Consider the following 115,343-nt stretch of genomic DNA (forward strand, 5'->3'; position numbering starts at 1 on the left):
ACGCCACCGCGTCCGGAGCCCGCCGCACCTGGGTCTCGAAAAGCTCCGCCAGGGTGGCCTGCGGCACCTCGACCGCCGTGTCGTTCCACCCCGACAACAGCTGCCCGCGCTCCGCCTCGCCCAGCAGCTCCACCCGCCCGATCGGCACCGACGGATCCGCCACCACCTGCTCCAACAACCGCACCCACCGCGCCAGCAGACCCTCGACCGTCGCATGATCGAAGAGATCCGTCCGGTACTTGATCGAGCCGACGATCCCCGCCGGCAGCCCGGATTCGTCGTGGCGCTCCATCACGTTCACCGACAGGTCGACCTTGGCGGTCCCGAGGTCCACCGGCTCACCGCTGACCTCGAGGCCAGGAAGCCCGAACTCACCAGTGGGGTTGTCCTGGAGGACCAGCATGACCTGGAAGAGGGGGTGGTGGGCGGCCGAGCGCTGCGGGTTGAGCAGGTCGACCAAGTGGTCGAACGGCACGTCCTGGTGCGCGTACGCGGCCACGCTCGTCTCGCTCACCCGGCGCAGCAGCTCTTCGAAGCTCGGGTCGCCCGAGGTGTCCGTGCGCAGCACCAGCGTGTTCACGAAGAAACCGACCAGGTCGTCGAGCGCGTCGTCCATGCGCCCGGCGATCGGCGAACCCAGCGGAATGTCGGTCCCCGCGCCGAGTCGGGTCAGCAACGCCGCGGTGGCCGCTTGAACCGCCATGAATACCGTGGCGCCCGACGCGCGCGCCAGGTCGGCCAGCGCCCGGTGCAGCCGGGCGTCCAGCTCGAAGCCCACATACGAACCCTCGTACGAAGCCACCGCGGGGTGGGGCCGGTCGGCGGGGAGGCTGATGCGCTCCGGCAGGCCGCGCAGCTGGTCCCGCCAGTAGGACACCTGCTGGGCGTAGAGGCTCTCCGGGTCGTCCTCGCCGCCGAGGAGCTCGCGCTGCCACAGCGCGTAGTCCGCGTAGTGGACCGGCAGCGCGGACCACTGGGGCGCCTCGCCCCGCGCCCGGGCGGTGTAGGCGGAGACCACATCGCGCGCGAGCGGGCCCATCGACCAGCCGTCACCCGCGATGTGGTGCAGCAGGAGCAGCAGGACGCACTCGTCGCCGCTCAGCTCGAAGAGCCGGACCCGGAGCGGCAGTTCGGAGGACAGGTCGAATCCGTGACGCGACGCCTCCTCCAGGGCCGCGGGAAGCTCCGCTTCGGACACCTGCCGGTGCTCGAAGCCGAACTTGGCATCGGCCGTCCCCAGGATCACCTGGTGTGGTTCGCCATCGGTTTCCCGGAAGACGGTGCGCAGCGACTCATGGCGTCCGATCACATCACGCAAGCCGGACCGCAGCGCTTCCTGGTCCACCGAGCCCTTCAGCCGAAGGGGCAGCGGCATGTTGTAGGTCGCCGAAGGACCCTCCAGCTTGTGCAGGAACCACAGGCGGCGCTGCGCGAACGACAACGGCACCACGTCGGGGCGCGGCATCGGCCGCAGGGCGGTACGCGCCCCGCCGCCGAGATCCAGCTGCTCCACCAGGCCGGCCACCGAGGGCGACTCGAAGATGAGGTGGAAGGGGATCTCGATGTCCAGCTCGCTGCGGATGCGGTTGACGAGCCGGGTGGCGAGGAGGGAGTGGCCGCCGAGGTCGAAGAAATCGTCGTCGACACCGACCCGCTCAATGCCCAGGACCTCGGCGAACAGGCCGCACAACACCTCTTCCTCCGGCGTCCGCGGACCACGGCCGCCCGCCGCGACCGCGTAGTCCGGCTCCGGCAGCGCTCTGCGGTCCAGCTTCCCGTTCGGCGTCAACGGCAGCTCGTCCAGCGCCACGATCGCCGAGGGCACCATGTACTCCGGAAGCGCCTTCTCGAGTGTGACGGCGAGCGCCGCGGGGTCGACCGGGGCGGAGCCGTCCGGCACCACATAGGCCACCAGCCGCTTGTCACCGGGGGTGTCCTCGCGCGCCACGACGGCGGCCTGCCGCACACCCTCGGAAAGGGTCAGCAAGGACTCGATCTCACCCGGCTCGATCCGGAAGCCGCGTACCTTGACCTGCTCATCCGCACGGCCCATGTACTCCAACTGACCGTCCACGCGCCACCGCACCAGGTCTCCGGTCCGGTACATCCGCGCACCCGCCTCGAACGGGCAGGCCACAAACCGCTCGGCGGTCAGCCCCGCACGTCCCACATACCCACGCGCCAGCCCCGCACCGGACACATACAGCTCACCCGCGACACCTGGGGGCACCGGCCGCAACGCCTCGTCGAGGACGAAGGCCCTGGTGTTGGCGATCGGCCGACCGATCGGCGCCGTGTCGTCGTGGAGTGGCTCGCTCATGGTCACGCAGACCGTCGCCTCGGTGGGACCGTAGGCGTTGATCACCCGACGGCCCGCGGACCAACGGGCCACCAGCTCCAAAGGCGCCGCCTCACCCGCCAGCACCACCGTCTCCAGCGCGGGCAGCTGCGACTCCACACCCACCGGAACAGCACCCAGCAGCGACGGCGGAAACGTCACATGCGTGATGCACTGCCCCGCCAGGACCTCCTCAAGAGCATCGCCGACCAGACGACCCGCCTCCGGCACCACCAACGCGGCACCCGACGTCAAAGCCATCGCCAACTCCGACACCGCCGCATCAAAACTCAGCGACGCAAACTGCAACACCCGACTCGCAGACGTCACCCCCATCCGCTCCACCTGCGCCCCAGCCAAACTCGCCACACCCGAATGGGACACCACCACACCCTTGGGCGCACCCGTCGAACCGGAGGTGTAGATGACATACGCCGACTGCCCCAGCCGCATCTCAACCCCGGGATCGGCCTCGGAGAAGGACGACAGGTCCCGGCCCAGCACCTCCTCGTCCAGCACCAGGACAGGTCCGGCGTCGGCAAGGATGAACGCACGCCGCTCCGCCGGATACTCCGGATCCACCGGCACGTAGGCGCCCCCCGCCTTCAGCACCGCGAGCAGCGCCACCACCATCTCCACCGACCGCGGCAACACCACCCCCACCAACCGCTCCGGCCCCACACCCTCACCGATCAGCCAATGCGCCAGCCGGTTCGCCCGGGCGTTCAACTCCCCATACGACAGCGACTCGCCATCGGACACCACCGCCACCGCGTCCGGAGCCCGCCGCACCTGGGTCTCGAAAAGCTCCGCCAGGGTGGCCTGCGGCACCTCGACCGCCGTGTCGTTCCACCCCGACAACAACTGCCCGCGCTCCGCCTCGCCCAGCAGCTCCACCCGCCCGATCGGCACCGACGGATCCGCCACCACCTGCTCCAACAACCGCACCCACCGCGCCAACAAACCCTCGACCGTCGCATGATCGAACAGGTCAGTGGAGTACTCGACGACGGTCCCGATGCCTTGGGGCTCGCCGCCGTCGCCCCGGCGCTCGATCACGTTCAGCTCGAGGTCGGCCTTGGACACACCCAGCTCCACGCCCCCGAGCTCAACTTGGAGGCCTGGAAACTCGAAGGACGCTTCCGGCGCGTTCTGCAGGCCGAGGATGATCTGGAAGAGGGGGTGGTGAGAAGTCGAGCGCTGCGGGTTGAGCAGTTCCACCAGGTGCTCGAACGGCACATCCTGGTGCTCGTACGCGGCCAGGCTCGTCTCTCGGACACGGTCGACCAGCTCCGCAAAGCTCGGGTCGCCCGAGGTGTCCGTGCGCAGCACCAGCGTATTCACGAAGAAACCGACGAGATCGTCGAGCGCATCGTCCATACGCCCGGCGATCGGCGAACCCAACGGAATATCCGTCCCCGCACCCAGCCGCGTCAACAGAGCCGCCATACCCGCCTGCAGCACCATGAACACCGTCGCATTCGACCGCTGCGCCAACCCCACCAGCCGCCCATGCAACTCCACGTCCAGCTCAAGCGTCAGATGCGCACCCTCGTACGAAGCCACCGCCGGACGAACCCGATCAGCGGGAAAACTCACCTGCTCCGGCAACCCAGCCAACTGCCCCCGCCAATACGACACCTGCCGCGCGAAAATACTGCCCGCATCCCCCTCGTCCCCCAGCAACTCACGCTGCCACAACGCATAATCCGCGTACTGCACGGGGAGCCCGGACCACCGAGGCTCGGCGCCCCGCATGCGCGCGGTGTACGCCTCGACCACGTCACGCGCGAGCGGGCCCATGGACCAGCCGTCACTCGCGATGTGATGCAGCAGCAACAACAGGACGCACTCGTCGGGGCCTACCTCGAACAGCCACGCACGAACCGGAATGTCACACGACAGATCGAACCCGTACTCAGCCGCCTCCCCCAAAGCAGCCGACAGCTCCGCCGCCACAACCGAACGACGTTCCCAACCCAGCTCCACATCTCCCGGAGCCAACACCAGCTGACACGGCTCCCCCGCCACCTCAGGGAAGACCGTACGCAACGCCTCATGCCGACCGATCACATCACCCAAAGCAGCGCGCAACGCCTCCGCGTCCACTTTGCCCGACAAGCGGAGGGTCAGAGGCATGTTGTAGGTCGCAGCCTTGCCGCCCATCTTCTGCAGGAACCAGAGCCGGCGCTGCGCGAACGACAACGGCACCACGTCGGGACGAATCGCCGGCACCAGAGCCGCACGAGCCTGCCGCCCGGCCGAGTCCAGACGCGCCGCCAAACCGGCCACGGTCGGAGCCCCGAACACATCCTTGATCGGCAGCTCTGCCCCGAGCACGCTACGGATTCGGCTGACGAGCCGCGTCGCGAGAAGGGAGTGGCCGCCGAGGCCGAAGAAACTGTCGTCGATACCGACCCGACCCACGCCCAGGACCTCGGCGAACAGACCGCAGAGCACCTCTTCCTGCGGCGTACGCGGGCCACGGCCGCCCGCCGTGACCGCGTAGTCCGGCGCCGGCAGGGCCCCGCGGTCCAGCTTCCCGTTCGGCGTCAACGGCAACCGGTCCAGCACCATCACCGCCGACGGCACCATGAACTCCGGCAGCCGATCGCCGAGCCGGGCGAGGAGTTCGGCCGACTCCACTTCGCCGGGACCGGTCGGCACCACATAGGCGACCAGCCGCTGATCGCCCGGGCTGTCCTCGCGGACAAACACCGCGGCCTGGCGTACCCCCGACTCCCCCGTGAGCAGTGTCTCGATCTCCCCCGGTTCGATCCGGAAGCCGCGCACCTTGGTCTGTTCATCGGCCCGGCCCGCGTACTCCAGCTGGCCGTCGGCGCGCCACCGCACCAGGTCTCCGGTCCGGTACATGCGGGCACCCGCCTCGAACGGGCAGGCCACGAACCGCTCGGCGGTCAGCCCCGCACGTCCCACATACCCACGCGCCAGCCCCGCACCGGACACATACAGCTCGCCCACCACGCCGACCGGAACCGGCCGTAGACCCGCGTCCAGTACGAACAGCCTCGTGTTGGCGATGGGGCGCCCCACGGGTACGACGCCCTCAAGGGCCACGTCGTCGGTGATCGCGCCGCTCATGGTCACGCAGACCGTCGCCTCGGTGGGACCGTAGGCGTTGATCACCCGACGGCCCGCGGACCAACGGGCCACCAGCTCCAAAGGCGCCGCCTCACCCGCCAGCACCACCGTCTCCAGCGCGGGCAGCTGCGACTCCACACCCACCGGAACAGCACCCAGCAGCGACGGCGGAAACGTCACATGCGTGATGCACTGCCCCGCCAGGACCTCCTCAAGAGCATCGCCGACCAGACGACCCGCCTCCGGCACCACCAACGCGGCACCCGACGTCAAAGCCATCGCCAACTCCGACACCGCCGCATCAAAACTCAGCGACGCAAACTGCAACACCCGACTCGCAGACGTCACCCCCATCCGCTCCACCTGCGCCCCAGCCAAACTCGCCACACCCGAATGGGACACCACCACACCCTTGGGCGCACCCGTCGAACCGGAGGTGTAGATGACATACGCCGACTGCCCCAGCCGCATCTCAACCCCGGGATCGGCCTCGGAGAAGGACGACAGGTCCCGGCCCAGCACCTCCTCGTCCAGCACCAGGACAGGTCCGGCGTCGGCAAGGATGAACGCACGCCGCTCCGCCGGATACTCCGGATCCACCGGCACGTAGGCGCCCCCCGCCTTCAGCACCGCGAGCAGCGCCACCACCATCTCCACCGACCGCGGCAACACCACCCCCACCAACCGCTCCGGCCCCACACCCGCACCGATCAACCAATGCGCCAACCGATTCGCCCGGGCGTTCAACTCCCCATACGACAACGACTCGCCACCGGACACCAACGCCACCGCATCCGGAGCCCGCCGCACCTGGGCCTCGAACAATCCGGTCAACGTCGCCTCGGGTACGTCGACCGCCGTGTCGTTCCACCCCGACAACAACTGCCCGCGCTCCGCCTCGCCCAGCAGCTCCACCCGCCCGATCGGCACCGACGGATCCGCCACCACCTGCTCCAACAACCGCACCCACCGCGCCAACACCCCCTCGACCGTCGCGCGCTCGAACAGGTCAGTGGAGTACTCGACCAGCGCTTCGATCCCCGCGGGGCGCCCGGCCTCGTCACGAAGCTCGATGACGTTCACGGCGCAGTCGGCCCTCGACACGTTCAGCTCCACGCCCTCCACGTCCACCTGAAGCCCTGGAAGCTCGAAGGACGCCTCCGGCGCGTTCTGCAGGCCGAGGATGATCTGGAAGAGGGGGTGGTGAGAAGTCGAGCGCTGCGGGTTGAGCAGTTCCACCAGGTGCTCGAACGGCACATCCTGGTGCACATACGCGGCCAGGCTCGTCTCCCGGACACGGTCGACCAGCTCCTCAAAGCTCGGGTCGCCCGAGGTGTCCGTGCGCAGCACCAGCGTATTCACGAAGAACCCGACGAGATCGTCGAGCGCGTCGTCCATACGCCCGGCGATCGGCGAACCCAACGGAATATCCGTCCCCGCACCCAGCCGCGTCAACAGCGCCGCCATACCCGCCTGCAGCACCATGAACACCGTCGCATTCGACCGCTGCGCCAACCCCACCAGCCGCCGATGCAACTCCACGTCCAGCTCAAGCGTCAGATGCGCACCCTCGTACGAAGCCACCGCCGGACGAACCCGATCAGCGGGAAAACTCACCTGCTCCGGCAACCCAGCCAACTGCCCCCGCCAATATGAGACCTGCCGCGCGAAAATACTGCCCGCATCCCCCTCGTCCCCCAGCAACTCACGCTGCCACAACGCATAATCCGCGTACTGAACCGGCAGAGCAGACCACTGCGGAGCCCTGTCCTCCACTCGCGCCGTATACGCCTCGACCACATCACGGGCCAGCGGCCCCATGGACCACCCGTCACTCGCGATGTGGTGCATCAACAGCAACAGAACACAATCCGCCGCACCGACCTCGAACAGCCACGCACGAACCGGAACCTCACACGACAGATCGAACCCATACCGAGCCGCCTCCGCCAACGCTCCCGGCAACTCCCCCTCCGAAACCGAACGCCGCTCCCACCCGAACTCAACAGCCTCCGCACCCACCACCAGCTGACACGGCTCCCCCGCCACCTCCGGGAACACCGTACGCAACGACTCATGCCGACCAACCACATCACGCAGAGCCATCCGCAACGCCTCGGCGTCCACACCACCCGACAACCGCAACGCCAACGGGACGTTGTACGTCGCCGACCGGCCCTCCAACCGGTGCAGGAACCAGAGCCGACGCTGCGCGAACGACAACGGCACCACGTCCGGGCGCGGCTTCGCCACCAGCGCCGTGCGTGTCCGGCCGTTGTCGGTCAGGCGCGTCACCAGACCGGCCACCGTGGGGACCGAGAAGACCGTGGCGATCGGCACTTCCATGCCCAGGGCGGTGCGGATGCGGCTGACGAGCCGCGTGGCGAGGAGGGAGTGGCCGCCGAGGTCGAAGAAGCTGTCGTCGATCCCGATCCGGTCCACGCCGAGCACCTCGGCGAACAGACCGCACAGCACCTCTTCCTGAGGCGTACGCGGGCCACGGCCGCCCGCGGTGGCCGCGTAGTCCGGCGCCGGCAGCGCCCTGCGGTCCAGCTTTCCGTTCGAGTTCAGCGGCAACCGGTCGAGCACCATCACCGCCGACGGCACCATGTACTCCGGCAGCTTCTCGGCAAGGCGCTCACGCGCCGCCTTCACCACCGCACCGATACCACGGGCGGCGGCTGGATTGTTCACCCACGGACCGCCCGAAACCGCCGGGGCGTACACGCCCGACAGCACAGCGCCGTCCGGGCCGGGCGGGAAGAACACCGCGTCGAACAGCGCCACCGAGCGCGATGACCACGTCGTCACCAGCCGCAGACCACGTGCACCGGCCCAGGTGACCAGATCCTCCGGATCCACTCCCGGCCCGGAAACCAGCGCGTCCAGCCCGTCCAGCGCACGCTCGGCCGCCACCTCGGCGACCAGACGCGCGTTCGGGATTCCGGTGACACGGGCCGGAACATCACCGACCACCAGGTTGTCCAGATCAGCCAGGGCGGTGACCTCTTGCCCCCAGGCCAGTCGCCGGGCATCGGACACGTCGACCACGTGCGCCGGGGACTTGTGCAGCACCACCTCGTACCGGTGCCGGGTCAGCTCGTTGTGGTAACCGCCCTGCTTGAGCCGGATGTCCACCGCACCGATCCGGTCGTCTCCGTCAGCCAGAGCACTGAAGAACTCCGGAGCCACCACCAGCTCCTTCTCCAACAACACCGCACGATCCACCACCGCCCGCGCCGCCGCACCACGACCCCGATGCACCGCCGCCTGCAACACACGCAACGACCCCGCATGCCGCACATCACCAATCACCAACCGACCACCCGGCGCCAACAACCCCAACGCCCGATCCACCACCCGCGCCAGATACGCCCCATCAGGGAAATACTGCACAACCGAATTGATCAACACCGTGTCAAAGAACCCCGACGGCAGACCCTCCACCACATCCGCAGCCTGACACCGCAACCGCACCCGGTCGCCCAGACCCGCCTCGGACACCTGACCAGCAAGCCGATCAATGACCGCACCCGACAGATCCGTACCCCAGTACTCCTCAACACTCTCAGCCAGATGCGCCATCAACAGACCGGAACCGACACCGATCTCCAGAACCCGCCGCGCACCCAACCCCCGCACCCGATCAACCACCGCATCACGCCACGCCCGCATCTCATCGAGCGGGATCGGCTCACCCGAATACGAACTCTCCCACCCCGAGAAATCCTCCCCGAAACCACCCGAACCCGACCCGGCATACACCGAGTCATAGATCTCCCGCCACTCCCCCACCTGCGCATCCACACCAGACGCGCCTTCCCCCCTCGCACCCGCCGCCGAGGCCGCCTCCAGGTCCGGGACCACATAAGCCACCAGACGCTGATCCCCCGGAGAGTCCTCCCGGGCCAGCACCGCCGCCTGTCGCACACCCTCGCACTTGACCAGCGAAGACTCGATCTCCCCCGGCTCGATGCGGAAGCCACGCACCTTGACCTGCATATCAGCGCGGCCCAGATACTCCAGTTGACCATCGGCACGCCATCGCACCAGGTCACCGGTCCGGTACATGCGCGCACCCGGCTCGAACGGGCAGGCCACAAACCGCTCGGCCGTCAGCCCCGCACGCCCCACATAGCCCCGGGCCAGACCAACACCCGACACATACAGCTCGCCCGCCACGCCCACGGGGACCGGTCGCAACGCCTCATCCAGCACGAATACCCGGGTATTGCCACCCGGGCGGCCGATGGGCACCACGCCGTCAGGCCGCAACGCGCTCATCGTCACAATGACGGTCGACTCCGTCGGCCCATAGGCGTTGAAAACCCGACGCCCGATCGCCCAACGCGTCACCAGCTCCGCCGGCACCGCCTCGGCACCCACGACCAAACACTCGAAGTCCACAAGCTCCGCGCTGGCCCCCGGCGGGAGGGTCCCCATCACCGAGGGCGGAATCAACGCATGTGTCACCCGCCCTTCGGCCAGCACCCCCTGGAGCGCGTCACCGACGAGTCGCCCGCTTTCAGGCACCACCAGGGAAGCGCCCGAGGATAAAGCGACCAACATGTCCCAGTACGCCGTGTCAAAACTCGGCGAGGCGAACTGCAGCACACGGCTGGCAGGAGTCACACCCAGCAGCTCGACCTGCGTACGCGCCAGACTCGCCACACCGCGGTGCGGCACCACCACGCCCTTGGGCCGGCCAGTGGAACCCGATGTATAGATGAGGTACTCCGGATGTCCCAGATCCACCTCAATCCCAGGATCGGCATCCGGGAATCCGGACACATCGCGGGACAGTATCTCCTCATCCAGAACGAGAATCGGAGCGGCATCCTCAAGGATGAAGGCACGCCGCTCGGCCGGGTAATCGATATCGATCGGAACATAACCGCCTCCGGCCTTCAAAACCGCAAGGACCGCCACCACCAATTCCACCGATCGTGGCAGCATCACCCCCACCAGTTTCTCCGGGCCCACGCCCTCACCGATCAGCCAGTGCGCCAACCGATTCGCCCGGGCGTTCAATTCCCGGTACGACACGGAATCCGTGCCGGACACCAGCGCGGTGGCATCCGAATCCCGTCGCACCTGAGCCTCGAACAATCCGGCCAATGTCGTCTCGGGCACCTCGACGGCCGTGTCATTCCAGCCCGACAACAACTGCTCACGCTCTGCCTGGGACAGCAGTTCCACTCGGTCGATCCGCATTGACGGATCCGCCACCGCATGCCCCAGGAACCGCAGCCACCGCGCCAACAACGCATCGACCGTCGAGCGGTCGAACAGATCGGTGGAGTACTCGACGAGCACCTCTATGCCCGACGGGCCGTCAACCTGGTCATGAAGCTCGGTGAGCGATACGAGCATGTCGAAGCGGGATGTCCCGGAACCGAGGACTTCGGCATGCACGTCCATGCCCGGAAGCTCGAAGTCTCCACTCGGCGCGTTCTGCAGTACGAGCGCGACCTGGAAAAGGGGATGGTGGGACGTGGAGCGCTGAGGGTTGAGCAGTTCCACCAGGTGCTCGAACGGAATATCCTGATTCGCATACGCCTCCAGGCTCTTCGTCCGGACCCGGTCCAGCAGCTCCGCGAAGCTCGGGTCGCCCGAAGTGTCGGTGCGCAGCACAAACATATTCACAAAGAAGCCGACCAGGTCGTCCAGCGCCTCATCGGTACGACCGGCGGCACCGCTGCCCAGCGGAATATCGTTGCCCGCGCCGAGCCGCGTCATCAACGCCGCCATGCCCGCCTGCAGAACCATGAACACGGTCGCATTCGACGCGCGCGCCAATGCGACCAACTTCCGGTGCAGCTGCGCGTCCACCTCGAGCGTCAGCTGTTCGCCTTGGTATGAGGCCGCCACGGGGCGGGAACGGTCCGTGGGGAAGGTCACCTGTTCCGGCAGACCCTCCAGCTGATCGCGCCAGTAGGCCACTTGACGCGCCAGTACGCTGTCCGGGTCCGACTCGTCACCGAGCAGCTCACGCTGCCACAACGTGTAGTCCACATACTGGACGGGGAGTTCGGACCACCGCGGATCCCTGGCTTCTGTCCGCGCCGTGTACGCCTCGACCACGTCACGCGCCAGCGGGCCCATCGACCAGCCGTCACCCGCGATGTGGTGCAGCAACAGCAGGAGCACACACTCGTCGGGGCCGACTTCGAAAAGCCGGGCGCGAAGCGGCATTTCGGCGGACAGGTCGAAGCCGTAGCGAGCCGCTTCCTCCAGGGCGGCGGGCAGCTCCGCCTCCGTGACCGAACGGCGCTCCCAGACGAGAGGCGCGTTCCCGGCGTCCAATACCAACTGATGGGGCTCGCCGTCCACTTCGGGAAACAGAGTGCGCAACGATTCGTGCCGTCGGATCACATCGCCCAACCCGGCCCGTAGGGCATCCGCGTCCACCTTGCCCGTCATCCGCAACGCCAACGGCATGTTGTACGTCGCCGACCGGCCCTCCAGTTTGTAGAGGAACCACAACCGGCGCTGCGCGAACGACAACGGGATCATGAACTCATTCCTTCTTTCCCAGCCCACGCAGAGCAACCTGACGCGTCGGCCGGATATCTGGAGAAGTCAAACGGAAGGCGTCCGCACAGCCACCCGCCGGGCATACGCGGTCCACCCGTGAAGAGCGGCGTCGGGTGGCATAGGCCAAGGAACCCGGGGCAGCAGAAAAGGGCCGTCCAGGGAAAGCCGGTCACCCTCGCCCGTGGGCCGCGCAACGCTCGGCGCCGCCACCACCTTCCGTCCCGTTCGGGTGGCGGGGCGCGCTTCCCCTTAAATGCATGTGAAGTCTGGCGGACTACCCCGAGGTATGTCTGCAAGACTCGGGGAAACCGCGAACTGTTCGTACTACATGGCCTACGGCGCGTGACAAGGTGGAGCGCCGATACGACAGATACGCCACGGTCCCCGTGCATTGACAGCCAACATGTGCTGTATACCCCCGTGCAATGGTAAAGAAATCAACAAGGTTCCGAAGGAACCGATCATCTAGCGGTCGGCGCGAGTCAATCAGCAGAGCCAGGGCGCGTCAAGTGAAATGTTCTGGCCTGCGCTCCACCAACTCACCGTCCGCGCGGCGCCATTGACGCCGCCGCCGGAACGGGGCCCGCCACGCTCTCGGCGGACCCCGCCGACGCTCCTCAGCCGACCGGAATCTCCCAGGACATACCGTCCCCGGAAGGCACGAGACCGCCGGCGAACAGCGGATCCTCGTCACTCATCTCCTGCCCCAGTGAAGCGCGTGCCTGCACCTGAGCACTTTCCTGCATCACCTCGCCGACAATCGCCGATTTGAAGAGGGGAGCCTGCTGCTCGCCCCCGTGCTGCGCCTCCCCGCTCGCCGAGTCCACGGCTTTGGCCAGCTGATCGGCCGCGCTCACCAGGCGCCGGCCGGCCAACGCGGAGTCGCCCGACGCGGCACCCCCCACCAGCTCGACAAAGGCCTCGATATCGGTCGTGCCGGCGTTCGTCAGCTTCTTGGCCTTCCAGAAATACGACTGCTCGTCCTTGTGCAGGTCGTAGAAAGCCACCAAGAACTCATAAAACAGCCCGTACTCCCTGCGGTAGCGCATCTCGAACTCGCCAAAGCTCCGCTTCTCATCGATCTCCCCGGCCAGGACACTGTTGACCGAACGGGCCGCCAGCAAAGCGCTGTAGGTCGCCAAGTGGACGCCCGAGGAGAAGACCGGGTCGACGAAGCAGGCGGCGTCGCCGACCAGAACCATGCCGGGGGCCCAGAAGGTCGTGCCGCAGTACGAGTAGTCCTTGCGTACCCGGATCTCCCCGTAGGGCCCCTCGGTCACGCGCCGCGCGTCGGACAGCATGTCCCGCACCTGCGGGCAGCGCTCGACCAGCTTGAGCAGGGCCTTCTCGGGGTCGCCCTGGATCTGGTCGGCCCGCTCCCTGGCCACGACCGCGCCCACGCTGGTCAGCTTCTCGGTGAGCGGGATGTACCAGAACCAGCCGTCGTCGAAGGCCGCCGACAGGATGTTTCCGCTGCGCGGAGCGGGAAGCCGCTTGCCGCCCTCGAAGTATCCGAACAGCGCCACGTTCTGGAAGAACTCGGAATAGACGCGCTTGCCACCCGCGTGCTTGTGAATGGCGCTGCGGTTGCCGGAGGCGTCCGCCACGATGGTCGCGGACACTTCGTGCGCCGATCCGTCCGCGTCCGTGTACCTCAGGCCGGTGACCCGGCCACCGTCCTTGACGATGTCGTGGACCGCGCACTCCTCCCGCACCTCCACCCCTACCCGGCGCGCGTTGTCGAGCAGAATCTTGTCGAACTTCATCCGCTCGACCTGGTACGCGTAGGAGGTCGGACCCGCAAGCTTCGGTGAGATGGCGAAGCTGAAGGTCCATGGCTCGGGGTTCTGGCCCCAGCGGAAGGTCCCCCCGAGCTTCTTGGTGAAACCGGCCGCTTCCAGTTCCTCGGTCACCCCCAGCAGCTTGCAGACGCCGTGGATCGTCGCGGGCAACAGCGACTCGCCGATCTGGTACCGGGGAAGCGTCTCCTTCTCCAGCAGAAGAACCCGGTGTCCCCGCATGGCCACCAGCGCGGCGAGGGTCGACCCTGCCGGTCCACCACCGACCACTATGAGGTCGAAGTGCTCAGAAGTTGGTGAGTTCACGCTCTGACTCCTCCTGGTTGGTTGTCCCGACTCATCACGCGACCCGGACAGGGCACAGTCGCCGAGTGGGCTCGCGCACGGCGTGGAAGGGGGCACGAGCGCTGCGGCACCCGTGGCGGCGCGCCGAGAGCTCCGGCAACGCGTCATTGATGGGAAGGGCACGGGGGTCAGACGTGATCGCGGGTCGGGCTGATCGGTCCCCCGCCCCCGCGACCGCCTGCACGCCGCGGTGACGGTAACACGGCGGGTTCCCCTCTGCCCGTGACTCAACTCGGCCCGTGTTCAGCGGAGTAGACACATGATGTCGCCGGGAACCTCTTCCTGCCACGTGTCCGTGTACCTGTAGCACAGCATCAGCGCGGTGGTAGCGTTCGACGTCGTCGGGTGGATCCACCACGTCGCCCCTTGCCGCTCGCTCAGCGGTTCGTCCCCTGGGGGCAGTTTCCCGGACACACGCCAGTCGGCCGTCGCCGACGTCGGCACGTGTGCCGTCCCAGCGGTCATCTCCACATCGAAGAATCGTCGGCGGAACTCACCCAACCGCTGCCAAGGCGCTCAACGAATTCTCCGAGTCGACAGAAAGCCGGTCATAGCATGGCTCATCCAGACGTGCCCAGCCTGCTGAAGCTCTTCCACCCGGATTGCGCGGCCGACCCGTATGCCTTCTATCGGGAGATTCGAGATGAACATCGGGTCTACTACGACAAACGGATGCGCACCTGGGTGATCCTCGGATATGAGGAGATCAGCAGTCTGTCGAAGGACGACCGGCTCTCCGGAGCCCGGATCGACAGCTTCCATGAACAGCTGCCGGCCGACGCACGAGCGGAGCTCAAGCCGCTCAAGGATCCGCTTTCGAACATGATGGTGTTCAACGAGCCGCCACGCCATACAAAGCTCCGCCAGCTGATCCGGCCGGGCCTGACGCCCCGCTTCATCCGGCAAATGCGCCCGGTCATCGAGGAACGCACCGACCAGCTCCTCGACCGCGTTGTCGAGCAGGGCCGCATGGACGTGATCCACGACTTCTCGGAACCTCTGACCCGGGGAGTGATCGCGCGACTGGCCGGCGTTCCGGAGCACGCCGACGACCTACTGAAGAACTGGCAGGGCCTGCTGCTCGAGTTCTTCGCCCAGTCCCTCAAGGAAATACCCCGGGTGACCAAGCTGCGGGAGGTGTTCGACGAGACGGCAGAGGAGCGGCGCTCCGGTACCAGCAAGGATTTCTTCACCCAGATGATCGCCGAGCAACTCCAGCACGGCGACTTCACGGAGGACGAAGTCTTCGCCAACTTCCTGCTGCTCATCGACGCGGGACAGGCCACGACGACCCACTTCATCGGAAACGCCGTGCTGGCCCTCCTCCGGAACAGCGACCAGCTGGAACTCCTGCGCGATCACCCGGAGCTGGGCTTCAAGGCCGCCCATGAGCTGCTGCGTTACGACAGCTCCGTGCAGTTCACCACCCGTGTCGCGCTGACGGACATCGACGTCCTCGGGCATCGGATCGCGGAGGGCGAGTCGCTCACGCTGGTGCTGGGATCGGGAAATCACGATCCGTTGAAGTATGAGCACCCCGACCGGCTGGACATCACCCGGGGCTCCGCCGACCATCTTTCGTTCGGGCACGGCATCCACTACTGCCTCGGCGCCTCGCTCGCCGTCGCGGAAATCGAAATAGCGCTGTCCATACTGCTGAAACGCACTCGTGGTCTCCGTCTTGTGGAGACTCGGCCCACGTGGCAGGACAACATCAACTTCCGTTTCCTCAAGGGACTGCCGGTGGCGTTCGAGCCCGTGCGTTGAGCATAGATCTGATGGTGAGATTAAGGGTTGTGATGTTACGGACCGGGATTTGGTGTTCCTCGTCGGCGGGTGACCGCCGGCCGATCTTGGAGGCTGAATAAATTGTCTGAACTCACGGGGGTATCGGGGGTGCGAGCGCTGGAAGGCGCCGAGCAACCATGGTGGAATGCACAGCGGGCGTCATCCATGCCGACGCAGCGCTATGTGCGGGAAAATTCCTGTATTCCGAAGCAGTCTGGGGTCCGGAGTTGGCCGGGGCACGAAATCGAACGTGCTCCGCTGTGGGCCTCGGTGGATTTGCGGGACGGGAACCAAGCCCTTGCCAACCCGATGGATGCCCACCGCAAGGGGCTGATGTTCGATCTGCTGGTGCGGCTGGGATTCAAGGAGATCGAGGTCGGCTATCCGGCGGCCAGTGAGACGGAATTCTCCTTTGTGCGGGACCTGATCACCCGGGATCGGATCCCTGACGATGTGACGATCGTGGTGTTCACCCCGGCCAAACCAGACCTGATCGACCGGACGTTCCAGGCGATCCGGGGCGCGAAGCGGGCGGTGGTCCATCTATGCCTGGCCACCGCCTGCCTGTGGCGGGACGTGGTGTTCTCCATGTCCCGGGCCGAGTTGCGTCAGTTCACCGTCCAGGGTGCGGAGCGTGTGGCCGCGCTGGCGGACACGTTGCCGGGTTCACAACTGCGTTACGAGTACTCCCCGGAGACGTTCAACGTCACCGAGCCCGAGTTCGCGCTCGAGATGTCCAACGCGGTCACAGCGGTCTGGGATGCCGGCCCGGACCGGCCTGTGACACTGAATCTGCCCACCACAGTGGAGACCGATTCGCCCAACGTCTTCGCCGACCAGGTCGAATGGATGCACCGGAACCTGGACAACCGGAAGTCGATCATATTGTCGGTGCATCCTCACAACGACCGGGGTACCGCGGTCGCCTCGGCCGAGCTGGCACTGATGGCCGGGGCGGACAGGGTCGAGGGCACCTTGTTCGGCAACGGCGAACGGACCGGCAACGTCTGCCTGGCCACCCTCGCCCTGAATCTGTTCAGCCGGGGCGTCGACCCTCAATTGGACTTCTCCGACATCGACGCCGTGCGCCGCACCGTCGAGCAGTGCAACCAGATGCCCGTGCACCCGCGCCACCCTTATGCGGGAGACCTGGTCTACACGGCATTCTCCGGCACACATCAGGACGCGATCGGAAAGGGACTGGCCGCCCTGGAGGAGCAGGTCACCCGCACGGGCCTGGGCGCGATGGAACTGCCCTGGCAGGTGCCCTATCTGCCCATCGACCCCAAGGACGTCGGCCGGAGCTACGAGTCGGTGGTTCGCGTCAACAGCCAGTCCGGCAAGGGCGGTGTCGCCCAGGTGCTCAAGACCCACTACGGTCTTGATCTGCCCCGTACCCTGCGCGTGGAGTTCGCCAAGGTCATCCAGAAGATCACCGACGAGACCGGCGTCGAGGTCACCTCCCGCCGGTTGTGGGAGCTCTTCGCCGACACCTACCTCGAACCGCGCCCCGGGCTGCTGCTGAAGGACCTCCAGGAAGCGCGTGCGGACGGCCGCGTCACGCTGACCGTCACGCTGGTCGGACCCGACGGACGGGAAATCGGGCTTTCCGGCGTCGGTGACCAGATCGCCGACGCCTTCCTGGACGCTCTCAGCCGTCCGGGCGGCCATCGCATCGAACTGCACCACCTCAGCCGGCACGCCGTGGACGGTCCCGCCGGTCCCCGCACCGCCTGTTACGTCCAGCTCACCGCCTCGGGAGCCACCACGCACGGCGTGGGGATCGACGCCGACGAGGGCAGCGCCACCACGACCGCGATCATCAACGCCGTCAACCGCGCCCCCGGCCGCCCCTGAAACATCAGGGCAGAACGTTTCTCCCAACTGACACACCTGGTATCCCAGGGCCTCATCGACACGGGGGAGTTGACAACGTTGGATTACCTTCTGATATCCGCCGGAGCGGACAAAGCAGCTACCGGTAGTGTTCTGGCAAGCCTGGCCTTCATACTCGCCGCCGCCTATGTATTCGGCGCACTTGCCCGGCGCATGCGGCAACCGGCCGTGGTCGGCGAGATCGTCGCCGGTCTCGCGCTGGGGCCCAGTCTGCTCGGGCTGTTCCCCGGCGATCTCACCGAATTGCTGTTCCCCGCCGAGGTGCGTCCGTATCTGCAGATCATCGCCCAATTAGGGCTGGTGCTCTTCATGTTCGGCGTCGGCTACCACCTGGACGTCTCACATCTGCGTGGCGCCGGCCGCCAGGTGATGGCGGTGTCCCTGAGCTCGGTCGCCTTACCGTTCGCGATGGGAATGGGCCTCGCGGCGGCGCTGTATCCATGGTTCATCACCTCGGAGATGAAGACGGACGGCCTGCTGGCACCCGCGCTCTTTCTCGGCGTGGCGATGTCCATCACCGCGTTCCCCGTATTGGCCCGGATCATCGCCGAACGCGACATGCAGAAAAGCCGTCTCGGGACGATGTCCCTCGCCTGCGCGGCCATCCAGGACTTTCTCGCCTGGTGTGTGCTCGCGGTGGTCGTCGCCACCGTGAGCACCACGGGCGCCTGGCCGCTCACCAGGATGGCCATCGAGTCGGCCGCGTTCGTGATCGGCCTCATCCTTGTCGTTCGCCCCGGCCTCGGCTGGCTCCTGGCGCCCCAGCGGCGCTGGGCCGGGAGCCCGGTCACCCACGCCGTCCTGGTCATCGGTCTCCTGCTGGCCGCATGGAGCACCGAGGAGATCGGGCTGCACGCGGTGTTCGGCGCCTTCGCCTTCGGCACGGTGGTGCCGCGCCGGCACATCGACGCCCTGGCCCCGGAGGTGCCCGAGCGCATCGAGCAGACCAGCCTGTTCCTGCTCCCGGCCTTCTTCACGGTGACCGGGCTGTCGGTGGACCTCGGCGGGCTCGGCGGCCAGGGTCTGATCATGGTACTCGCCGTGGTCGTGGTGGCCTGTGTGGGCAAATTCCTGGGCGGGGCCGGCGCGGCCCGTCTGACCGGAGCGACGCCACGCGATTCGATCACCCTGGGAATTCTCCTCAACGCCCGGGGGCTCACTGAACTGGTCATTTTGAATGTGGGCCTTTCCCTGGGCATGCTCGACTCCCGGCTTTTCACCGCCATGGTGGTCATGGCGGTGTTCACCACGGTCATGACCGGCCCACTCCTCCAGCACTTCGCCGTGGAGGATCCCAAACCGGCAAACAAACTCGTCGAGGAAGCTCATGTCAGAAGATAGCACTCGCGCCAACGGCATCAATTCCCTGGTATTCCAGGAACGCTTCGACGCGACGCTGGCGCACCTCGACGACCTCGAGGGCTTCGACGCGTCGCTCGGCGTCGAGACCAGTGAGCCCGTGGAGCCCTGGCAGATCCAAGAAGCCGACGACTTCACCCTGATGAACAACGCACGCTATTCACCCACACCGGTCAGGACGATCCGCCAGGTAATATCGGCGTCGCCTGTCCGGCACGAAGACGTGTCCTTCGTGGACTTTGGCTCCGGAAAGGGGCGGGCCATGCTCGTGGCCGCCGAATTCCCTTTCAAGGGGGTGCACGGCGTGGAGTTCTCGAGCAGCCTCTGCGAGACCGCGCGGAGAAATTTCGAACGTTACCGCGGCCCACGGAAATGCGGCGCCATTGAAGTGCGGTGCCAGGACGCCGCGGACTTCGAGATCCCCGACGACGCGGGTTTCTTCTACTTCTATGAGCCGTTCACAGCGGCCGTCGCCGAGAAGGTCTTCGGGAACATCGAGACGTCCCTCCGCCGAAACCCGCGCACGGCGGTTGTCTGCCTCGTGGGGAGAAGCCTGCTCCCGCTCGTCGAGGAACTGCCGCTGTGGACGCAGGTCGGCGGGACGCTCGCGTCCCCCGACGACCCGTACTTCGACACGCGGCTCTTCGCCAACGGCCAGTCCGGCCCCCGCCTCCCCTTGTGACCCCGGGGACTGTCATGATCCTGGGCATGGCCGTCCGTCTTCCGCGCCTCGGCCGGCGCCGCGTGCTGCAGTCAGCCGCCGCCGGAGCCGTCGCGCTCGCACTGCTCCTGTGGTGGCTGCTGCCGATCGGGGGCGACGAGTCGCCCCAGGGCCGGGTGACCTTCGCGACCGGTGTGCCCACCGGCGTGTACGAAACCTACGGCAAGATGCTGCGGCGCGACCTCGCCCGGGACCTCCCCGACCTGGACGTGACGCTGCAGCGCACCAAGGGGTCCCCGGACAACGTCCGGCGGCTCGCCGAGGGCCGGGCCACGTTCGCCATCGCCGCCACCGACGCGGTGGCCGCCTACCGCGAACAGGGCGGGAAAGGCGCCGAGCGGCTGCGCGCCTGTGCGCGGCTGTACGACGACTACATGCAGCTGGTGGTGCCCAAGGGCTCCCGGGTGCGGTCCGCCCGGGACCTCAAGGGGCTGCGGGTCGGCGTCGGCGAGGACGACTCGGGCGTACAGCTGATCGCCAAGTCGCTGCTCAAGGCCGCCGGGCTCGACATGGGCAAGGACGTCAAGGCGGTACGGAAGGGCATCGACCGGATGCCGGGCCTGCTGAAGTCCGGAAAGCTGGACGCGTTCTTCTGGTCCGGCGGGCTGCCGACGACCGCCGTGCGCACCCTGGCCCAGGACTATCCGATCCGGCTCGTCCAGCTCGGCGACCTCATCGGCCCGCTGCACCGCCAGGGCGGGGTGACCCGCTACTACCGGGCGGCGTCGGTGCCCGCCGACGCGTACGAGGACATGCGCCAGCGGGACGCCATCAAGACGATCGCGGTGCCGAACCTCCTGGTCACCACGGACCGGGTGGACCCCGCGCTCGCGGAGGCCGTCACCCGGACCGTGATAAAGAACCGGGACCGCATCGGCTCCAGGGTGCACGCGGCGCAGAAGGTGGACCTTCGCACCGCGATCTTCACCGACCCGCTGGAACTCCACACGGGAGCGGCGCGCTACTACCGCTCGGTCAAGCCGTAGGGCCCGCCGCCCGCACCCAGCGCCCTTAGTGCGGCCCGGTGCGCGGCACCGTGATGGTCACGCGCAGCCCGCACGGCTCGTTGGGGGCGTACGCGATGGAGGCGTCGCCCGCGGCGAGCAGCGCCCTGGAGATCGACAGCCCCAGTCCGGAGCCGTCGATGTTCTGGTGGCGGCCGCTGCGCCAGAAACGGTCGCCTATGCGCGCGAGCTCGTCCTCGGTGAGGCCGGGGCCCCCGTCGGCGACGACGATGGCGACCGTGTCCCCGTCCGGCTGGGCGGAGACCACCACCTCCGCGCCCGCCGGGGTGAACTTCACGGCGTTGTCCACGACCGCGTCCAGCGCGCTGGACAGCGCCACCGGGTCGGCCCAGCCGGCCACGGCGGCCGGGCCCTGGTAGGAGAGGCGGACGCCCTCGCGCTCGGCGACCGGCAGCCAGGCGTCGACCCGGTCGGTGGCGAGCTCGGCGATGTCGGTGAGCTTGAGGTCGGTGGTGGAGTGCTCGGCCAGGGCCAGGTCCAGGAGGTCGTCCAGGACCTGGGCGAGGCGCTTGCCCTCGGTGCGCACCGAGGCGATCTCCTCGTGCCCCTCGGGCAGGTCGAGGGCCAGCAGTTCGATGCGCAGCAGCAGCGCGGACAGCGGGTTGCGCAGCTGGTGGGAGGCGTCGGCGACGAAGGCCCGCTGCTGTTCCAGGACCTCTTCGACGTTGTCGGCCATCTCGTTGAAGGAGCGGGCCAGGCGGCGCAGCTCCGGTGGCCCGGAGGCGGCCGCGACACGGGACTGCATGCGCCCGGTGGCGATGTCGTGGGTGGCCGTGTCGAGGATGCGTACGGGGCGCAGCACCCAGCCGGTGAGCCGGAAGGCCGCCCCGACCGCCAGGAGCATCGCGGCCGCCTCCCCGGCGGCGATCACCAGCCAGCCGTGCAGGATGCTCGACCGCATCTGCCCGGTGGGCGAGTCGGTGACCACGACGGCCACCACGTCGCCGTCGCGCACCACGGGGGAGGCGACGGAGAGCCTGCCCCGCTGCCAGGGCCAGACCTGGTCCGGGTCGTGGCTGCGGCGGCCCTGGAGGGCCTCGTCGAACGCCTCGGCGCCCTCGCCGTTGTCGGGGAGCCGCCAGTCGCCCGGCGCCTGGGCCATGGGCCTGCCGTTCCGGTAGTAGACGCCGGCCCGGATGCCGTACAGGTCGTGGTAGCGCCGGAGTTCGGCCCTCAGAGTGCTCAGCCGTTCGTCGTCCTCCGCGGTGGTGGCGGCGGCGGTCGGCCCGGCCGTGACGAACTGGGCGAGCGCGGCGAACCGCGCGGTGTCGTCGATCCGGTCGACGACCACGCGCTGCTGTTCGCGGGCGGCCACGCTGACGGCCAGCGGGAAGCCGAGCGCCAGCAGCACGCCGGCCATGAGGACGATGAGGAGCGGGAGAAGTCGGGTGCGCACGGGAGAAGTCTCGCGGTTCCTCAGTTCGCCGGTGACACCAGGCGGTACCCGACGCCCCGGACCGTCTCGATCAGCGCGGGCATGCGCAGCTTGGAGCGGAGCGAGGCGATGTGCACCTCGAGGGTACGCCCGGTCCCCTCCCAACTGGTACGCCACACCTCGCTGATGATCTGCTCGCGGCGGAACACGACGCCGGGGCGCTGGGCGAGCAGCGCGAGCAGGTCGAACTCCTTGCGGGTGAGCGAGATGGTCGTGCCGTCCACCGCGACCTGCCGGGTGGACAGATCGAGGGTGACGGGGCCGATCCGCAGCGGGGTGTTGCGGCTCTCTGGGCCCTCCTCGGTGCTCGGGGCGGTGTCGGCCGGAAGCGTGCGCCGACTCACAGCGTGGATCCGGGCGAGCAGCTCCATGGTGTCGTAGGGTTTGACCACATAGTCGTCGGCACCGAGGTGGAGACCATGGATGCGGGATCTTACATCCGCCCGCGCGGTCACCATGATCACGGGTGTGGTGGTCCGCTTGCGGATGCGGCCGCACACCTGGAAGCCGTCCTGGTCCGGCAGGCCGAGGTCGAGGAGCACGACACCGAACGGTGGCCCCGAGTCGGGCAGCAGCGCTCTGAGCGCCTCCTCACCGCTTCTGGCGTGCGTGACTTCGAAACCGTGCCTCGCGAGCACCGCGGACAGAGCCGCGGCGACATGGTTGTCGTCCTCGACGAGCAGCAGTCTCACCGACCCCTCCACCACCTTTCCACTGAGTGGCACATGTGTTTCGCCAACATGGCCACAGGGCATCCACGCCCAGACGGCACGTGCCAGTCAAGACGCATCTAGTCACACTTAGGTTTCCGTTACGTAGCCGGTACGCCAGCCCCGGACCTCGCTCACACAGAGTGTCGCCCCGCTGTCGGATCGTTATCCTCAATTTCCGCTCAGATGTAATGACGCTGGTCTCGGCGGCCCCCTATGGTCCTCCCAACCGAGGAGGACGGAGCGAAACGCCGAATGAGCGAAGTACCGGTGACCAAGGACGCAACTCCGGTTGCGGACGCGTTGGTTGCGCTGTCAGGAGTCAACAAGCACTTCGGCGCGCTGCATGTGCTCCAGGACATCAACCTGAACGTCGCACGGGGCGAAGTGGTCGTTGTGATCGGCCCTTCCGGGTCCGGCAAGTCGACCCTCTGCCGCGCCATCAACCGCCTGGAGACGATCGACTCCGGCACCATCACGATCGACGGCAAGCCACTGCCTCAAGAGGGCAAGGAGCTCGCCCGCCTGCGCGCCGACGTCGGCATGGTCTTCCAGTCGTTCAACCTTTTCGCGCACAAGACCGTGCTCGAGAACGTGATGCTGGGCCAGCTGAAGGTGCGCAAGGCAGACAAGAAGACCGCCGAGGAGAAGGCCCGCACGCTGCTCGACCGAGTGGGCGTGGGCAAGCAGGCGGACAAGTACCCCGCGCAGATGTCCGGCGGTCAGCAGCAGCGCGTGGCCATCGCCCGGGCGCTGGCCATGGACCCGAAGGCGATCCTGTTCGACGAGCCGACCTCCGCGCTCGACCCGGAGATGATCAATGAGGTGCTGGACGTCATGCAGCAGCTCGCCCGGGACGGTATGACGATGGTCGTCGTCACCCACGAGATGGGCTTCGCCCGCTCCGCGGCGAACCGGGTGGTCTTCATGGCCGACGGCCGGATCGTCGAAGAGGCCGAGCCGGAGGAGTTCTTCAACAACCCCCGCAGCGACCGGGCCAAGGACTTCCTGTCGAAGATCCTTCACCACTGAGGCCCACACCCGGCTTCTCAAGCCCGCACCTGGCTCCACCACTGAGCCCCGCACGGCTCACCCACGTCTTCACACACGCACAACAAAACTTGAGGGATGCACGATGAGAATTCGTAAGACGGCCGCAGCGGCTTCGGTGGTTCTGGCTCTGGCGGCGACCGCTGCCTGCGGTGGCAAGGAGGGCAACGCCGGCGACAAGCCCAAGGGCGGCGAGGTCGTCAGCGGCAAGTACACCGTCGCCAAGGACGTGAAGCTGGACTCGCCGACCCTCAAGGCGGCACAGAAGCGCGGCAAGCTCATCATCGGCGCCAAGGCCGACCAGCCCTACCTCGGCTTCGAGGACACCACCGGCAAGCGCTCCGGCTTCGACGTCGAGATCGCCAAGATGGTCGCCGCCGACCTGGGCTTCTCCGAGGACCAGATCGAGTTCAAGACGGTCGACTCCAACGTCCGCGAGACCTCCATCTCCAAGGGCCAGGTCGACTACTACGTCGGCACCTACACCATCAACGACGAGCGCAAGAAGCAGGTCGGCTTCGCGGGCCCGTACTACGTGGCCGGCGCGGACCTGCTGGTGCGCAAGGACGAGAAGGGCATCACCGGCCCGGACTCCGTCAAGGGCAAGAAGGTCTGTTCGATCGTCGGCTCCACTCCGCTGCAGGAGATCAAGAAGCCGAAGTACGGCGCCAAGACCACCGAGCTCGGCAAGTACTCGCTGTGCGTCAAGAGCCTGCTGGACGGCCAGGTGGACGCGGTCACCACCGATGACGCGATCCTCAAGGGCTACGCGGCCCAGCGCCCGAGCAAGCTCAAGGTCGTCGGCAAGCCGTTCACCGAGGAGCCCTACGGCGTCGGCATGAACAAGGACGACAAGGCGCTGCGCGACGCGATCAGCGACGCGCTCGAGAAGCACATCAAGAACGGCGACTACAAGAAGGCGTACGAGGGCACGCTCGGCAAGTCCGGCTCCGCCTACGTCGCCCCGAAGACGCCCCTGCCGCGCTACTGAGCCGGTTCTCCCCGAACGCCCTGAAGCCGGTGCGATCCGTCGCGCTGACCTGACCGCTAGCGCGGAGAACAGATGAACCTACTCTTCGATTTCTTTCCCGAGTTCCGCGACGGGTTCCTCGGTACCCTGTCGCTCACCGCGGCCAGCGCGGTGCTCGCCCTCATCCTCGGCATTGTCATGGCCGGCTTCAGGGTGTCCCCCATTCCGCCGCTGCGTGCCGTCGGTACCGCCTGGGTCACCCTGCTGCGCAACACCCCGCTGACCCTGCTGTTCCTGATCGCGTTCTTCGTGATCCCCCAGATCCTCTTCCCCGGGACGAGCCCGTACAAGCTCGCCGTGGGGGCGCTGGGCTGCTACACCTCGACGTTCGTCTGCGAGGCTGTGCGCTCCGGCATCGGCACGGTGCCGATCGGGCAGGCCGAGGCGGCCCGGAGCCTGGGGATGACCTTCTTCCAGACCCTGCGGATGATCGTCCTTCCGCAGGCCACCCGGACCGTGATCCCGCCGCTGAGCAGCATATTCATCGCGCTCACCAAGAACTCCGCCATCGCGGGCGCCTTCAGCAACACCGAGCTGTTCAGCGTCTCGAAGCTGCTGAGCGACAAGGGGTACGCGATCGGCTGGACCTTCCTGTGGATCTCGCTCTGCTACCTGCTCATCACCTTCTCCATCAGCGGGATCTTCCGAATTCTGGAGCGCCGCATGGAGGTGGCCCGATGAGCGCGAGCGTCCTGTACGACGCGCCCGGTCCCAAGGCCCGTATACGCAACCGCGTCTACTCGGTCATCGGCACTCTCGCCGTGATCGGCCTGATCGTCTTCGTCATCGTGCGACTGAACGACAAGGGCCAGTTCGCGCCGGAGATGTGGGACATCTTCAACTACACGGGTGTCCAGAACGACATCATCGACGGCCTGCTGACCACCCTCCAGGTGTTCGCGGTGGCCGCGGTGCTGTCGCTGGTGCTCGGCGCGTTGCTGGCCGTCGGCCGGCTCTCGGACCACAAGTGGGTCCGCCTGTTCACGACCGGATTCATCGAGCTGTTCCGGGCCGTCCCGCTGCTGATCACCATCTACGCCCTGTGGGTGCTCTTCCTCACCTACAAGTCGGAGCTGGGATTCGAGGGCACCCAGACGGAATTCTGGGCACTGGTCATCGGCCTGACCGTCTACAACGGCTCGGTGCAGGCCGAGGTGTTGCGGGCGGGCATCAACTCGGTGCCCAAGGGGCAGCGTGAGGCCGCCTACGCCCTGGGTATGCGCAAGACCCAGGTCATGGTGACGGTCCTGATCCCGCAGGGTGTCCGCGCGATGCTGCCGACCATCATCAGCCAGCTGGTGGTCACCTTGAAGGACACCTCGCTCGGCTACGTGATCACGTACGAGGAGCTGCTGTACAAGGCCCAGCAGGTGGCGGGCAACACGGTCGTCAACGACGACTACCCGTACGTCCCGGTGATCATCGTCGTCGGTGTCATCTACGTGGCCCTGTGTATGGCGCTGTCCGCCCTGGCCACCTGGATCGAGCGGCGCGGCCGGCGCACCAAGAGCGGCATCGCGGTCGCCCCGGCCGAGCAGCCGGTCGCGGCGGGAGACGCTCTGGACGTCGTCGATCATGCCGAGGTCGCCGGGCCGGTCGACACGTCGAAGAAGAACTGACCGTATACCCGGTCCGATATCCGGTCCGACGGGGGCGGTGGCGTACGCGCCACCGCCCCCGTCGCTTGACGCGGGGACCCGCAGTGGGTTGCATACTTTGTGTGATCGCGCACCGGGTTTCAACTGCCAGTTTCCTCAACTCACGTACGTCCCGCAGGGTCACGGGAACCGCGCCGTGGACCCGGTGATCGTCGCCGGGGCGGGCCCGGTCGGCCTCGCCCTGGCCCTCGCGCTCGCGCGCGCCGAGGTGCCCGTCATCCTGCTCGACGAGAGCCCGGGCGACGACGAGCGCCGCCCTGCCCGTACGGCCGTGCTGCGCCCCGACACCGCCGCCCTGCTGGAGCGGCTGGGCTGCCGGGCCGCCCAGGCGGCCGTGCCGTGGACCGGCTGGCGCACCATGCGGCGGCGGCAGGTGGTCCAGCAGCTGACCCTGGTGCCCGGCGGCCTCTTCGCCTCCGGCGGCCCGCTCCTCCCCGGCCCCGCGGACGGCCACGGCTACGACGTCGGCTATGTCCGTGACGACGGCTACGCCCGCGACGACGGCACTGGCGGCCTCGGCGCCGGCCCGGAGGGCGACGAGGCGGAGGACCCGGAGCTGCCCTCGCCGCTGCACCTGCCCCAGCACGAACTCACCCGTGCCCTGCGCGCCGCGCTGGCCACCGTCCCCGGCGAGGACCTGGTACGGATCGTCTCGGGCACCCGCCTCGACACCCTGGAACAGGACGCCCGGGGCGTCAGCGTCCACACCCGGGGCGCCCAGGGCACCTGGTGGCGGGGCAGCTACCTGATCGGCTGCGACGGTCCGCGGTCCACCGTCCGCAAGCTCCTGGGCGTGCGCTTCCCGGGCCGCACCGCGGTGGAGCGGCACGCGGTCGCCGCGCTGCGCGCCGAACTCCCCTGGCCCGGCGAAGCCGTGCTGCACCGCTCGCCACCGTGGCGCACCGTCGACGCGGAGGTGACCGCCCGCCCGCTGCCCCGCGGAGCCTGGCGGCTGGACTGGCTGCTGCCGCCGGGCCGCGACCTGGTCACGCCGGACGCGCTCCTCTCCCGGGTGCGCGACACCCTCACGGGGTGGTGCGGCGACCCCGCTCCCCCCTACGAGCTTCTGGACACCGGCGTACACACCGTGCACCACCGGCTCGCGCGCCGCTGGCGCGTCGGCCGCGCCTTCCTCGCCGGGGACGCCGCCCATCTGCTCGGCGCGCTCGGCACCCAGGGGCTCGACGAGGGGCTGCGCGACGTCGGCAACCTCTCCTGGAAGCTGGCCCTCGCCTGGCACCACGGGGCGACGGACGCGCTGCTCGACAGCTATCAGGCCGAGCGGCGCGGCGCGGTGAGCGCCCGGCTGCGCGCCGCGGATCAGGCGCTGCCGCTGGTGCGGTCGTCCGGCGGCTGGCATGCGGTGCGGCGCTCCGTACTGCCCGGCGCGGTGCGCGCCCACGACGCGCTGCTCACCGACGGTCACCTGGGGCGCGGCCCGCTGGGCGAGCCGCCGGTCTACGGCCGCTCGCCCCTGATGCCCGCAGCGGCCCCCGAGGGCTCGGTCACGGTCGACACCGAGATCGGCGCGCCCGCCGCCGATGTGCCGGTGACCGCGTCGGACGGGGCACTCACCCGGCTGCGGGCGCGGCTGGGGCGGGAGCTGCTGGTCGTCCTCGTCGCCCCCGGGACGGGGGTGTGGGACCGCCGCCACTGGCTGCGCGCGGGGCTGATGCCCCGGCTGGCGGCGGCGGTCGCGGCGCTGCCGGTACGGGCCGAACTGCTGGTCGCCGAGGAGTACCCGGGGGCCCCGGCCCACACCGTGCTGCTGGTGCGGCCCGACGGGCATCTGGTCGCGGCGCTGTCCGGGGTGCGCCCGGCCGAGCTGTACGCATGCGCGGACGCGGCGCTGGGCGGGAAGGCCGCGCGCGGCGGGTCCGACGAGGGGTCGTCGGTGGAGGCGGAGGCGACGGCGCACCGATAGGGCGGCGCGCACGGCGTGAGCGACGGCGTGCGCAACGGGGTGCGCAACGGGGTGCGTCCGAGGAGTGGACAGCAGTAGTTGACCTTGCTTTCCGGCCCGTGGTTGAGTACGCCCTGTGACTGACGCTCAGCTGCCTCGCTTCTGGCGGAGGGTCCATGTGGACCTCGTCCGCTACGCGGGCTGCGTCTGTCGCCCCTCCTGCTGATCGGCTTTTCCCGCGCGGCTCGGGTCGCGCCCCTTTCGCGATCACTCAGGACGGTCTCTGTGCCCGACGTACGCACCTCCTCCCCCGCCCAGCCCTCGGCGCCCGCCCGGCCCTCCGCCGACGCCGCGCCCGGCCCGGCGGAACTCCTCGAATTCGCCCGCCGTACGGCCGCCGACACCGCGCTCGTCGACTCGCTCCCCCTCGACCCGGAGGGCCGCACCTGGCTGCGGCTCGACGGGCCCGGCGGCAGCGAGGCGTGGCTGATCGGCTGGCCTCCCGGCACCGGCACCGGCTGGCACGACCACGGCGGCTCGCACGGCGCGTTCCTCACGGCGGCCGGTGAACTGTACGAGCAGTCGCTCGCCGCGCGCCTGCCCACCGAGGGCTGGAAGACCCTCGAACTGGCCGACGACGTCGACCGTGAGCGGCGGCTTCCCACCGGACAGGGGCGGGCCTTCGGCCCGCACCACGTACACGAGGTGCTCAACACCTCCACGGAGCGGCATGCCGTGTCGGTGCACGCCTACTACCCGCCGCTGCCGCTGATGCGCCGATACAGCCGCACCGGACAGGTGCTGCGGCTGGAGCAGATCGAGCTGCCGGGCGAGTGGGAGTGACCTGATGAGCACCAAGCGGAGCATCGACGAACTGCTGGCCGAGGCCCGTGTCGGCCTGCACCGCCTCGGGCCCGCCGAGGCCGCGGCGGCGCAGGCCGAGGGCGGGCTGCTGGTGGACATACGGTACGCCGCGCTGCGGGAGCGGGACGGGACCATCCCGGGCGCGCTGATCGTCGAGCGGAACGAACTGGAGTGGCGGCTCGACCCGCTGTGCGACCACCGGCTGCCCGAGGCCACGGACCACGATCTGCGGATCGTGGTGGTGTGCAACGAGGGGTATGCGTCGAGCCTCGCGGCGGTCTCGCTGCGGCAGCTCGGGCTGTCCCGCGCCACGGACCTGGTCGGCGGCTTCCAGGCGTGGCGCGCGGCGGGGCTGCCGGTCAGCCCGCACTCCTGAGCCCTCACTCCTTGGCCGAGGCCAGATCCACCGGCCGGGCCGACAGGGCCAGCCGCCCGGGCAGCACGGTCGCCGTGAAGGCGAGCAGGGCCGCGAGTCCCAGCAGGAGTCCGTAGGTGAGCGGGACGACGGCGGGCGCCGCGCCGCCCGTCATCCCGATGCTGAACGCGGTCAGAACGGCCAGGGCCGTGCCGGTCCCCAGGACGGCCGCGATCAGCAGCAGGCCCGCCGTCTCGATCCGCAGCATCCGCAGCACCTGGCGCCGGGTGGCCCCGGCCAGCCTGAGCATCGCGAACTCGCGGCCGCGCTCGGCCGTGGACATGGCCAGGGTGTTGACGACTGCGATGGCGGTGAAGGCCACGATGAGGCCCATCGCGATGTAGTCGACTTCCGCGTTCGACCGCGCGCTCGCGGCCCGCAGCTCCCAGGCCCGGTCCGGGCCGAGGACCCGTACACCCGGGAAGTCCCGCACGGCCTTCGCCAGGTCGGCCCGGACGGCGTGGCCCGCGGCCACGAGCACCGACGAGGCCAGCGGATTGTCGACATGCCGGGCCACCAGGTCATGAGGCATCGTCAGATCGCCGAAGCCCAGCCCGCGGGCGTAGACGGCGACGACCGTGAGCGTGGCGCGGGTGCCGTCCCCGAGCGTGAGCCTCAGCTTGTCACCGGGGGCCAGTCCCAGGTCGTCGGCCGCGACCTCGCTGACGGCCACGGTGCCCGCGCCGAAGCGGGCCAGGGAGCCCCGGGTGACATCCGGGTCCCAGGTCCGGGTCAGCCCCTCGGGGGTCACGCCCTGGGCCGGGTACTTGTCGAGGCCGACGCGCACGGTGGTCCGCACCACCTCGGTCGCCGCCGTGACGCCCGGCGTGCCGCGGACCGCGGCGGCCGCCGCCCCGGGCACGCCGGGGCCCTCGGACGCGAGCGTCCAGTCGGCGCGGTTGCCGTCCCTGGCCTGGCGCCGGGAGGCTTCGTCGAGCGTGGGGTGGAGGAAGAGGACCGTGGCGGCCATGCCGATCAGCAGCACGAGCGGGGTGACGGCGGCGGCCATCCGGGTGGCGTTCCCGCGGAGGTTGGCGGTGGCCAGCCGGCCCCAGGGCCGGACCGCGCGCAGCGGCAGCGCGAGGATGGTGACGGCTATACGGACGATCAGCGGTCCGAGTAGCGCGACGGCCCCGGCGAGGACGACGACGGCGAGGTAGGTGACGGGAGTCGAGGCGGGCTCGGTGTGCAGATGGCCGAGGAGTACGACCAGGACCACGCCCCCGGCCAGCAGCGCCAGTCCGGCCAGCACCCGCCCCACGGCCGGGCGGGAGCGCTCGACCGCGGCCTCGGACAGGGCCTCGGCGGGCCGGATGCGGATGATCCGGCGGGCGGAGATCCGGGCCGCGGCCCAGGCGCCGAGCACCGTGGTGACCACGGCCGCGGCCATCGGGAAGACGCTGACGGCGAGGTGCAGGGTGGCGGGGACGGCTCCGTTCGCCACGAACCGGCCGTACAGCCAGTGGGCGAGCGGCAGTCCGGCGAGCGAGCCCAGGACGCCCGCCACCAGGCCGACGACGAGGGCCTCCCGGCCGAGGAGGCGGCGGATCTGGCGCGGTGTGGCGGCGATGGCCCGGAGCAGGGCGATCTCGCGATGGCGCTGCTGGATGGAGAGGGCGAAGGTACCGACCACGACGAGGATCGCGACCAGCAGCGATGTGCCGCCCATGGCGCCGCCCATGCTGACCAGGCGGATGCGGGCGGCCGCGGCGTCGGGGAACTCGGCGGGCCCGCGGTCGCCGCCGATGTGGACCCGGGCCTTGGTGCCGCTCAGGGCCGTGGCGAGGTCCTGCTTCAGCCGGGCCGGGTCTGTGCCCGGTTCGGCCAGTACGCCGATGGCGGCGGTCTCGCCGGGATGGGCGGCGAGCCGCTTCGCCTCGGCATCGGTGAAGAACAGGCTGGTCTGCCGGCGCAGATCGCCGTCGGCGGGGGCGGCGATGCCGGTGACGCGGTAGGCGCGGGGGGCGGCGGTGGACTGGACGGTGAGCCGGTCACCGGGCGCAAGGCGGGCGCGGGCCGCGAGTTCGCGGTCGACGACGACGTCGCCGGTGGCGCGCGGGGCGCTGCCGCGGGAGAGGACGAACGGGGTCAGCGGCGCGGAGCTCCAGGCGTGGCCGTACGAGGGAGTGCCGTCGGGGCCGGACAGGACGCGGTCGTCGGGCGTCACCGCGTAGGCGGGGAAGGTGACTTCGGGGACGGCCCGGCGCACACCGGGGACGCGCTGGACGGTGCGCACCATGTCATACGGCAGCCAGACGTGCTCGGCGAGGGGCTTGGCCTTGTTCTTGACCTTCGTCTTGCCCTTTTTGTGCTTGACGGTGATCCGGTGCACGTTCTGGTCGGCCGAGACGACGACGGGGGTCGCGGCATAGCGCTCGGTGGTGATGGGGCCGCGCAGGCCCGTCTCCAGCAGCACACCGCAGGCGGTGATCAGTGCCGAGGCGCAGAGCAACGCGAGCAGCGCGCCGATGAATCCGCCTTTGCGGGCGCGCAGGGTCCGTATCGCATAGCGCAGCATCATGGCTCGCCGTCGGGTGTGCACTGTCATGAGCGCACCATTCCACGGGGCCCGAGGCGGGGGCCCTCCTGCCGACCGGCGTCTTCATGGTCGGGTTAACCCCCCTCTCGCCCTCGCGCCTCCCCCGGACGTCGGGCAGATACCGCTATGCGTCGGGCAGATGCCGCTCCAGCAGCTCCGGGTCCTCCCCCTCCTCCTCCAGCGCGCGCCGCACCACGCGCAGCGCCACCCCCTCCGGATAGCCCTTGCGCGCGAGCATCCCGGCCAGGCGGCGCAGCCTCTTCTCCCGGTCGAGGCCGCGGGTGGCCCTCAGCTTGCGCTCGACCAGCTCCCGGGCGGTGCGCTCCTCCTGCTCGGCGTCGAGCTGCCCCACGGCCTCGTCGATCAGGGCCGAGTCCACGCCTTTGGTGCGCAGCTCACGCGCGAGCGCCCGGCGGGCGAGGCCCCGGCTGTGGTGGCGGGACTCCACCCAGGCGTCCGCGAACGCCGCGTCGTCGATCAGCCCGACGTCCTCGAACCGGGACAGCACCTCCTGCGCCACCTCGTCGGGGATGCCACGGGTCCGCAGCGCGTCCGCGAGCTGTCTGCGCGTGCGCGGGGTCCCGGTGAGCAGGCGCAGGCAGATCGCCCGCGCCTGCTCCTCCGGGCTGCGCGGCGGCCCCTGCTCGGCCCTCGACGAGGAGGGGGCGCCGCTGTCCGGGCCGGCCGGACGGCCTTGGCCGTCCGGCCAGTCGGTCCGCCGCGTCACGGTCAGCTCTTGGCCGCGGCGGTCTTGGCCGCCTTCGTCCCGGCCTTGGCCGCCGTGGCGGGCGCCGCCTTCACCGGCGCGGCGGGAGCCGCGGCCGAGGCGGCCGGGGCGGCCACGTCGGCGCCCGGCTCGGCGGCCGGCTCCTCCCGCTTGACGCCGATGCCCAGCTTCTCCTTGATCTTCCTCTCGATCTCGTTGGCGAGGTCGGGGTTGTCCTTCAGGAAGTTCCGGGAGTTCTCCTTGCCCTGGCCGAGCTGGTCGCCCTCGTACGTGTACCAGGCGCCGGACTTGCGGACGAAGCCGTGCTCGACGCCCATGTCGATCAGGCCGCCCTCGCGGCTGATGCCCTGGCCGTAGAGGATGTCGAACTCGGCCTGCTTGAAGGGCGGCGCGACCTTGTTCTTGACGACCTTGACGCGGGTGCGGTTGCCCACCGCTTCCGTGCCGTCCTTGAGGGTTTCGATACGGCGGATGTCCAGTCGCACAGAGGCGTAGAACTTCAGCGCCCGGCCACCGGTCGTCGTCTCGGGGGAGCCGAACATGACGCCGATCTTCTCGCGGAGCTGGTTGATGAAGATCGCGGTGGTCTTGGACTGGTTGAGCGCGCTGGTGATCTTGCGGAGCGCCTGACTCATCAGCCGGGCCTGCAGACCGACGTGGGAGTCGCCCATCTCGCCCTCGATCTCCGCCCGCGGCACCAGGGCGGCGACGGAGTCGATGACGATGAGGTCGAGCGCGCCGGAGCGGACCAGCATGTCGGTGATCTCGAGCGCCTGCTCGCCGTTGTCCGGCTGGGACAGGATGAGGGAGTCGGTGTCCACGCCCAGTTTCTGCGCGTAGTCCGGGTCCAGGGCGTGCTCCGCGTCCACGAACGCGACCGCGCCGCCGGCCCGCTGCGCGTTCGCCACCGCGTGGAGGGTCAGGGTGGTCTTACCGGAGGACTCGGGACCGAAGACCTCCACCACACGGCCGCGCGGCAGGCCGCCGACGCCCAGGGCGACGTCGAGCGCGGTCGACCCGGTGGGAATCACCTCGATCGGCTCGTTCGGCCGCTCCCCCATGCGCATCACTGCGCCTTTGCCGAATTGCCGTTCAATCTGTGCGAGCGCGGCGTCGAGCGCCTTCTCGCGGTCGGTTCCTGCCATGGGTTCCACCCGGTTTGCTTGAGTCGATCGCTTCACGTCCACGACGCTAACCCCTGCCACTGACAAGCGGCCCGGACGCCCTCGACCTGTGGATAACTCAGGCGAGATCCACCATGAGAATGGATGTTCGATTTTTGTGTCAACTACGCCGCTTCAGCGAGTCCCGCGCCCGAGCGAGGGCCGACATGCCCCGCCGCTGCCGCTTCCGGCCCTGGACCCGCAGGTCGTCCGTGACGTCGTACCGCTTGATGTACGCGCCGAGGAACGCCTGCAGCGTCGCGGTCGCCGGGATCGCGATCAGCGCGCCCACCGCACCGAGCAGCGCGGTGCCCGCGATCACCGAGCCGAAGGAGACGGCCGGGTGGATGTCCACGGTCCTGGCGGTGATGCGCGGCTGCAGCAGGTAGTTCTCGAACTGCTGGTAGACCACGACGAAGACCAGCACCCACAGCGCGTACCAGGGCTCGACGGTGAACGCGATCAGCATCGGCAGGGCGCCCGCCATGTAGGTGCCGATGGTCGGGATGAACTGGGAGATCAGCCCCACCCAGACGGCCAGCGCCGGGGCGTAGGGCACGCCCAGCCACTCCAGCAGGACGTAGTGCGCTATGCCGGAGATCAGCGCCATCAGGCCGCGCGAGTAGATGTAGCCGCCGGTCTTGGCGACCGCGATCTCCCAGGCGCGCAGCACCTCGGCCTGCCGGCTCGGCGGCAGGACCGAGCACAGGGCGCGGCGCAGCCGGGGGCCGTCGGCGGCGAAGTAGAAGGCGAAGAGGGTCACCGTCAGGACCCTGAAGAGCCCCCCGAGGACCTGCGCGGAGACGTCCAGCACGTTGTTCGCGCTGTTCTTGACGTAGCTCTGCAGCCAGTCCGAGTGGAGCACGCTGTCCTGGATCTCGACCCGTGACAGCTCGGTGTGGAAGGTCTCATTGGCCCAGATGACCAACTGGTCCAGATACTTCGGGAAGTCCTCGACCATGGTCATGATCTGGTCGGCGAGCATCGAGCCGAGCAGGGTGAAGAACCCCGCGACGCCGACCAGGATGCCGAGGAAGACCAGTCCGGTGGCCACCCCCCGGCGCACGCCGCGCGCCGCCATCCGGTCCACGGCCGGTTCGATGGCGAGTGCGAGGAAGAACGCGATCAGGATGTTGAGGAGCAGTCCGGTCAGCTGGTCGAAGGCCCAGGTGGCCAGGCGATAACAGGCCAGCAGGGCGAGCGCGAGCACCATGGCGCGCGGCAGCCAGCGCGGCATGGCCGCGCCGGGCCGCGCCTCGCGGGCGGCGGCAGTCTGGGGGCCGTCGGGGACGCCGTCGGCGTCGGGCGGGAGGGTCTCTTCTGCTGGGGCCACTGGGCAAGTGTGGCGTACATCGGTGAAAGATATCCGGCCACCCCGCGAACTCCGGGCTCACGGGGCCCGGCGGCCGCTCAACGCCTGTCGGCCGGAATCTCCAGGGCGGCGCACACCCCGCGCCAGACGTCCTTGGCCGCCCAGCCGGCGTCCAGCGCCTGGTGCACGGTACGGCCACCGAGCTCGGACATCACATGATCGCGCGCGAAGGAGTCCGCGTACGCCTCGCCGAAGTAGTCCGCCATCCGCTGCCAGAAGTCCGTCAACCGCATGCGATCAGTATCGCGCTCCTGGGAGTGCAGTCGGACGCGAGCCGCCGTGCGACACCGCTTTCCGGCCTACGGTCGGCCCATGGACCGATCCGCAGCAGTCCCCTCCTCCCCGCTGGCCCGCGCCGAGCAGTTCGTGTGGCTGACCGCCCGGGTGCTCGAGCAGCGCAGATTCGCGTACCACTTCCTGGGCGGCGGCGCCGACCCGGTCGAGACCGCGCTGGCCGCGTACCTGGGTGACGACGGGGGCTACGGCCACGCGCTGGAGCCGGATCTGCGCGGCCCGCACAGCCGGCCGCAGCACGCCGCGCACGCGCTGCGCGTCCTGGACGGGATCGGCCGCTGCGGGGGACGGCGCGTGGAGCTCCTGTGCCGCTATCTGACGGAGATCACCACCCTGGACGGCGCGCTCCCGGCGCACCGCCCCGCGCCACCCGGCGCCGCGGTGACCTCCCGGAACCCCGTGGCGAACGACTCGGCCGGCGATCTGCCCGCGACCGGTCCGGTGGTGGGGCTGCTGCACCGCAACGACGTGTGGCACGCCTGGCTGTTCCGGGCGACGGATTTCTGCTGGGCGGCGGTCGCGGCGCTGGAGGAGGGCGCGGCGCCCCGGCCGCACGAGGTGCTGGCGGCCGTCTCCTTCCTCGACGGCGCCCCGGACCGCCCCCGCGCGCTGGCGGCGGCGGAGCGGCTCGGCCGGCGGGTGCGCAAACAGGGGCTGGTGGTGCTGGACCCCGAGCGCGCCGAGGAGCACCCGCTGCCGGAGGGCCGCGCCCCGGGCGAGCGGGTCTTCGTACACGAGGTGGCGCGCACCCCCGACTCCCCGGCCCGCCCATGGTTCACCGACGCCGAGGTGGACCGGTCGCTGGACTTCCTCGCGGCCTCCCAGTGCGAGGACGGCGGCTGGCCCCTCCGCAGGCGCTCCTCGGCGCCCGGGGCGGCCCTGGCATGGCGGCCGATCGTGACCATCGAGGCCCTGCTGACCCTGCGCGCGTACGGCCGAGCTCTCGGCTAGAGCGCCCGTACGCCCGCGGTGACGACCACGGCGACGGCGACCACCACCAGAAAGGGGGCGCGCAGCACCAGGGCGATCGCCGCCGCGCCGAGCCCGGCCGCCCGCGCGTCGAGGGCCAGGTGCTGCCCGTCGCCGAAGGTCTGCTGGGCGGTGAGGGCGGCCAGCAGGGCGACGGGGAGCAGCGCGGCGAGGCGGCGGACGGCAGGGCGCTCCAGGGCGCCGGCGGGCACCGACAGGCCCAGCAGCTTGGCCAGGTAGCACCCGGCCGCGGTGACGCCGATGGCGATCCAGGTGCTCAACGGACCCCGCCCTCCCCGGTGGCGCGCCGGGCGCGCAGGCCGTGTACGGCGAGGACGGCGGGCGCGGCGAGCGCCGCCACGAGGACCGGCACGCCGGCGGGCAGCAGCGGCAGACAGCCGAGGACGAGCAGCACCCCGAGGCCGGCCGCGGCCCGCTCGACCGTGCCGCGGAGCATGGGTGCCAGCAGGGCGAGAAAGACCGCCGGGCCGGCGGCGTCCAGGCCCCAGGCGGCGGTGTCGCCGAGCGCGGACGCCCCGAGGGCGCCGGCCAGCGTGGTCAGGTTCCACAAGGCGTACAGGCTCAGGCCGGTGACGGTGAAGCCGAGCCGCGCGGTGCGCCGGTCGGGCTGCGCGAGGGCGACGGCGGAGGTCTCGTCGATAACCCAGTGGGCGGCCAGGGGGCGCACCGGCCGGGGCAGGTCGAGGAGGCCGGACAGCCGCAGTCCGTAGAAGGCGTTGCGCACGCCCAGGAAGAACGCGCTTGCAGCGGCGGTGAGCGGATTGCCGCCCGCCGCCAGCGCGCCGACCAGGGCGAACTGCGAGGCGCCGGTGAAGACGAGGAGGCTGAGCGCACAGGTCTGCGCGACGCTGAGGCCGGCGCCCGCCGACGTGACCCCGAAGGCGAAGCCGGAGAGCCCGACCGCGACCCCGACACCCAGCGCGTCGCGGACCACGGCCGCGCTCGCCTTGGGCTCGGAGCCGGGGCCGGGGCCGGTCTCCGAGCCGGTCGCGGAGCCCGTACGTATGTCGATCTGTTCTGCCACGCCCCGCACAGTAGGGGACCGGATGGCGCCCGGTCTTGTACGTTCTTGCACCTCCTCGCCCCGGGACGGGTGCCCGGACCCGGCGCGGCCGGCGTGGCGTCGTCCGTCGCGGTACCGGCCCACGCGATATGGCCGTCGGGGCGGAGCAGCACCGCGCGCACCCCGGAACAGGCGGCTGGGGCTCGGGAAGCGAGCCGTGGCGCACACCCTGCGCTTCGCCGACACGCTCGTCGGCGCGCTGCTCGACGGCGGGCTGAACGAGCGCGAGGCGGCCTGGACCGCCTGGGCGACCGGTCCTCTGAAGACCGCCTCGCGGCCGCGGTCTCCGACGCCGGCCACCCCTCGCTTCACCGGGTGCTCGGCCACGTCGACGCCGGGTCCTTCGACGAGCGCTTCGCCTACGGCCTGGCCGCGCTCCTCACCCGGTCGGCGGCGCGCTCGCGCCGGTACGCGCCCGGTGGCACTCCGACGATCCGGGTGAAGTGCCGGTTCAGATGGGGCTGGTCTGTGAAGCCGACGGCGACCGCGGCCTCGGCGGGGGCGGCGCCGCCCTCCAGCAGGCGGCGGGCCCGGCGCACCCGGGCGTCGGTGAGCCAGGTGTGCGGCGGCATGCCGTGGGCGGCGCGGAAGGCGCGCAGGAGGGCGAAGGAGCCCGTGCCGAGCTCGGCCGCCAGCTGCTCGAGGGTGGGTGGGTCCGCCATCCGCTCCTCGAGGATCTCGCGGGCGCTCACCGCCATGCGCGCGCCCGCGGTACGCGCCGTGCGCGCGAGGAGCGGGCCGCCGTGGTGGCGCAGCAGGCGGGCGACGGCGACGCGCAGCAGGCTGTCGGCGGCGAGCGCGTCGCCTTCCTCGGCCGCCCGGTGCACCTCGCTGATGAGATGCGCGGCGCGCGCGTCCTCGGCCACGGTCTCGGCGAACCCGACCGCGCCGCGGACCGTGGTGATCTCGGCCGCGATCTCGGCGATCACCGACGCGGACGGATAGAGCGTGGCGTAGGCCCAGCCCTCCGGCACCCCGGCGCGCGCGGTGTGCGGCACCTCCGGATTGATCATGACGACGGTGCCGGGGCCGGCCCGCTCGGTGCCGCCCGGCAGCCCGACCTCCTCCACCCCGCGGGTGACCGCGGCGACCACATACCCGTCGTGGGAGTGCCGGGGGAAGCTGTGGTGGACGTAACGGGCCCGCAGCAGATCGAGACCCGGCAGCCCGGTCCACCGCCAGTGCCGTGCCCACTCCCCCGCTCGACCCTGTGCCCGCCTGGTGTCCATGGGGTCATTGTGCGCCGCCGCCCGGGGCCATGACCTGCGGGTCCGCCCGTTGTCAGTGGCCCGGTGCACGATGGAGGACATGGCAAGCCCAGCACTCGACGGATTCTCCCCCGCCACCCGCGGATGGTTCGCGGGTGCCTTCATCGCGCCCACGGCCGCGCAGGAGGGCGCCTGGCGGGCGATCGGCGAGGGATCGGACGTGCTGGTCGTGGCCCCCACCGGCTCGGGCAAGACCCTGGCCGCGTTCCTCTCCGCGCTCGACCGGCTGGCCAGCACGCCCCCGCCGGCCGAGGCCCGGCAGCGCTGCCGGGTGCTGTACATCTCGCCGCTCAAGGCCCTGGCGGTGGACGTCGAGCGCAACCTCCGCAGCCCGCTCACGGGCATCCGGCAGGAGTCCGTACGGCTGGGGCTGCCCGAGCCGGAGATCCGGGTGGGCATCCGCTCCGGCGACACCCCGGCCGCGGAGCGCCGCGCGCTGGTCAGCCGCCCGCCGGACATCCTCATCACCACCCCCGAGTCGCTGTTTCTGATGCTCACCTCCTCCGCGCGAGAGGCGCTGCGCGGCGTGGAGACGGTGATCCTGGACGAGGTGCACGCCGTCGCCGGGACCAAGCGCGGCGCGCATCTCGCGCTCTCCCTGGAGCGCCTCGACGAGCTGCTGGCCCGCCCGGCCCGGCGGATCGGCCTCTCGGCGACCGTACGACCGGTGGACGAGGTGGCGCGCTTTCTGTCGCCGCGGCGCAGGGTGGAGATCGTCCAGCCGCCCTCGGACAAGGAGTTCGACCTGTCGGTGGTGGTCCCGGTCGAGGACCTGGGCGAGCTGGGCGGCTCCCCCGTACGGGACGACGGCGCCGACACCGGCGAGAAGCCGTCGATCTGGCCCCACGTGGAGGAGCGGATCGCCGATCTGGTGCAGGCCCACCGCTCGACGATCGTCTTCGCCAACTCCCGCCGCCTCGCCGAGCGGCTGTGCAACCGGCTCAACGAGATCGCCTACGAGCGGGCCACCGGCGAGGCTCTCCCCGAGGACCACTCACCGGCAGAGCTGATGGCCGAGTCGGGGGCGGCCAGGGGGGCGCCCGCGCTGCTGGCCCGCGCGCACCACGGCTCGGTGTCCAAGGAGCAGCGGGCGCTGGTGGAGGAGGACCTCAAGGCGGGCCGGCTGCCCGCCGTGGTGGCCACCTCCAGCCTGGAGCTGGGCATCGACATGGGCGCGGTCGACCTCGTCGTCCAGGTCGAGTCGCCGCCCTCGGTGGCCTCCGGACTACAGCGCGTGGGCCGGGCCGGCCACCAGGTGGGCGCGGTCTCCACCGGCGTGGTCTTCCCCAAGTACCGCGGCGACCTGGTGCAGGCGGCGGTGGTCACCGAGCGGATGCGCGAGGGGGCCATCGAGTCGCTGCGCGTGCCCGCCAACCCGCTGGACGTGCTGGCCCAGCAGGTCGTCGCCATGACGGCCGTGGACACCTGGGACGTGGACGAGCTGCTGGCCCTGGTCCGCCGCGCCGCCCCCTTCGCCGCGCTCCCCGAGTCCGCCTTCACCTCGGTCCTGGACATGCTCGCGGGCCGCTATCCGTCCGACGCCTTCGCGGAGCTGCGGCCACGCCTGGTGTGGGACCGCGTGGCGGGCACCGTCGCCGGGCGCCCGGGCGCGCAGCGGCTGGCCGTCACCTCGGGCGGCACGATCCCCGACCGCGGCCTGTTCGGGGTCTTCCTGGCGGGCGCCACTGCGTCCGATGAAAAGAGGGGTAAAAAGGGCGGGGGCAGGGTCGGCGAGCTCGACGAGGAGATGGTCTACGAGTCGCGGGTCGGCGATGTGTTCACCCTCGGCACCACCTCGTGGCGGATCGAGGACATCACCCGCGACCAGGTCGTGGTCACCCCCGCCCCCGGCGTCCCCGGCCGCCTCCCGTTCTGGAAGGGCGACCAGCTGGGCCGCCCGCTGGAGCTGGGCCGCGCACTGGGCGCGTTCCTCCGGGAGATCGGCGGCCTGGCCCCCGAGGCGGCCCGGGCGCGGCTGCTGGCCGCCGGGCTCGACACCTGGGCCGCGGACAACGTCCTGGCGTATCTGGACGAACAGCGCCGCGCCTGCGGCCATGTGCCGGACGACCGCACGATCGTCGTGGAGCGCTTCCGGGACGAACTGGGCGACTGGCGCGTCGTCATCCACTCCCCCTTCGGCGCGCAGGTCCACGCCCCCTGGGCGCTGGCGCTGGGAGCGCGGCTGTCCGAGCGGTTCGGACTGGACGCGCAGGCGATGCACGCGGACGACGGCATCGTGCTGCGCCTGCCCGACGCGGACGTGATGGGCCTGGACCTGCTGGACGCCGACCCGATGGCCCAGGGCCGGGAGTACGACTCCGAGCAGTCCCCCGTCGGGGCGGCCGACGTCGCCTTCGACAAGGCCGAGGTCGGCCAGATCGTCACCGACCAGGTCGGCGGCTCGGCGCTGTTCGCCTCCCGGTTCCGCGAGTGCGCCGCGCGCGCCCTGCTGCTGCCGCGCCGCAACCCCGGCAAGCGCACCCCGCTGTGGCAGCAGCGCCAGCGGGCCGCGCAGCTCCTCCAGGTGGCGAGCGAGTTCGGTTCGTTCCCGATCGTGCTCGAGGCCGTCCGCGAATGCCTGCAGGACGTGTTCGACGTCCCCGGTCTCACCGAGCTCATGGGCGACCTCGAGTCCCGCCGGGTCCGGCTGGTGGAGGTGACCACCCCGGAGCCGTCCCCGTTCGCCCGCTCGCTGCTCTTCGGCTATGTGGCGCAGTTCCTGTACGAGGGCGACTCCCCGCTGGCCGAGCGCCGGGCCGCCGCGCTCTCCCTCGACTCCCGGCTGCTGGCCGAGCTCCTCGGCCAGGCCGAGCTGCGCGAGCTGCTGGACGCCGACGTCCTGGCGGAGCTGGAGCGCGAGCTGCAGTGGCTCACGGACGATCGCCGGGTCAAGGACGCCGAGGGCGTCGCCGACCTGCTGCGCCTCCTCGGCCCGCTCACCGACGCCGAGCTGGCCGAGCGCGGCGCCGATCCCCAGTGGGCGGGGGATCTGTCGGGCGCCCGCCGGGCCATCCGCGTCCGTATCGCCGGGCAGGACCACTGGGCGGCCGTCGAGGACGCGGGACGGCTGCGGGACGCGCTGGGCACGGCACTGCCCGTCGGGGTCCCCGAGGCGTTCACCGAGCCGGTCAAGGACCCCCTCGGGGATCTCCTGGCACGCTTCGCCCGCACCCACGGCCCGTTCACCTCCGCCCAGGCGGCGGCCCGCTTCGGCCTGGGCACCGCCGTCACCGACGGGGCGCTGCACGGCCTCGCGGCGAGCGGCCGCATCGTCCAGGGCGAGTTCGCCCCGGCCGGTGTCAGCCAGGAATGGTGCGACGCCACCGTGCTGCGCCGGCTGCGCCGCCGCTCCCTGGCCGCGCTGCGCCATGAGCTGGAGCCCGTCCCGCCGGCCGCGCTCGCCGCGTTCCTTCCCCGGTGGCAGCACCTGGGCACCCACAGCCTGCGCGGGATCGACGGTCTGGTGCGCGCCGTCGAGCAGCTCCAGGGCGCGCCGGTCCCCGCCTCCGCCCTGGAGAAGCTGGTCCTGCCCTCCCGGGTCAGTGACTACACCCCCACCATGCTCGACGAGCTCACCGCGAGCGGCGAGGTCGTGTGGGCCGGGGCGGGCGCACTGCCCGGCAAGGACGGCTGGGTCACCCTCCACCTCGCCGAGGCCGCCCCGCTGCTGCTGCACCCGCCGCACCCCCTGGAGATCGGTCCCCTCCACCAGGCCGTGCTGGACGCGCTGGCCGGGGGGTACGGCCTGTTCTTCCGGCAGATCGCCGAGCAGGTCCGGGCCGCCGGACACGACGTCCAGGACCCTCAGCTCGCCGAGGTCGTCTGGGACCTGGCCTGGTCCGGTCGGCTCACCGGCGACACCCTCGCCCCGCTCCGCGCTCTGATGGGTTCGGGCCGCACGGCCGGCTCCACCGCCCACCGGGCCAGGCGCACGGTCCCGCGAGGCCGCTATGGGGGCCTCACCACCCGCCCCACCGCCTCCCGGAACGGACCGCCCACCGTGGCGGGCCGCTGGTCCCTGCTGCCCGAGCGCGAGCTCGAGCCCACCCACCGCGCCCACGCCCTGGCCCGCACGCTCCTCGACCGCCACGGCGTGGTGACCCGCGGCGCGGTCGCCGCCGAGGGCGTCGAGGGCGGGTTCGCCGCCGCCTATCGCGTGCTGTCCGCCTTCGAGGACAGCGGCCAGGCCCGCCGCGGCTATGTGGTCGAGGGGCTCGGCGCCGCCCAGTTCGCCATGGACGGCGCGGTCGACCGGCTCCGCGCGGTCAGTACGGCCCGGGAAACCGGCGACCCCGCCCGCCGCGCCGTCGTCCTCGCCGCCGCCGACCCCGCCAACGCGTACGGCGGGGCCCTCCCCTGGCCCGATCCGCCCGCGGACGCGACCCACCGGCCGGGCCGGAAGGCGGGCTCCCTGGTGGTCCTCGTCGACGGAGAGCTGAGCCTCTACATGGAGCGCGGTGGCAAGACGCTGCTCGCCTGGCACGACGACGCCCGGCTCGACGCGGCGGTCGAGGCGCTCGCCCAGGCCGCGCGGGCGGGCTCCCTGGGCACGGTGACCGTGGAGCGGGTCAACGGGGCGGCCGCGCTGTCCTCCCCGACGGGGCGCGCCCTGGAGGCCGGGGGCTTCCACCCCACCCCTCGCGGCCTGCGCCTGCGCCCCTGACCGGCGGCCCGCACCCCGGCGCGCCCCGCTCCGCCCCTTCGACAGGAGGTACCCGCGGCCGACGGCTGGGGGAGGCTGAGGCGCCCCGGAGGGGAACCGAGCCCGAAAGGAAGGATCCATGCCCGAAGGAGACACCGTCTGGCGGACGGCCAGGCGCCTGCACCAGGCCCTGGCGGGCCGCCCGCTCACCGGCTGCGACCTGCGCGTCCCCCGGCTGGCCACGGTCGACCTCGCCGGGCGCCAGGTGACGGACGTCACCGCGCGCGGAAAGCATCTCCTCACCCGCCTGGAGGGCGGCCTGACCCTCCACTCCCATCTGCGGATGGACGGCGCCTGGCAGCTCTACGCCCCCGGCGAGCAGTGGCGCGGCGGCCCGCTCCACCAGGTCCGCGCCGTCCTCAGCACCGCCGAGCGCACGGCCGTCGGATACCGCCTCCCCGTCCTCGAACTGCTGCGCACCGCGGACGAGGACCGGGCCGTCGGACACCTCGGCCCCGATCTCCTCGGCCCGGACTGGGACCCGCACGAGGCCCTGCGCCGCCTGCTCGCCGACCCCGCCCGCCCCCTCGGCGAGGCGCTGCTCGACCAGCGCAACCTCGCGGGGATCGGCAATGTGTACAAGTCGGAGCTGTGTTTTTTGCTGCGCGTCTCCCCTTGGCTCCCCACCGGCCAAGTACCTTCCCCGGAGCGCCTGGTGGCGCTCGCCAAAAGGCTTCTCGAGGCCAACAAGACCCGCCCCGCGCGCGTCACCACGGCCGAGTCGCGCGCCGACCGCCGGCTGTGGGTCTACGGCCGGGCGAGCCGGCCTTGTCTGCGCTGTGGGACGCCCGTGCGCACGGAGCGGGGCCGCGCCGACCAGGAGCGCAGCACGTACTGGTGCCCGGCCTGCCAGCCGGGCCCGACCATCGACGACTGACCGACCGACCAAGCGACTGACTGACCGCCTGACCTGTCAACCCACTAATTGACGATCCATCAGATCTGGTCGTACGGTCACGCCATGACCCTCACCGCGTACGACCTCACCGGCCGCACCGCACTGGTCACCGGCGCGGCCAGCGGAATCGGCCGGGCCGGCGCCGCCCTGCTCGCCGAGGCCGGCGCGACCGTCCACTGCGCGGACCTGGACGGCAAGGGCGCGCAACGGACGGCCGACGACATCACCGCGTCCGGGGGCAGCGCCCACGCCCACACCCTCGACGTCGCCGACCGCGCACAGATCGCCGCCGTGGTGGCTGCCGTACGCGCCGGCGGCGGCCTCGACATCATGGCCAACATCGCCGGGATCATGCACAGCAGCGCCGTCCTGGAGACGGACGACGCCGACCTCGACCGCGTCCTGGCGGTCAACTTCAAAGGAGTGCTGTACGGCTGTCAGGAGGCCGCCCGCGCCATGATCGAGCAGGGCACCGGCGGCAGCATCGTCACAATGGCCTCCGGCGCCATCGACACCGGCGCGCCCGGCCTGCTCTGCTACGGCGTCGCGAAGGCCGCCGTCGTCCAGCTCACCAAGACCCTCGCCACCGAGGTGGGCCGCCATGGCATCCGCGTCAACGCCGTCGCCCCGGGGTGGATCCGCACACCCATGACCGACCGCCACAGCGACGAGGAGCAGCGCCTCGCGGAAGAGCCGATGGTGCGGCGCACTCCGTTGGGGCGGGTGGGCGAGCCGATGGACGTCGCGCACGCCGTGCTCCACCTGGCGTCCGATGCCTCATCCTTCATGACCGGCCAGATCCTGCGCCCGAACGGCGGCGTCGCCATGCCCTGGTGACCCCGGCCGCGACCGCGGCCCGCAGGGCCGACGCACCGTCCGCTCCCGGGAGGGCCCGCAGTGCACCGGCAACAGACTCAACCCCCAGCCGCCCGCCGTGAACGCCCCCTCGACCGGCCCGGTCTGCTCCGGCGCCGCGGCCAGCCGCAGCACCGCCCACCACCACACCCCGCCGAGAGCGAGTGCGGCCGCCCATTGGACCGGTCCGCGGCGCTGTTTGCCGGCCCCTCCCACGGCTGCCATCGACTGCCTCCTTCGGCCGACGCTAGACGCCCGCTCACTTACGGCGGGAGGGCGCACGAGAGGCTTATGGGCGCGCGTCAGACATTCCGCGCCCCTCAGTCTGCCGAGCTTCCCCGGCCCCGCATCCGGAGCCGGGGACCACCGCCGCCCCGCGCGACCGGGCTAGCGGCCGTTGACGTTCTCCGCCTGGAACATCCAGTGGTGCTTCTCCAGATCACGCGTGAGCCCGATGAGGATGTCCTGCGTCACCGGATCGGGGGCGGCCGTGGCCTCAATGCGGTCCCGCATGCGGGTGATCACGGATCCAAGGCCGGCCACCAAGGCCCGCACGGCATCCCGGTCCTCGGTCCAGCCGCTCTTGGCCGTCTCGATGCCACTGGTCGCGGCCACGGTGGCGGCACGGCCGTCCGGGGGCACCCCGAGCGCCGAGGCCCGCTCCGCCACGGTGTCGGCGTGCGTCCTGGCGGTGGCGACAACCTCGTCCAGTTGCAGATGGACCGAGCGGAAACGCGGGCCGACGATGGTCCAGTGGACCTGCTTGCCCACGAGCGCCAGGTCGACGAGGTCGACGAGGGCACCCTGCAGCGCGTCGCTGACGACCTTGAGGTTCTCCTCCGAGAGCGGGCTCTTCACCACAGACATCCATCTCCTCCTTTTCGACCTTTTGGATGTTTTTGAATACCTTTTGAACTATTTATAAGCCTTTGGATCCTCCCTCCACCTTCCCACAGAGTCACCCGTGCGCGACCGGGCAAACGTCGAGCCCCGGTCGGTGTACTACCGACCGGGGCTCAAAAGCTCTCCGTTGTCAGGCCGCTACGGCAGTCAGGCCGCGACCACGTCCACAGCCTCCGTAGGCGCCTTGATGGTCACCCGCTCCTCCGGGACACCCGTCACGGACGTCACGGAAACCGAATTGAGCATGGGCCGCATCGGCGCGGGCACCTTCTCGCTCGCCGCCGTCGACTCCGCCAGCTCAGCAAGCGACAATTCGTCGCTCACCTCTCGCATGACCTGGGACATTCTGACATCCAGTGCGTCGCAGATCGCGGACAGCAACTCGGAGGACGCCTCCTTCTGGCCGCGCTCCACCTCTGAGAGATAGCCGAGGGACACCCGGGCGGAGGAGGACACCTCGCGCAGGGTACGGCCCTGGCGCTGGCGCTGCCGGCGCAGCACGTCACCCAGCAGGCGACGGAGCAGAATCATCGCTGGCTCCCTCCTCGGACCTCGGATCCGGATCCTTCACGCCCCACCGTACCGCCTCTTGCTGCGCCCGTGCGGGGAGCGATGTCGTGTTCACTCAGGGCTGCAAACATCAAATCCCCCCGTGTTGTTCCGTATCCTGTGCCCTCGCGGTCGCGATCAATTCCCTCAACAGCAGCTTGACCGCTGCCTCCACGGTCTGTCCACGGATTCCGGCGCGGTCTCCGGCCAACCGCAGCGCCGCCCCGGTGGCCGCCCCCGAGGGCCCCGCCACGGCCACATGGACCGTGCCCACGGGCTGTCCGTCCTGCGGTGTGGGCCCGGCCACACCCGTGGTCGCCACGCCCCAGTCCGTGTCCAGCGCTCGCCGCACACCCCGCGCCATCTGCCGGGCGACCTCCGCGTCCACGGCGCCCCGGGCGTCGAGCAGGGCCCCGTCCACGCCCAGTAGATCCCGCTTGAGATCGGTGGCATACGCGGTCACCGAGCCGCGGAAGGAGCGGGACGCGCCCGGCACAGCGGTCAGCTCGGCGGCCAGCAGCCCGCCGGTGAGCGACTCGGCGACGGCGACGGTCTCTCCGCGCCCCTCCAGCAGCCCCAGCGCCTCGGCCGCCGCTCCCCCGTTTCCCCCGGTCACCCTACGGACTCCCGCCCCACCCGCTCCGCGGCCCGACCGGCCCGGCGCAGCACGATCGCCTGCCGGACGTAGTCGCCGCCGGTGAGCACGGTGAGCGCCACGGCCACGGCCATCACCCAGAACCGCAGGGTGGCCAGCGGCCCAGTGAGCGCCAGAATGTACATGCCCACCGCGATGCCCTGCGCGAGCGTCTTCATCTTCCCGCCCCGGCTGGCCGGGATCACCCCGTGCCTGATCACCCAGAAGCGCATCAGTGTGATCCCGATCTCACGGAAGAGGATCACTCCGGTGACCCACCACGGAAGGTCGGACAGGGCCGACAGACAGATCAGCGCGGCGCCCATGATCGCCTTGTCGGCGATCGGGTCGGCGATCTTGCCGAAGTTGGTGACCAGGTTGTACCGGCGCGCCAGATGCCCGTCGAAGAGGTCGGTGATCATGGCGATGGCGAACGCGGCCCAGGCGAAGGAGCGCCAGGCCGGGTCGTACCCGCCGTTGTGCAGCATCAACAACACGAACCCGGGCACCAGAAGCAGCCGGACCATGGTGAGGATGTTGGCGATGTTCCACAGTCCGGCGGGCCGGGCGGCCGCGGCCGGGCGGTGGTGGCCCCCCGCGGCGGAGGCCGGGACTCCGCTCATCTGCCCGCCCCCTCGGAACACACGCCGCCCGCCGGCGGCTCCCCCTGCTCCAGCACCTCGGCGACCAGGTCCACGCCCTCCGTCGCCACCACCTTCGCCGTGACCAGCCGCCCCACGGCGGGTGCCGGGCCGGCACCGGGCATGGTCAGCAGGATCTGGCCGTCGGTCTCGGGCGCCTGGTGGGCGGCGCGCCCCACCACGGATCCCACACTCTCATCGGTGTCGTCGGTGTTACCGGTGGCGTACGCGTCACCGGTTTCCTCCACCAGCACCTCGACCACCTCGCCCAGCCGCTCCTCGGCCCGCTGCGCGGTGAGCTCCTCGGCCAGCCGCGAGATGTGAGCCAGCCGCTCGGCGACCTCGTCCGGGTCGACCTTGTCCTCGTAGCCCGCGGCCTCGGTGCCGTCCTCGTCCGAGTACCCGAAGACGCCGATGGCATCCAGCCGGGCCTCGCCGAGGAACCGCTCCAGCTCGGCCAGGTCGTCCTCGGTCTCGCCGGGGAAGCCGACGATGAAGTTGGACCGGGCACCCGCCTGCGGCGCCTTGGCCCGGATCCGGTCGAGCAGCTCCAGGAAGCGGTCGGTGTCCCCGAAGCGGCGCATCGCCCGCAGCACCGAGGGGGCGGAGTGCTGGAAGGACAGATCGAAGTACGGCGCGACCTTCTCGGTCGAGGTCAGCACGTCGATCAGCCCGGGCCGCATCTCGGCGGGCTGTAGATAGCTGACCCGGATCCGCTCGATGCCGTCCACCGCGGCCAGCTCGGGCAGCAGCGTCTCCAGCAGCCGGATGTCGCCGAGGTCCTTGCCATAGGAGGTGTTGTTCTCGGAGACCAGCATGATCTCCTTCACGCCCTGTTCGGCCAGCCAGCGTGTCTCACCCAGCACATCGGAGGGTCTGCGTGAGATGAAGGACCCGCGGAAGGACGGGATGGCGCAGAACGAGCAGCGCCGGTCGCAGCCGGAGGCCAGCTTGACGGAGGCCACCGGGCTGCTGCCCAGTCTGCGGCGCAGCGGGGCCCGGGGCCCGGAGGCCGGGGCCACGCCGGCGGGCAGGTCCTCGGGCGCGGGAGCGGCCTCGGCCTGCGCATGGCCCGGCAGGGCCACCTCGGCGGCCCCCTGCCGCTCGGCCGGGCTGACGGGCAGCAGCTTGCGCCGGTCGCGCGGCGTGTGCGAGGCGTGGATCCCGCCGGACAGGATGGTCTGCAGCCGGTCCGAGATATGGGTGTAGTCGTCGAAGCCGAGCACCCCGTCGGCCTCGGGCAGCGCCTCCGCCAGCTCCTTTCCGTACCGCTCGGCCATGCAGCCGACGGCGACCACGGCCTGGGTGCGGCCGTGGTCCTTCAGGTCGTTGGCCTCCAGCAGGGCGTCGACCGAGTCCTTCTTGGCCGCCTCGACGAATCCACAGGTGTTGACGACGGCGACATCCGCGTCGGCGGCTTCCTCGACGAGCTCCCAGCCGTCCGCCGCCAAGCGGCCTGCGAGCTCCTCCGAGTCCACCTCGTTACGGGCGCAGCCAAGAGTGACAAGGGCGACGGTGCGGCGTTCGGACATGGGCTCAGACTACTTCGTCGCGCCGACACCTCCCGCTGCCAGGGCTCCCGTCCGGCTTCCGGCTCAGCCCGCCTCGGGATCTCCCTTGGTGTAGCTCAGCCGCTGGACCTGCCCGTTGGCCGCCAGGTCCTTGACCTCCTTGCCGTTCACGAACAGCTTGATGGCCTGGGCGTTACCGAGCACCAGGTCGATCCGCTTGCTGTCGCTGAAGGTCTTGGAGTCGCCCTGGCGCAGCAGCCCCTCGTGGATCAGCCGCCCGTTGTGGTCCTGGGCGGAGATCCAGCTCTGTCCGCCCTCCGCGGTCAGCCTGACCGTGACCTTGTCCGCCGGAACACCCGCGATGGCGCTGCCGGCGCCGTCGGTGTTGTCGGGGGGGTCGGGCTTCTGGTCGGCGGGCTTGGTGGGGGCGGGCTTGGTGGTGGGCTTGGCGGTGGTCGGCCTGGCCGTCGTGGTCTCCTCGGCGACCGTGGAGCCGCCGTCCCCCTTTCCGCCGTTCTCGCCGCTGAAAAGCGTGAAGCCGACGAATCCGACGACCGCGACGATCGCCGCGACCATGGCGGCCGTCCAATTGGGGCGGCGGGGCTCGGGGCGGATCCGCTCGGCCTCGAACACCGGCGCCGCCAGGGTCGGCACGGGGCGGCCTCCGTGCTCGGCGTCGTACTGGGCGACCACGGCGCCCGGATCGAGGCCGACGGCGCGGGCGAGCACACGGATGTGCCCCCGGGCGTAGACGTCGCCGCCGCATCGCGAGTAGTCGTCCTGCTCGATGCCTTGCACTAGGGGAACGCGCACCCGGGTGGTGGTACTGACCTCGTCGACGGTCAGCCCCGCGGCGATGCGGGCCTGCTGGAGGGCGCGACCGACGGAAGGCCGGTCGTCTTCGGGGGAGTTGCCGGGGGAGTTGCCGATGGACACGGGGGCGCCTTTCGAGCGTGTAGCCACCTGCTGGAGGTTCAGTCTAGGGGTGGGGCGAAAGGGTCGGGCAAGCGGGAGGACGGAGTTTGTCCGCCATCAGGATTGCCGTATGACCGCGATCGTGGGACATTCCTCCGCCACCTCCCTCAACTTGACGTATCGGCAGGGGAAACGGTTGCCCGCCGATTCCTTACGGGTGAGCCTCCCCGCGGATCACCGCGAGCACGCCATCCAATTCATCCGGTTTGACCAGCACATCGCGCGCCTTGGAGCCCTCGCTCGGGCCGACGACCCCCCGCGACTCCATGAGGTCCATCAGCCGCCCCGCCTTGGCGAAGCCGACCCGCAGCTTGCGCTGGAGCATCGACGTCGACCCGAACTGTGTGGAAACGACCAGCTCAGCGGCCTGGCACAGCAGGTCCAGGTCATCGCCGATGTCCTCGTCGATCTCCTTCTTCTTCGCCGTCCCGACGGTGACGTCGTCGCGGAAGACGGGCGCCATCTGAGCCTTGCAGTGCTCGACGACGGCGGCGACCTCCGCCTCCGTGACGAAGGCGCCCTGCATCCGGACCGGCTTGCTCGCGCCCATCGGCAGGAACAGGCTGTCGCCCTTGCCGATCAGCTTCTCGGCGCCGGCCTGGTCCAGGATCACCCGGCTGTCGGCCAGCGAGGAGGTCGCGAAGGCGAGCCGTGAGGGCACGTTCGCCTTGATCAGGCCGGTGACGACGTCCACGGACGGCCGCTGGGTCGCCAGCACCAGATGGATGCCCGCCGCGCGGGCCAGCTGGGTGATGCGGACGATCGAGTCCTCGACGTCCCGGGGCGCGACCATCATCAGGTCGGCCAGCTCGTCGACGATCACCAGCAGATAGGGGTAGGGCTTGAGCTCGCGCTCGCTCCCGTCCGGCTGCTTCACCTTGCCGGCGCGGACCGCCGCGTTGAAGTCGTCCACATGCCGGAAGCCGAACGCCGCGAGGTCGTCGTAGCGCAGGTCCATCTCGCGTACGACCCACTGCAGGGCCTCGGCGGCGCGCTTGGGGTTGGTGATGATCGGCGTGATCAGATGCGGGATGCCCTCGTACGCGGTCAGCTCCACGCGCTTGGGGTCGACCAGCACCATCCGCACATCGTCCGGGGTGGCGCGCGCCATGACCGAGGTGATCAGGCAGTTGATGCAGGACGACTTTCCGGAGCCGGTGGCGCCGGCCACGAGCACATGGGGCATGCTCGCCAGGTTGTGCGCGACATAGCCGCCCTCGACGTCCTTGCCGAGCGCGACGATCATCGGGTGGTCGTCGCCGACGGCGTCGGCCGAGCGCAGCACATCCCCCAGCCGGACCATCTCGCGGTCGCTGTTGGGGATCTCGATGCCCACGGCGGACTTGCCGGGGATCGGGCTGATGATGCGCACATCGGGGCTGGCGACGGCGTAGGCGATGTTCTTGGCCAGCGCCGTGATCCGCTCGACCTTCACCGCCGGGCCCAGCTCCACCTCGTAGCGGGTGACCGTCGGGCCGCGGGTGAAGCCGGTGACGGACGCGTCCACCTTGAACTCGGAGAAGACGTTCGACAGCGAGGCGACGACGGCGTCGTTGGCCGCGCTGCGGCTCTTGCCGGGCCCGCCGCGCTCCAGCAGCTCGAGCGAGGGCAGGGCGTAGGTGATGTCGCCGGAGAGCTGAAGCTGCTCGGCGCGCGGCGGCAGCCGCTCGGGGTCCTCGGGCACGGGCCGGGTCAGGTCGGGGACGACGGCCGACCGCTCCTCCTCTTCGGCCCCCTCCGGCCGGCCGGGCCGCTTCCGCTTGCCCGCCGTGGCGCCCGCCCCGCCGCTCTGCTCGGCGTCGCGCGCCCCCGGCACCGCGCCCGTGTCGGACCCGGGGCCCCGGTCGGTGGAGATCCCGCTGCTGAGCCCGGCGACCAGCGGTGAGGGCTGGACGCCGTGCAGCACCGCCCCGTCCAGGGCCGCGGCCGCGGCGGCCGCCACGTCCACGGCGTCCATCGGGCGGTCGAGCGGCGGCTGCGCGGCCGCGCCCCGGCGCGGCCGCCGGCGCTTGCGCAGCGCCTCCTCCTCGGCCCGCTCCGGGTCGCTCGCGCCCTGCCGGCCCCCCTGGTCCGGCGAGGTCCGCCGAGGCCGTCTGGCGGGCGTCTCGCGCCATTCCTCGGCGTACTCCCCGGCGCCGTACGGCTCGTAGTCGTCGTAGGCCCCGTAGCCCTCGCCGTCGGCCTGATATTCGGCGGTGCGCTCCCGTACGAGGCCGAGCTTGACGCCGATCAGGCGCAGCCGCTGCGGGATGGCGGCGACGGGCGTCGCGGTGACGACCAGCAGCCCGAAGACGGTGAGCAGCACCAGCAGGGGTACGGCCAGCACCGCGCCCATCGCGAGGATCAGCGGCCGGGACGCCGCCCACCCGACGAGGCCGCCCGCGTCCTGGATCGCCTGGGTGCCCTGGCCGCGCCCCGGCGCCCCGCAGGCGATGTGGACCTGCCCGAGGACGCCGATCACCAGGGCGGACAGGCCGATGACGATCCGTCCGTTCGCCTCCGGCTTCTCGGGGTGGAGGATCAGGCGGACCGCGATGGCGCCCAGCAGTATCGGCACGACCAGATCGAGCCGGCCGAAGGCGCCGGTGACCAGCACCTCGACCAGGTCGCCGACCGGACCCCGCAGATTGGACCAGGTGCCGACCGCGACGATCAGGGCCAGGGCGAGGAGCAGCAGCGCGCTGCCGTCCTTGCGGTGGGCCGGATCCAGTCCCTTCGCGCCGCGCCCTATGCCGCGGAACAGCGCCGCGACGCCGCGCGCCAGGCCCATCCAGACGGCGCGCGCCGCGCGGAACACCCCGCTGGTGGGGTTCGGCGCCGGCTTGGGCGGCGCCGCTTGGGCGGCGGCCTTCTTCGGCGCGGCCTTCTTCGCGGGCGCGGCGGACTTCTTGGCGGGCGCCTTCTTGGCAGCCGCCTTCTTCGCGGGTGCCTTCTTGGCGGCGCCCCCGGACTGCCCGGCGCGCTTCTTCGAGGTGCCCGCCGTGCTCTGGGAACCCTTGCCGGACGTACGAGAGGCCATGAGGGCGAGATTACCCGCGTCCGACGTACGGAGCACGCATACCGCGGTGCCAGGCGCCACTCACGTCACACCCGTGACGGCCCCGGCGGCCTGGCGGGCGGGAGGGGCCGGGGTGACAGGGCGTCAAGGGGACGGTGCGTCACGGCCCGGGTGCCGGGGGGAGGGTGACTCCGCGCCGCTCAGTTCTGCGAGGCCATCGGGCCGGCTCCGCTGCCTGCGCCGGGCTCCAGCGCGTCCAGCGCGCGCCGCAGTCCGGTCAGTTTCCGCTCCAGATGGGCGGCGGTGGCCACGGCGGCCGCGTCCGCGGACTCGTCCAGCTGCTTCGACAGCGCCTCGGCCTGCTCCTCCACCGCGGCCAGCCGCGCGGACAGCTCGGCCAGCAGCCCCGCCGACTCCTTGGCGTCCTCACCGGCGGGCTGGCCGCCCTCCAACTGCAGCCGCAGCAGCGAGGCCTGCTCCCTCAGCTGGCAGTTCTTCATATACAGGTCGACGAAGACCGAGACCTTCGCGCGCAGCACCCATGGGTCGAACGGCTTGGAGATGTAGTCGACCGCGCCCGCCGCATACCCGCGGAAGGTGTGATGCGGACCATGGTTGATCGCCGTGAGAAAGATGATCGGGATGTCGCGGGTCCGCTCCCGCCGCTTGATGTGCGCGGCGGTCTCGAAACCGTCCATCCCCGGCATCTGGACGTCCAGCAGAATCACCGCGAAGTCGTCCGTCAGTAGCGCCTTGAGCGCTTCCTCCCCTGACGATGCCCGTACCAGTGTCTGATCGAGCGCGGAGAGAATGGCCTCCAGCGCCAGCAGATTCTCCGGCCGGTCATCGACCAGGAGGATCTTGGCCTTCTGCACCATGGCCCGCCCTCCTCGCCCCGGCATGGGGCCTCCCCTGCTCAAAGAGCTCGGGGAAGCGCCGGGCGCCGCCCCGGGGGACGACTCCCTTGCGCCGCCCGCCCTTGTGCCGGTCATGGTAGCCGCACCCCGCTGTTCGCCACACCCTGTCACCGCGATGTCACTGTGCACGTAGCAGAAACGCGGTGAGAGACCAGAAGGTTCCCCGAATACCGTGTTCCCACACGTGTTCGGCGACACTCAGTCAACAGCCTTGCGGCAGCCGCGTTCCCGCCGGTCACTCCGCGCCCATCCACTGTTCCATGACTGCCAGGAGATGATCCGTGTCGACGGGCTTGGTCACATAATCCGACGCGCCGGCCTGGATGCTCTTCTCCCGGTCGCCCTTCATCGCCTTCGCGGTGAGCGCGATGATCGGCAGTCCGGCGAACTGGGGCATCCGGCGGATCGCGGCCGTCGTGGCGTAACCGTCCATCTCCGGCATCATGATGTCCATCAGGACGAGCACGACGTCGTCGTGCTGCTCCAACACCTCGATGCCCTCCCGGCCGTTCTCGGCGTAGAGCACCTGTAGCCCGTGCTGCTCCAGCACGCTGGTGAGCGCGAACACATTGCGGATGTCGTCGTCGACGATCAGCACCTTCTCGCCGTGGAACCCGCCCGACGGCTCCGGCGCGACCAGGTCCTGGCCACCCAGCAGCCAGGGCTCGGGCGCCTCCGTCCGCCGCGGGGCCGGACGGCGGCCCGACCGGGCCAGGGACGCCCCGCCGCCGGCCGCCTCCTGCTCGGCCCGCCGACGGCTCCAGAAGCTCCCCGTGCCGCCGCGCACCCGCTGCTGCGCCGCCGCTGCCGCCGAGGCATCCCGCACGGCCTCCTGCGCCTCCACGGCGCCCTCCTCGACCGATCCCTCGGCCCCGTTGTCCAGCACGGCCTCCAGGGCCAGCGCGGCGTCGCCGCCGGGGCCGAGCTGCGGGTAGCCCTGGGGCGGCAGCTCGCTGGGGTGGAGCGGCAGGTACAGCGTGAAGGTCGAGCCGCGGCCCGGCTCGCTGGCGGCGTGGATCTCACCGCCGAGCAGCCGGGCGATCTCCCGGCTGATGGACAGGCCGAGGCCGGTGCCGCCGTACTTGCGGCTGGTGGTGCCGTCGGCCTGCTTGAACGCCTCGAAGATCACCCGCATCTTGCTGCCCGCGATGCCGATGCCGGTGTCGGTGACCGAGAACGCGATCATCTCGGCGTCCGGGTCGCGCAGCGCGCCGTGCTCCAGGAGCTGCTCCCGGATCCCGTTGGGCACATCCGCGCCCGCGGGCCTGATGACCAGCTCCACGGCCCCGCTGTCGGTGAACTTCACCGCGTTGGACAGCAGGTTGCGCAGCACCTGCAGCAGCCGCTGCTCGTCGGTGTGCAGCGTCGCCGGGAGCTCCGGGGAGACCCGCACGGAGAAGTCCAGGCCCTTCTCCGCGGTCAGCGGCCTGAACGTCGCCTCCACGTAGTCGACGAGCTGGATCAGGGCGATACGGGTCGGGCTGACGTCCATCTTGCCCGCCTCGACCTTCGACAGGTCCAGGATGTCGTTGATCAGCTGCAACAGGTCCGAGCCCGCGCCGTGGATGGTCTCGGCGAACTCCACCTGCTTGGGCGAGAGATTGCCGTCGGCGTTGTCGGCCAGCAGCTTGGCGAGGATCAGCAGGGAGTTGAGCGGAGTGCGCAGTTCGTGCGACATGTTCGCCAGGAACTCGCTCTTGTAGCGCATCGAGACGGCGAGTTGCTCGGCGCGCTCCTCCAGCACCTGCCGGGCCTCTTCGATCTCGGTGTTCTTGACCTCGATGTCGCGGTTCTGCCGCGCCAGCAACGCGGCCTTCTCCTCCAGCTCCGCGTTGGAGGCCTGGAGCGCCTTCTGCCGGTTCTCCAGCTCGGCCGACCGCTCGCGCAGCTGCTCGGTGAGCTCCTGCGACTGCTTGAGCAGCACCTCCGTCTTGGTGTTGACGCTGATGGTGTTGACGCTGGTGCCGATCATCTCGGCGATCTGGTTGAGGAAGTCCTTCTGGATCTGGGTGAAGGGCTGGAAGGCGGCCAGCTCGACCACGCCGAGGAGCTGGCCCTCGAACAGCACCGGCAGCACGATCACATTGGCGGGGGCGGCCTCGCCGAGGCCCGAGGAGATCTTCAGGTAGTTCGGCGGCACCCGCTCCATCAGGATGCTGCGCTTCTCCACCGCGACCGTGCCGATGAGCGAGTCGCCCGGCCGGAAGGTGGTCGGCATGGTGCCCTTGGAGTAGCCGTAACTGCCGAACAGCCGCAGCTCGTACGCGTCCTCGTCGCCGCCGGCACCGGCGCCGGCCTCCACGCCCTCGTCGGCCGGCACCGCCAGGAAGAACGCGCCGTGCTGCGCGGAGACCACCGGGGTCAGCTCGCTCATGATCAGCCGGGCGACGTCCGCCAGATCGCGCCGCCCCTGCATCAGACCGGAGATACGGGCCAGGTTGCCCTTGAGCCAGTCCTGCTCCTCGTTGGCGAGCGTCGTCTCGCGCAGGTTGGCGATCATGGTGTTGATGTTGTCCTGGAGGACCTGGATCTCCCCCGCGGCATCCACATCGATCTTGAGGTTCAGGTCGCCGCGGGTCACCGCGGTGGCGACCTCGGCGATGGCGCGCACCTGACGCGTCAGGTTGCCCGCCATCTCGTTCACCGACTCGGTCAGGTCCTTCCAGGTGCCGGCCACGTCCCGCACCCGCGCCTGGCCGCCCAGCTGCCCCTCGGTGCCCACCTCGCGGGCCACCCGGGTGACCTGGTCGGCGAACGAGGACAGCTGGTCGACCATCGTGTTGATCGTCGTCTTGAGCTCGAGGATCTCGCCCCGCGCCTCGATGTCGATCTTCTTTGTCAGGTCACCCTGGGCGATCGCCGTGGTGACCATCGCGATGTTGCGGACCTGCCCGGTCAGGTTGGAGGCCATCGAGTTCACCGACTCGGTGAGGTCCTTCCAGGTCCCCGAGACGCCGGGCACCCGCGCCTGGCCGCCGAGGATGCCGTCGGTGCCCACCTCGCGCGCCACACGGGTGACCTCGTCCGCGAAGGACGACAGCGTCGTCACCATCGTGTTGACGGTGTCGGCGAGCGCCGCGACCTCGCCCCGGGCCTCGACCGTCACCTTCTTCGTCAGATCCCCGTTGGCGACCGCGGCCGAGACCTGGGAGATATTGCGCACCTGAATGGTGAGGTTGTTCGCCATCAGGTTGACGTTGTTGCTCAGGTCCTTCCAGATCCCGGTCACCCCCGGCACCCGCGCCTGACCGCCCAGCTGGCCCTCCGTACCCACCTCACGGGCCACTCGCAGCACCTGCTCGGCGAACGACGACAGCTGGTCCACCATCGTGTTCACGGTCGTGACGAGCTCGAGGATCTCGCCCTTGGCGTCGACCGTGATCTTCTTCGACAGATCGCCCTTGGCGACCGCCGTGGTCACCTCGGCGATGCTGCGCACCTGGGAGGTCAGATTGTCGGCCATGCCGTTCACGGACTGGGTGAGGTCCTTCCAGGTGCCGGAGACGCCCTGCACCTCGGCCTGCCCGCCGAGCTGGCCCTCCGTACCCACTTCGCGGGCGACCCTGGTGACCTCCTCCGCGAAGGAGGACAGCTGGTCGACCATCGTGTTGAGCGTGTTCTTCAGCTCCAGGATCTCGCCGCGCGCGTCCACCTCGATCTTCTGCGACAGATCACCGCGCGCCACCGCCGTGGCGACCTGCGCGATATTGCGGACCTGGGAGGTCAGATTGCCCGCCATGCTGTTCACCGAGTCGGTCAGATCGCGCCAGACGCCCGCCACGCCGGGCACCCGCGCCTGACCGCCCAGCCGGCCTTCCGTGCCCACCTCGCGGGCCACCCGGGTCACCTGCTCGGCGAAGTCGGAGAGCTGGTCGACCATCGTGTTGATGGTGTTCTTCAGCTCCAGGATCTCGCCGCGCGCGTCCACCTCGATCTTCTGCGACAGATCACCGCGCGCCACCGCCGTGGTCACCTGCGCGATCCCGCGCACCTGCGATGTCAGGTTCCCCGCCATGGAGTTGACGGAGTCGGTCAGGTCCTTCCAGGTGCCGCTGACGCCGTCCACCCGGGCCTGGCCGCCCAGCCGGCCCTCGGTGCCCACGTCCCGGGCCATCCGCGTGACCTGGTCGGCGAAGGAGGACAGCTGGTCCACCATCGTGTTCACGGTGTTCTTCAGCTGGAGCATCTCGCCGGAGACGTCCACGGTGACCTTCTGCGACAGATCGCCGTTGGCCACCGCCGTCGTCACCTGCGCGATGTTGCGCACCTGTCCGGTGAGGTTACGGAACGCGGTGTTCACCGAATCGGTGAGATCCTTCCACGTCCCCGCCACACCCGGCACCTGCGCCTGACCGCCCAGCTCGCCCTCGACGCCGATCTCCCGCGCCACCCGCGTCACCTCGACGCCGAAGGACTGCAGCTGGTCCACCATCGTGTTGACGGTGTTCTTCAGCTCCAGCATCTCGCCGGCCACATCGACCGTGACCTTCTGCGACAGATCGCCGTTGGCCACCGCCGTCGTCACCTGCGCGATGTCCCGCACCTGCGCGGTGAGGTTACGGAACGCGGTGTTCACCGAATCGGTGAGATCCTTCCACGTCCCCGCCGCACCCGGCACCTGCGCCTGACCGCCCAGCAGACCCTCGGCCCCGACCTCGCTGGCCACCCGCGTCACCTCGTCCGCGAAGGTGCGCAGCGTCTCGGTCATCGTATTGATCGTCTCGGCGAGCTGGGCGACCTCACCGCGCGCGCTCACCGTCACCTTCTGTGACAGATCGCCATTGGCGACCGCCGTGGTGACCTGGGCGATCCCGCGCACCTGGGCGGTGAGGTTCCCGGCCATCAGGTTGACGGAGTCCGTGAGGTCCTTCCACACCCCCGCCACCCCGGGGACCTTCGCCTGACCGCCGAGTTCGCCCTCGGTGCCCACTTCGCGGGCGACCCTCGTCACCTCCGAGGCGAAGGACGAGAGCTGGTCCACCATCGTGTTGACGGTGTTCTTCAGTTCGAGCATCTCCCCGGCCACGTGAACCGTGACCTTCCGGGACAGATCACCCTTGGCCACCGCCGTGGTCACGAGAGCGATGTCGCGCACCTGAGCAGTGAGCCGGGACGCCATCGTGTTGACGGACTCCGTGAGGTCCTTCCACGAACCCGACATCCCGCGCACCCGGGCCTGGCCGCCGAGCTTGCCCTCGGTGCCCACCTCGCTGGCCACCCGGGTCACCTCGTCGGCGAACGCCGACAGCTGATCCACCAGGCCATTGACCGTACGGCCCACCTTGAGGAACTCCCCGCGCAGCGGATGCGCCGAGCCGTCCGCCCCCTGCGAGCGCAGATCCATCCGCTGCTCCAGGTCGCCCTCGGAGACCGCCGACAGCACCCGGCCCACCTCGGAGACGGGGCGCACGAGATCATCCACCAGCGCATTGGAGGCATCGATGGCCGCTGCCCACGAGCCCTCGCACGCCCCCATTTCCAGCCGCTCCGTGAGTTTTCCCTCACGTCCGACCACCCGCCGCACCCGCGCCAGCTCACCCGTGAGCTGCAGATTACGGTCGGCGACCTCGTTGAAGACCGCCGCGATCTCGGACATCACGCCCTCGCCCGAGACCGTCAGTCGCTTGCGGAAGTTCCCGTCCCGCATGGCCGTCATTGCCGTGAGCAGCCGGTTCAGGGCTGCCGTGTCCACTTCAGTCGTCCCATTGCTCCGGGACCGTCCGCCTTTCGCGCGCGTGTTCGTGCCTCGCGTCGCAGCGCCAGACTCCACCGTGTCCCTCCCGCAGGGTTGACCGTCCTCGTCGGGTTCTTCTTCCAGCTTGCCCAGTGTTTCACCATGGCCCAACCAGGCCATAACAGTTCGGCAGCATCGCATACCCCCGACAGCACACTCTCGGTGGAATCAGCCCCCACCGGCATTCGCGGAAGCGGTGGAGGTAAGTAACCTGGCATCCGGCCAGGCATCGGAGGGGCGCTGCACATGGGTGAGCAGATCGCCGAGACACGTATGAGGAGACCTGTGATCACCGCGCGGGCAGCCGCCACCTTCGAGCCGGTGGGACGCTCGGTCGCCTCCGCCCGTACGTTTGTCCGCGACACCCTCCAGGGGTGGGGCCTCACCGACATCGTCGATGACGCTGTCGTCCTGACCAGCGAGTTGGTCACCAACGCGGTCGTGCACTCCGGGACGGCCGCCGACGTGGTGTGCATCCGCGCCGACAGCGGCGCACGCATCGAGGTCACCGACCGCTACCCGGAGCGCGAGCTCCCGCTGCAGACCACCAGCCGCCCCATCGGCAACCCCGACCGCGAGGGCGGCCGCGGCCTGCTGCTGTGCGCCGCGCTCGCCTCCCGCTGGGGCGTCGAGTACACCTCCACCCACAAGCAGGTCTGGTTCCACCTCGAATTTCCGGACCGCCTGGCCGGCACCCGCTCGGCCGGACCCGCCCTGCCTGCCGAGGCCCTGCCCGTCACCGACGCCCGGGTCCACGTCGCGGTCACCCAGATCGACCGCACCGGCCTCGTCAGCGCCTGGAACGACGACGCACAGGAACTTTTCGGCTACGCGGCGGACCAGATCATCGGCAAACCCCTCACCGACCTCGCGGCCTGGCCGCACACCCCCGGCACCGGCACCGGCGTCGCCGAGGCCCTTCAGCTCTCGCGCTGGGAGGGCTCGTACGGCATCCGGGGCGCCGACGGCCGCGTCATCCCCGTATACGCCTCCCACCTCCGCGTCCGCGACGCCGACGGCGATCCCTCCACAGTCTGCCTGCTGGTGCGCGAGCGGGAGCGCGCGGTGCTCCAGAGCCCACAGCGCGGCCCGGGGCCCGACGCCGCGGACAGCGCCGAGCGCGGCCCTGCCGACGCCTTCGAGGTCTCCATCGGCTCCCCCGCCCCCGACGACCTCGACGGGCTGCTGCAGCGCACCGTCGAGCGGGCCCGCGACATGCTCGACGGCGACGCCGCCTATCTGCTGCTCGCCACCGACGACGAGACCGAACTGGAGGTCCGCGCCTCCACCGGGCTCACCTCCGCCCGCCAGCGCTTCGCCCGCGTCCCCGTCGAGGCCGGCACCGGCCGCTACGGCTCGGCCCGGATGCCCGCCGTCCACGAGGACCTGTCCATCGTGCCCGGCGCCGTCCCGCTCCTCGCCAACACCGGCCTGCGCTCGGTCGTCACCGTCCCGCTGAAGGTCGAGGGCCGGCTCACCGGCTCCCTCGGCGTCGCGTCCGAGGCCCCCGCCCGGTACAGCAACGAGGAAGCGCTGCGGCTGCAGTTCGCCGCCGACCGCATCGCCCTCGCCGTCGAACGCGCCCGCCTCACCGAACTCGAGCGGCTGCGCCGCAACTCCCTCTCCTTCCTCGTCGAGGCCTCCGACCTGCTCGCCGGCACCCTCGACCGCGACCAGACGCTCGCCCTCATGGCCCAGATGACCGTGCCCACACTGGCCAACTGGTGCGCCGTCTACACCGTGGCCGACCCCGCCTCCGACCCCGAGCTGTCCTACGTCCTGCACGAGGACGAGGAGCGCATCGATGGCCTCAAAGCCCTGCTGACGAAGATCGACCCACCCGAGCAGGTGCGCACCGGCGGCGCCCGCCTGTGGACCGCCCCGTCCCAGGCCGCCCACGCCGCGGCGCTGCGCACCTCGCTGCGCGGCCTCAGCCTCGGCGACGCCGCCCGCCCCTCCTCGGGCCCCAGCGCCTCGCTCGCCACCGCCTCGGCGGTCGGCGGCGAGACCGTGGTGCTGCCGCTGGTCGCCCGCAACCGCGTCATCGGCATGCTCACCCTCGGCAAGTCCACCGACGGGCACTTCCGCCAGGAGAACCTGGAACTCGCCGAAGACCTCTCCCGCAGGGCGGCCCTCGCGCTCGACAACGCCCGGCTGTACTCGGAACGCACCGCCATCAGCCAGTCCCTTCAGCGCAGCCTGCTGCCACCCGAACTGCCCGACGTCTCCGGCGTGGAGGTCGAGGTCATCTACCGCGCCGCGGGCGAGGGCAACGAGGTCGGCGGCGACTTCTACGACCTCTTCCCGATCCGCGACGGCGCGTACGGCTTCGCCATCGGCGACGTCTGCGGCACAGGCCCTGAGGCCGCCGCGGTCACCGGCCTGGCCCGCCACGCGCTGCGGCTGCTCGCCCGCGAGGGCTTCGGCGGCCCGGCGGTGCTCGAACGCCTCAACACCGCCATCCTCGACGAGGGCGCCCGCAGCCGCTTTCTGACGCTCCTTTACGGGGAGCTGTGGCCGAAGGAGGACGGCAGCGCCGAGCTGAAGGTCGTCTGCGCGGGCCACCCGCTGCCCCTGCGGCTACGCCAGGACGGCTCCGTGGAGCCGGCGGCCGAACCCCAGCCGCTGCTGGGCGTGATGGAAGACCTCGAACTGTACGAGCAGACCGTCACCCTCGATCCGGGCGACGTCCTGCTGTGCGTCACCGACGGCGTGACCGAGCGCCGCGAGGGCGCCCGGATGCTCGGGGACGACGGCCTCATCGACGTACTGACGACCTGCACCGGTCTGACGGCCGGCGCGGTGGCCTCCCGGGTGCTGCGGGCCGTGGAGCGGTTCGCGGCCCAGCCGCCGTCCGACGACATGGCCATCCTCGCCATGCGCGTCCCCGAGACGCGCGACGTCTGAAACACCGTCTGAGACACCAAGGCCTCAGGCGAAAGGCCTGGCACAAAACAACCTCGGACAAGACGACGAAGGCCCCCGCCAATTGGCGAGGGCCTTGTGTCGTGAAGAAGAGAGCCCCAATACGGAATCGAACCGTAGACCTTCTCCTTACCATGGAGACGCTCTGCCGACTGAGCTATTGGGGCGCGTCGACGGAATAAATCATACCCCGAAGATCGGAGTGCTCCGCACCGCCGCCCCAACGGCCGCCGCCAAGCCGCTAAGCCGCCGCCTGAAGCACTCCGCCGAGCGCATTGCAGGCGGACACCACACGCTGCAACTCCCGCCGTGACATTGCCGCATCGACCGGCAGAGCCAGACATTCGTCGGCGGCCCGCTCGGTCTCCGCGAGCCACAAATCCCGCCGGAATCGCGCGGTGCGGTGAGCCGGCGTCTGCACGGGAACATGGCACACGACGCCGCGGGAACGCAGCGTACGGGCGAAGGCATCACGGTCCGGCCTGCCATTCCCCGGAACACGCACCACGTACTGCTGATAGGTGTGCTGGGCCCCGGGCGCCACGCAGGGGGTGACCACGCCGCGCAATTTCCCATTCAGGTACGCCGCGTTCGCCTGCCGACGCAGTATCTCCGCGGCCGGCTCGGGCCGCGCCCCGTGATCGAGGACGAGCAGCCCGTGCCGCCTGCCGAGTTCACCGAGGCGGACCATGTCGGCCGGGTGCCCGAAGGTGTGCACCGCTATGACGGCGGCGGTCTGGGGCGTCAGCGCCTCCGCCACCGCGGCCGGGTCTATGCAGTAGGTATTGGCGTCGATATCCACGAACACCGGCCGGGCCCCGGCCAGCAGAACCGCTTCCGCGGCCTCGGGGGTGCCGTACGACGGCACCACCACCTCGTCACCCGGCCGTACGCCCGACCTGGTGAGCTCTTGCAACAGCTCGTCCGCAGGAGTCCCCATGACTGGCATCGTGCCCAGGCAACATGAACACCGAGTGGCCCGCAGCACAACAAAAGAGAGCTCTGTCGGGAACCAATGTTCCTGACAGAGCTCTCTGTAAAAATTGTTCGGCGGTGTCCTACTCTCCCACAGGGTCCCCCCTGCAGTACCATCGGCGCTGAAAGGCTTAGCTTCCGGGTTCGAAATGTAACCGGGCGTTTCCCTAACGCAATAACCACCGAAACACTATGAAGAAAACAACCAGAACCCTCGCAGGGCTCAATGGTCGTTACTTCAGAACAACACAGTGGACGCGAGCAACTGAGGACAAGCCCTCGGCCTATTAGTACCAGTCAACTCCACCGGTCACCCGGCTTCCATATCTGGCCTATCAACCCAGTCGTCTACTGGGAGCCTTACCCCATCAAGTGGGTGGGAGCCCTCATCTCGAAGCAGGCTTCCCGCTTAGATGCTTTCAGCGGTTATCCCTCCCGAACGTAGCCAACCAGCCATGCCCTTGGCAGGACAACTGGCACACCAGAGGTTCGTCCGTCCCGGTCCTCTCGTACTAGGGACAGCCCTTCTCAAGACTCCTACGCGCACAGCGGATAGGGACCGAACTGTCTCACGACGTTCTAAACCCAGCTCGCGTACCGCTTTAATGGGCGAACAGCCCAACCCTTGGGACCGACTCCAGCCCCAGGATGCGACGAGCCGACATCGAGGTGCCAAACCATCCCGTCGATATGGACTCTTGGGGAAGATCAGCCTGTTATCCCCGGGGTACCTTTTATCCGTTGAGCGACGGCGCTTCCACAAGCCACCGCCGGATCACTAGTCCCGACTTTCGTCCCTGCTCGACCCGTCGGTCTCACAGTCAAGCTCCCTTGTGCACTTACACTCAACACCTGATTGCCAACCAGGCTGAGGGAACCTTTGGGCGCCTCCGTTACTCTTTAGGAGGCAACCGCCCCAGTTAAACTACCCACCAGACACTGTCCCTGATCCGGATCACGGACCCAGGTTAGACATCCAGCACGACCAGAGTGGTATTTCAACAATGACTCCACCATGACTGGCGTCACAGCTTCACAGTCTCCCACCTATCCTACACAAGCCGAACCGAACACCAATATCAAGCTATAGTAAAGGTCCCGGGGTCTTTCCGTCCTGCTGCGCGAAACGAGCATCTTTACTCGTAATGCAATTTCACCGGGCCTATGGTTGAGACAGTCGAGAAGTCGTTACGCCATTCGTGCAGGTCGGAACTTACCCGACAAGGAATTTCGCTACCTTAGGATGGTTATAGTTACCACCGCCGTTTACTGGCGCTTAAGTTCTCAGCTTCGCCACACCGAAATGTGACTAACCGGTCCCCTTAACGTTCCAGCACCGGGCAGGCGTCAGTCCGTATACATCGCCTTACGGCTTCGCACGGACCTGTGTTTTTAGTAAACAGTCGCTTCTCGCTGGTCTCTGCGGCCACCACCAGCTCCGAGCGCAAAGCCCATCACCAGCAATGGCCCCCCTTCTCCCGAAGTTACGGGGGCATTTTGCCGAGTTCCTTAACCATAGTTCACCCGAACGCCTCGGTATTCTCTACCTGACCACCTGAGTCGGTTTAGGGTACGGGCCGCCATGAAACTCGCTAGAGGCTTTTCTCGACAGCATAGGATCATCCACTTCACCACAATCGGCTCGGCATCAGGTCTCACCCCTTATGAGGGACGGATTTACCTACCCCTCGGGCTACACCCTTACCCCGGGACAACCACCGCCCGGGCTGGACTACCTTCCTGCGTCACCCCATCACTCACCTAATACAGGTCCGGTCCGTCGGCTCCACCACTCCCCTTCACCCGAAGGATCCAGGGCGGCTTCACGGACTTAGCATCGCCTGGTTCAGCGCTGGCGCTTCAAAGCGGGTACCGGAATATCAACCGGTTGTCCATCGACTACGCCTGTCGGCCTCGCCTTAGGTCCCGACTTACCCTGGGCAGATCAGCTTGACCCAGGAACCCTTAGTCAATCGGCGCACACGTTTCCCACGTGTGAATCGCTACTCATGCCTGCATTCTCACTCGTGAACCGTCCACAACTCGCTTCCGCGGCTGCTTCACCCGGCACACGACGCTCCCCTACCCATCACAACAGCCGTTAGGCCTTATGCTGCAATGACACGACTTCGGCGGTACGCTTGAGCCCCGCTACATTGTCGGCGCGGAATCACTTGACCAGTGAGCTATTACGCACTCTTTCAAGGATGGCTGCTTCTAAGCCAACCTCCTGGTTGTCTCTGCGACTCCACATCCTTTCCCACTTAGCGCACGCTTAGGGGCCTTAGTCGATGCTCTGGGCTGTTTCCCTCTCGACCATGGAGCTTATCCCCCACAGTCTCACTGCCGCGCTCTCACTTACCGGCATTCGGAGTTTGGCTAAGGTCAGTAACCCGGTAGGGCCCATCGCCTATCCAGTGCTCTACCTCCGGCAAGAAACACACGACGCTGCACCTAAATGCATTTCGGGGAGAACCAGCTATCACGGAGTTTGATTGGCCTTTCACCCCTAACCACAGGTCATCCCCCAGGTTTTCAACCCTGGTGGGTTCGGTCCTCCACGAAGTCTTACCTCCGCTTCAACCTGCCCATGGCTAGATCACTCCGCTTCGGGTCTTGGGCGCGCTACTCAACCGCCCTATTCGGACTCGCTTTCGCTACGGCTACCCCACACGGGTTAACCTCGCAACACACCGCAAACTCGCAGGCTCATTCTTCAAAAGGCACGCAGTCACGACGCAAGAACAAAGTCCTTGCGCGACGCTCCCACGGCTTGTAGGCACACGGTTTCAGGTACTATTTCACTCCGCTCCCGCGGTACTTTTCACCATTCCCTCACGGTACTATCCGCTATCGGTCACCAGGGAATATTTAGGCTTAGCGGGTGGTCCCGCCAGATTCACACGGGATTTCTCGGGCCCCGTGCTACTTGGGAAACAAGCAAGCAAGCCATACAGATTTCAGCTACGGGGGTCTTACCCTCTACGCCGGGCCTTTCGCATGCCCTTCGCCTATCCATATGGTTTCTGACTCGCCCAGCCGTCGGCAGACAACTGAAGCTCGCTCCCACAACCCCGTATGCGCAACCCCTGCCGGGTATCACACACATACGGTTTAGCCTCATCCGGTTTCGCTCGCCACTACTCCCGGAATCACGGTTGTTTTCTCTTCCTGCGGGTACTGAGATGTTTCACTTCCCCGCGTTCCCTCCACATACCCTATGTGTTCAGGTATGGGTGACAGCCCATGACGACTGCCGGGTTTCCCCATTCGGACACCCCCGGATCAAAGCTCGGTTGACAGCTCCCCGGGGCCTATCGCGGCCTCCCACGTCCTTCATCGGTTCCTGGTGCCAAGGCATCCACCGTGCGCCCTTAAAAACTTGGCCACAGATGCTCGCGTCCACTGTGCAGTTCTCAAGCAACGACCAGCCACCCGTCACCCACCCACAATCAGGGCAGTTCACCGGGACCGGCGTCAATGAGGAAGCAGGCTCTCGCCCGTGCCCTCAGACACCCAACAGCGTGCCCGACACAACCCGATGATCAAAACCCTGTTCCACGCCCCCGAAGGAGCAGTACTAGAGGCTTTCACACCTGACTGTGCCGAGTAGTCAACGTTCCACCCATGAGCAACCGTGCGAGTCATGCGCTCGCAGTCGGCTATGTGCTCCTTAGAAAGGAGGTGATCCAGCCGCACCTTCCGGTACGGCTACCTTGTTACGACTTCGTCCCAATCGCCAGTCCCACCTTCGACGACTCCCTCCCACAAGGGGTTGGGCCACCGGCTTCGGGTGTTACCGACTTTCGTGACGTGACGGGCGGTGTGTACAAGGCCCGGGAACGTATTCACCGCAGCAATGCTGATCTGCGATTACTAGCGACTCCGACTTCATGGGGTCGAGTTGCAGACCCCAATCCGAACTGAGACCGGCTTTTTGAGATTCGCTCCACCTCACGGTATCGCAGCTCATTGTACCGGCCATTGTAGCACGTGTGCAGCCCAAGACATAAGGGGCATGATGACTTGACGTCGTCCCCACCTTCCTCCGAGTTGACCCCGGCAGTCTCCTGTGAGTCCCCATCACCCCGAAAGGCATGCTGGCAACACAGAACAAGGGTTGCGCTCGTTGCGGGACTTAACCCAACATCTCACGACACGAGCTGACGACAGCCATGCACCACCTGTACACCGACCACAAGGGGGCACCCATCTCTGGATGTTTCCGGCGTATGTCAAGCCTTGGTAAGGTTCTTCGCGTTGCGTCGAATTAAGCCACATGCTCCGCCGCTTGTGCGGGCCCCCGTCAATTCCTTTGAGTTTTAGCCTTGCGGCCGTACTCCCCAGGCGGGGAACTTAATGCGTTAGCTGCGGCGCGGACAACGTGGAATGTCGCCCACACCTAGTTCCCAACGTTTACGGCGTGGACTACCAGGGTATCTAATCCTGTTCGCTCCCCACGCTTTCGCTCCTCAGCGTCAGTATCGGCCCAGAGATCCGCCTTCGCCACCGGTGTTCCTCCTGATATCTGCGCATTTCACCGCTACACCAGGAATTCCGATCTCCCCTACCGAACTCTAGCCTGCCCGTATCGAATGCAGACCCGGGGTTAAGCCCCGGGCTTTCACATCCGACGTGACAAGCCGCCTACGAGCTCTTTACGCCCAATAATTCCGGACAACGCTTGCGCCCTACGTATTACCGCGGCTGCTGGCACGTAGTTAGCCGGCGCTTCTTCTGCAGGTACCGTCACTTTCGCTTCTTCCCTGCTGAAAGAGGTTTACAACCCGAAGGCCGTCATCCCTCACGCGGCGTCGCTGCATCAGGCTTTCGCCCATTGTGCAATATTCCCCACTGCTGCCTCCCGTAGGAGTCTGGGCCGTGTCTCAGTCCCAGTGTGGCCGGTCGCCCTCTCAGGCCGGCTACCCGTCGTCGCCTTGGTAGGCCATCACCCCACCAACAAGCTGATAGGCCGCGGGCTCATCCTGCACCGCCGGAGCTTTCCACCCAGTAAGATGCCTCACCAGGTAATATCCGGTATTAGACCCCGTTTCCAGGGCTTGTCCCAGAGTGCAGGGCAGATTGCCCACGTGTTACTCACCCGTTCGCCACTAATCCCCAGCCGAAGCCGGTTCATCGTTCGACTTGCATGTGTTAAGCACGCCGCCAGCGTTCGTCCTGAGCCAGGATCAAACTCTCCGTGAATGCTTCCGGGCTATCCCGGCAACACCACGAGAGCGGAGCGGAACCGGAGGAATAATCCAGCCCGCTCACAGCGTCCTCGCTGTGTGTTTTCTTCAAAGGAACCTCGTCCGACCAAACCGATCCGGATCGAACCGGCCGATCGTACGGGGTATCAACATATCTGGCGTTGACTTTTGGCACGCTGTTGAGTTCTCAAGGAACGGACGCTTCCTTCGAAACCGTTTCACCGGTTTCTCCGGGCGCTTCCCTTCGGTGTCTCCGACTTTATCAGAATTCTCTGAGCCGGATTCCCACCCGCCTTCCGGGTCCTCCCGTCGCACGCTGAGTGCTCCAGGTTCCCCTTCCGGCGGAGCCGTAAACGTACTGGAGCGGGGCTCCCGGATGCAAATCGGGGAGCCCCGCTCGTGAGTCGGCGCCGGGCGGGTGCTGAGCCGGCGTCAGACCTCGACCACGACAGGGAGGATCATCGGGCGCCGGCGGTAGCTGTCGGACACCCACTTGCCCACCGAGCGGCGCACGAGCTGCTGTAGCTGATGCGGCTCGGCGATGCCGTCCGAGGCGCACTTGGCCAGGGATTCCTCGATCTTCGGGATGACCGCGAGGAACGCGGAGTCCTCGATGCCGGAGCCCCTCGCCTGGATGTACGGGCCGCCCACGATCTTGCCGGTCGTGCTGTCGACGACCACGAAGACCGAGATGATGCCCTCTTCACCGAGGATGCGGCGGTCCTTGAGCGAGCTTTCCGTGACGTCTCCGACCGAGAGGCCGTCGACGTACACATAGCCCGCCTGCACCTTGCCGACGATCTTCGCGACGCCGTCGACCAGGTCGACCACCACCCCGTCCTCGGCGATGACGCAGCGGTTCTTGGGTACGCCGGTCAGGGCGCCCAGCTCGGCGTTGGCGCGCAGATGCCGCCATTCGCCGTGCACCGGCATCAGGTTCCGGGGCTTGCAGATGTTGTAGAAGTACAGCAACTCCCCGGCCGAGGCGTGCCCGGAGACATGGACCTTGGCATTGCCCTTGTGGATCACGTTCGCGCCCCAGCGGCTCAAGCCGTTGATCACACGGTAGACCGCGTTCTCGTTGCCCGGGATGAGCGAGGACGCGAGGATCACCGTGTCGCCCTGGACGATGCGGATCTGGTGATCGCGGTTGGCCATCCTGGACAGCGCGGCCATCGGCTCGCCCTGGGAGCCGGTGCAGACGAGGACGATCTCGTCGTCCGGCAGATCGTCGAGCGTCTTCACATCGACGACGAGCCCGGCCGGTACCCGCAGATAGCCGAGATCGCGCGCGATGCCCATGTTGCGGACCATCGAACGGCCGACGAAGGCGACCCTGCGCCCGTACTCATGGGCCGCGTCGAGGATCTGCTGGATGCGGTGGACATGGCTGGCGAAGCTCGCGACGATGATCCGCCGCTGAGCGTCGGCGAAGACCTGGCGCAGCACGCCGGAGATGTCACGCTCGGGCGGGACGAAGCCGGGGACCTCGGCGTTCGTGGAGTCCGAGAGCAGCAGGTCGATGCCTTCCTCGCCGAGCCTCGCGAAGGCGGGCAGGTCCGTGAGGCGGCCGTCGAGCGGCAGCTGGTCCATCTTGAAGTCGCCGGTGTGCACGACCATGCCGGCTGGGGTGCGGATGGCGACGGCGAGGGCGTCCGGGATGGAGTGGTTCACCGCCACGAACTCGCAGTCGAAGGGGCCGATCCGCTCGCGCCGGCCCTCCTCCACCTCGAGCGTGTACGGGCGGATGCGGTGCTCCTGCAGCTTCGCCTCGATCAGGGCGAGGGTCAGCTTGGAACCGATCAGCGGGATGTCCGCCTTCTCGCGGAGCAGGAATGGGACGCCGCCGATGTGGTCCTCGTGGCCGTGCGTGAGCACGATGCCGTCGATGTCGTCCAACCGGTCCCGGATACACGTGAAGTCCGGCAGGATCAGGTCGACTCCGGGCTGCTCCTCCTCGGGGAAGAGCACTCCGCAGTCGACGATCAGCAGCCGGCCGCCGTACTCGAAGACCGTCATGTTGCGGCCGATCTCGCCGAGCCCGCCGAGCGGGGTGATGCGCAGTCCCCCCTCGGGGAGCTTCGGCGGAGGGCCGAGTTCAGGATGCGGATGGCTCAAAAGACTCTCCTCACCACACACGCCACGTGCCCCCTTGGGGCACATGGCGCGCGTGACATTCGTGCACTTGCTTGATGTGTCTGTATGAAGTTGTGAAGTACGAAGTTGCGAAAATCGCCTCTTGTTACAGCTGTACCCCGCCAGCGGCGAGATCGCGCTTGAGCTGCCCCGTTTCCTCGGCGCTGAGTTCGACGAGCGGCAGGCGCAGCGGCCCGGCCGGCAGGCCCTGGAGGGCGAGTGCGGCCTTCGTCGTGATGACGCCCTGGGTACGGAACATCCCGGTGAAGACCGGGAGGAGCTTCTGGTGGATTTCGGTCGCCTTCGCGACGTCGCCCGAGAGGTGGGCTTCGAGCAGCGCCCGCAGCTCGGGGGTGACCAGGTGGCCGACCACGGAGACAAAGCCGATGGCGCCGACGGACAGCAGCGGCAGGTTCAGCATGTCGTCGCCGGAGTACCAGGCCAGGCGCGAGCGGGCGATGGCCCAGCTGGCACGGCCGAGGTCGCCCTTTGCGTCCTTGTTGGCGACGATACGCGGGTGCTCCGCGACCCGGACGATGGTCTCGGTGCCGATCGGTACGCCGCTGCGGCCGGGGATGTCGTAGAGCATGACCGGCAGCTCGGTGGCGTCGGCGATGGCGGTGAAGTGCCGGAGGAGACCTTCCTGGGGGGGCTTGCTGTAGTACGGCGTGACGGCCAGCAGGCCATGGGCACCGGCCTGCTCGGCGGCGCGGGCGAGCTCGACGCTGTGCCGGGTGTCATTGGTGCCCGCTCCGGCCACGACGTGGGCTCGGTCGCCGACCGCCTCCACCACGACTCGTACGAGCTGGGCTTTCTCCGCATCGCTGGTGGTCGGGGACTCGCCGGTGGTGCCGTTGACGACCAGGCCGTCATTGCCGGCGTCCACCAGGTGGGCGGCGAGTCGCTGAGCGCCGTCAAGATCGAGCGCGCCATCAGCAGTGAATGGCGTGACCATGGCGGTCAGCATGCGCCCGAAAGGGGTCTGCGATGTGGAAGTCGGTGCCATGGGCCCCACGCTACTCGTAGCGCGCCTCGCGGTGCTCCCTCGGGGGCGGCGACCGGGGCGCTGTATGGGACCCGGCACTGCCTGCTCGGGGGTTCAGACAGTGCCGGATCCGTTTGTTCAGCCTAGATGAACTTCACGAAACGCCGCAATACGGACACCTCTCGCGCATGACCCGTCCGGGGAGTGTCCGGAAACTGTCCGGGAACTGCCACGCGCAGCGATACGGGGGGGGCGGGGGCGCTACGGGGCGACGCGCCCGTTGGCGTTGAAGGCGGCGTGGGTGAGCGGCATCAGCTCGGCCCAGATCGCCTCCATCTTCTCGCCGACCATCTCGATCTCCCGCTGCGGGAAGGAGGGCACGGCGGCCTGCTCATGCTGGGTACGCAGGCCGAGGAAGTGCATCAGCGACCGCGCGTTGCACGTCGCGTACATCGAGGAGAACAGGCCGACGGGCAGGACGGAGCGGGCCACCTCCCGGGCGACGCCGGCCGCCAGCATCTCCTGGTACGCCTCGTACGCGTGGCGGTAGGCGTCCTCCATCACGCGGCCGGTCAGCTCTTGCTGCGCCGGTGTGCCCTCCACGAACTCGTACTTGCCAGGGCGGCCCCGCTGGATCAGCTTGCGGGACTCTCCGGGGACGTAGAAGACCGGCTGGAGCTCGCGGTAGCGACCGGACTCCTCGTTGTACGACCAGCCCACGCGGTGCCGCATGAACTCCCGGAAGACGAAGATCGGGGCGTTGATGAAGAAGGTCATCGAGTTGTGCTCGAAGGGGCTGCCGTGCCGGTCCCGCATCAGGAAGTTGATCAGCCCCTTGGAGCGCTCCGGGTCCTTGGTGAGCTCCTCGAGAGACTGCTCGCCGGCGGTGGACACCCGGGCGGCCCACAGCACATCGGAGTCGGCCGCGCTGTGCTTGACCAGTTCGACGGTCACATCGCTGCGGAAGCTGGCCTTCTCGCTCTCGGCGGGGATATCGGTCACCGGCGGGTCCTTCCATGGTTCATCGCTCAGGGCGCGCCCAGCTTACGGGGCCGCACCGACATCGCCGCCGACCGGTCGTAACGCTGAAAATGTCGAAGGAAGTCGCCGAAAAAGGGCACCTCGCCACTCGTTCACGCGTCCTACCTACTGAAGTACCCACGTTCGAGGTTCCAAGGAGAGCCCCCGCATGTCCCGTCGGCGCGAGCCCGTGCCCTTCGCCTTCATCTCCGAAGCCGACCAGTTCCGCAGCAATGTCACTCCGCCGCCCCGGCCCCGCGCCACCCCGTCGCAGATAGCGGGCCGCACGCTCATCACGCTGACGATCATCGCCGGGTTCGTGGGCTCGCTGATGTTCGGGTTGCCCGCGCTCGAGACCGGGCCCCGGACCACTCACCAGGTGGAGCAGTCGGAGGCGTCGGACGGGCGCTGAGCCCCTGGGATAGCCTCAGCCAGCACAGGCCCATCCGGACATGTGTGTGAGTGAGGACCATTCGTGCCCCTGCCCTTCCTGACAGCGGACCGCGCCCTTGACGACGACGGACCGGCGGCCGGAGAAGCCCCCCTGCCGTACGAGGACCCGGGCCGCCGGCGCCGCCCCTACCGGCCGGGTCCCTGGAGGGTCGGCGGAGCCGCGCTCCTGCTGCTGCTCGCCTCGTATGTGCTCTTCTCCGCGATGATCATCGCCCTCGCGGGATCGGTGCCTGCCGCCGGCATCTGCGTCGGGGGCGCCGCGCTGGTGATCCTGTGCGCCGTCCGGCTGGTGCGGACGGGTGTGTGGATCGACGAGGAAGGGCTGCGGCTGACGGGCCTGTTCTCCGCCACGACGGTGCGCTGGTCTCAGGTCGCGGCGATACGCACCGCCCAGCAGCCGGTGCGGTGGCTGGGGCTGCCGCGCAGTGTCCAGGGGCAGGCGGTACTCATCGAACTCACGGAGGGCGGGTCCCCGCGGGTGGTCTTCACCGACCACAGCGCCGACTTCCTTGGCCGCCCCGAGGCCTTCGTCATGGCGGCCGACACGATCGAGGGCTGGGCGGCCCGGTACCGCTGAGGCCCCGAGCTGCCTGAGACCCCGGGCCGACTAAGGCCCAAGCTGCCTGAGGCCCCAGGTCGGTCAGCCCCCAGGTCGGTCAGCCCTGGGCCCGCACCGGTCGGCCGTCGTGCAGGGCGATGGCGCGCTGCATCGCCTTGCGGGCGCGCGCCGTGTCCCGCGCGTCGTAGTACGCGACGGCCAGCCGGAACCAGGAGCGCCAGTCGTCCGGCGACTCCTCCGTCTCGGCCCGCCGCTTGGCGAAGACCGCGTCCGCGGAGTCCCGGTCGATCCGCCCGCCCGGCGTCCGTACCAGCTCGTCGACCGGGAGGCCGCCCTCGGCCTCCAGCTCGCGGGCGAGCCGGTTCGCGCTGCGCGCGAACTCGGTCGTCTTCCACAGGAACCAGAAGCCGATGAGCGGCAGCACCAGCACCGCCACGCCGAAGGCCACGGTCAGCGGCGTGCCCTGCTCGATGAGCAGCACGCCCCGGCTGCCGACCAGGACGAAGTACACGACCAGGACGGCCGCGAGGACGAAATACGTGATCTTTGCGCGCACCGCTGTGTCTCAGTCCAGATCGAGGAAGTGTTCCAGGCCGAGGGTCAGGCCGGGAGCGGACACCACGCGGCGCACCCCCAGCAGCACGCCGGGCATGAAGCTGCTGTGGTGGGTCGAGTCGTGCCGGATGGTGAGGGTCTCGCCCTCTCCGCCCAGCAGGACCTCCTGGTGGGCGAGGAGTCCGCGCAGCCGCACCGAGTGCACCGGCACCCCGTCCACATCGGCGCCGCGCGCCCCCTCCAGCGCCGTGCTCGTCGCGTCGGGCTGCGGCGCGCACCCCGCCTTCTCCCGGGCCGCCGCGATCAGCTGCGCGGTGCGGGCCGCCGTGCCCGAGGGGGCGTCCGCCTTGTTCGGGTGGTGCAGCTCGATGACCTCGACCGACTCGAAGAAGCGGGCGGCCTGCTGGGCGAAGCGCATGGTCAGCACGGCGCCGATGGAGAAGTTCGGCGCGATGAGCACGCCGGTGCCCGGCGCGGCCTCGAGCCATCCCCGCAGCTGCGTCAGTCGCTCGTCCGTCCAGCCGGTGGTGCCCACAACACCGTGGATGCCGTGGCGGACGCAGAATTCGAGGTTGCCCATCACCGATGCGGGGTCGGTCAGCTCGACCGCGACCTCGGCGCCCGCCTCGGCCATCGTCTCCAGCTGGTCGCCCCGGCCGAGCGCGGCGACCAACTCCATGTCCTCGGCGGCTTCCACGGCTCGTACGGCCTCGGAACCGATCCGGCCCTTGGCGCCGAGAACGGCCACGCGCAGCTTGCTCATCGTTCGAATCCCTTGTGTCATCCGCTGTGTCGTCCGCCGGTGTGTGCGGCGGTCTTGCCAGGCGCTAGGCGACGGCCTCGTGCAGGCGCGACGCCTGCTTGTCCTTCAGCGGGCCGATGGCGGACAGCGAAGGACGCTGCCCCAGTACATCGCGGGCCACCTCGCGCACCTCGTCCGGAGTGACGGCAGCCATCCGGGCGAGCATGTCGTCCACCGACATCTGGTCGCCCCAGCACAGCTCGCTCTTGCCGATGCGGTTCATCAGCGCGCCGGTGTCCTCCAGGCCCAGCACCGTGGAGCCCCGCAGCTGGCCCACCGCGCGCCGTAGCTCCTCGTCGGTCAGCCCGTGCTGCGCGACGTGGTCGAGCTCGTCACGGCAGATCTTGAGGACGTCCGGCGCCTGGCTCGGGCGGCAGCCCGCGTAGACGCCGAACAGGCCGCAGTCGGCGAAGCCCGAGGTGTAGGAGTACACGCTGTAGGCGAGCCCGCGCTTCTCCCGCACCTCCTGGAACAGCCGGGAGCTCATGCCGCCGCCGAGCGCCGTGTTGAGGACACCGAGCGCCCAGCGCCGGTCGTCGGTGCGCGCGATGCCCGGCATGCCGAGGACGACGTGCGCCTGCTCGGTCTTGCGGCCTTGCACCTCGACGCGCCCGGCCGCGTGGATGGTGCGGGAGCCGTCGCGCGGGGCGACGGGGACCGCGTCCGTACGGGACAGGGCGCCCGCCTTGTCGAACGCCTTGCGCACCTGCCGGACGACCGCGGCGTGGTCCACATTGCCCGCGGCGGCGACCACCAGGTGGGTGGGGTCGTAGTGCTTCTTGTAGAAGCGGGCGATCTGGTCGCGGCTGAGGCCGTTGACGGTGTCGACGGTGCCGAGGACGGGGCGGCCGAGGGGGGTGTCGCCGAGCATGGTGTGCGCGAACAGGTCGTGCACACAGTCGCCCGGGTCGTCCTCGGTCATCGCGATCTCTTCCAGGACGACGCCGCGCTCGGCGTCCACATCCGCGGCGTCGATCAGCGAGCCGGTCAGCATGTCGCAGACGACGTCGATGGCCAGCGGCAGATCGGCATCGAGCACCCGCGCGTAGTAGCAGGTGTACTCCTTCGCCGTGAAGGCGTTCATCTCGCCGCCGACCGCGTCGATGGCGGAGGAGATGTCGAGCGCGCTGCGCCGCTGGGTGCCCTTGAAGAGCAGGTGCTCCAGGTAGTGGGTGGCGCCGTTCAGTACGGGGGTCTCGTCGCGGGAGCCGACGTGCGCCCAGATCCCGAAGGTGGCCGAGCGCACGGACGGCAGGGTTTCGGTGACAATGCGCAGGCCCCCGGGCAGGGTGGTCCTACGGACCGTCCCGATGCCGTTCTCGCCCTTGAGAAGCGTTTGGGTACGGGCGACGGCCCGCCCCTCCGAAGAGGGGCGGGCCGTCGCCGCGTTGGCACGGGACGTCACTTGGCGTCCGCGTCGGAGCCGCTGTCGGCGGCGTCCTTCGCCTCGTCCTTCGACGCGTCCGAGCCCTCTGCGTCCTCGATGACGGGGATCAGCGAGAGCTTGCCGCGCTGGTCGATCTCGGCGATCTCGACCTGGACCTTGGCGCCGACCTTCAGCACGTCCTCGACGTTCTCCACGCGCTTGCCACCGGCGAGCTTGCGGATCTGCGAGATGTGCAGCAGGCCGTCCTTGCCCGGGAGCAGGGAGACGAAGGCACCGAAGGTGGTGGTCTTCACGACCGTGCCCAGGTAGCGCTCGCCGACCTCGGGCATCGTCGGGTTGGCGATGCCGTTGATGGTGGCGCGGGCGGCCTCGGCGGCCGGGCCGTCGGCGGCACCGATGTAGATGGTGCCGTCGTCCTCGATGGTGATGTCGGCGCCGGTGTCCTCCTGGATCTGGTTGATCATCTTGCCCTTGGGGCCGATGACCTCACCGATCTTGTCCACCGGGATCTTGACGGTGATGATCCGCGGCGCGTTCGGAGACATCTCGTCCGGGACGTCGATGGCCTCGTTCATCACGTCGAGGATGTGCAGCCGGGCGTCGCGGGCCTGCTTGAGGGCCGCGGCCAGCACGGACGCCGGGATGCCGTCCAGCTTGGTGTCCAGCTGGAGGGCGGTCACGAACGTCTTGGTGCCGGCGACCTTGAAGTCCATGTCGCCGAAGGCGTCCTCCGCACCGAGGATGTCGGTGAGGGTGACGTAGTGGGTCTCGCCGTCGATCTCCTGGGAGATCAGGCCCATGGCGATACCGGCAACCGGGGCCCTCAGCGGCACACCGGCGTTCAGCAGCGACATGGTCGAGGCGCAGACCGACCCCATGGAGGTCGAGCCGTTGGAGCTGAGCGCCTCGGAGACCTGGCGGATGGCGTACGGGAAGTCCTCGCGGGACGGCAGCACCGGGAGCAGCGCCCGCTCGGCCAGCGCGCCGTGGCCGATCTCGCGGCGCTTCGGGGAGCCGACGCGGCCGGTCTCGCCGGTGGAGTACGGCGGGAAGTTGTAGTTGTGCATGTAGCGCTTGCGGGTCTCGGGCGCCAGCGTGTCCAGCTGCTGCTCCATGCGGAGCATGTTCAGCGTGGTGACGCCCAGGATCTGGGTCTCGCCGCGCTCGAACAGCGCCGAGCCGTGGACCCGCGGGATCGCCTCGACCTCGGCGGCCAGCGTACGGATGTCCGTGACGCCGCGGCCGTCGATGCGCTTCTTCTCCTTGATGACCCGCTCGCGGACCAGGGTCTTGGTCAGCGCCCGGTACGCGGCGGAGATCTCCTTCTCGCGCCCCTCGAACTGCGGCAGCAGTTTCTCGGCGGCCAGGCCCTTGACGCGGTCCAGCTCGGCCTCGCGCTCCTGCTTGCCCGCGATGGTCAGCGCCTGGGCGAGCTCGTCGCGGACGGCGGCGGTGAGCGCCTCCAGGACGTCGTCCTGGTGGTCGAGGAAGATCGGGAACTCGCCGGTGGGCTTGGCAGCCTTGGCGGCGAGGTCCGACTGGGCCTTGCAGAGCACCTTGATGAAGGGCTTCGCGGCCTCGAGGCCCGCGGCCACGACCTCCTCGGTCGGCGCCTCGGCGCCGTCCTTGACCAGCTGGATGGTCTTGGTGGTGGCCTCGGCCTCGACCATCATGATCGCGACGTCGCCGTCCTCCAGGACGCGGCCGGCCACGACCATGTCGAAGACGGCGTCCTCGAGCTCGGAGTGGGTCGGGAAGGCCACCCACTGGCCCTTGATCAGGGCGACCCGGGTGCCGCCGATCGGCCCGGAGAAGGGCAGTCCGGCCAGCTGCGTGGAACAGGAGGCGGCGTTGATCGCGACCACGTCGTAGAGGTGGTCGGGGTTGAGCGCCATGATCGTCTCGACGATCTGGATCTCGTTGCGCAGGCCCTTCTTGAAGGACGGGCGCAGCGGGCGGTCGATCAGGCGGCAGGTGAGGATCGCGTCCTCGGACGGGCGGCCCTCACGGCGGAAGAACGAGCCGGGGATGCGCCCGGCGGCGTACATCCGCTCTTCGACGTCGACCGTGAGCGGGAAGAAGTCGAGCTGGTCCTTGGGGTTCTTGGATGCGGTGGTGGCCGACAGCACCATGGTGTCGTCGTCCAGGTAGGCCACGGCGGAGCCGGCGGCCTGACGGGCCAGGCGGCCCGTCTCGAAGCGAATGGTGCGGGTGCCGAAGGCGCCATTGTCGATGACGGCCTCGGCGTAGTGGGTCTCGTTCTCCACCAGGAAAATCTCCTCTTCTGCGTCCCTCGTCCGTGTGACGGAGGAACGGTGGTGGAGCAGCGCCCCTGGCTTTGGTCCGGCGGCCGGGCCGGTCTTCGATCGAAGCCACCGGAATTGCCAGTTCCGGGAGCCACTACCGAGGACCGGCTCCTGTGGCGCCGGTGCCGCGGGAATGAGGCGCTCCTCCTCGTTCGTTATGACGTTGTTGGGACCAGACTACAAAGCTTCGCCCGTCCTCACGACGGCTGTGGATATCGACGGGGACGGTGCGCGGGGTGCGCGGGCGGCGACGGGTCCCGGTGATGCGGTGCGCCGCACGGGTTCTGCGGCACGTACGGCAGCGGGTTCCGCGGCGCGTACGGCAAAGGGAGCGGTCCCCTGTCCCGGGAACCGCTCCCTACCACAGTGTCTTACTTGGCGCCCGCCGCACCGCGGCGGATGCCCAGGCGCTCGACCAGCGCACGGAAGCGCGTGATGTCCTTCTTCGCCAGGTACTGCAGCAGGCGGCGGCGCTGGCCGACCAGGAGCAGCAGACCACGGCGGGAGTGGTGGTCGTGCTTGTGGGTCTTGAGGTGCTCGGTCAGGTCGGAGATGCGGCGCGAGAGCAGCGCGACCTGGACCTCGGGGGAACCGGTGTCGCCCTCCTTGGTGGCGAACTCGGTCATGATCTGCTTCTTCGTAGCGGCGTCAAGCGACACGCGGTACTCCTTCGGGTTCTTCTGTTCGGCCACCGAGTGCCCCTGGTCTTGGTCTCAGGGGAGCTTCCGTGACTCGGGAGGCGGGGTCCGCTGGGCGCTGTCTCCAGAGTGCTCGTACGAGAGCTCCGGGGGCGCGTACACAAACGGCCGTCACACAGCGTACCAGCCGCCGACCATCCGTTTGCCCGTCGGCCCGCTCGCCGGCTTCACCCGCTGCTTTTACCCCCGGGTTTCCCCCGGCTTTTAACTGGTCAGGCTGCGCGCGGAGCTGTAGACGTCCAGCACGGCCAGGGCAAGGGGCACCAAGGAGAGCAGCAGGGCGCTCTCGGCCAGGTCGGAGAAGCGGCCCCAGAACGGGGAGAGACCCTTCTTCGGAATGATCAGCGCGATGCCGGTGATCAGCGCCGCTCCCACCGTGACGGAGGCGGCGAGCCAGATCGTACGGACGTCCAGCGGGCCGCTGTCGTGCCGCACCAGCAGCTTGAACATGGCGTCGGCCGGCGGGTTCAGGGACAGCCCGAGCACGAGCAGCCCCAGGCCGATCAGGCCCGCGGTGAGGACGGAGGCGACCTGGGCGGTGTAGCGGAAGAGGCGGGCGCGCAACAGCATCGCGAGGCCGGAGACGAGGGCCAGCACCTGGCCCCAGACATTGTCGGAGAAGCCGAGCACGGCCGAGGCGCCGACGACGATGGCGGAGCAGCCGCCGACCAGGCCGAGCAGCATCTCGTGGCCGCGGCGGGCCTGGGCGGCGATGCGGTCGGCGTCCACGGGCTCGGGGGCGGGCCCGGACCCCGGGTCGAGGTTGTCGTCCTCAGCCGCCGAGCGGGGCGCGGCGTACCCGATGGGCAGCCGGGCGACGCGCGCCGACAGGCCCGGCAGGAACGCGATGGCGCCGATCGCGACGGCGGCGCACACCGCGGCGGTCTCGGTGGGGCTGACCTCGGTGAGGATCGCGCAGAAGGTGGCGAGGGTGCCGACGGTGGAGGCGAAGACCGCGGCGACGAATGGCGCGTCACCGGTCGGCATGGCGACCACCAGGGCGACCGAGACGACGAGGATGGCGACACACCCGAGCAGGAACTGCAGGCGGCCGACGCCCTCACCCGGGTCCAGGGCGAGCAGCCCCGAGCCCGCGATCATGGCGTGTGGCAGGGCGGCCAGGCCGAGCGCGATCGCGGAGGCGCGGTCCTCGTAGACCCGCGCCCGTACCCCCGCCAGCGCGGCGAGCAGCACCGCGACAGCGGCGGCGATGATGCCCGGCAGACCGTGCATGTCGTGTTTGAGCGGATCGGCGAACCAAAGTACGAAGCCCATGAGGACCAGCAGTAGGGAGCCGCCGAACAGCCCGAAGGCGCGCAGGTACCCGTCGCTCCACAGGGTCCGGTCGCGGGTGACGGCGGAGGCGATCGCGTCCGACACATCGTCGTAGACCGCGGGCGGCAGCGACTCGGCGAAGGGCCGCAGGGACAGCAGCTCGCCGTCGAGCACCTGCTGGGCGCCCAGCGACAGCGCGCTCTCCAGGACGGTGCCGTCGCGGCGTACGAGGTGGTAGCCGGTAGGGGCGCCCACGGGCTGGGTCTGTCCGGTCAGACGAAGGATCTCGGGGTAGACGTCGGCGACGGCGATGTCCTCCGGAAGAGCCACATCGATCCGACTGTCAGGTGCGACCACGGTCACCCTGCAGAAGCCGGTCGTGGCGGACGTACTCACCTGTAAGGCCCCCTGTTCACTGTGGAGCGGCGCACGGCACCGCGCGTGCGGCGGCCACCCTACCGGGGTCGGGCAGCTCATACGTCGGTAGGATCGCCGTCTCGCAGAGGGAGTCCGTCGCCACGGGGGTGCCGGAAAGGAACTGTTCATCTGCGTTGAGGGGTTGAGGGAACCGGTGAGCCAGGTCGTCGTCAAGCGCCAACCGCGGGCTCTCCCGCCCGAGGTGCCGAGCGAGGAACTCCGCCTCGAATCGCCCCCTGAGCTGCCACGCGGCCAGCAAGAGGGCGTCCTGATGCAGCTGCTGCCCACCCTGGGCATGGCCTCGTCGATGGTCTATTTCTTCATGCCCGGCGCCGCGCCGATGATGAAGATCATGGGCGTGATGATGATGTTCTCCACGCTCGGCATGACCGTGGCGATGTTCGTCCGGCACCGGCAGGGCTCACAGGGGCAGCTGGCGGACATGCGCCGCGACTATCTCAAGTACCTCGCGCAGACCCGCCGTACGATCCGGCGCACCGCGCGGGCGCAGCGCGACGCGCAGTTCTATCTGCACCCCTCCCCGGACCAGCTGTGGTCGGTCGTGGCCGAGGGCAGCCGGGTGTGGGAACGGCGGACGAGCGACAACGACTTCGGGCAGATCCGGATCGGGCTCGGCTCGCAGCAGCTGGCCACCCCGCTGATCGCCCCCGACACGGCCGCGGTCGACGACCTGGAGCCGCTGACGGCGGGCGCCATGCAGAAGTTCCTGGCGACCCAGGGGTCGCTGGAGCACATGCCGATGGCGGTGTCGCTGCGCGCCTTCTACCACGTCACGGTGTCCGGGGAGCCGGACTCGGTGCGGGGCGCGGCGCGGGCGCTCGTCGCCCAGCTGGCCACCCTCCACTCGCCCGAGGACCTCGTCATCGCGGTGGTCGCGCCGCGCAGCGCGGCGCCCTACTGGGACTGGGCGAAGTGGCTGCCCCATCTGCAGGTGCCGGGCGCGCTCGACGGTGCGGGCTCGCGGCGGCTGTTCAGCGACTCCCTCGCGGAGCTCGAGGAGCTGCTCAAGGGGCGTCTGGAGGGACGGTCCCGGTTCAGCAAGGACGCCCAGCCGCTGCTCGACCAGCCGCATGTGGTGGTCGTGCTGGACGGCGGGATGGTGCCGCCGGAGTCGGCGTTCGCGGCGCAGGAGGGTCTGCAGGGCGTCACCGTCATCGAGGTGGTGCCGGGCGACCTCGACGAGCTGCGCGGCGGGCTCTCGATGATCGTACGGCCGGGCAAGCTGGAGCTGCTGTCGCAGGTCGCGGGGTACGACGGGGTCCCTGACGCGCTGACCCTGGAGGCCGCGGACGCGCTCGCCCGGCAACTGGCACCGCTGCGCGTGGGCGGGGGCGATGACGACGAACCGCTGCTGGCCAACCTCGACTTCACCGACCTGCTGGGGCTCGGCGACGCGGGCTCGGTGGATGTCACGCGGACCTGGCGGCCGCGGTCGATCGCCGAGCGGCTGCGGGTGCCGATCGGGGTCGGCGAGGACGGTTCGCCGGTCATGCTGGACCTCAAGGAGGCAGCACAGGACGGTATGGGCCCGCACGGCCTGTGCGTCGGCGCCACCGGCTCCGGCAAGTCCGAGCTGCTGCGCACCCTGGTGCTGGGGCTCGCGGTCACCCACTCGTCCGAGACGCTGAACTTCGTCCTGGCGGACTTCAAGGGTGGCGCGACCTTCGCGGGAATGTCGCAGCTGCCGCATGTGGCGGCGGTCATCACCAACCTCGCGGACGACCTGACGCTCGTCGACCGTATGCGCGACTCGATCACCGGAGAGCTGCAGCGCCGTCAGGAGCTGCTGCGCGCGGCCGGCAACTACGCCAACATCCACGACTACGAGAAGGCGCGGGCGGCCGGCGCCCCGCTGGAGCCCGTGGCCTCACTCGTCCTGGTGATCGACGAGTTCAGCGAGCTGCTGACGGCCAAGCCTGACTTCATCGACATGTTCATCCAGATCGGCCGTATCGGCCGCTCCCTGGGCGTGCATCTGCTGCTGGCCTCGCAGCGCCTCGAGGAGGGCCGGCTGCGCGGCCTGGAGACCTACCTGTCGTACCGCATCGGCCTGCGGACCTTCTCCGCCGCCGAGTCCCGTACGGCCCTGGGCGTGCCGGACGCGTACCACCTCCCGTCCGTCCCCGGCTCCGGCTACCTGAAGTTCGCCACGGACGAGATGACGCGCTTCAAGGCCGCGTACGTCTCCGGCGTGTACCGCACCGGGGCGGCGCCCGCCGACTTCGACGGCACCTCGCTGCCCATCGAGCGCCGGCCGGTGCTCTTCACGGCCACCCCGGTCCCGGTCACCTACACCACCCCGGACCCGGCGGCGCTGACCACCCCGTCCCGCCAGGAGGATGACGCGCTGGCCGACACGGTCCTCGACGTCATCGTCCGCCGCCTGGAGGGCCAGGGCGCACCGGCCCACCAGGTCTGGCTCCCCCCGTTGGACGAGGCCCCTTCGCTGGACCAGTTGCTGCCGCCGCTCTCCCCGGTCGAGGGCCGCGGCCTCACCGCGCCCGAATACCCGCGCCTGGGCAACCTCGTCGTGCCGCTCGGCCTCATCGACAAGCCCTTCGAGCAGCGGCGCGATGTGCTCTACCGCGACTTCTCCGGCGCCGCGGGCCACATGCTGGTCGTCGGCGGCCCGCAGTCCGGCAAGTCCACGCTGATGCGCACCCTGATCACGGCCTTCGCACTCACCCACACCCCGGCCGAAGTGCAGTTCTACGGCCTGGACTTCGGTGGCGGCGGCCTGAGCGCCATCTCCGACCTCCCCCATGTGGGCGGCGTCGCCTCCCGCCTGGACCCGGAGCGGGTGCGGCGCACCATCGCCGAGGTGGCGGGCATCCTGGCCCGGCGCGAGGAGTACTTCCGCGCCAAGAACATCGACTCGATCGCCACCTACCGGCGGCAGCGGTCCCGCGGCGAGCACGCCGAACAGGGCTGGGGCGACGTCTTCCTCGTCGTCGACGGCTGGGCCAACTTCCGGCAGGAGTACGACATGCTGGAAGGGGTCGTGGCCGATATCGCGGGCCGCGGCCTCGGCTACGGCATCCACATCGTCGTCACCGCTTCCCGCAACATGGAAGTCCGCGCCTCTTTGAAGGACCAGCTCCTCAACCGCCTCGAGATGCGCCTCGGCGACACCATGGACTCCGAATTCGACCGCAAGGTCGCCGCGAACGTCCCCGTGGGCGTCCCCGGCCGCGGCCAGCTCCCCGAGAAGCTGCACTTCATGGGCGCCCAGCCGCGTATCGACTCGGGCAGCGACCCCGACGAGATCACGGACGCCTCCGGCGAGCTGATCCGCGCGGTCACCAGCAACTGGCACGGCCCCCACGCCCCCCGCGTACGCCTCCTCCCCCGCCGGCTCCGCGCCGAAGACCTCCCCAAGGGCTTCGAATACCCCCAGCACGGCGTCGCGATCGGCATCGACGAGACCAACCTCGAACCGGTCTTCGTCGACTTCGAATCCGATCCCTTCTTCCTCGTCTTCGGCGAGAGCGAATCCGGCAAGACGGCTCTGCTGCGGCTCATCGCCAAGCAGATCACCGAGCGGTACGGCCCGGACGAGGCGAAGATCGTGGTCGGCGACTACCGCCGCTCCCTGCTCGACGTCATCCCCGACACCCACCTCCTGGAATACGCCCCGATCGCCTCGGCCCTCCAGATCCACACCACGGCCCTCAACGGCCTCATGGAGCGCCGCGCCCCCAAGCCGGACATCACCCCCCAGCAGCTGCGCGACCGCAGCTGGTGGACCGGACCGCAGTTCTTCGTCATCGTCGACGACTACGAACTCGTCTCCACCAGCAGCGGCAACCCGATGGCCGTCCTCACCGACAACCTGCCCTTCGCGCGCGACGTCGGCATGCGCTTCATCATCGCCCGCAACTCCGCGGGCGCCTCCCGCTCCATGTTCGAGTCCTTCATGCAGCGCATCAAGGAACTCGGCGCCCAGGGCGTACTGCTCTCCGGCGACCCCACGGAAGGCGACCTCCTCGGCGGCGTCCGCCCCCGCCCCATGCCCCCGGGCCGCGGCTTCTTCGTCTCGCGCAAGCGAGGCACGCCGCTGGTTCAGCTGGGCTGGCTGCCGGACCAGTAAGCCCCCTGTCCTTCCGAGCACTCACAGACCTCTGCCCCGGGCCGCTCGGCCCGGGGCAGAGGTCTTTTCGTTCGGCGACACGCCCCGTCAGCTACCCGCACGTACGGTCAACTCCCCTAAGCTGAACGTCACTTGTGACGCTGACTCAGAAACACGCATGCCAGGGGAGAGAAGCGTGTCGTTTGAAGAAGAGTGGAACGGGCTTCGAGCCGAAGCGACGACGCGCATGCGTCTCAACGAGGCAGGCAAGAGCTCATCCGGCGGTGGCGGCGGTTCCGGCGACCTGATCGTGCACCAAGACGATCTGGGACGGGTCGGCCATGAGGCCTTCTTACTCCACGACCGCCTCAGGAAGGCGGGAGACATGACCCGCGGGGCGAAGGACGACGGCTCCACGGCCAGGGCGGCCGGCGTGCTGACCACACATCACTTCACCTTGGGCGGCGCTCTCACCACCATGACCATGATCTGGAACGACCAGCTCAAGACGCTGCTGCAGGCCTGCGCCCATATCTCCAACCACCTCGACTACTCGAAGAACTCGCAGGCCCACACGGACGCGAAAATCGCCGCCGACATGGCACGCAGGGACGGGACCGCCATGCCGGTCTCCGAGATTTCCAAGTACTACAAGTAGGAGACGGGGACGAGGACCACAGATGGCACGCCTGACTTTCGACGACCTGTATCACGTCTCCTTAGCCAGTCTCGGCTCGGCAGCCGACGACTGGAAGGAGATGGTGGACCAACTCGAGACCCTGGCCACGGATGCCAGGGACTGCATGGTGAAGCAATCCGAGGCCGCCCGCTGGGCCGGCGTCAACGCCGATGTCACCAGGCCCTTTGTTCGCAAGACCGGCAAGGAATTCCACGACGCCCACGCCGAGGCCAAAGCCATCTGGGCCATGCTGCGCGACGCTCACGAAGACCTGGTGGCGGTCCAATCGTCACTCAAGGAGGTCGTGGACGTCGAAGCCAAGAACAAGTACATCCAGGTCACCGGGCTGCCCGACGGCACGGTGTCATGCGTTTATCTGCATCGGCGCGACACCAATGACGAGCAGACGCAGGCGCAGCTCGACTACAAGGACCGTCTGGAGAGCAGGATCAACAATCTCATCGCTCAAGCCGATGAGATCGACAACTCCGCGTCACGCGCCCTGAAGAAGATCCACGGCAACGACAGCCACAACTTCGGCCACGCGAAATACGACTCCCTGGACGACGCACAGTCCGAGCGGGCAGTTCAGCTCGCCAGGAAAAGCCTCGCGAAGTACCGGGACGGTGGTGAGCTCAGCATCACGGAACTCACCGAACTCAAGCAGCTTCTCGCGTACAACTCCAAGGACCGCGAGTTCACTGTCGACTTCTACAAGGCCCTAGGCCCGAAGGACGCCCTGCGATTTCAGGCACAGATCGCGCTCGATGCTTCGGCGGAGGGCGACAAGACGCAGTTCAAGCTCGCCCACAGCGTTCAGACCAGCATGGGCGAGGCACTCGCCACGGCGACCCGGCCGCCGACTGGGAAGGACGACCCCAATACCGCCTTCCGCGAGGACAGAGACTATCTTGGGAAGGCTTGGCAAACCGAACTCAAGCGGGTGGGCCGCGCGCCTCTCACATTCGAAAAGAACAACGCCCGGGTCGAAATTCGAGGCTACCAAGTTCTCGGAACGCTTTTACGCCACGGTAGCTACGACAAGTCGTTCCTCACTCCCGTCGCAGAGGACATGGTCACCTTCGAGCGCAAGCAGCCGTGGGCCTGGCCGGGGCCGCACAACTCATACGCGGGCCTGGGCGTGGACAAGTTCGGCCTCAACCTCGACAAGGACGGCGGCCCCGGTTGGGACCCCATGACCGGCCTCTTGGAAGGTCTCTCGCACAGTCCTGAAGCGTCGACGGAGTTCTTCAACGGCTCCACAGGTGAGGGCGAGCACGACGGACTCAAGAAGATCAGCAACCTCGACTACTTTCTCGGCGACAAGGATGGAAAGGGCGCACGTGAGTGGACATACGGCGCCGCAGGCATCAAGGTCTCCGACACTGAGAACTTCGGCAAGGAAGCACTCGGACACGCTCTCGAGTCCGCCACGTCCGGGCGTCCCTACGACAGCGACGCCCCCTCCAAGGCCCACACGCAGGAGCAGGCCGACGTCTTCGGCTCGGTGGTGAACAAAGTGGCTGCGAACCCCGAGTTCTTCAAAGGGGATGGCGAACTCGCTCCGATTGCGGGCAGCCTCGGCAATATGTCCGCAGAGTACATGCACGATATCCAGCGAGTTTACGCAGGTGGAGATGAAAGTGGCTACATCAGAGACACCGGGGCCGAACCGAACCTCTCAAGGCCGGAGGACAAACACACTTTGGATCTGTTCCTGAAGACGACCACAGCAGACCCCGACGCATACGCAACCGTCACACAAGCCCAGGAAGCAGTGACCAACGAAACACTCCGTGAAGCACTAACTCATCGCGGAGACAACGAAGATGTCGGGGCTCTAGCCGAGATTGCCGTGATTCCGGGCGCAAGGGTCGAAGGAAACACGGCCGAGGGTCGGGCTGATGCAATAGCAGCTGCTGACGACAGCGTAAAGAAGGCCGAAGAATACAATAATTCACTGGAAGCCGGAGACGGATGGCTCGGTCGCTTCGTGGATCTGGGGATTGGCACCATCGATCATATCCCTGTGGCCGGCGATGTCGCCGGGTGGGTGATCGAGGACGTGCGAGAGTCCGTCCTCGATCATAAAGCAGCGAAGCCGGAAGACGCAGCGAAACAGGTTCAAGAAAATCAAGACGCATACCTAACAACCGAACGCGTAAAGAGGGCCGAAAGGGCAAAACAAGCTTTTTACGATGCCGCAGCCCAAGCGGGCATGGACGCCAAGAATCAAAGCGTCAAAGACGCCGCACAGAGGGCCTATAATGCAGCATATGACGCCAACGCTGTCGAGGCTTCATAAGGAAGCAGGTGCCTCTCGCACATGGTACAGAAGCCACTACTCTCGACTCGCAGCAAAGGGATCGCCGCCACCCTGACCCTGGTACTCGGTGCCGGGATATGGTGGGCGACACACAAGTCGAGGTCAGATACCCAGGCCATCAATATCCCTCAGCGGATCTGCCATAACCGCATTTCCGGCGAAAAGGCGGAGCCTCTCCTGCCCACCAAGGGATCGAAATACACGGAAGACGCCGACACCTTTGGTGGCTGGTCATCCCTGGGAACTTGCGAGGCAAAAGTAGACGATAGTCGCATTTACGTGTCCTACCAGGACGCCCTCGGCCACAAGCGTAGTTATCACCCCAAAGGGATTCCCGTTTCCTTAGGCAAGGCTTACGGATCCTTGACCACAGGAGGGGCCATCAATCTATACGTCTCATGCACCAATACCCCCAGAACCGCTACAGAGTGGCTGCTAATAGGCGCGAACGCCACCATAGTGGACGACCAGATTGACGACGGACAGAAACTGAATAAGTCAACCAGAGGGCTCCGGGCGCTCACCGAGTTCACCGCCGAGGCAGTACGCGACCTGACCCAGGACTGGTTCAAGTGTCCCGGCGCAGACCAACTACCAGACGGCCCCGTAACCATCCACTGGGACAAGCCAGCCGTTCGTTGAGCCCCCACCACCATCCCGTCCCGGCAAAACCCCGTGAGCCTGACGCCCGAAGTGCTCCGGTCAGGGCGCTGGATTCCAGACAGAACCGGCAGCACTCTCAGCCAGCAGATTCACGAGTACCACGGGGGTGGCTGCGCAGAGGCATGGCGGCCACTGGGGCATCACTCGCCAGTGTCAAGATAGCCCTTGCGTTCGGGGGAATGAACGACTCGGGTGCACCCCGACGCAGCGGCAGGACACTGGTTGGCCAGAAACTCCCAGAGGCCGCCACGCCGGTATCAGAGCGGGAGAAGCGGGCGACGCTGTGCGGGACGCGGCTGCACCTGCAGCGCCCGAAGGAGCCCGGTCACCCAGTCACACGGACAGTAGAAGTCTGGCCTGTGGCACTAGCGTTCACGTCGATGGAACGGCTTCCCCTGTTCGCAAGGGTATGTGGATGGGCACCCGCGACCGTCGAGGATTGGACGGGGCTACTGCCCGAGAGCGTAGGGACGTTGGTCGATCCGCCACCTGGGATCTACAGGAGCTCTGGCTCGACGACTACGGCTCGAGGGAGCGATCCGCGTGGCTCAGCGTGATGCGATGGAGGGCGGTTCGACCGAGCACATCCCGCCGGCCCGCGAAACCCTCCGATGTCATCTATGGCAATCCGTCCGACGTCGACGACCTGGTGGTCAAGCTTCGGGCTTACGCGGGGGCGTTCAGGGACGGGCAGGGGCAGTTGGATGTCCTGGCGTTGATGGACTGGACGGGGGCCGGTTCGGAGGGTTTTCAGAAGGCGGCGGAGAGGCTTCCGCTGGAGTTGGAGTCCGCGCAGACGTACTTCCACGCCGCCGTGGACGCCTTGGACGCGTACGCGAACAAGCTGCGTTCGGTGCAGAAGCGGGTCAAGCCGATCACCGAGGGCGCGGATGCGGCGCAGGCGGCGTCCAAGGCGTACTGGAAGAACGTCAACGCGTACTACGCCGAAACGTGGACCGCAAGGACGACACCCAGCCGGAGCGTCCGCCGGAGGACGATCCGGGGATCGGGGCGCTGGAGGGCGATCTGCAGCTGGTCATCGACGCGGCGAAGAAGAAGCTCGCCAAGGCGGCGAAGGACCGTCAGGCGCGCGCACTCGGCGCCGTTGAGACCACCGAAGAGCTCATCCGGATCCAGATCCACCGCGAGGTCAGGCTCGTAGAGAGCGTCATCGTCACGCGTGCTGACCGGCACGCCGAGTTCGCCAAGCCGGTCAGCCAGTCGCGTGAACTCTGCCGCCGGGTCGTCCTTATAGAAGGCGAGATCCGCGGCGCACCCCTTCGCGAGAGTGCGTCCGCTCATGCTCCATACGGTGGCCTCAGTGTCGATCTCGACGATCGGCGTGGGCTGGTCTTGGGGCTCATCGGGATGCGTCCAGTAGCCGATCCAGCCCTTGCCGCCTTCGGCAACCACATGCAGGTGCCGGCTGAGCTCCTGGGCGGCGACGAAGACGGCCCTCCAACCGGGGTCGTCGCGTTCTCGGTCGCCGAGGAAACTGTCATCACAAGCGGGTCGACCTGATCCGGTTACAGCAGGGTGATGCCGAACAGCTCGGCGATCTCGTTGCGGCCCTCCCCGTGAGCCGTCAGGAGCACACGAAGATCCTCGGGCACGGAATACCCATCCAATCGCTCCCGCGGGTACCGCGCCATCCGGTCATCCAACGTGCTCATGTGGCGGGGATGCCAGATCCCTTCAACTTCACCGCAGGGGCCGGTACGCCCGCTGTGAAGGAGTTTCCTTCAAGCTCGAACGAGCCATGGGAGCGCGTCGAGCGGCAAGATGATCTTGCACCAGACCTGCTTGAGATCCGCGCCGATGCGGTGCCACCCCCAGCCGGCCGTCAGCGCCGTGACCATGTGCAGTCCACGCCCGTGTTCGCCGAGTTCGGCGTTGGGATCGCCGGTCATCCGGGGGTGCGCATGCGGAAGATAGTCGCCTACCAGGATGCGCAGACTGGGCGGGCAATAGGCCGTCGCCTCACAGAGGATCAGGTCCAACGAGGCGAGACCGCCGCCGTGACGTAGAGCGTTGGCGCATAGCTCGCCCACGACGGATTCGATCTGGAAGGCCGCCTCAGGCAGGCGCCACTCCTCGCGAACCCATGACGCAGCTCTGTGTCGCGCGTGCACCACGACACGGTCACGGCCCAGCACCGGGCCCTCCCAGCCGACTCGCGTTGGTGGGCATCCAGACAAGGGTGGGGATGAGAGCTCGCCCATGTGATCACCTCGCACAAGGAGTTAGCGGCAACAGAACGGCAAGCCGTGACGCACTTGCCACGATCCGTAACCATGCCAGCGCAATCCGCTACTCGGCAAGTCAGTGGGAAATATTCCTCGTGTTCGATTGCTCCTCCCTGCACGTCCCACCACACTGTGATCCATGGCTTGGAAAAAGAGCACGGCGTCGAAGTCCGTGTACCGCCGCCAACTTGCGGCCCGGCTCCGAGAGTTGCGCGAGGACGCGGAGCTGACCCTGGCCGAGGTCGCCCGCCAGGTGGAGGTCAGCCAAGGATCATTGAGCCGCATTGAAACCGGTGATCGCGGCACCACTCCGCTCCTCGCCAAGGCGCTTCTCGACTGCTACGAGGTCACCGACACAACCCTCCGCGAGGACCTCCTTGATCTGGTCCGGGCCGACCAGGCCCAGAAGCGGCCGTGGTGGAAGAAGTACGCCACGGTGGTCAACACCACGCAGTACGGCGGATATTTGACGCTGGAGTCCAGCGCCACTTCGCTACGTACGTACCAACCCCTGCTCGTGCCCGGGCTCCTGCAGACCGAGGCGTACGCACGGGAGATCATCACCGAGATGCGCCCCGACCTGTCAGCGCGGCAGGTTCAGGCATTGGTTGATGTACGCATGCGGCGCCAGGAGATGCTGGACACGGAAAATGCACCCACCCTGTGGGCGGTCATCGACGAAGCTGCAATCCGGCGCCACATCCGCTCGGCAGAGGTTGCGAGACAGCAACTGGAGAGGCTAGTGCATGCATCTGAGCACCCTCGCATCACTATCCAGTTCCTGCCGTTCACAGCGGGTGCACACGCCGGCCTCTACGGTTCGTTCATGCTCATGGATTTCCCTGCACCCACTCCCGAAGTAGTGTGGGTCGAGAATCTGACCAACTCCGTCTGCTTTGAGGATCCCGGGGATGTGGACCGATACATCGAAGTTTTCGACCACCTGAGATCCCGAGCACTGGAACCACCAGAGACTTGCAGACGTTTCCGGACAATCGCGAGGGAGTTGCAGCATGAAGAACATTAACGCCACCCTCTCAGCGCTCCATTCCGAAGGCGCTCATTGGCGAAAGAGTTCGTACAGCGGGGGCAATGACGACTGCGTCGAGCTCGCAATCACCCAAGGTCACATAGCCGTCAGGGACTCCAAGCGCACCGATCTCGCCTACGCCTCATTCACCGCCGCCGCTTGGCGCGAGTTCGTCTCCGCCATCGCGACAGGCACCCTCCGTTGAGGGCACCCAACGAGAGTCATCCTCAACTTAACGTCCCACTAACCCAAGGCGCCGACGAGATGACTTAAGGTGTCGGGCTACCACGGCTTGGGCCACAGTCAGTTCATAGCCTGTGAATGACGCCCGTCGTGGAACCTGCAGAGACGCGCGCGCGTCTAACGCCGTAAGTTTCCCTTCCGGACACCACTGGTTCGAACCTTCGGCACGCGGCGTAGTCGGTACGTCATTCTCCGCAAGGAGAAGCCGTGCACTCAAGGGCCGAAACACACAAACCGACCGATCGTTCGACCAGTGTGCCCGGAAAGGGGTGAATAACAAGGCACCAGCGTGCTAACTTCGGAAGGCTAATCGCCGTATGCGACGCGCCACTTGATGCCTAGCCATGGGGGAATCATGACCTTTGAGGACGAGTGGTCCAAGCTCCGCACCGACGCTGCGGCGGGGCAGAAGTCCACCCATATGCAGCTCAACCAGACTGATCCCCCTGGTCCGAGCCTCCCTGGAACACTCAACCTGAAGTCGAGCGCGTCCAAGAAGAAAAGCGCCGTCAAGGCTCTGGAAGACACAGTCCAACCGGACACGAAGACGGCCGGTGAGTACGTCGACGAGTCGACCGAGAAGGCCGAGAAGGAGTTCAAGGAGTGGGCCACCGGGAGTGGGCTCACCGACGCCCTCAAGGGGTGGCACACCTCGGTCAAGGCGCTTCAGGCGCGCCTCTCGCAGGAGAAAACTGCCCTGAGCGGGACCAACAGGTATTTCCTGGGCAATGACTTCCTTGTCGGATCAGAGCTCACCACAGCCGTTCCGCCCACCCAGTACTCGGACAACACGCCGTTCTCGTCTCGGATCTCGGACTACTACCGCTAGGGGGGCTCGTGCTCACGTACCACCAGGTCATGACCATCGACCTGTCCCTCCTTGAGACGGCCGCCACCAAATGGGACGAGGCCGCCAAGAAGTTCGAAGCGGTCAAGAAGGTTTATGACAGTCAAGTCAAGTCCGTGGGACTTGACGGGACCTGGACCGGTCAGGCGCAGCTGGTCGCGCGTCCCAACATGCAGTTGACCGACGAGCAGTTCGGCGCAGCCCCGAAGGAAGCCCGCGCCATCGCCTCGATCCTGCGGGACGCGCACAGCCAGTTCGTGGATCTACGCGGGAAGGTGAAGTCGGCCGTCGCGGACGCCGTGAAGGCCGGCATGAAGGTTTCGGACGCCGGCATCGCGAGTTACGACTTCTCGAAGGCCAGCGCGGCCGAGGCCAATGCGGCGCATCACGACCCGGATCTGCGCAACATCGAGCAGTCATGGACCCGGCACATCGAGGCGGCGGTGAGGGCCGTCGACGACGCCGACCAGGGCGTGAAGCTCGCGCTCAAGGCGGCCGTGGAGGACCCCAACCTCTTGGACGGCGCGGCTAACGGGTTCAACAACAAGGCGGAAGGCGACATCGAGAAGGTCGAGGGCAAGGAAGCCAAGGAGCTCGCGACCAAGCTCAATTCCGGCGACAAGCTCAGCGACAAGGAGATGGCCGAGTTCCAGCGGCTGTTCCGCGACAACGAGCACAACAAGGCGTTCAGCCAGACGTTCCTGGACGGCCTGGGCCCCAAGGCCACCATCCAGCTCAACAACAAGTTCAACAGCCTCGCCAAGGGCGATGACAAGAAGGACTTCCGCGCCCTCCAAGAGGGCGTGGCAACCTCCCTGGCCACCGCGACCAAGTCGCCCTCCGACCCCTTCTACAAGAAGTGGCTCGAAGGCGTGCGCAAGGTAGGCGACGAGAACTTCGACAAGAAGACGACCCCGCTTTATGGCTATCAGTCGTTCGTCAATCTGATGACGCACGGAAAGAACTACGGGAAGCAGTTCCTGACCGACGTCGGCAACGACATCATCGCCCTGGAGAAGAGCGACAAGCTTGGGGCCGGCAGGTGGGACCAGTGGGGCGCCTGGCATCCGGACGTGGCGACCGACCCGCTCGACAGCCTGCTCGGCATCATGAGCCAGCAGCCAAACGTCGCGACGTCGTTCCTCGACCCCGGCACGGATGGCAAGAACGATCACCTGAAATATCTACTCAAAGACCGTCATTGGCCGACGATGGACTCGGCCTCGATGATAGGGGTCCACACGATGGACCTCCCCGGCAACCGCCTTGGCTTTGGCGCGGCGCTCGAAGCGGCCGCCACCGGGAATGTCCCAGGCGCGGACCACACTCTCGGCTATCACACCGACGCCGAGTCCCGGGTGATGTACAACACCATCAAGATTCTCGACGACGGCCGGAACGGGGCCCATATACCCGACAATCTGCGGGCAAACTTGGGCCGCATGCTCGTCGACTACACGCCCGAGACCCATGAGATCCTGACCGGTACGGGTCCGTACATGGACAAGAACGGCGTGTGGAACGACGGCACAAGTGATCCCAAGGACTCCCATATGTCCGTCCCGAAGGAGAGCCTGACCCGCATCATGCGTGGTGTGGCGGAGGACGGTAAGGCATTCGGCGAGATGTACGACGCCGAGCGGTTCTACGCCGCGGGGACACTGTCTAAGACGGACTTCAACGACCCCAACAACCGTGCGGCGGCCATCGAAGGGGCGTCACACGTCTTCGGCTTCTACGACGGCATCAGCTCCGACATCGTGCGCGACAAGAAGGACGGTGCCGTTTCGTGGGCCAACCACGCCCAGACGGCCGAATTCGTCGTCACCGGCGGCATGCAGGCCGCCGCCAGCGCCCTCAAAGGCCAACCCACCGGCTTCATCACCGATGCCGTCTACCGCATTCTTTACGCGGGCGTCTATGACTGGAAAGAAGACCAGATCGCCCAGGCGAACGCTGCGGCGGCACAGCAGAACGAGTATCACTTCACCACCGGCCAGAAGCAGGTGAATCATCTGGTCTCGGGGTGGGCCCAGGAGAACGGCCACGGCATCAACAGCGGGCTGTCGCGTCACCTGGTCGGCTCCGGGCAGGAACGTTACGACAGCGCGCGCACGGAAGCCCTCATTTATCTGGACTGATGAGCGGATGAGCCGGGAGCCCGCTCGGTTCACGAGCTGAGCGCCTATGTCTGTCTGCCGACCGCCGGTGGGGCTTCTGCCTCACCGGCGGCTTTGGCGTATGGCGCGATGACGGGTCGCCGCCCAGTGCGTATGACGGCATGGCTCCGGTGGACTCCGTACATATGCCGATGGGGTGGGCGGCGGTGTAACCGCTGCCCACCCCATCGCGGAGGCGAATCGCTCAGAAATCCAGGCTAAACAGGCTCGACGCTTTCACGTCGGTCGCACGGTACGAGTCCTTACCCGACTCGACGAGAGTCGCTACCTTCGTCACGAGAGCCTGGATGTGGTCAGCCCTGGCCTGGAACTGCTTCTCAGCCGCGAGCATGGCCTGGTGCGCCTCACCCTCCCAGCCGTCGGTGACCCTCTTCACAGCCCCCTGGATGTCCTGCATCTCCTTGCGGACGTTACTGGCCGCCGTGCGGAGCTGCGAGGCGAGCTGCTGTACCGACTCGTAATCGACGAGGATTCCGTCTTGCACTGTGGACACTTTGTCCCCCAACTCGATAGTTCTGTGTGCGTTGTTGTCAGCCGCCGCAGGGGTGCCACGGTGCCACCAGGCACCCCTTTCTGTGTGACTTAGAAGCCGTCGACCTTCGAGTGCGAGGCGATCGGGGCGTCGGTGCCGGCGCCGAGGCCGCCCACGCTGCTGCCCGGGGTGATGTGTCCGCCAGCGGCGGCGCCATTGACGTCGATGCCCCTGAGCTGTCCGGCGATGTCGTCGTCGTTCGCGCCGCCAGACCGGTGGGTCAGGGCCACGGCCTCGCGAATGCCCGCGACCAGCCGACGGACGGCGTCGTGGTCCTGCTCCAGGTCCATCTGCGCCTTCTTGAAGGCACCGGCGCCCTGCCCCTGCCACCCCGCGTCCACCGTGGAGAGGATGTCCGCCATGAGCTTCATGTTGCTGCCGAAGCCCGTGACGGACTGGTCGAGCTCCTGCGTGAATTTGATGAACGCTGAGTCGCTAACCCGCTGCTTGCTCATTTTCCACCTTCCCCCATGAGTTGTTGGTGAGTTGATCTGGGGTTTCGCTCTTCAACTCACCGCTGTGCGCGAATCCCTTGGGATTCATCGTACTGCTTTCAGGTGTCCTACACATTGTAGTAAGCGTCCGCAACACCTCGCTCATCGTTCACGGTTGTTTCATTTGTTGAACGAGAGCTCGGTGCTCGGCAGCACCCCAGCTCCCCGGGGGTGTCTCGACGGAGTACCCAGTCCGGTAGCCGGCAGTGGCAACTGGTCATAGCCCGACCGATGCACTGCCGCGGCGGCGGACCAACGCGATGGCGACGGCGGCCGCCAGGAGGACGGCGATACCTGCGCCAATGGCGATCCAGAGAGTACTGCTACTGTCGTCGTTTTTCTTAGGCCCCGCGACAGATTTCTTGTCGCCTTTTTTATCGTCCGTGGCTGTGGGAGTCGACTGTTGGTCGGGGCTCGGGGACGCCGAGGGGGAGGCAGAAGCCGATGCGGAGGGGTCCGGCTTCGTCGCGCCCTCGCGGGCCAGGAGAGGGTTGACGCTGGCCGGGCCGGGGTCGCCCTCACCGTCAAGGAGGACCTTACGGGGACGGATGGAGCCGTAGCCGACGTAGGTGCTGGGGATCTCGCCGGTGGTGGGCTTCGCGGCGGTCTGCATCATCACACGCAGAACTTGATTGTTGGTCCACTTGGGGTGCTTGGCCCAGATGAGAGCTGCGGAGGCGGAAGCGATGGCGGTGGCCTGGCTTGTGCCGCCGGAGTTGCAGATGCCTTCTGACTTCGTGCAGTGGATGGGGATGTCGTCGCCGAGAGCCACCAATCCTACGTGGGCACCAGAGGTTGACCACTTGGCGACGTTGCCATCGCGGTCGATTGCTCCCACGCCCACGACACCAGGAATGGCTGCAGGATAAGAGGGAAAATTACCTTTGTCTCCATCGTTTCCTGAGCCTGCTAGAACCAAACTGCCTCTCTTTAGAGCGTACTCAACGGCCAGCCTGGTTTCTGAGTACTGATTACTAGCTCCAGTCGACGACATCGAGATATTGATGACCTGAGCATTTCGGGAAGCAGCATACCTGATTGCCTTGCTGAGCGCTGAGTCAGCAGAATCCGACTTGGGATCGACTGCAACCTTCACCGGCAGGATCTTGACCCCCGGCGCAAGGCCCTGAATCCCCCCGCCAGAACCAGTTCCCGCGATGAGAGCGGCCATGTTCGTCCCGTGCCCGTCACTGTCCTCCTGAGCACTGGCATCCCTGCCAGTGAGCACTTGCCCATTGAGCTCAGGAAGCGAAGTGTTTACTCCGGTATCGATGACGGCAACTTTAATCCCCTGCCCCCGGCTCACCTTCCAGATCTGATTGGCTTTCATCGAGCTCAAATACCACTGCCGCGAGCGAACATCCTGCGCTTCTGCGGGAGATGTAAGACCACTCGCAGAAACAAGTACAGCACCGAATAGAGCCAACAGGGCTCGACGCCGTACTCCAAGGGATGAACGCAGCATGTAGTGGTTACTCCTCGCGTGAGCAGCTTTCCTGCAAGCTATTCGATGACAGGCGGGACCGTGTTACGCCGACCACCGGTCCAGGTCTCCTCATCTTCTTCGAGGTAGTCCGGCCTGGCCCCGGCGTTGCGCTGGTTACCACCGTGCGGAAGAGATGTGGAGTGTGGTGCCGCTGCAGGGCCATGGTTCCCACGCACGAGCCCCGAACCTCCCTGGGTGAACTCGGAACGCCCCTCACGCGGGACACGCGGTCCTCCCGTGACGCCACCAGGCTCCGATGTCAACCGTCGGCCCGAGCCTGTGCCGCCAGGAGCGTGCGCACCGCCGTCGACCGGGTGAACTCCCGCTCCCAGGGGTCCACGCGGCAGAACACCGCGCTCCTCCCCCACGACCGTACTGCGCGGCAAACTCCGCCCGGGTGGGTTCGTTCCCTTCGGGCGGTCAACCATGCCTCCCGGCTCCGACCCCAGTCGTCGTCCGGGACCACTGCCCCCGGTTGTGTTCGGACCGTGGCCGAAGTAGGTGCCCGGTCCGACGGGGCCACGCGCCATGGGAGAGTGCGGCTCTTCGCCGACCACCATGCCGCGCGGAATCCGTGGAGTATTGGTCTGCCCAACACTCCGCTTTCCGCCGACGATTCCATCATTCGTCGGAATACGCGGGGGCACACTCGAAGGCCGCGGTGTGCTTGGCGCGGTCGGGGGCAGCTTGCCCAGCTGCCCAGGTCCGGGGATCGGCGCAGTTCGGCCAACATGCGGCGCGGTGGGGATGACCGGCCTCGGCCCCGGGAGGCCGGTGACCGGGGGCATCGTGGGGCCGCTCGATGGGACGTTGGGAACGTCCGGCAACGGAGGAAGAGTGCTGGGCCTGTTGATCGTGTCCGGCACCGGCGGTGCCTTGACGGAGTCGATAGCCGTGTTGGTCGAGTCCGGGACGCCCACCCCGCCGATCACACTGCCGACGTTCGGGGGCACAGGAGTATGAGGGCTTACTTCAGCAGGGTTTACGAGTGCGGCCTTCGGACCTGCGATCGCTCGGTCAGCAGGAGACAGCGGGGTTGCGTAAGCACCACCGCCTCCGCCCCCCGCCGTGCTCGCAGAAGACGTCGTACCGAAAGGTGTCTCGTATTCATCGATCGGGGCAATGCCAGCTGGCAGCGGTGGGAAGTTCGGCTCTACAAGCGCCGTATCCAGGTACGAGTGGGCCGTCTCGTAGTACGAGTCCAGCTTCACGATCTGCTTGATGGCCTCTTGCCGCTCGGGCTCATTCTTCAGCCGAGCCTTCTCCTTCTCCTCATCCACGTAGCACATGGGGACCAGCTTCGCTCCGGGAGAGTCCGGCTTCGGCATGGACGACTTGACGTCGGCCAGTCCCAGGGCAGCGACGCCTATGTTGTTGCCAACCCCCCACGTATAGCTGGCCAAGCTCAGAGTCTGCTTGGACAGCTCTTCAACCCAACCACGGAAGGCGTCGGCTCCCTCGCCTTTCCATTTGACGTTCTCAGCATGTGCCCGCATCTCGTCCGCGATGGCGGTCAGATCGGTCCACGCACCCATCAGCGCAGAACTGGCGTCGCTCAACTTGATCGGATCGGCGCCCTGCACTATTTCATAGAGCCGAGAGTGACTCATTACCTCATATTTGCTGGAATCCTCACCCATCTGCACCTACCCCCTCAGCTTGCGTCCGGGCCAACAGACTTGCCGTCGTGCGACGAGTCGCCCGGCGTCCCCGGCTGACCGGATTTCGGGGCACGGTAATACTTCTGTGCCTCGGCCTGGATCTCCTGCATGCGGCGCCTTTGCTCGGCGTCCACACCGTCGTATCCCTTTTCGGCAATCAACGCCGCGAGGCCCATTGCCTCAAGCTGGTCACCGAAGGTTTTCGAATAGATCTTGATCTTCTCGTGGACCTGGTCGTACAGCTCCGACAATTTATCGGCAGTTGTAAGGGTGCTGTCGCCGTAGGCCGCCCGGGAGATGGTTTGCTCATCAAGCTTCGTCCTGGACGCAGGCGACTTCTCAAGATCGGACAAAACCTTGTCAATCCGGCCCTTGAACTTTGCCAAGGTCTCCGCTTCCTTGGCCATCCCCTTGCCGAAGAACTCCGACTGTGGAGTCGAACCGCCTGGGTCGACTGGTTTCGCCACCGCATCCTCCCCGTATGACACCAACGATGCCCTGAGCCACTCTAGCGATCCCGCCTGCGTGGCCCAACTACCATATCGTCAAGGTAGATCGACGACTCTGTAACAGATCGCTACTCAGCGGACCCCGCGCAGCCACTGTCCCGTCAATCATCGACCTACGCTCCCACTGGGGCGGGCGCGGCACCCGGCGCCCCCTTGACGTTCTCGCTGGTAAACCTGCACTCCTCCTCTCGACGGAGGCAGCCCGCCCCAGCGTCAGCCCCCGTTGCCGGCGAACGCACCCTATCGATGGACCGAGACGTATCAGCGGCCCTTCCCGGTAATGCCTCGTGGCTCTTAGTGATCTTCGCGCGCCGATCTCCCGGGACGGCTGATCGCCGTGGGTCGGCGGGCGGAGCCGGTCCGCGCCGAACACTCCAGCGCAGATCTAGCGCAGTTCCAGCGCACCACAAGTACCGCCCGCTTGAAGTCGCCCATCGTCGCAGCGTGCCCCTGCGAGTCCCGAGCTGTTCCCGGTGCGCGTGCAGCAGCTTGGCAAGATGCGCAGCCGTCGCCCGGCGTTCATCGAGCACGGCATGGGGTCATCACGCACCGCAACCGGCACCTGGCCGAGAGGCCCTCATTGAACCTGTGGCGTCAGAACACCGACATCGCCGTCAATTTGCCGCTGTGCACCAAGAATACGCGGTTTCCCGAAGCCGCCATCCCCCACTCGCCGCTGCCGTCCCGAGCATAGGTCCACGCCGGTTCACCTGTGTCCTTGTGCAGGACCGCGATGCCACCCGAATCGAGGTTATGGACGTTCGCCCAAACAGTCTTCCCCTGGACTACGGGCGGATCTAGTTGCTGGAGGACATCGCCGAGAGAACGTGTCCAGTCAGCATTCCCGTGTCTTCTGTCGCGACGGCTGATCTCCTCGCCATCCAGAGCGTACAGCGCATCGCCGTCGAGCGACGGCGCGCCCCAGCCTCCGTAAGTCTTCCTAAACTCGCTTTTTGCGGGCAAAGACCACAGCTCTTCCCCATCCTGAAGCTTACGAGCCGTCAGGGATTTCCCACCCAAATAGACGACCCCTTTGGAGACGGCGGGGGCGATGGGCTCGATGGCCACTGCCTGCCGCGGCAGCGTCCAGACTTGTTTCCCTGTGCGAGTGTCGAGTGTGACCACCTTGCCGTTTTGACCGCAGAGAACCAAGCGTCCGCTGTCCGTGGCTGCCTTGGGTGGAGTGACGGATGTGCACTCCACAGGCATCGGGACGGTCCAGCGGGTGGTGCGCGAGGCGATGTCGAAGGCGCCTAGGAGGCTGACGTCGCGCGGTATCGCGTCCCTTGTAGCCGTGAAATAGACGCTCTCGGTGTCCGCGGCGATGACATGGATGGCGCCGGCGGGGGCCGTCCACTTCTCCTTGCCCGTAGCACTGTCGAGGGCGAGAAGCCTTCCCGCGCGGCCACCGATTATAGGGCAAACAGTCACAACGAGTTCGTCGGAGGGCGCGACATAGTGGGCGTACCCGCCGCAGTCAGTGCCCCATTTTCGTGTCCCGTCGATCACGTTATAGGCGCCCAGAGTCATGCTCCCCTCGTGGACCAAGACGAGATCGCGTACGGGAAGGGGCTGGATAACGACCGGGGCGGGGCCGTCCTGCGGCCCCCACAGCGACGGCGGCGCGGTACCGTCCTCGTACTGAGAAGCCGTCAGACGCTTCGCGTCCCACGGTTTCGGTGGCGCCGTGCTCTCCGCTTCATTCGGTTTACCGCCCTCCTCCGGTCCGCCGTCCTTGGACAGCAGCCACCAGGCGACTCCCCCGCCGCCCCCCGCCAGAACGGTTCCACCGCCCGCCGCGAGCGCGATAATGAGACGGCGCCGGGAGAGACGGGAGGGAGCGGAGGGAGTACGCACTTCAGGAAGACTGATCAGTTGCTTCGCGGCTGCCTCGCGCTGCTTGATGTCGGCGGCCAGTTCTCCCAGCTGCCAAACCTTTTTGGCACCGGGCTTGGTGCCAGGCTGTGCGGCGAGGACCGTGGCGATCTGCTCGGGACGAGGGCGGTGGGCGGGATCTTTGGCGAGGCATGGGGCGACGAGCACGCGTATCGGCTCCGGAACCTCCGACAGATTGGGCTCTCCGTGTACTACTTCGTACTGCACCGCCGCTGCGTGTCCACCGTCGTACGCGCGCTCTCCACTCGCCGCGTACGCCAGCACCGCGCCCAGGGAGAAGACATCGCCGGGTGGGCCGACGCGGTGCCCCAGCACTTGCTCCGGTGCGCCGTAACCGGGAGTGACCGGTATCTGGCCGGTGGCAGTGAGGGTGAGGCCGTGCTCGGGGCGCGCGATACCGAAGTCGATGATGCGGGGGCCCGAGGAGGTCATCACGATATTGGACGGCTTGAGATCACGGTGAACGAGCCCTGCGGCATGAATGTCCTGGAGCGCACGGGCAAGGGCGGCGCCCAGTTCCCGGACCCCGAGGTCGTCGAAGGGCCCGTACTCCTCGATGTGTTGATCCAGCGTCGGTCCCGCCAGAAACTCGGTCGCCATCCACGGCCAGCTTCCCTCACACCACGCTCCGAGTACGCGCGCGACGCCGGTGCCGGTGACGGCCTGCGCGACTTGCGCCTCGCGGACGAAGCGCTGAGCCATGTTCTGGTCATACGCCAGTTCCGCGCGGAGCACTTTGACCGCCGCGGCCCGGCCGGTGCGGTCCCGCCCGAGATAGACCCTGCCCATACCGCCATCGCCGAGCACGGCAACGAGGCGGTACGGGCCAAGGCGAAGGGGGTCGCCGGGACCGAGAGGGTTCATGGGGTGAATGTCTCCCTGCCGAGTTGCCAGGTGCCGTGGTTTTCGGATGTCGTAGGTGAGTTGGGTCACTCGAAGGGGATGGCGTACACGAAATCGCCGCTCATCAACACGAGAGTTCCGGCACGCTCGTGAGCCACGAACGCGCCATCGAAAATACCGGGGACACGGAAGGTCCAGGCGACGTTGTGCGTATGCAGGTCCACAGCGCTGATCCTCGCGTTGCCGTCCATGGCGACGTAGGCGTATTTCCTGCCGATAACGGGCGTGACCAGGAGACTGGGTACACCGCCCAGACTCGTCTCCCACAGCAGCTTGCCACTGTCTGCCTCCACAGCGACGAGTCCGCGGGTTCCCTCGGCCACATACACCACGCCATCCTTCACCGCGGGTCTGCCGTACGGACGCGTGTCCTTCTCGATGTCGCCCTTGTCCCGGCCTTCGCCGAACGTCCAGGACTTGTCTCCATCGGAGAGCCGGAACGCGTAGAGCTGCCCGGTCCCAAAGTAGACACGATCGTCGTCCGTCACGAGTTGGCCCGGGTCAAGGTAGGACTTGGAGTCCAGCCGTTCCCTGGGCAGGTCCCAGGACCAGAGCATCCGGCCCGTGCGGGTGTCCCGGCCGCCGATCCCGTCCACGATGTCGAGCACGCCGACTCGTCGGGTGACAGCCAGACAGTTGCCGACGGCCTTGGCAACAATGCCGTCCCTGGAGGTGATCGGGTAATAGGCTCCCGTGATCGGCTGGCGCCAAAGCTCCTTGCCGTTCTGGAGATCGGCGGCCATAATATGCCAGCCCTTTTCGTTATTTACGGGGCCCGTCTTCCATCTTTGGGCTACCAGATAGATCACTCCGTCAGCGGCGGTCAGCGGTTGCGCCTGTTCCGTGCGAGATCCGAAGAAGTCCCGGAACGGTCCTATCAGGGGCTTCGGCTTACCGTTCTCGAGGTCGACGGAGTGAACTGCCAGCCCTTTCGCGGTTGTGGTTTCGGGTATGAAGGCATAGGCCCGCTCGCCATCCGAGACGACTTGCCAGGCGATCTGTGCGCCGGCCCAGGTTTCCCACTTGCGGGTCCAACGCACTTCGCCGGTCTTCGCGTCCAGCCCCACAAGGCCGTCACCGATCATCACCAGGATCAGATCCCCGACGGGCGTCGGGGCGAAGGTCTCGTCCGTGTTGTTGATCTTCGCCCACCACATGGCCTGTGCCGGAACGTTCGCCGGGCGTGCGGTGGAGGTCGGCTTTGGGCTGGCGGTGTCACGGTGCTGTCCCCGCCGGGTCAGCCATGCCCACGTCCCGACGCCTGCAGCAGCTACGCCAAGGACCGAGCCGCCGGCGAGGGTCAAGAGCTTCCGTCTGGACATGCCGGGACGGGGAGCCGCCTCATCGACGGATCCAGGTGGTGCGGGCAGCCGTGTCGGCTGGATCTGCCACACCTCTGTGGCCCGCCGGCCGATCTCAGCCAGGGCCGTCTCAGGGAGGTAGTCCGTGAACTCCGCTTCCGCGGAGTCCCCTTCCTCGTGGTTCAGCCGCCCAGCGAGCTCGGCCATACCCGGCCGATGAGCAGGGTCCTTGCTGAGGCAGGGGGTCAGTATCGGCAGTAACCCCTCGGGTACCCCGCCCAGGTCAGGCTCCGCGAAGCGCACCCGGTAGAGCAGGTCGGCTGGCTGGCCACTGCCGAAAGGGCCATGCCCCGTGGCCGCGAAGATCAGTACGCCGGCGAGTGCGAACACATCGCCCGCAGAGGTGTGCTCCGCGCCCATCGCCTGCTCCGGCGACATGAAGGCCGGGGTGCCCGCCGTCACTCCTTTGCTGGTGAGCCTCTGATCCCCGATGGCCCGTGCGATACCGAAATCGATGACCTTCGGCCCGAAGGCGGTGATCAGGATATTGGACGGTTTGAGGTCACGATGCACGACGTCCGAACGGTGCAACTGCCCGAGGGCGGCGCACAGAGCGGCGCCAAGAACCCGTACTGACCGCTCCGGGAGCGGGCCGCATAGGGCCACGGTGTCGTCCAGGGGCGGGCCGAGCACGTACTCGGTGGCCAGCCAGGGGACGGCCGCGAAGGGGTCGGCGTCGACGACCTCGGCGCCGTACCGCTCTCCCATCACACGGGCGGCGTCGATCTCCAGTTGGAACCGGGAGCGGAACGTCGCCTGCATCGCGATCTGTTCATGCATGGTCTTCAGCGCGACCGTGCGCCCGCTCGGCGAGCGGCCCAGATAGACGGTGCCCATACCGCCGCCGCCAAGCCGGGCTATGAGCCGGAACGGGCCGATCTGCTGGGGGTCGTCATGCGTGAGAGGGAGGGCCATCAGGTCGGTCCACTGTGAAGGCGCGGGCGTCGCGCGAGCGTCATGAGGCGGGTGAGGCGGGGAAGCTGCGGGAGGCTGGGGGTGGGGATACGGGCCCGAGAACCGCCGACGAATGCGGCTGCCGGGCCGGGACGTGGTCCGTCATGCTGTCGGCGTCCGTACCGGCGGCAGAGCCATACGCGCTCGGTGCCGCGGTCTCCGCCGCCAGCAGCTCCGCGGACTGCCGGGCGAGTGCCGCGATGAGCCACCCCGGCAGCCAGCCAGGCCCAAGAGCTGCGGACGCCCGACTCATCCCGCCGTCCAGAACGGTCCCATGTGATGAGGTCACGTGATGTGCGTGCGGGCTGTGGCCGGGCCCGGCAGTCGCCTCCGCGGGCATCAACTCGTTCAGCAGCTGGGCCGCTTGCGGTCTGGATGCGGCGTCCCGAGTGAGACACAGCGCGATCGTCCTGCGCAGCCCCTCCGGCAGTTCGCGCCGTTCGGGGACCAGGTGTCCCGTCGCGGCGTACGCCAGCACCGAGCCCAGGGCGTAGATGTCGCCCGGCGGCCGGGGTCGACCGCCCGCGAGCTGCTCGGGAGGCAGGCTGCCCGAGGCGAGCCCCGGCAGGCCCGATCGCTGCTCACCGTCGGGGGCCGCCGCCCGTACCGCGCCGAAGCAGGTCAGACGAGGGCCGTCGGTGGTGAGCAGCACCGTGGCGGGTGAGAGTCCGCTATGCGTCACGCCCGAGGCGTGTAAGGCCGCCAGGGCCTCGGCGAGGGCAGCGCCCAGCGCGCGGACCGTGCGCTCCGGCAAGGGTTGCTGATGCGCGGCGACCGCGGCCGTCAGCGGTAGCGCGGGAAGGTACGGCGAGGCGTACCAGGGGGCTCCGGCCGCGCCGGCGACCTCCACCACGGGTGCGATCCAGGGCCCGGACAGCTGTTGCCGGGCGGCCGCCGCCTCCGCGGCGAAGCGCCCCGGGTCCATGCCGGGCAGCGGCATGCTGATCACGACCGTCCGGTCCCCGCCCGGCAACCGTGCGATGAAGCGACGCTCCGGGACCGGGACTCGGCCACCCTCCATGTCGAACCGGGCAACGACGTCATATGGGCCGATCCGCCGCGGGTCGTCCGAGCGCAGCGGTTCCATGGATGACGATTCCCCCCTCGTGGAAGCCAGCGGAACAACCTTACCGACGAGCCACGACAACGAAGACCGCGGCCGTCCTGCTCAACTACGCAGCTCGGCGGCGTCGCTTGTGTTCGTGGAGTACGACTGCCGTGCCGGTGATCATCGCGACGAGGAGGGCTCCGCCGCCCAGGGCGTAGGTGGCGAGGCGCTCGCGGCGTTCCTGGGGGGTTTCGCCGAGGGTGAGGGTGGCGGGTTGGGGGGCGTCGACGTCGTGGGCGGCGCCTTTGTCGAGGGTGACGCCGTTGGGGGCGTGGTCGTCTTCGGTGAGGGCGCGGACGGGGTCCACGACGCCCCAACCGACGTAGGGATCGTGGCCGTTGACCGCGCGCTCGGCGGTCTGCTCGATTTGGGCGACGACCTGGTGCTGCTTCCAGTCGGGGTGCTTGGCGCGGATGAGGGCGGCGACGCCGGCGACGTAAGGGGCGGAGAAGCTGGTTCCGTTGTCTACGCACTGGCCGCCGCCCGGGACGGTGGAGACCATGTCGACGCCGGGGGCGGCGACGCCGACGAAGTCGCCGGCCTGGGAGAAGGGGGCGCGCTCGTTGTTGCGGTCGGAGGAGCCGACGGCGAGGACGCCCTTGTAGGCGGCGGGGTAGGTCTTCTTGACCTTGCCGTCGAGGCCGTCGTTGCCGGCGGAGGCGACCACGACGACGTCTTTCTGCAGGGCGTTGTTGATCGCCAGTTCGAGGTTGTTGTCGGGGAGCAGGGGCTTGAGGGTGTCCTGGGAGATGTTGATCACCCGGGCATGCTTTTCGACCGCCCTGTCGATGGCGTCGGCCATGGTGTCGGTGGTGCCCGAGCCCTTTTCGTCGTTCTGGCGGATCGGGAGGATCTTGGCGGCCGGGGCGAGGCCGACGAAGCCCGTGCCGGAGTGGGGGCGGGCGGCGATGATGCCGGCGACCTTGGTGCCGTGGCCGACCAGGTCGTCCGTGCCGTCGCCCTTCTTGCCCTTTTCCAGGCTGTTCTTGCCGGGCTTGCGGACCTCGAAGCCGAGCTTGTTGTCGACCGCGTCGGTGAGCTGCGGGTTCTTGTTGTCGACGCCCGTGTCGATGACGGCGACGAGGACCGGGCGGCCGGTCTTCTTGTCGATGCCCTTGGTGTCCTGCCACAGCTGGTCCAGCATCACGCGCTGCAGCGACCAGGGGGTGCCCTTGATCTGCTTGGCGGGGTAGGTGCACTCCCCCGCGCCCGCGAGGGAGAGGGTCTCTCGCAGCTGAGTGGGTGCCAGCAGCGGGCCCTGGGCCGCCGACAGGGCCGTAAGGGCGGCCGCAGTCGACAGGAAGAGTGCCTTTTTCACGTTCCGCCGCGCCGGTGAGGCGGGTCCCTTCTTCGTGTTCCTCATGGGCTACGACCCCTGCGGCTGCTTGGCGCTGTTGGTGTCCAGGCGCGGTCCCCTCGGCAGGAACTCCGACCAGTTGGCAGGTACGGGCACCGGAATGACGTCCTGGTAACCGAGCCTTATCTGAGCCTGATTGACGTCCTGCTGCGCGGAATTGGTTCCCGACTGATCGGAGCTGCCATCGCCGATCTTTGATTTGTCCGTACCGCTGTCGTTATTGGACTGGACCGCATAGCGCAGTCCGGTGTCCGTGACCAGGAAGACCGCGCCGCTCGTGGTCTGGCGGCCGGTGACCTGGCGGTAGAGGAGGCCGGAGCCCGGGGTCACATAGGCGCTGGTGGCGCCGTCCGGGATGGTGGCGGGGAAGTCGGTGCCCGCCCAGGTGGCCAGCTCGGGCGTGCGCTTGGACGTCATTCCGCTCATGATGCTGCAGACGGTGTCCCGCTCGGCGCTGCCCTGGGTCTGCTGCTGCTCGATGGAGTTGGCCTGCTCCGGGATCTTCGTCGGCCACTCGTACTGACCGTAGAAGTCCCCCTCCGGAGTGAAGGACGCGGTGCTCACCCGCTGCGTCCTGCCGGCCTGTCCGAGGTCCTTGAGCTGCTCGCTGTTGAGGAGGAGCTTGGCGACGAACTCCGAGATGCGCTGCACCTTGCCCTGGAGGACGACGTAGTTCTGGGTGCCGGTGCCGGTATTCGCTTCGAGGACCATGCCGACGTGGTTGGCCCGGTCCGGGAGGGTGTCCACTCCGGCGTCGGCCCCGATCTGGCCGGGGACCTCGGGGAAGGAGATGGGCGCGCCGTCCTGGAATGTCGCCAGCCAGTCCTTGGTGACACGCTGCGGCTTGGCGCCGTCCTGGAAGATGGAGCGGAGCAGGAGGTCGTACTCCTTCGATGGCAGCTGCTTCCACTTGGTGCCGCCGATCAGGTATTTGGTGCCCTGGGGATCGACGAGGTAGCGGGCGTCGTCCTGGCCCTGCACATAGAGGGCCTGGGCGCCGCTCAGCCGCTGCGAGCTCCGCAGCTTCTTGCCCTTCGGGTCGCGGTCGGAGAAGAGGAAAACCGCCTTTTGGGTGGTTTTCCCGTTGCCGCCGGGCTGTTCGCAGACGGCCCACTCCTTCTGCTTCCCGGCGTCGTCGGCGCTGGGGAGACGGTCGGGAGCGTACGGGATGCCGATCGTCGGGCCGCGCGGGATGTGGCCGTTGTCGAGCTCGGACTCCTTCACCTTGACGACGCTGGACTTGTCGCCGGCGAGCAGGAGCTTGGCGGACGCGAAGTTGAGGACGGGGTACAGCTGGACCTTGCCGTCGGGGGCTTTGAGGACCACGTAGCGCGTGGTGGAGTTGGAGCCGACGATGACGTGGGCGCCCACCTCGTCCCAGCCCTTGGGCGCGGTCGGCTTGAACATGCCCCAGGCGCCGAACCCGGCGAGGATGAGCGCGCCTATGACGATCCCGGGGAGGACCGTCCGCAACGGGCGCGGGGCGCCCTCCTCCGTACCGCTCGGTGAGGGTTGCAAGAACGCGGCGACTGTCCGCTTCTTCGCGAATGTGTAGGCGTTGAGCTCATCCCGCCGTGATGCCATCTTTAGCCGTATCTCCCCGCTTTTCGGCCTCGGCCGTCGGGCACTGCCCTCGGTCCGGGTGTCGTACCGACCCTCTACTATGCCGGGAAGGAATTGGCTCGTGTCGCTCGGGGACGATCCGGCCACGGACGTTCGCCGGGCCTTTCGGGTGTGTTTCGGACTTTAAGGGGCTGACGGGGATGGCTGCCGCCACGCGAGCACGCACCGCGGGGAGCGGATCCGGCCGGAGGAGGTCAGGCGAGTCCCGCTCGCGGACACCCTCCGGCTCTCCGCCCGCCCCCGCGCCGGCATCGGCTGCGCCGCCCGCGGGATCGGTCACGCCGCGGCTGGCCTCCCGGTCGGGCAGTTTCGGACCGGTGCGGTTGCAGCAGTTCGTGCTGATCGAGGTGGCCGCGGCGGTCGTGCTGGTCGCGTGGGTCGTCGATGAGCTGTTGCTGGTGCCCGCCGCGGTCGTGGGCCTGGTGCTGGTGCTGCTCGCCGTCGTACGCCGCCGTCAGCAGCCCATATCGGAGTGGCTGAGCACCGCCGCCTCGCTGCGGCGGCGCAAGCGGCTGGCGGCGAAGCCGCTCGACGCGGGTACGGACCCCGGCTTCGCGATCGCCGTGGAGTGCGAACCGGCGCTGCGGACCTTGACGTTCATCGACCGCGACCGGCGCGCGGTGGGCATGGTCGGGGACGGCACCTTCCTGACGGCGGTGCTCCAGGTGGAGGCGGTGGACGCGCCGCTGCGGCCGCAGCGCGCCCAGCAGCCGCTCCCGCTGGCCCTGCTGCGGGACGCCATGGAGGTGGACGGGATCCTGCTGGAGTCGGTACAGGTCGTCCAGCACACGCTGCCCGCGCCCGCGCACCACCTGCCGGCCCAGTCGCTGGCCCTGCGCAACTACGCGCCGCTGCAGGCGCAGACCGGCGCGCCCGCGGTCCGTATGACGTGGGTGGCGCTGAAGTTCGACCCGGAGCTGTGCTCGGAGGCCGTGGCCGCGCGCGGCGGCGGCCTGGGCGGCGCGCAGCGGTGTCTGCTGCGGGCCGCGGACCAGTTGGCGAGCAGGCTGCAGGGGACCGGCTTCGGGGTGACGGTGCTGACGGAGGAGTCGCTGACCGCCGCGGTCGCGACCGCGGCGAGCGCCAACCAGCGGGCCACGGCGCAGGCCGGTCGGCGGGACACGCTCAACCGCCGCACCCTGGAGAGCGCGCGGGCCTGGCGGTGCGACGACCGCTGGCACACCGCCTACTGGATCGGCCGCTGGCCGCAGTTGGATCCGGCCTCGGCGCCGCTGCCCCAGCTGGCCGCGCTGCTGACCTCGCTGCCCGCGCTGTCGACGACCCTCAGCCTCACGCTGCGCCGGGGTGGCAAGCTGGGCGGCCGGCACGCGCCGACCATCAGCGGCCATGTACGGATCACCGGCCACAGCTCCGATGAACTGGTCAGCATCCGCAAGGAGCTGGAGCGTACGGCGCGCGGGGTGCGGATCGGGCTGGTGCGGCTGGATCGCGAGCAGGTGCCCGGTGTCCTCGCCACTCTGCCCCTGGGAGGGACCCGCTGATGGCCACGCCCACGACCGCCCCGAACGGGGCCGCTTTCCCCGGCCCTGGCCCTGGTCCCGGTTCCGGCTTCCCCGGCTCCGGCTTTCCCGCGGCCACCGGCCCCGGGCAGGTACCCGAGCCGGAGCCCGCGCCCGCGCCGCCGCGCAAGCAGTGGTCCGGCTTCGGGCTGCTCGGACCGCGTCGGCAGCGCCACGAGGTGCCGCCCGAGCAGTTCGAGTCGCTCGCGCTGCCCGTCGGCGACGACGGCATCGTGATCGGCGCGGATGGGCAGGGACAGCCCGCGGTGCTGGGGCTGCACCGCCCCTCTCCGTTCAACGTCCTGCTGGTCGGCGGCCTGTGGACGGCGCAGGTGATCGGCCTGCGCGCGGTCGCCACGGGCGCCCGCGTCACCGTGGAGACCGGCCGTCAGCAGATGTGGACGTCGCTGGCCCAGGCCGCGAACAACAACCAGCAGTGCATCACCCTGCATGACGTGGGGCGGGTGCCGCCGCAGGGCGCCTCGGTCAGCAGCCCGGTGCTGGTCATCCGGGACGCCGGCATGCGGCCGCCGCGGGGGCGGGTGACCGCGGCGCCCTGGCAGTCCGTGCTGACCTTGCTGCCGTATCTGAGCCCGGTCGCCCCCCGATTGATGGAGAACGCGGGCCTGGTCGGCATCCAGCGGGTGTCTCCGGACGAGGCCGCGCAGATCGGCCGCATCATGGGGCTGCCGGCCGTCGACGTGTCCGCGCTGTCCACCCTGGCGGACGGGGTCACCCTCTGGTGCACCCGCCATGCGCAGCTTTACGTGGCGACGCAGCCGACCGACGCCGAGTCGGGGCTGCTGGGCTCGCCGCGCCGTATGGACTGACGGGCTGGGCCCGGGGAGCCAGGGGCCGGTCCGCGCGTCATGGCTCCGGGGCGGCTGTCAAGTTCGATTGCCTCGGCGCGCTCGGCGGACGACACTGGCGGCGACAGTGTCCACGCGGCTCTTTCCCGTGAGCACGCCGTTTCCGCAGTATCCGAAGGGACGTACGAACCAATGGCCGACGCCAACGAGAAGGCCGAGCTGTACGCGCTCGACATCTCCGATGTCGAGTGGCTCAGCGCACCCGGCAGCGCCTCCGAGGACCGGGTGGAGATCGCCTATCTGCCGGGCGGCGCGGTCGCCATGAGGAACTCCGCCGATCCCGAGACGGTCTTGCGCTACACCGAAGCCGAATGGCATGCCTTTGTGCTCGGCGCGCGGGACGGTGAGTTCGACCTCCAGTGAGATCCGCATCGTTTCCGGATCGTTTTCGGATCGTTTTCGACACCTCTTGTGAGCGCGCCAACGGCGGTCAGGGGCAGAAAGCCATGATCATCTCTTCGGGCGCTCCCGAACCCGTCAACCGGTCCGAGGCGATATAGAAAACGCCCTTCCGGTACACCCGGGTCGCGGAGGCGAGGCCGGCCTCCGCGGCCCTGGTCGCGCTCGGCAGCCGCAGCAGTGTCTTCGGCCTGCCGCCGCCCGTGCCGATGCCGACGACGGAACCCGCCGTGCGGTCCGTCGGCTCCTCGTAGGCGATCAGGTCCTTGCCCTCCGCACTCAGCGGAAACAGCATCCGGCCGGGCACCTTGGCCGCCCACTTCCGCTGCCCCGTCCTCAGGTCGAAGGCGTGGATCTCGCTGGTCGGGCGCCCGTCGCGGGTCAACGTCAGCTCGGTCGGGAGGTAGAGCGTGCCCGAGGAGACCGCGACGCCCCGGCAGCCGCCCAGCTTCGTGCCGAAGAGGTCCAGGCCGCACTCCGGTTGATAGGACCGCTTGCCCAGGTCGAGGGTCGAGCGCCGCTTGCCGCGATCCGATATCGCCAGAATGCCGCCCGATTTGTGGTGGTCGTCGGCGAGGGCGACGACGACGGGGTCGGTGGAGAAGATCGTGCTGACCTTGTAGCCCTCGCGTACGTGGTACGTCCAGGAGGCCTTGTTTGTGGACGTGTTGATCCTCTGTAGCCCCGCGGTGCCGTCGTCGCAGGAATAGGCGCGCAGCAACGACCGGCCGCCCGCGAAGCCGTCCACCGCGCAGCCCGGGCCCAGTGCGCCGGGCGAGACCTGGCGGCCGTCGCCGACCTTGAGGACGGCCGAGCCGCCGTACCAGGAGAGGCCGACCAGATCGCCGCTCTGGGCCAGGCCCATGCCGAGGTGGTCGCCGCCGGAGGCGGTGGCGGTGGGGGCTCCCGCGGTGGGGGCGCTCGGGGCGGAGGCCGCCGCGGTGGGGGCGCGCCGGTCCCAGAGCTTGACGCCCTTGCCGAGGTCGATGAGAGCCAGCCGACCGCACTCGTCCTTGCGGCCGCCTCGGTAGGCGATGACCACCTTGCCGTCGGTGGGGGATTCGGGGACCGCGCACACCGCCTCACGGAGCTTGACGGTCCACTTCGGGTCGCCGTTGTCGCCGTAGGCGATGACCCTGTCCTGGACGGGCTTCACGACATAACCGTCCATCACCCAGAAGCCAGGGATGTCGGCGCCGCTCTTGGGGCCCTGGGGCGCGGGTTTCCGGAACAGCACCTTCGCCTCGCCCGGTCGGCGCGCGTCGTTGGGGTCGCTCTCACCGCCGTGCCGACCGCTGGTGGTCCCGGCCCCGCCAGTGGGCCCGGTCGGGAGCGCGTCCGTGTGCCGTCCGGCGCGGTCGGTGTCCGGGGTCCTCGGCGCCGCGGCGGACCGCTTGCCGTCGTACCCCACCGCGGCCCACACGCCCGCTCCCGCCGCGAGCAGGGCGGCCACGGCCGCGCCGACGACGAGGCACTTGCGCCGTCTGTCGCGCTCTCGTCCGCCGTCTGCCGGAGGCGACGGCGGCCGGTCGGAGGGCTGGGGCGGCTGCGGCATCGCGCTTACCTCTTACCCGGGTCCACGGACCGGTCGGCCTCCCCCCGCGATCCAGAAGGCCGTTCCTCCCGGAAAGGAGCGATTCGGTCGGGATCCCGCTGTGCGAAGGGCATTCGAGCGGGGAATCTTTGTATCACCCGGCGCCGGGGTACACCGACGGTCGTGCGGCCACTCGTTGGCGCCGCTCGGTCTGTCCGCGGGCCGGGCCGTGGGCGTATTGAGGGGCAAAGCGCGCCGAGATGTACAAGGAGAAAGTGTGCGCGCGGCATACGGGATGTCGCCATGAGACGTGCGTGAGGCACCGGACTGGTTTGAGGGCGGGGACGGGCCTGCCCCAGCGGCGCCCATGGTGATTAGTCTTGGTGTGCACGATGGAGAACCTGATCTCGGGTTCCCGGCGT

74 protein-coding genes, 1 tRNA gene, 3 rRNA genes and 3 pseudogenes (2 of these 81 only partly in view) are annotated in these 115,343 nt (G+C 68.6%); 34 read left to right on the forward strand and 47 right to left on the reverse strand.

What is annotated here, in order from left to right; all coding sequences use genetic code 11:
• Both ACWY4P_RS15330 and ACWY4P_RS15335 read right to left on the reverse strand, forming a co-directional pair.
• A protein-coding gene (locus ACWY4P_RS15330) for a non-ribosomal peptide synthase/polyketide synthase (protein ID WP_456211110.1) crosses the window boundary here: on the reverse strand, positions 1 to 11,956 show its 5' portion. Its footprint begins 10,187 nt before the window's first position; only the first 11,956 of its 22,143 coding nucleotides appear in the window; its start codon is at positions 11,954 to 11,956; its stop codon lies beyond the left edge, outside the window.
• A 638-nt stretch (positions 11,957 to 12,594) separates the two neighbouring features.
• Complete coding sequence (locus ACWY4P_RS15335; protein ID WP_456211111.1) at positions 12,595 to 14,082, reverse strand: tryptophan 7-halogenase; 1,488 nt, start codon at positions 14,080 to 14,082, stop codon at positions 12,595 to 12,597.
• Positions 14,083 to 14,565: 483 nt separating this feature from the next.
• Here ACWY4P_RS15335 and ACWY4P_RS15340 point away from each other — a divergent pair, with 483 nt between their 5' ends.
• From ACWY4P_RS15340 to ACWY4P_RS15360, 5 genes are all read left to right on the forward strand, one after another.
• A complete protein-coding gene (locus ACWY4P_RS15340; RefSeq protein ID WP_456211112.1) occupies positions 14,566 to 15,888 on the forward strand; it encodes a cytochrome P450 in 1,323 nt (440 codons plus the stop codon).
• A gap of 186 nt (positions 15,889 to 16,074) precedes the next feature.
• Positions 16,075 to 17,766 (forward strand): 2-isopropylmalate synthase, encoded by a 1,692-nt coding sequence (locus tag ACWY4P_RS15345; RefSeq protein WP_456211113.1) that lies wholly within the window; start codon positions 16,075 to 16,077, stop codon positions 17,764 to 17,766.
• A gap of 192 nt (positions 17,767 to 17,958) precedes the next feature.
• Positions 17,959 to 19,146, forward strand: coding sequence for a cation:proton antiporter (locus tag ACWY4P_RS15350; RefSeq protein ID WP_456211114.1), 1,188 nt, complete (start codon positions 17,959 to 17,961; stop codon positions 19,144 to 19,146).
• Positions 19,133 to 19,846, forward strand: a complete 714-nt coding sequence (locus tag ACWY4P_RS15355) for a class I SAM-dependent methyltransferase (RefSeq protein WP_456211115.1) — start codon at positions 19,133 to 19,135, stop codon at positions 19,844 to 19,846. The genes ACWY4P_RS15350 and ACWY4P_RS15355 overlap by 14 nt, the downstream gene beginning before the upstream one ends.
• Positions 19,847 to 19,872: 26 nt before the next feature.
• Positions 19,873 to 20,871: a TAXI family TRAP transporter solute-binding subunit gene (locus tag ACWY4P_RS15360; RefSeq protein ID WP_456211116.1), complete on the forward strand. Its 999-nt coding sequence runs from the start codon at positions 19,873 to 19,875 to the stop codon at positions 20,869 to 20,871.
• 25 nt (positions 20,872 to 20,896) lie between these two features.
• On the opposite strand, the gene ACWY4P_RS15365 is transcribed toward ACWY4P_RS15360, so the two are convergent.
• Together ACWY4P_RS15365 and ACWY4P_RS15370 are read right to left on the reverse strand one after the other, a co-directional pair.
• The gene (locus tag ACWY4P_RS15365) at positions 20,897 to 22,306 is read right to left on the reverse strand and encodes a sensor histidine kinase (protein WP_456211117.1); all 1,410 of its coding nucleotides are present in this window, start codon (positions 22,304 to 22,306) and stop codon (positions 20,897 to 20,899) included.
• Between the two features lie 20 nt (positions 22,307 to 22,326).
• Positions 22,327 to 23,037 carry a response regulator transcription factor gene (locus ACWY4P_RS15370; RefSeq protein WP_456211118.1) on the reverse strand — a complete coding sequence of 237 codons (711 nt, stop codon included), beginning with the start codon at positions 23,035 to 23,037 and terminating at the stop codon, positions 22,327 to 22,329.
• Between the two features lie 273 nt (positions 23,038 to 23,310).
• On the opposite strand from ACWY4P_RS15370, the gene ACWY4P_RS15375 reads away from it, so the two are divergent.
• The 8 genes from ACWY4P_RS15375 to ACWY4P_RS15410 all read left to right on the forward strand — a co-directional run bounded on the left by ACWY4P_RS15375 (position 23,311) and on the right by ACWY4P_RS15410 (position 29,936).
• Positions 23,311 to 24,087, forward strand: coding sequence for an amino acid ABC transporter ATP-binding protein (locus tag ACWY4P_RS15375; protein ID WP_456211119.1), 777 nt, complete (start codon positions 23,311 to 23,313; stop codon positions 24,085 to 24,087).
• A 103-nt stretch (positions 24,088 to 24,190) separates the two neighbouring features.
• On the forward strand, positions 24,191 to 25,096 hold the full coding sequence (locus ACWY4P_RS15380) for a glutamate ABC transporter substrate-binding protein (protein WP_456211120.1): 906 nt from the start codon (positions 24,191 to 24,193) through the stop codon (positions 25,094 to 25,096).
• 72 nt (positions 25,097 to 25,168) lie between these two features.
• Positions 25,169 to 25,816 (forward strand): amino acid ABC transporter permease, encoded by a 648-nt coding sequence (locus ACWY4P_RS15385; protein WP_456211121.1) that lies wholly within the window; start codon positions 25,169 to 25,171, stop codon positions 25,814 to 25,816.
• Positions 25,813 to 26,754, forward strand: a complete 942-nt coding sequence (locus tag ACWY4P_RS15390) for an amino acid ABC transporter permease (protein WP_456211122.1) — start codon at positions 25,813 to 25,815, stop codon at positions 26,752 to 26,754. The genes ACWY4P_RS15385 and ACWY4P_RS15390 overlap by 4 nt, the downstream gene beginning before the upstream one ends.
• Before the next feature lie 175 nt (positions 26,755 to 26,929).
• Positions 26,930 to 28,717, forward strand: a complete 1,788-nt coding sequence (locus ACWY4P_RS15395; protein WP_456211123.1) for an FAD-dependent monooxygenase — start codon at positions 26,930 to 26,932, stop codon at positions 28,715 to 28,717.
• Between the two features lie 157 nt (positions 28,718 to 28,874).
• On the forward strand, positions 28,875 to 28,922 hold the full coding sequence (locus tag ACWY4P_RS15400) for a hypothetical protein (RefSeq protein ID WP_309506048.1): 48 nt from the start codon (positions 28,875 to 28,877) through the stop codon (positions 28,920 to 28,922).
• Between the two features lie 59 nt (positions 28,923 to 28,981).
• Positions 28,982 to 29,539, forward strand: a complete 558-nt coding sequence (locus tag ACWY4P_RS15405; protein ID WP_456211124.1) for a cysteine dioxygenase — start codon at positions 28,982 to 28,984, stop codon at positions 29,537 to 29,539.
• A gap of 4 nt (positions 29,540 to 29,543) precedes the next feature.
• Entirely contained in the window at positions 29,544 to 29,936 is a 393-nt protein-coding gene (locus ACWY4P_RS15410) for a rhodanese-like domain-containing protein (RefSeq protein WP_456211125.1), read from the forward strand.
• A 4-nt stretch (positions 29,937 to 29,940) separates the two neighbouring features.
• On the opposite strand, the gene ACWY4P_RS15415 is transcribed toward ACWY4P_RS15410, so the two are convergent.
• The 5 genes and pseudogenes from ACWY4P_RS15415 to ACWY4P_RS15435 all read right to left on the reverse strand — a co-directional run bounded on the left by ACWY4P_RS15415 (position 29,941) and on the right by ACWY4P_RS15435 (position 36,009).
• Entirely contained in the window at positions 29,941 to 32,496 is a 2,556-nt protein-coding gene (locus ACWY4P_RS15415) for an FtsX-like permease family protein (protein ID WP_456212933.1), read from the reverse strand.
• Between the two features lie 142 nt (positions 32,497 to 32,638).
• A pseudogene (recX, locus tag ACWY4P_RS15420) lies at positions 32,639 to 33,355 on the reverse strand (recombination regulator RecX); the annotation flags it as partial.
• Positions 33,244 to 34,386 (reverse strand): recombinase RecA, encoded by a 1,143-nt coding sequence (gene recA, locus ACWY4P_RS15425; protein ID WP_456211126.1) that lies wholly within the window; start codon positions 34,384 to 34,386, stop codon positions 33,244 to 33,246. The gene recA and the pseudogene recX, both read right to left, overlap by 112 nt.
• 139 nt (positions 34,387 to 34,525) lie before the next feature.
• Positions 34,526 to 35,737, reverse strand: a complete 1,212-nt coding sequence (locus ACWY4P_RS15430; RefSeq protein WP_456211127.1) for an AI-2E family transporter — start codon at positions 35,735 to 35,737, stop codon at positions 34,526 to 34,528.
• Between the two features lie 77 nt (positions 35,738 to 35,814).
• Positions 35,815 to 36,009 carry a DUF3046 domain-containing protein gene (locus ACWY4P_RS15435; RefSeq protein WP_456211128.1) on the reverse strand — a complete coding sequence of 65 codons (195 nt, stop codon included), beginning with the start codon at positions 36,007 to 36,009 and terminating at the stop codon, positions 35,815 to 35,817.
• 79 nt (positions 36,010 to 36,088) lie between these two features.
• Here ACWY4P_RS15435 and ACWY4P_RS15440 point away from each other — a divergent pair, with 79 nt between their 5' ends.
• The gene (locus tag ACWY4P_RS15440) at positions 36,089 to 37,021 is read left to right on the forward strand and encodes a hypothetical protein (protein WP_456211129.1); all 933 of its coding nucleotides are present in this window, start codon (positions 36,089 to 36,091) and stop codon (positions 37,019 to 37,021) included.
• Here the strand turns inward: ACWY4P_RS15440 and ACWY4P_RS15445 are convergent.
• From ACWY4P_RS15445 to ACWY4P_RS15455, 3 genes are all read right to left on the reverse strand, one after another.
• Positions 37,018 to 37,320, reverse strand: coding sequence for an AzlD domain-containing protein (locus tag ACWY4P_RS15445; protein ID WP_456211130.1), 303 nt, complete (start codon positions 37,318 to 37,320; stop codon positions 37,018 to 37,020). The genes ACWY4P_RS15440 and ACWY4P_RS15445 overlap by 4 nt on opposite strands.
• Entirely contained in the window at positions 37,317 to 38,066 is a 750-nt protein-coding gene (locus ACWY4P_RS15450; RefSeq protein ID WP_456212934.1) for an AzlC family ABC transporter permease, read from the reverse strand. Before ACWY4P_RS15450 ends, ACWY4P_RS15445 begins: the two co-directional genes overlap by 4 nt.
• A 416-nt stretch (positions 38,067 to 38,482) precedes the next feature.
• Complete coding sequence (locus ACWY4P_RS15455) at positions 38,483 to 39,352, reverse strand: AraC family transcriptional regulator (protein WP_456211131.1); 870 nt, start codon at positions 39,350 to 39,352, stop codon at positions 38,483 to 38,485.
• Between the two features lie 79 nt (positions 39,353 to 39,431).
• Here ACWY4P_RS15455 and ACWY4P_RS15460 point away from each other — a divergent pair, with 79 nt between their 5' ends.
• The 3 genes from ACWY4P_RS15460 (at position 39,432) to ACWY4P_RS15470 (ending at position 45,828) form a co-directional block, all read left to right on the forward strand.
• Positions 39,432 to 44,054, forward strand: coding sequence for an ATP-dependent helicase (locus ACWY4P_RS15460; RefSeq protein ID WP_456211132.1), 4,623 nt, complete (start codon positions 39,432 to 39,434; stop codon positions 44,052 to 44,054).
• Between the two features lie 118 nt (positions 44,055 to 44,172).
• Positions 44,173 to 44,970, forward strand: a complete 798-nt coding sequence (locus ACWY4P_RS15465; RefSeq protein ID WP_456211133.1) for an Fpg/Nei family DNA glycosylase — start codon at positions 44,173 to 44,175, stop codon at positions 44,968 to 44,970.
• A gap of 84 nt (positions 44,971 to 45,054) precedes the next feature.
• Entirely contained in the window at positions 45,055 to 45,828 is a 774-nt protein-coding gene (locus tag ACWY4P_RS15470) for an SDR family NAD(P)-dependent oxidoreductase (protein WP_456211134.1), read from the forward strand.
• A 405-nt stretch (positions 45,829 to 46,233) separates the two neighbouring features.
• Here the strand turns inward: ACWY4P_RS15470 and ACWY4P_RS15475 are convergent, their stop codons facing one another.
• The 9 genes from ACWY4P_RS15475 to ACWY4P_RS15515 form a co-directional block, all read right to left on the reverse strand.
• Positions 46,234 to 46,713 (reverse strand): Dps family protein, encoded by a 480-nt coding sequence (locus ACWY4P_RS15475; protein ID WP_456211135.1) that lies wholly within the window; start codon positions 46,711 to 46,713, stop codon positions 46,234 to 46,236.
• 183 nt (positions 46,714 to 46,896) lie between these two features.
• Positions 46,897 to 47,280: a helix-turn-helix domain-containing protein gene (locus tag ACWY4P_RS15480; protein ID WP_065965310.1), complete on the reverse strand. Its 384-nt coding sequence runs from the start codon at positions 47,278 to 47,280 to the stop codon at positions 46,897 to 46,899.
• 109 nt (positions 47,281 to 47,389) lie between these two features.
• Positions 47,390 to 47,914 (reverse strand): CinA family protein, encoded by a 525-nt coding sequence (locus ACWY4P_RS15485; protein WP_456211136.1) that lies wholly within the window; start codon positions 47,912 to 47,914, stop codon positions 47,390 to 47,392.
• Positions 47,911 to 48,555 carry a CDP-diacylglycerol--glycerol-3-phosphate 3-phosphatidyltransferase gene (gene pgsA, locus ACWY4P_RS15490; RefSeq protein ID WP_456211137.1) on the reverse strand — a complete coding sequence of 215 codons (645 nt, stop codon included), beginning with the start codon at positions 48,553 to 48,555 and terminating at the stop codon, positions 47,911 to 47,913. The genes ACWY4P_RS15485 and pgsA overlap by 4 nt, the downstream gene beginning before the upstream one ends.
• Positions 48,552 to 50,105 carry a 30S ribosomal protein S12 methylthiotransferase RimO gene (rimO, locus tag ACWY4P_RS15495; RefSeq protein WP_456211138.1) on the reverse strand — a complete coding sequence of 518 codons (1,554 nt, stop codon included), beginning with the start codon at positions 50,103 to 50,105 and terminating at the stop codon, positions 48,552 to 48,554. The genes pgsA and rimO overlap by 4 nt, the downstream gene beginning before the upstream one ends.
• A gap of 63 nt (positions 50,106 to 50,168) precedes the next feature.
• Positions 50,169 to 51,020: a helix-turn-helix domain-containing protein gene (locus ACWY4P_RS15500; RefSeq protein WP_456211139.1), complete on the reverse strand. Its 852-nt coding sequence runs from the start codon at positions 51,018 to 51,020 to the stop codon at positions 50,169 to 50,171.
• Positions 51,021 to 51,210: 190 nt separating this feature from the next.
• Positions 51,211 to 54,078: a DNA translocase FtsK gene (locus tag ACWY4P_RS15505; RefSeq protein WP_456211140.1), complete on the reverse strand. Its 2,868-nt coding sequence runs from the start codon at positions 54,076 to 54,078 to the stop codon at positions 51,211 to 51,213.
• Positions 54,079 to 54,257: 179 nt separating this feature from the next.
• A complete protein-coding gene (locus ACWY4P_RS15510) occupies positions 54,258 to 54,935 on the reverse strand; it encodes a response regulator (protein WP_456211141.1) in 678 nt (225 codons plus the stop codon).
• A gap of 274 nt (positions 54,936 to 55,209) precedes the next feature.
• Entirely contained in the window at positions 55,210 to 60,744 is a 5,535-nt protein-coding gene (locus ACWY4P_RS15515) for a HAMP domain-containing protein (protein ID WP_456211142.1), read from the reverse strand.
• Between the two features lie 249 nt (positions 60,745 to 60,993).
• Here ACWY4P_RS15515 and ACWY4P_RS15520 point away from each other — a divergent pair, with 249 nt between their 5' ends.
• Positions 60,994 to 63,615, forward strand: coding sequence for a SpoIIE family protein phosphatase (locus tag ACWY4P_RS15520; protein WP_456212935.1), 2,622 nt, complete (start codon positions 60,994 to 60,996; stop codon positions 63,613 to 63,615).
• A gap of 112 nt (positions 63,616 to 63,727) precedes the next feature.
• Here the strand turns inward: ACWY4P_RS15520 and ACWY4P_RS15525 are convergent.
• From ACWY4P_RS15525 to thyX, 8 genes are all read right to left on the reverse strand, one after another.
• Positions 63,728 to 63,800, reverse strand: a tRNA-Thr gene (locus ACWY4P_RS15525).
• A gap of 74 nt (positions 63,801 to 63,874) precedes the next feature.
• Positions 63,875 to 64,573: a DegT/DnrJ/EryC1/StrS family aminotransferase gene (locus tag ACWY4P_RS15530; RefSeq protein WP_456211143.1), complete on the reverse strand. Its 699-nt coding sequence runs from the start codon at positions 64,571 to 64,573 to the stop codon at positions 63,875 to 63,877.
• Positions 64,574 to 64,678: 105 nt separating this feature from the next.
• A 5S ribosomal RNA gene (gene rrf, locus ACWY4P_RS15535) occupies positions 64,679 to 64,795 on the reverse strand.
• A gap of 80 nt (positions 64,796 to 64,875) precedes the next feature.
• A 23S ribosomal RNA gene (locus ACWY4P_RS15540) occupies positions 64,876 to 67,996 on the reverse strand.
• Positions 67,997 to 68,285: 289 nt separating this feature from the next.
• Positions 68,286 to 69,813 (reverse strand): 16S ribosomal RNA (locus ACWY4P_RS15545).
• Together the 16S, 23S and 5S rRNA genes form the textbook arrangement of a ribosomal RNA operon.
• A gap of 437 nt (positions 69,814 to 70,250) precedes the next feature.
• Positions 70,251 to 71,936 carry a ribonuclease J gene (locus ACWY4P_RS15550; protein WP_456211144.1) on the reverse strand — a complete coding sequence of 562 codons (1,686 nt, stop codon included), beginning with the start codon at positions 71,934 to 71,936 and terminating at the stop codon, positions 70,251 to 70,253.
• Positions 71,937 to 72,060: 124 nt separating this feature from the next.
• Entirely contained in the window at positions 72,061 to 72,960 is a 900-nt protein-coding gene (gene dapA / locus ACWY4P_RS15555) for a 4-hydroxy-tetrahydrodipicolinate synthase (RefSeq protein WP_456211145.1), read from the reverse strand.
• Positions 72,961 to 73,200: 240 nt separating this feature from the next.
• On the reverse strand, positions 73,201 to 73,941 hold the full coding sequence (thyX, locus tag ACWY4P_RS15560) for an FAD-dependent thymidylate synthase (protein ID WP_456211146.1): 741 nt from the start codon (positions 73,939 to 73,941) through the stop codon (positions 73,201 to 73,203).
• Between the two features lie 187 nt (positions 73,942 to 74,128).
• Here thyX and ACWY4P_RS15565 point away from each other — a divergent pair, with 187 nt between their 5' ends.
• The gene (locus ACWY4P_RS15565; RefSeq protein WP_456211147.1) at positions 74,129 to 74,371 is read left to right on the forward strand and encodes a hypothetical protein; all 243 of its coding nucleotides are present in this window, start codon (positions 74,129 to 74,131) and stop codon (positions 74,369 to 74,371) included.
• A 63-nt stretch (positions 74,372 to 74,434) separates the two neighbouring features.
• Positions 74,435 to 74,989 carry a PH domain-containing protein gene (locus ACWY4P_RS15570; protein WP_456211148.1) on the forward strand — a complete coding sequence of 185 codons (555 nt, stop codon included), beginning with the start codon at positions 74,435 to 74,437 and terminating at the stop codon, positions 74,987 to 74,989.
• Between the two features lie 79 nt (positions 74,990 to 75,068).
• Here the strand turns inward: ACWY4P_RS15570 and ACWY4P_RS15575 are convergent, their stop codons facing one another.
• The 6 genes from ACWY4P_RS15575 to eccD all read right to left on the reverse strand — a co-directional run bounded on the left by ACWY4P_RS15575 (position 75,069) and on the right by eccD (position 82,390).
• Positions 75,069 to 75,527, reverse strand: coding sequence for a hypothetical protein (locus tag ACWY4P_RS15575; RefSeq protein WP_456211149.1), 459 nt, complete (start codon positions 75,525 to 75,527; stop codon positions 75,069 to 75,071).
• A 9-nt stretch (positions 75,528 to 75,536) separates the two neighbouring features.
• Positions 75,537 to 76,289, reverse strand: a complete 753-nt coding sequence (dapB, locus tag ACWY4P_RS15580) for a 4-hydroxy-tetrahydrodipicolinate reductase (protein WP_456211150.1) — start codon at positions 76,287 to 76,289, stop codon at positions 75,537 to 75,539.
• Between the two features lie 64 nt (positions 76,290 to 76,353).
• The gene (locus tag ACWY4P_RS15585) at positions 76,354 to 77,733 is read right to left on the reverse strand and encodes a M16 family metallopeptidase (RefSeq protein WP_456211151.1); all 1,380 of its coding nucleotides are present in this window, start codon (positions 77,731 to 77,733) and stop codon (positions 76,354 to 76,356) included.
• Entirely contained in the window at positions 77,730 to 79,982 is a 2,253-nt protein-coding gene (locus ACWY4P_RS15590; RefSeq protein ID WP_456211152.1) for a polyribonucleotide nucleotidyltransferase, read from the reverse strand. Before ACWY4P_RS15590 ends, ACWY4P_RS15585 begins: the two co-directional genes overlap by 4 nt.
• Before the next feature lie 410 nt (positions 79,983 to 80,392).
• Positions 80,393 to 80,680: a 30S ribosomal protein S15 gene (gene rpsO / locus ACWY4P_RS15595; protein ID WP_009714645.1), complete on the reverse strand. Its 288-nt coding sequence runs from the start codon at positions 80,678 to 80,680 to the stop codon at positions 80,393 to 80,395.
• 243 nt (positions 80,681 to 80,923) lie between these two features.
• Entirely contained in the window at positions 80,924 to 82,390 is a 1,467-nt protein-coding gene (eccD, locus tag ACWY4P_RS15600; protein ID WP_456211153.1) for a type VII secretion integral membrane protein EccD, read from the reverse strand.
• 175 nt (positions 82,391 to 82,565) lie between these two features.
• On the opposite strand from eccD, the gene eccCa reads away from it, so the two are divergent.
• The 6 genes and pseudogenes from eccCa (at position 82,566) to ACWY4P_RS15630 (ending at position 91,690) form a co-directional block, all read left to right on the forward strand.
• Positions 82,566 to 86,522: a type VII secretion protein EccCa gene (eccCa, locus tag ACWY4P_RS15605; RefSeq protein WP_456211154.1), complete on the forward strand. Its 3,957-nt coding sequence runs from the start codon at positions 82,566 to 82,568 to the stop codon at positions 86,520 to 86,522.
• Positions 86,523 to 86,697: 175 nt separating this feature from the next.
• Entirely contained in the window at positions 86,698 to 87,159 is a 462-nt protein-coding gene (locus ACWY4P_RS15610; protein ID WP_456211155.1) for a hypothetical protein, read from the forward strand.
• A 22-nt stretch (positions 87,160 to 87,181) separates the two neighbouring features.
• Positions 87,182 to 89,485, forward strand: coding sequence for a hypothetical protein (locus ACWY4P_RS15615; protein WP_456211156.1), 2,304 nt, complete (start codon positions 87,182 to 87,184; stop codon positions 89,483 to 89,485).
• A 21-nt stretch (positions 89,486 to 89,506) separates the two neighbouring features.
• On the forward strand, positions 89,507 to 90,148 hold the full coding sequence (locus ACWY4P_RS15620) for a hypothetical protein (protein ID WP_456211157.1): 642 nt from the start codon (positions 89,507 to 89,509) through the stop codon (positions 90,146 to 90,148).
• Positions 90,149 to 90,725: 577 nt separating this feature from the next.
• A pseudogene (locus tag ACWY4P_RS15625) lies at positions 90,726 to 91,073 on the forward strand (putative T7SS-secreted protein); the annotation flags it as partial.
• A 47-nt stretch (positions 91,074 to 91,120) separates the two neighbouring features.
• Entirely contained in the window at positions 91,121 to 91,690 is a 570-nt protein-coding gene (locus tag ACWY4P_RS15630) for a hypothetical protein (RefSeq protein ID WP_456213388.1), read from the forward strand.
• A 5-nt stretch (positions 91,691 to 91,695) separates the two neighbouring features.
• On the opposite strand, the gene ACWY4P_RS15635 is transcribed toward ACWY4P_RS15630, so the two are convergent.
• Positions 91,696 to 91,842 carry a hypothetical protein gene (locus ACWY4P_RS15635; RefSeq protein WP_456211158.1) on the reverse strand — a complete coding sequence of 49 codons (147 nt, stop codon included), beginning with the start codon at positions 91,840 to 91,842 and terminating at the stop codon, positions 91,696 to 91,698.
• 69 nt (positions 91,843 to 91,911) lie between these two features.
• On the reverse strand, positions 91,912 to 92,325 hold the full coding sequence (locus ACWY4P_RS15640) for an ATP-binding protein (RefSeq protein WP_456211159.1): 414 nt from the start codon (positions 92,323 to 92,325) through the stop codon (positions 91,912 to 91,914).
• A 229-nt stretch (positions 92,326 to 92,554) separates the two neighbouring features.
• Here ACWY4P_RS15640 and ACWY4P_RS15645 point away from each other — a divergent pair, with 229 nt between their 5' ends.
• The 4 genes from ACWY4P_RS15645 (at position 92,555) to ACWY4P_RS15660 (ending at position 96,676) form a co-directional block, all read left to right on the forward strand.
• On the forward strand, positions 92,555 to 93,442 hold the full coding sequence (locus tag ACWY4P_RS15645) for a helix-turn-helix domain-containing protein (protein ID WP_456211160.1): 888 nt from the start codon (positions 92,555 to 92,557) through the stop codon (positions 93,440 to 93,442).
• Positions 93,429 to 93,650: a DUF397 domain-containing protein gene (locus ACWY4P_RS15650; RefSeq protein WP_456211161.1), complete on the forward strand. Its 222-nt coding sequence runs from the start codon at positions 93,429 to 93,431 to the stop codon at positions 93,648 to 93,650. Before ACWY4P_RS15645 ends, ACWY4P_RS15650 begins: the two co-directional genes overlap by 14 nt.
• Before the next feature lie 393 nt (positions 93,651 to 94,043).
• Complete coding sequence (locus ACWY4P_RS15655; RefSeq protein WP_456211162.1) at positions 94,044 to 94,517, forward strand: hypothetical protein; 474 nt, start codon at positions 94,044 to 94,046, stop codon at positions 94,515 to 94,517.
• A gap of 29 nt (positions 94,518 to 94,546) precedes the next feature.
• Complete coding sequence (locus ACWY4P_RS15660) at positions 94,547 to 96,676, forward strand: hypothetical protein (RefSeq protein ID WP_456211163.1); 2,130 nt, start codon at positions 94,547 to 94,549, stop codon at positions 96,674 to 96,676.
• A 223-nt stretch (positions 96,677 to 96,899) separates the two neighbouring features.
• Here ACWY4P_RS15660 and ACWY4P_RS15665 read toward each other — a convergent pair whose 3' ends face one another.
• From ACWY4P_RS15665 to eccB, 9 genes are all read right to left on the reverse strand, one after another.
• Positions 96,900 to 97,199 (reverse strand): WXG100 family type VII secretion target, encoded by a 300-nt coding sequence (locus tag ACWY4P_RS15665; RefSeq protein ID WP_456211164.1) that lies wholly within the window; start codon positions 97,197 to 97,199, stop codon positions 96,900 to 96,902.
• A 98-nt stretch (positions 97,200 to 97,297) separates the two neighbouring features.
• Complete coding sequence (locus ACWY4P_RS15670; protein ID WP_456211165.1) at positions 97,298 to 97,702, reverse strand: WXG100 family type VII secretion target; 405 nt, start codon at positions 97,700 to 97,702, stop codon at positions 97,298 to 97,300.
• Positions 97,703 to 97,958: 256 nt separating this feature from the next.
• Positions 97,959 to 99,206 (reverse strand): S8 family serine peptidase, encoded by a 1,248-nt coding sequence (locus ACWY4P_RS15675; RefSeq protein WP_456211166.1) that lies wholly within the window; start codon positions 99,204 to 99,206, stop codon positions 97,959 to 97,961.
• A gap of 1,675 nt (positions 99,207 to 100,881) precedes the next feature.
• Positions 100,882 to 101,355, reverse strand: coding sequence for a hypothetical protein (locus ACWY4P_RS15680; protein WP_456211167.1), 474 nt, complete (start codon positions 101,353 to 101,355; stop codon positions 100,882 to 100,884).
• 636 nt (positions 101,356 to 101,991) lie between these two features.
• Positions 101,992 to 104,157, reverse strand: coding sequence for a protein kinase domain-containing protein (locus ACWY4P_RS15685; RefSeq protein ID WP_456211168.1), 2,166 nt, complete (start codon positions 104,155 to 104,157; stop codon positions 101,992 to 101,994).
• A gap of 65 nt (positions 104,158 to 104,222) precedes the next feature.
• A complete protein-coding gene (locus ACWY4P_RS15690) occupies positions 104,223 to 106,472 on the reverse strand; it encodes a protein kinase domain-containing protein (protein WP_456211169.1) in 2,250 nt (749 codons plus the stop codon).
• Between the two features lie 40 nt (positions 106,473 to 106,512).
• The gene (locus ACWY4P_RS15695) at positions 106,513 to 107,598 is read right to left on the reverse strand and encodes a serine/threonine protein kinase (protein WP_456211170.1); all 1,086 of its coding nucleotides are present in this window, start codon (positions 107,596 to 107,598) and stop codon (positions 106,513 to 106,515) included.
• Positions 107,599 to 107,683: 85 nt separating this feature from the next.
• Positions 107,684 to 108,982: a type VII secretion-associated serine protease mycosin gene (gene mycP, locus ACWY4P_RS15700; RefSeq protein WP_456211171.1), complete on the reverse strand. Its 1,299-nt coding sequence runs from the start codon at positions 108,980 to 108,982 to the stop codon at positions 107,684 to 107,686.
• Between the two features lie 3 nt (positions 108,983 to 108,985).
• Positions 108,986 to 110,560, reverse strand: coding sequence for a type VII secretion protein EccB (gene eccB, locus ACWY4P_RS15705; RefSeq protein WP_456211172.1), 1,575 nt, complete (start codon positions 110,558 to 110,560; stop codon positions 108,986 to 108,988).
• Between the two features lie 179 nt (positions 110,561 to 110,739).
• On the opposite strand from eccB, the gene eccE reads away from it, so the two are divergent.
• The 3 genes from eccE (at position 110,740) to ACWY4P_RS15720 (ending at position 113,351) form a co-directional block, all read left to right on the forward strand.
• A complete protein-coding gene (eccE, locus tag ACWY4P_RS15710) occupies positions 110,740 to 112,101 on the forward strand; it encodes a type VII secretion protein EccE (protein WP_456211173.1) in 1,362 nt (453 codons plus the stop codon).
• A complete protein-coding gene (locus tag ACWY4P_RS15715) occupies positions 112,101 to 112,949 on the forward strand; it encodes a hypothetical protein (RefSeq protein WP_456211174.1) in 849 nt (282 codons plus the stop codon). Before eccE ends, ACWY4P_RS15715 begins: the two co-directional genes overlap by 1 nt.
• 171 nt (positions 112,950 to 113,120) lie before the next feature.
• Entirely contained in the window at positions 113,121 to 113,351 is a 231-nt protein-coding gene (locus ACWY4P_RS15720) for a DUF397 domain-containing protein (protein WP_456211175.1), read from the forward strand.
• A 67-nt stretch (positions 113,352 to 113,418) separates the two neighbouring features.
• Here the strand turns inward: ACWY4P_RS15720 and ACWY4P_RS15725 are convergent, their stop codons facing one another.
• Complete coding sequence (locus tag ACWY4P_RS15725) at positions 113,419 to 114,942, reverse strand: outer membrane protein assembly factor BamB family protein (RefSeq protein WP_456211176.1); 1,524 nt, start codon at positions 114,940 to 114,942, stop codon at positions 113,419 to 113,421.
• 346 nt (positions 114,943 to 115,288) lie between these two features.
• Here ACWY4P_RS15725 and ACWY4P_RS15730 point away from each other — a divergent pair.
• Positions 115,289 to 115,343, forward strand: a pseudogene (locus tag ACWY4P_RS15730) (hypothetical protein) (its annotated part continues 176 nt past the right edge of the window); the annotation flags it as partial.

It is taken from the genome of Streptomyces sp. LZ34, assembly GCF_053890475.1.

Bases quoted from the DNA above. Each gene is read 5' to 3' on its own strand.
- recA (WP_456211126.1), bottom strand. From the start codon at position 34,386: ATGGCAGGAACCGACCGCGAGAAGGCGCTCGACGCCGCGCTCGCACAG.
- ACWY4P_RS15670 (WP_456211165.1), bottom strand. From the start codon at position 97,702: ATGAGCAAGCAGCGGGTTAGCGACTCAGCGTTCATCAAATTCACGCAG.
- pgsA (WP_456211137.1), bottom strand. From the start codon at position 48,555: ATGAGCGGAGTCCCGGCCTCCGCCGCGGGGGGCCACCACCGCCCGGCC.
- ACWY4P_RS15435 (WP_456211128.1), bottom strand. From the start codon at position 36,009: ATGCGGTTGACGGACTTCTGGCAGCGGATGGCGGACTACTTCGGCGAG.
- ACWY4P_RS15440 (WP_456211129.1), top strand. From the start codon at position 36,089: ATGGACCGATCCGCAGCAGTCCCCTCCTCCCCGCTGGCCCGCGCCGAG.
- ACWY4P_RS15650 (WP_456211161.1), top strand. From the start codon at position 93,429: ATGAAGAACATTAACGCCACCCTCTCAGCGCTCCATTCCGAAGGCGCT.
- ACWY4P_RS15350 (WP_456211114.1), top strand. From the start codon at position 17,959: ATGCGGCAACCGGCCGTGGTCGGCGAGATCGTCGCCGGTCTCGCGCTG.
- ACWY4P_RS15645 (WP_456211160.1), top strand. From the start codon at position 92,555: ATGGCTTGGAAAAAGAGCACGGCGTCGAAGTCCGTGTACCGCCGCCAA.
- ACWY4P_RS15530 (WP_456211143.1), bottom strand. From the start codon at position 64,573: ATGGGGACTCCTGCGGACGAGCTGTTGCAAGAGCTCACCAGGTCGGGC.
- ACWY4P_RS15375 (WP_456211119.1), top strand. From the start codon at position 23,311: ATGAGCGAAGTACCGGTGACCAAGGACGCAACTCCGGTTGCGGACGCG.
- ACWY4P_RS15660 (WP_456211163.1), top strand. From the start codon at position 94,547: ATGACCATCGACCTGTCCCTCCTTGAGACGGCCGCCACCAAATGGGAC.
- ACWY4P_RS15615 (WP_456211156.1), top strand. From the start codon at position 87,182: ATGGCACGCCTGACTTTCGACGACCTGTATCACGTCTCCTTAGCCAGT.
- ACWY4P_RS15385 (WP_456211121.1), top strand. From the start codon at position 25,169: ATGAACCTACTCTTCGATTTCTTTCCCGAGTTCCGCGACGGGTTCCTC.
- ACWY4P_RS15725 (WP_456211176.1), bottom strand. From the start codon at position 114,942: ATGCCGCAGCCGCCCCAGCCCTCCGACCGGCCGCCGTCGCCTCCGGCA.
- ACWY4P_RS15675 (WP_456211166.1), bottom strand. From the start codon at position 99,206: ATGCTGCGTTCATCCCTTGGAGTACGGCGTCGAGCCCTGTTGGCTCTA.
- ACWY4P_RS15390 (WP_456211122.1), top strand. From the start codon at position 25,813: ATGAGCGCGAGCGTCCTGTACGACGCGCCCGGTCCCAAGGCCCGTATA.
- ACWY4P_RS15410 (WP_456211125.1), top strand. From the start codon at position 29,544: ATGAGCACCAAGCGGAGCATCGACGAACTGCTGGCCGAGGCCCGTGTC.
- ACWY4P_RS15355 (WP_456211115.1), top strand. From the start codon at position 19,133: ATGTCAGAAGATAGCACTCGCGCCAACGGCATCAATTCCCTGGTATTC.
- ACWY4P_RS15690 (WP_456211169.1), bottom strand. From the start codon at position 106,472: ATGGCCCTCCCTCTCACGCATGACGACCCCCAGCAGATCGGCCCGTTC.
- ACWY4P_RS15505 (WP_456211140.1), bottom strand. From the start codon at position 54,078: ATGGCCTCTCGTACGTCCGGCAAGGGTTCCCAGAGCACGGCGGGCACC.
- mycP (WP_456211171.1), bottom strand. From the start codon at position 108,982: ATGAGGAACACGAAGAAGGGACCCGCCTCACCGGCGCGGCGGAACGTG.
- ACWY4P_RS15360 (WP_456211116.1), top strand. From the start codon at position 19,873: ATGGCCGTCCGTCTTCCGCGCCTCGGCCGGCGCCGCGTGCTGCAGTCA.
- eccB (WP_456211172.1), bottom strand. From the start codon at position 110,560: ATGGCATCACGGCGGGATGAGCTCAACGCCTACACATTCGCGAAGAAG.
- ACWY4P_RS15480 (WP_065965310.1), bottom strand. From the start codon at position 47,280: ATGATTCTGCTCCGTCGCCTGCTGGGTGACGTGCTGCGCCGGCAGCGC.
- eccE (WP_456211173.1), top strand. From the start codon at position 110,740: ATGGCTGCCGCCACGCGAGCACGCACCGCGGGGAGCGGATCCGGCCGG.
- dapB (WP_456211150.1), bottom strand. From the start codon at position 76,289: ATGAGCAAGCTGCGCGTGGCCGTTCTCGGCGCCAAGGGCCGGATCGGT.
- ACWY4P_RS15685 (WP_456211168.1), bottom strand. From the start codon at position 104,157: ATGAACCCTCTCGGTCCCGGCGACCCCCTTCGCCTTGGCCCGTACCGC.
- ACWY4P_RS15475 (WP_456211135.1), bottom strand. From the start codon at position 46,713: ATGTCTGTGGTGAAGAGCCCGCTCTCGGAGGAGAACCTCAAGGTCGTC.
- ACWY4P_RS15345 (WP_456211113.1), top strand. From the start codon at position 16,075: ATGCCGACGCAGCGCTATGTGCGGGAAAATTCCTGTATTCCGAAGCAG.
- ACWY4P_RS15565 (WP_456211147.1), top strand. From the start codon at position 74,129: ATGTCCCGTCGGCGCGAGCCCGTGCCCTTCGCCTTCATCTCCGAAGCC.
- ACWY4P_RS15655 (WP_456211162.1), top strand. From the start codon at position 94,044: ATGACCTTTGAGGACGAGTGGTCCAAGCTCCGCACCGACGCTGCGGCG.
- ACWY4P_RS15465 (WP_456211133.1), top strand. From the start codon at position 44,173: ATGCCCGAAGGAGACACCGTCTGGCGGACGGCCAGGCGCCTGCACCAG.
- ACWY4P_RS15380 (WP_456211120.1), top strand. From the start codon at position 24,191: ATGAGAATTCGTAAGACGGCCGCAGCGGCTTCGGTGGTTCTGGCTCTG.
- ACWY4P_RS15470 (WP_456211134.1), top strand. From the start codon at position 45,055: ATGACCCTCACCGCGTACGACCTCACCGGCCGCACCGCACTGGTCACC.
- rimO (WP_456211138.1), bottom strand. From the start codon at position 50,105: ATGTCCGAACGCCGCACCGTCGCCCTTGTCACTCTTGGCTGCGCCCGT.
- ACWY4P_RS15415 (WP_456212933.1), bottom strand. From the start codon at position 32,496: ATGATGCTGCGCTATGCGATACGGACCCTGCGCGCCCGCAAAGGCGGA.
- ACWY4P_RS15455 (WP_456211131.1), bottom strand. From the start codon at position 39,352: ATGGACACCAGGCGGGCACAGGGTCGAGCGGGGGAGTGGGCACGGCAC.
- dapA (WP_456211145.1), bottom strand. From the start codon at position 72,960: ATGGCACCGACTTCCACATCGCAGACCCCTTTCGGGCGCATGCTGACC.
- ACWY4P_RS15720 (WP_456211175.1), top strand. From the start codon at position 113,121: ATGGCCGACGCCAACGAGAAGGCCGAGCTGTACGCGCTCGACATCTCC.
- ACWY4P_RS15695 (WP_456211170.1), bottom strand. From the start codon at position 107,598: ATGGAACCGCTGCGCTCGGACGACCCGCGGCGGATCGGCCCATATGAC.
- ACWY4P_RS15715 (WP_456211174.1), top strand. From the start codon at position 112,101: ATGGCCACGCCCACGACCGCCCCGAACGGGGCCGCTTTCCCCGGCCCT.
- ACWY4P_RS15635 (WP_456211158.1), bottom strand. From the start codon at position 91,842: ATGAGCACGTTGGATGACCGGATGGCGCGGTACCCGCGGGAGCGATTG.
- ACWY4P_RS15460 (WP_456211132.1), top strand. From the start codon at position 39,432: ATGGCAAGCCCAGCACTCGACGGATTCTCCCCCGCCACCCGCGGATGG.
- ACWY4P_RS15510 (WP_456211141.1), bottom strand. From the start codon at position 54,935: ATGGTGCAGAAGGCCAAGATCCTCCTGGTCGATGACCGGCCGGAGAAT.
- ACWY4P_RS15620 (WP_456211157.1), top strand. From the start codon at position 89,507: ATGGTACAGAAGCCACTACTCTCGACTCGCAGCAAAGGGATCGCCGCC.